Annotated in this window: 105 protein-coding genes, 1 tRNA gene and 1 pseudogene (1 of these 107 only partly in view); 41 read left to right on the forward strand and 66 right to left on the reverse strand. The window is 70.7% G+C overall.

Annotation, left to right across the window (positions count from 1 at the left end):
* The 4 genes from ACZ7HQ_RS21805 to glgB all read left to right on the forward strand — a co-directional run.
* Window positions 1-729: alpha-amylase family protein (locus tag ACZ7HQ_RS21805; protein WP_470992311.1), on the forward strand; the 729-nt coding region annotated here is incomplete at its 5' end.
* A complete protein-coding gene (gene treS / locus ACZ7HQ_RS21810; protein WP_470992314.1) occupies window positions 726-2,426 on the forward strand; it encodes a maltose alpha-D-glucosyltransferase in 1,701 nt (566 codons plus the stop codon). The genes ACZ7HQ_RS21805 and treS, both read left to right, overlap by 4 nt.
* An 89-nt stretch (window positions 2,427-2,515) precedes the next feature.
* Window positions 2,516-3,886 carry a maltokinase N-terminal cap-like domain-containing protein gene (locus tag ACZ7HQ_RS21815; protein ID WP_470992317.1) on the forward strand — a complete coding sequence of 457 codons (1,371 nt, stop codon included), beginning with the start codon at window positions 2,516-2,518 and terminating at the stop codon, window positions 3,884-3,886.
* A gap of 18 nt (window positions 3,887-3,904) precedes the next feature.
* Window positions 3,905-6,127, forward strand: coding sequence for a 1,4-alpha-glucan branching enzyme (gene glgB / locus ACZ7HQ_RS21820; protein ID WP_470992320.1), 2,223 nt, complete (start codon window positions 3,905-3,907; stop codon window positions 6,125-6,127).
* 121 nt (window positions 6,128-6,248) lie between these two features.
* Here glgB and ACZ7HQ_RS21825 read toward each other — a convergent pair whose 3' ends face one another.
* From ACZ7HQ_RS21825 to ACZ7HQ_RS21845, 5 genes are all read right to left on the reverse strand, one after another.
* On the reverse strand, window positions 6,249-7,277 hold the full coding sequence (locus tag ACZ7HQ_RS21825) for a DUF6215 domain-containing protein (RefSeq protein ID WP_470992323.1): 1,029 nt from the start codon (window positions 7,275-7,277) through the stop codon (window positions 6,249-6,251).
* A 95-nt stretch (window positions 7,278-7,372) separates the two neighbouring features.
* Window positions 7,373-9,607, reverse strand: a complete 2,235-nt coding sequence (locus ACZ7HQ_RS21830) for a HelD family protein (RefSeq protein ID WP_470993542.1) — start codon at window positions 9,605-9,607, stop codon at window positions 7,373-7,375.
* A 156-nt stretch (window positions 9,608-9,763) separates the two neighbouring features.
* Window positions 9,764-10,096 carry a thioredoxin gene (gene trxA, locus ACZ7HQ_RS21835; protein WP_470992325.1) on the reverse strand — a complete coding sequence of 111 codons (333 nt, stop codon included), beginning with the start codon at window positions 10,094-10,096 and terminating at the stop codon, window positions 9,764-9,766.
* On the reverse strand, window positions 10,093-10,521 hold the full coding sequence (locus ACZ7HQ_RS21840; RefSeq protein WP_470992328.1) for a MerR family transcriptional regulator: 429 nt from the start codon (window positions 10,519-10,521) through the stop codon (window positions 10,093-10,095). Before ACZ7HQ_RS21840 ends, trxA begins: the two co-directional genes overlap by 4 nt.
* A gap of 29 nt (window positions 10,522-10,550) precedes the next feature.
* Window positions 10,551-11,072, reverse strand: coding sequence for an Lrp/AsnC family transcriptional regulator (locus ACZ7HQ_RS21845; protein ID WP_470992331.1), 522 nt, complete (start codon window positions 11,070-11,072; stop codon window positions 10,551-10,553).
* A gap of 45 nt (window positions 11,073-11,117) precedes the next feature.
* On the opposite strand from ACZ7HQ_RS21845, the gene ACZ7HQ_RS21850 reads away from it, so the two are divergent.
* On the forward strand, window positions 11,118-12,038 hold the full coding sequence (locus ACZ7HQ_RS21850) for an NAD-dependent epimerase/dehydratase family protein (protein ID WP_470992334.1): 921 nt from the start codon (window positions 11,118-11,120) through the stop codon (window positions 12,036-12,038).
* On the opposite strand, the gene ACZ7HQ_RS21855 is transcribed toward ACZ7HQ_RS21850, so the two are convergent.
* Together ACZ7HQ_RS21855 and ACZ7HQ_RS21860 are read right to left on the reverse strand one after the other, a co-directional pair.
* The gene (locus ACZ7HQ_RS21855; RefSeq protein WP_470992336.1) at window positions 12,028-12,792 is read right to left on the reverse strand and encodes a DUF2127 domain-containing protein; all 765 of its coding nucleotides are present in this window, start codon (window positions 12,790-12,792) and stop codon (window positions 12,028-12,030) included. The two genes, ACZ7HQ_RS21850 and ACZ7HQ_RS21855, sit on opposite strands and share 11 nt — an antisense overlap.
* A 108-nt stretch (window positions 12,793-12,900) precedes the next feature.
* The gene (locus tag ACZ7HQ_RS21860) at window positions 12,901-14,574 is read right to left on the reverse strand and encodes an MFS transporter (protein WP_470992339.1); all 1,674 of its coding nucleotides are present in this window, start codon (window positions 14,572-14,574) and stop codon (window positions 12,901-12,903) included.
* A gap of 131 nt (window positions 14,575-14,705) precedes the next feature.
* On the opposite strand from ACZ7HQ_RS21860, the gene ACZ7HQ_RS21865 reads away from it, so the two are divergent.
* A complete protein-coding gene (locus ACZ7HQ_RS21865) occupies window positions 14,706-15,329 on the forward strand; it encodes a TetR/AcrR family transcriptional regulator (protein WP_470992342.1) in 624 nt (207 codons plus the stop codon).
* Between the two features lie 114 nt (window positions 15,330-15,443).
* Here ACZ7HQ_RS21865 and ACZ7HQ_RS21870 read toward each other — a convergent pair whose 3' ends face one another.
* Entirely contained in the window at window positions 15,444-16,832 is a 1,389-nt protein-coding gene (locus ACZ7HQ_RS21870; RefSeq protein WP_470992345.1) for a cation:dicarboxylate symporter family transporter, read from the reverse strand.
* 155 nt (window positions 16,833-16,987) lie between these two features.
* Here ACZ7HQ_RS21870 and ACZ7HQ_RS21875 point away from each other — a divergent pair, with 155 nt between their 5' ends.
* The 6 genes from ACZ7HQ_RS21875 to ACZ7HQ_RS21900 all read left to right on the forward strand — a co-directional run bounded on the left by ACZ7HQ_RS21875 (window position 16,988) and on the right by ACZ7HQ_RS21900 (window position 23,326).
* Window positions 16,988-18,619, forward strand: a complete 1,632-nt coding sequence (locus ACZ7HQ_RS21875; RefSeq protein ID WP_470992347.1) for an ATP-binding protein — start codon at window positions 16,988-16,990, stop codon at window positions 18,617-18,619.
* The gene (locus ACZ7HQ_RS21880; RefSeq protein WP_470992349.1) at window positions 18,616-19,308 is read left to right on the forward strand and encodes a response regulator; all 693 of its coding nucleotides are present in this window, start codon (window positions 18,616-18,618) and stop codon (window positions 19,306-19,308) included. The genes ACZ7HQ_RS21875 and ACZ7HQ_RS21880 overlap by 4 nt, the downstream gene beginning before the upstream one ends.
* A gap of 101 nt (window positions 19,309-19,409) precedes the next feature.
* Complete coding sequence (locus ACZ7HQ_RS21885) at window positions 19,410-20,783, forward strand: extracellular solute-binding protein (RefSeq protein WP_470992353.1); 1,374 nt, start codon at window positions 19,410-19,412, stop codon at window positions 20,781-20,783.
* A complete protein-coding gene (locus ACZ7HQ_RS21890; RefSeq protein ID WP_470992356.1) occupies window positions 20,780-21,643 on the forward strand; it encodes a carbohydrate ABC transporter permease in 864 nt (287 codons plus the stop codon). The genes ACZ7HQ_RS21885 and ACZ7HQ_RS21890 overlap by 4 nt, the downstream gene beginning before the upstream one ends.
* 7 nt (window positions 21,644-21,650) lie before the next feature.
* Window positions 21,651-22,478 (forward strand): carbohydrate ABC transporter permease, encoded by an 828-nt coding sequence (locus tag ACZ7HQ_RS21895; RefSeq protein ID WP_470992359.1) that lies wholly within the window; start codon window positions 21,651-21,653, stop codon window positions 22,476-22,478.
* Between the two features lie 140 nt (window positions 22,479-22,618).
* A complete protein-coding gene (locus ACZ7HQ_RS21900; protein ID WP_470992362.1) occupies window positions 22,619-23,326 on the forward strand; it encodes an XRE family transcriptional regulator in 708 nt (235 codons plus the stop codon).
* 12 nt (window positions 23,327-23,338) lie between these two features.
* Here ACZ7HQ_RS21900 and ACZ7HQ_RS21905 read toward each other — a convergent pair whose 3' ends face one another.
* Window positions 23,339-24,364: an ATP-dependent 6-phosphofructokinase gene (locus ACZ7HQ_RS21905; RefSeq protein WP_470992365.1), complete on the reverse strand. Its 1,026-nt coding sequence runs from the start codon at window positions 24,362-24,364 to the stop codon at window positions 23,339-23,341.
* A gap of 195 nt (window positions 24,365-24,559) precedes the next feature.
* Between ACZ7HQ_RS21905 and pta the strand changes: the two genes are divergently transcribed.
* The 3 genes from pta to pyk all read left to right on the forward strand — a co-directional run bounded on the left by pta (window position 24,560) and on the right by pyk (window position 29,370).
* Complete coding sequence (pta, locus tag ACZ7HQ_RS21910; RefSeq protein WP_470992368.1) at window positions 24,560-26,650, forward strand: phosphate acetyltransferase; 2,091 nt, start codon at window positions 24,560-24,562, stop codon at window positions 26,648-26,650.
* Window positions 26,647-27,858, forward strand: a complete 1,212-nt coding sequence (locus ACZ7HQ_RS21915; protein ID WP_470992371.1) for an acetate kinase — start codon at window positions 26,647-26,649, stop codon at window positions 27,856-27,858. The genes pta and ACZ7HQ_RS21915 overlap by 4 nt, the downstream gene beginning before the upstream one ends.
* 84 nt (window positions 27,859-27,942) lie before the next feature.
* A complete protein-coding gene (pyk, locus tag ACZ7HQ_RS21920; protein ID WP_470992374.1) occupies window positions 27,943-29,370 on the forward strand; it encodes a pyruvate kinase in 1,428 nt (475 codons plus the stop codon).
* Between the two features lie 97 nt (window positions 29,371-29,467).
* Here the strand turns inward: pyk and ACZ7HQ_RS21925 are convergent, their stop codons facing one another.
* From ACZ7HQ_RS21925 to ACZ7HQ_RS21940, 4 genes are all read right to left on the reverse strand, one after another.
* The gene (locus ACZ7HQ_RS21925) at window positions 29,468-30,841 is read right to left on the reverse strand and encodes a hypothetical protein (protein WP_470992377.1); all 1,374 of its coding nucleotides are present in this window, start codon (window positions 30,839-30,841) and stop codon (window positions 29,468-29,470) included.
* Window positions 30,831-31,418 (reverse strand): DUF6114 domain-containing protein, encoded by a 588-nt coding sequence (locus ACZ7HQ_RS21930; RefSeq protein ID WP_470992379.1) that lies wholly within the window; start codon window positions 31,416-31,418, stop codon window positions 30,831-30,833. The genes ACZ7HQ_RS21925 and ACZ7HQ_RS21930 overlap by 11 nt, the downstream gene beginning before the upstream one ends.
* Before the next feature lie 117 nt (window positions 31,419-31,535).
* A complete protein-coding gene (locus ACZ7HQ_RS21935) occupies window positions 31,536-32,174 on the reverse strand; it encodes a DUF6230 family protein (RefSeq protein ID WP_470992381.1) in 639 nt (212 codons plus the stop codon).
* 625 nt (window positions 32,175-32,799) lie between these two features.
* The gene (locus tag ACZ7HQ_RS21940; RefSeq protein ID WP_470992384.1) at window positions 32,800-33,768 is read right to left on the reverse strand and encodes a tetratricopeptide repeat protein; all 969 of its coding nucleotides are present in this window, start codon (window positions 33,766-33,768) and stop codon (window positions 32,800-32,802) included.
* A 212-nt stretch (window positions 33,769-33,980) separates the two neighbouring features.
* Between ACZ7HQ_RS21940 and ACZ7HQ_RS21945 the strand changes: the two genes are divergently transcribed.
* On the forward strand, window positions 33,981-34,622 hold the full coding sequence (locus ACZ7HQ_RS21945; RefSeq protein ID WP_470992387.1) for a TetR/AcrR family transcriptional regulator: 642 nt from the start codon (window positions 33,981-33,983) through the stop codon (window positions 34,620-34,622).
* A gap of 4 nt (window positions 34,623-34,626) precedes the next feature.
* On the opposite strand, the gene ACZ7HQ_RS21950 is transcribed toward ACZ7HQ_RS21945, so the two are convergent.
* From ACZ7HQ_RS21950 to ACZ7HQ_RS21965, 4 genes are all read right to left on the reverse strand, one after another.
* Window positions 34,627-36,327: an acyl-CoA mutase large subunit family protein gene (locus tag ACZ7HQ_RS21950; protein ID WP_470992390.1), complete on the reverse strand. Its 1,701-nt coding sequence runs from the start codon at window positions 36,325-36,327 to the stop codon at window positions 34,627-34,629.
* Between the two features lie 76 nt (window positions 36,328-36,403).
* Entirely contained in the window at window positions 36,404-36,742 is a 339-nt protein-coding gene (locus ACZ7HQ_RS21955) for a DUF3817 domain-containing protein (protein WP_470992392.1), read from the reverse strand.
* Between the two features lie 43 nt (window positions 36,743-36,785).
* Window positions 36,786-37,295, reverse strand: coding sequence for a MarR family winged helix-turn-helix transcriptional regulator (locus ACZ7HQ_RS21960; RefSeq protein ID WP_069778655.1), 510 nt, complete (start codon window positions 37,293-37,295; stop codon window positions 36,786-36,788).
* A gap of 11 nt (window positions 37,296-37,306) precedes the next feature.
* On the reverse strand, window positions 37,307-38,545 hold the full coding sequence (locus ACZ7HQ_RS21965; protein ID WP_470992395.1) for an MFS transporter: 1,239 nt from the start codon (window positions 38,543-38,545) through the stop codon (window positions 37,307-37,309).
* A 76-nt stretch (window positions 38,546-38,621) separates the two neighbouring features.
* Here ACZ7HQ_RS21965 and ACZ7HQ_RS21970 point away from each other — a divergent pair, with 76 nt between their 5' ends.
* Complete coding sequence (locus ACZ7HQ_RS21970; RefSeq protein WP_470992398.1) at window positions 38,622-39,608, forward strand: ArsR/SmtB family transcription factor; 987 nt, start codon at window positions 38,622-38,624, stop codon at window positions 39,606-39,608.
* Window positions 39,609-39,629: 21 nt separating this feature from the next.
* Here ACZ7HQ_RS21970 and ACZ7HQ_RS21975 read toward each other — a convergent pair whose 3' ends face one another.
* Entirely contained in the window at window positions 39,630-39,920 is a 291-nt protein-coding gene (locus ACZ7HQ_RS21975; protein ID WP_470992401.1) for an MTH1187 family thiamine-binding protein, read from the reverse strand.
* Window positions 39,917-40,261, reverse strand: a complete 345-nt coding sequence (locus ACZ7HQ_RS21980; protein WP_470992404.1) for a DUF3817 domain-containing protein — start codon at window positions 40,259-40,261, stop codon at window positions 39,917-39,919. The genes ACZ7HQ_RS21975 and ACZ7HQ_RS21980 overlap by 4 nt, the downstream gene beginning before the upstream one ends.
* A gap of 160 nt (window positions 40,262-40,421) precedes the next feature.
* On the opposite strand from ACZ7HQ_RS21980, the gene ACZ7HQ_RS21985 reads away from it, so the two are divergent.
* The 4 genes from ACZ7HQ_RS21985 to ACZ7HQ_RS22000 all read left to right on the forward strand — a co-directional run bounded on the left by ACZ7HQ_RS21985 (window position 40,422) and on the right by ACZ7HQ_RS22000 (window position 43,082).
* Window positions 40,422-41,054: an AIM24 family protein gene (locus ACZ7HQ_RS21985; protein WP_470992407.1), complete on the forward strand. Its 633-nt coding sequence runs from the start codon at window positions 40,422-40,424 to the stop codon at window positions 41,052-41,054.
* A 2-nt stretch (window positions 41,055-41,056) separates the two neighbouring features.
* The gene (locus ACZ7HQ_RS21990; RefSeq protein ID WP_470992410.1) at window positions 41,057-41,707 is read left to right on the forward strand and encodes an AIM24 family protein; all 651 of its coding nucleotides are present in this window, start codon (window positions 41,057-41,059) and stop codon (window positions 41,705-41,707) included.
* A complete protein-coding gene (locus tag ACZ7HQ_RS21995) occupies window positions 41,704-42,513 on the forward strand; it encodes an AIM24 family protein (protein WP_470992413.1) in 810 nt (269 codons plus the stop codon). The genes ACZ7HQ_RS21990 and ACZ7HQ_RS21995 overlap by 4 nt, the downstream gene beginning before the upstream one ends.
* 92 nt (window positions 42,514-42,605) lie before the next feature.
* Window positions 42,606-43,082 (forward strand): MarR family winged helix-turn-helix transcriptional regulator, encoded by a 477-nt coding sequence (locus ACZ7HQ_RS22000; protein WP_031171854.1) that lies wholly within the window; start codon window positions 42,606-42,608, stop codon window positions 43,080-43,082.
* A gap of 317 nt (window positions 43,083-43,399) precedes the next feature.
* Here ACZ7HQ_RS22000 and ACZ7HQ_RS22005 read toward each other — a convergent pair whose 3' ends face one another.
* The 3 genes from ACZ7HQ_RS22005 to ACZ7HQ_RS22015 all read right to left on the reverse strand — a co-directional run bounded on the left by ACZ7HQ_RS22005 (window position 43,400) and on the right by ACZ7HQ_RS22015 (window position 45,878).
* The gene (locus tag ACZ7HQ_RS22005; protein WP_470992416.1) at window positions 43,400-43,561 is read right to left on the reverse strand and encodes a hypothetical protein; all 162 of its coding nucleotides are present in this window, start codon (window positions 43,559-43,561) and stop codon (window positions 43,400-43,402) included.
* A 94-nt stretch (window positions 43,562-43,655) separates the two neighbouring features.
* Window positions 43,656-44,612, reverse strand: a complete 957-nt coding sequence (gene meaB / locus ACZ7HQ_RS22010; RefSeq protein ID WP_470992419.1) for a methylmalonyl Co-A mutase-associated GTPase MeaB — start codon at window positions 44,610-44,612, stop codon at window positions 43,656-43,658.
* A 66-nt stretch (window positions 44,613-44,678) separates the two neighbouring features.
* Window positions 44,679-45,878, reverse strand: a complete 1,200-nt coding sequence (locus ACZ7HQ_RS22015; RefSeq protein ID WP_470992422.1) for an acetyl-CoA C-acetyltransferase — start codon at window positions 45,876-45,878, stop codon at window positions 44,679-44,681.
* Between the two features lie 149 nt (window positions 45,879-46,027).
* Between ACZ7HQ_RS22015 and mce the strand changes: the two genes are divergently transcribed.
* The 7 genes from mce to ACZ7HQ_RS22050 all read left to right on the forward strand — a co-directional run bounded on the left by mce (window position 46,028) and on the right by ACZ7HQ_RS22050 (window position 56,024).
* Window positions 46,028-46,468: a methylmalonyl-CoA epimerase gene (mce, locus tag ACZ7HQ_RS22020; protein ID WP_470992425.1), complete on the forward strand. Its 441-nt coding sequence runs from the start codon at window positions 46,028-46,030 to the stop codon at window positions 46,466-46,468.
* Window positions 46,469-46,673: 205 nt separating this feature from the next.
* On the forward strand, window positions 46,674-50,621 hold the full coding sequence (gene scy, locus ACZ7HQ_RS22025) for a polarized growth protein Scy (protein ID WP_470992427.1): 3,948 nt from the start codon (window positions 46,674-46,676) through the stop codon (window positions 50,619-50,621).
* 182 nt (window positions 50,622-50,803) lie between these two features.
* Complete coding sequence (locus tag ACZ7HQ_RS22030; RefSeq protein ID WP_470992430.1) at window positions 50,804-51,739, forward strand: cellulose-binding protein; 936 nt, start codon at window positions 50,804-50,806, stop codon at window positions 51,737-51,739.
* Window positions 51,740-51,887: 148 nt separating this feature from the next.
* Window positions 51,888-52,847: an ATP-binding cassette domain-containing protein gene (locus ACZ7HQ_RS22035; protein WP_470992432.1), complete on the forward strand. Its 960-nt coding sequence runs from the start codon at window positions 51,888-51,890 to the stop codon at window positions 52,845-52,847.
* Entirely contained in the window at window positions 52,844-53,617 is a 774-nt protein-coding gene (locus ACZ7HQ_RS22040) for an ABC transporter permease (protein WP_470992435.1), read from the forward strand. The genes ACZ7HQ_RS22035 and ACZ7HQ_RS22040 overlap by 4 nt, the downstream gene beginning before the upstream one ends.
* A gap of 131 nt (window positions 53,618-53,748) precedes the next feature.
* Window positions 53,749-55,149: an ABC transporter ATP-binding protein gene (locus ACZ7HQ_RS22045; protein WP_470992438.1), complete on the forward strand. Its 1,401-nt coding sequence runs from the start codon at window positions 53,749-53,751 to the stop codon at window positions 55,147-55,149.
* Window positions 55,146-56,024 carry an ABC transporter permease gene (locus ACZ7HQ_RS22050; protein ID WP_470992440.1) on the forward strand — a complete coding sequence of 293 codons (879 nt, stop codon included), beginning with the start codon at window positions 55,146-55,148 and terminating at the stop codon, window positions 56,022-56,024. The genes ACZ7HQ_RS22045 and ACZ7HQ_RS22050 overlap by 4 nt, the downstream gene beginning before the upstream one ends.
* 137 nt (window positions 56,025-56,161) lie before the next feature.
* Here ACZ7HQ_RS22050 and ACZ7HQ_RS22055 read toward each other — a convergent pair whose 3' ends face one another.
* Window positions 56,162-56,494 carry an ATP/GTP-binding protein gene (locus tag ACZ7HQ_RS22055; protein WP_470992442.1) on the reverse strand — a complete coding sequence of 111 codons (333 nt, stop codon included), beginning with the start codon at window positions 56,492-56,494 and terminating at the stop codon, window positions 56,162-56,164.
* Between the two features lie 222 nt (window positions 56,495-56,716).
* On the opposite strand from ACZ7HQ_RS22055, the gene ACZ7HQ_RS22060 reads away from it, so the two are divergent.
* The gene (locus ACZ7HQ_RS22060; RefSeq protein WP_470992445.1) at window positions 56,717-57,745 is read left to right on the forward strand and encodes an LLM class flavin-dependent oxidoreductase; all 1,029 of its coding nucleotides are present in this window, start codon (window positions 56,717-56,719) and stop codon (window positions 57,743-57,745) included.
* 116 nt (window positions 57,746-57,861) lie between these two features.
* Here the strand turns inward: ACZ7HQ_RS22060 and ACZ7HQ_RS22065 are convergent, their stop codons facing one another.
* A complete protein-coding gene (locus ACZ7HQ_RS22065; protein ID WP_097252385.1) occupies window positions 57,862-58,254 on the reverse strand; it encodes an SCO5389 family protein in 393 nt (130 codons plus the stop codon).
* 276 nt (window positions 58,255-58,530) lie between these two features.
* Between ACZ7HQ_RS22065 and nucS the strand changes: the two genes are divergently transcribed.
* Complete coding sequence (gene nucS, locus ACZ7HQ_RS22070) at window positions 58,531-59,202, forward strand: endonuclease NucS (protein WP_470992448.1); 672 nt, start codon at window positions 58,531-58,533, stop codon at window positions 59,200-59,202.
* Between the two features lie 38 nt (window positions 59,203-59,240).
* On the opposite strand, the gene ACZ7HQ_RS22075 is transcribed toward nucS, so the two are convergent.
* The 3 genes from ACZ7HQ_RS22075 to ACZ7HQ_RS22085 all read right to left on the reverse strand — a co-directional run bounded on the left by ACZ7HQ_RS22075 (window position 59,241) and on the right by ACZ7HQ_RS22085 (window position 63,350).
* Window positions 59,241-61,682, reverse strand: a complete 2,442-nt coding sequence (locus tag ACZ7HQ_RS22075) for an ATP-binding protein (protein ID WP_470993545.1) — start codon at window positions 61,680-61,682, stop codon at window positions 59,241-59,243.
* Between the two features lie 303 nt (window positions 61,683-61,985).
* A complete protein-coding gene (locus tag ACZ7HQ_RS22080; RefSeq protein WP_360096613.1) occupies window positions 61,986-62,309 on the reverse strand; it encodes an STAS domain-containing protein in 324 nt (107 codons plus the stop codon).
* A gap of 192 nt (window positions 62,310-62,501) precedes the next feature.
* Window positions 62,502-63,350, reverse strand: coding sequence for a 3-hydroxyacyl-CoA dehydrogenase family protein (locus ACZ7HQ_RS22085; protein WP_470992451.1), 849 nt, complete (start codon window positions 63,348-63,350; stop codon window positions 62,502-62,504).
* Between the two features lie 406 nt (window positions 63,351-63,756).
* On the opposite strand from ACZ7HQ_RS22085, the gene ACZ7HQ_RS22090 reads away from it, so the two are divergent.
* The 4 genes and pseudogenes from ACZ7HQ_RS22090 to ACZ7HQ_RS22105 all read left to right on the forward strand — a co-directional run bounded on the left by ACZ7HQ_RS22090 (window position 63,757) and on the right by ACZ7HQ_RS22105 (window position 65,959).
* Window positions 63,757-64,002 carry a hypothetical protein gene (locus ACZ7HQ_RS22090; RefSeq protein ID WP_470992454.1) on the forward strand — a complete coding sequence of 82 codons (246 nt, stop codon included), beginning with the start codon at window positions 63,757-63,759 and terminating at the stop codon, window positions 64,000-64,002.
* A complete protein-coding gene (locus ACZ7HQ_RS22095) occupies window positions 63,999-64,865 on the forward strand; it encodes an XRE family transcriptional regulator (RefSeq protein ID WP_470992457.1) in 867 nt (288 codons plus the stop codon). Before ACZ7HQ_RS22090 ends, ACZ7HQ_RS22095 begins: the two co-directional genes overlap by 4 nt.
* A gap of 62 nt (window positions 64,866-64,927) precedes the next feature.
* Window positions 64,928-65,771: pseudogene (locus ACZ7HQ_RS22100) on the forward strand (helix-turn-helix domain-containing protein).
* Window positions 65,753-65,959, forward strand: a complete 207-nt coding sequence (locus ACZ7HQ_RS22105; protein WP_470992460.1) for a DUF397 domain-containing protein — start codon at window positions 65,753-65,755, stop codon at window positions 65,957-65,959. Before ACZ7HQ_RS22100 ends, ACZ7HQ_RS22105 begins: the two are co-directional and overlap by 19 nt.
* Here the strand turns inward: ACZ7HQ_RS22105 and ACZ7HQ_RS22110 are convergent.
* From ACZ7HQ_RS22110 to ACZ7HQ_RS22120, 3 genes are all read right to left on the reverse strand, one after another.
* Window positions 65,912-67,480 carry an AMP-binding protein gene (locus ACZ7HQ_RS22110; RefSeq protein ID WP_470992463.1) on the reverse strand — a complete coding sequence of 523 codons (1,569 nt, stop codon included), beginning with the start codon at window positions 67,478-67,480 and terminating at the stop codon, window positions 65,912-65,914. The genes ACZ7HQ_RS22105 and ACZ7HQ_RS22110 overlap by 48 nt on opposite strands.
* An 88-nt stretch (window positions 67,481-67,568) precedes the next feature.
* Window positions 67,569-68,456 (reverse strand): LysR family transcriptional regulator, encoded by an 888-nt coding sequence (locus ACZ7HQ_RS22115; protein ID WP_470992465.1) that lies wholly within the window; start codon window positions 68,454-68,456, stop codon window positions 67,569-67,571.
* A gap of 80 nt (window positions 68,457-68,536) precedes the next feature.
* Window positions 68,537-69,181 (reverse strand): TetR/AcrR family transcriptional regulator, encoded by a 645-nt coding sequence (locus ACZ7HQ_RS22120; protein ID WP_470992468.1) that lies wholly within the window; start codon window positions 69,179-69,181, stop codon window positions 68,537-68,539.
* A 96-nt stretch (window positions 69,182-69,277) separates the two neighbouring features.
* On the opposite strand from ACZ7HQ_RS22120, the gene ACZ7HQ_RS22125 reads away from it, so the two are divergent.
* Together ACZ7HQ_RS22125 and ACZ7HQ_RS22130 are read left to right on the forward strand one after the other, a co-directional pair.
* Complete coding sequence (locus tag ACZ7HQ_RS22125; RefSeq protein ID WP_470992471.1) at window positions 69,278-70,063, forward strand: ABC transporter ATP-binding protein; 786 nt, start codon at window positions 69,278-69,280, stop codon at window positions 70,061-70,063.
* A gap of 14 nt (window positions 70,064-70,077) precedes the next feature.
* Window positions 70,078-70,827, forward strand: coding sequence for an ABC transporter permease (locus ACZ7HQ_RS22130; protein ID WP_470992474.1), 750 nt, complete (start codon window positions 70,078-70,080; stop codon window positions 70,825-70,827).
* A 9-nt stretch (window positions 70,828-70,836) separates the two neighbouring features.
* Here the strand turns inward: ACZ7HQ_RS22130 and ACZ7HQ_RS22135 are convergent, their stop codons facing one another.
* Window positions 70,837-71,586 carry a hypothetical protein gene (locus ACZ7HQ_RS22135; RefSeq protein ID WP_470992476.1) on the reverse strand — a complete coding sequence of 250 codons (750 nt, stop codon included), beginning with the start codon at window positions 71,584-71,586 and terminating at the stop codon, window positions 70,837-70,839.
* Window positions 71,587-71,617: 31 nt separating this feature from the next.
* On the opposite strand from ACZ7HQ_RS22135, the gene ACZ7HQ_RS22140 reads away from it, so the two are divergent.
* A complete protein-coding gene (locus tag ACZ7HQ_RS22140) occupies window positions 71,618-72,190 on the forward strand; it encodes a cob(I)yrinic acid a,c-diamide adenosyltransferase (protein ID WP_470992478.1) in 573 nt (190 codons plus the stop codon).
* On the opposite strand, the gene ACZ7HQ_RS22145 is transcribed toward ACZ7HQ_RS22140, so the two are convergent.
* Window positions 72,187-72,720, reverse strand: coding sequence for a hypothetical protein (locus ACZ7HQ_RS22145; RefSeq protein ID WP_470992480.1), 534 nt, complete (start codon window positions 72,718-72,720; stop codon window positions 72,187-72,189). The genes ACZ7HQ_RS22140 and ACZ7HQ_RS22145 overlap by 4 nt on opposite strands.
* A gap of 151 nt (window positions 72,721-72,871) precedes the next feature.
* Between ACZ7HQ_RS22145 and ACZ7HQ_RS22150 the strand changes: the two genes are divergently transcribed.
* From ACZ7HQ_RS22150 to ACZ7HQ_RS22160, 3 genes are all read left to right on the forward strand, one after another.
* On the forward strand, window positions 72,872-74,068 hold the full coding sequence (locus ACZ7HQ_RS22150; protein WP_470992482.1) for a sensor histidine kinase: 1,197 nt from the start codon (window positions 72,872-72,874) through the stop codon (window positions 74,066-74,068).
* Window positions 74,065-74,706, forward strand: coding sequence for a response regulator (locus tag ACZ7HQ_RS22155; RefSeq protein ID WP_470992484.1), 642 nt, complete (start codon window positions 74,065-74,067; stop codon window positions 74,704-74,706). The genes ACZ7HQ_RS22150 and ACZ7HQ_RS22155 overlap by 4 nt, the downstream gene beginning before the upstream one ends.
* A gap of 141 nt (window positions 74,707-74,847) precedes the next feature.
* A complete protein-coding gene (locus tag ACZ7HQ_RS22160; protein WP_470992486.1) occupies window positions 74,848-76,668 on the forward strand; it encodes a glycosyl hydrolase family 18 protein in 1,821 nt (606 codons plus the stop codon).
* Window positions 76,669-76,743: 75 nt separating this feature from the next.
* Here ACZ7HQ_RS22160 and ACZ7HQ_RS22165 read toward each other — a convergent pair whose 3' ends face one another.
* The 26 genes from ACZ7HQ_RS22165 to ACZ7HQ_RS22290 all read right to left on the reverse strand — a co-directional run bounded on the left by ACZ7HQ_RS22165 (window position 76,744) and on the right by ACZ7HQ_RS22290 (window position 105,228).
* Window positions 76,744-77,190 (reverse strand): DUF2550 domain-containing protein, encoded by a 447-nt coding sequence (locus ACZ7HQ_RS22165; protein ID WP_351215662.1) that lies wholly within the window; start codon window positions 77,188-77,190, stop codon window positions 76,744-76,746.
* 147 nt (window positions 77,191-77,337) lie between these two features.
* On the reverse strand, window positions 77,338-77,712 hold the full coding sequence (locus tag ACZ7HQ_RS22170; RefSeq protein ID WP_470992489.1) for a F0F1 ATP synthase subunit epsilon: 375 nt from the start codon (window positions 77,710-77,712) through the stop codon (window positions 77,338-77,340).
* A 110-nt stretch (window positions 77,713-77,822) separates the two neighbouring features.
* A complete protein-coding gene (atpD, locus tag ACZ7HQ_RS22175) occupies window positions 77,823-79,259 on the reverse strand; it encodes a F0F1 ATP synthase subunit beta (protein WP_470992491.1) in 1,437 nt (478 codons plus the stop codon).
* Entirely contained in the window at window positions 79,259-80,176 is a 918-nt protein-coding gene (locus ACZ7HQ_RS22180) for a F0F1 ATP synthase subunit gamma (RefSeq protein ID WP_470992493.1), read from the reverse strand. Before ACZ7HQ_RS22180 ends, atpD begins: the two co-directional genes overlap by 1 nt.
* Before the next feature lie 21 nt (window positions 80,177-80,197).
* Window positions 80,198-81,790: a F0F1 ATP synthase subunit alpha gene (atpA, locus tag ACZ7HQ_RS22185; protein WP_470992496.1), complete on the reverse strand. Its 1,593-nt coding sequence runs from the start codon at window positions 81,788-81,790 to the stop codon at window positions 80,198-80,200.
* A 133-nt stretch (window positions 81,791-81,923) separates the two neighbouring features.
* Window positions 81,924-82,739, reverse strand: a complete 816-nt coding sequence (locus tag ACZ7HQ_RS22190; protein ID WP_470992499.1) for a F0F1 ATP synthase subunit delta — start codon at window positions 82,737-82,739, stop codon at window positions 81,924-81,926.
* Window positions 82,736-83,281, reverse strand: a complete 546-nt coding sequence (locus ACZ7HQ_RS22195) for a F0F1 ATP synthase subunit B (protein ID WP_470992501.1) — start codon at window positions 83,279-83,281, stop codon at window positions 82,736-82,738. Before ACZ7HQ_RS22195 ends, ACZ7HQ_RS22190 begins: the two co-directional genes overlap by 4 nt.
* A 36-nt stretch (window positions 83,282-83,317) precedes the next feature.
* Window positions 83,318-83,566, reverse strand: coding sequence for an ATP synthase subunit c family protein (locus tag ACZ7HQ_RS22200; protein WP_018544514.1), 249 nt, complete (start codon window positions 83,564-83,566; stop codon window positions 83,318-83,320).
* A gap of 72 nt (window positions 83,567-83,638) precedes the next feature.
* Window positions 83,639-84,481 carry a F0F1 ATP synthase subunit A gene (atpB, locus tag ACZ7HQ_RS22205; RefSeq protein WP_470992503.1) on the reverse strand — a complete coding sequence of 281 codons (843 nt, stop codon included), beginning with the start codon at window positions 84,479-84,481 and terminating at the stop codon, window positions 83,639-83,641.
* Between the two features lie 210 nt (window positions 84,482-84,691).
* Window positions 84,692-85,132: a hypothetical protein gene (locus tag ACZ7HQ_RS22210; protein ID WP_470992506.1), complete on the reverse strand. Its 441-nt coding sequence runs from the start codon at window positions 85,130-85,132 to the stop codon at window positions 84,692-84,694.
* Window positions 85,133-85,434: 302 nt separating this feature from the next.
* Window positions 85,435-86,757 carry an MraY family glycosyltransferase gene (locus tag ACZ7HQ_RS22215; RefSeq protein WP_470992509.1) on the reverse strand — a complete coding sequence of 441 codons (1,323 nt, stop codon included), beginning with the start codon at window positions 86,755-86,757 and terminating at the stop codon, window positions 85,435-85,437.
* A gap of 149 nt (window positions 86,758-86,906) precedes the next feature.
* Window positions 86,907-88,145: a serine hydroxymethyltransferase gene (locus ACZ7HQ_RS22220; RefSeq protein ID WP_470992512.1), complete on the reverse strand. Its 1,239-nt coding sequence runs from the start codon at window positions 88,143-88,145 to the stop codon at window positions 86,907-86,909.
* 70 nt (window positions 88,146-88,215) lie between these two features.
* Window positions 88,216-88,896: an arsenate reductase/protein-tyrosine-phosphatase family protein gene (locus ACZ7HQ_RS22225; protein ID WP_470992515.1), complete on the reverse strand. Its 681-nt coding sequence runs from the start codon at window positions 88,894-88,896 to the stop codon at window positions 88,216-88,218.
* Window positions 88,893-89,540 (reverse strand): L-threonylcarbamoyladenylate synthase, encoded by a 648-nt coding sequence (locus tag ACZ7HQ_RS22230; protein WP_470992518.1) that lies wholly within the window; start codon window positions 89,538-89,540, stop codon window positions 88,893-88,895. Before ACZ7HQ_RS22230 ends, ACZ7HQ_RS22225 begins: the two co-directional genes overlap by 4 nt.
* A 61-nt stretch (window positions 89,541-89,601) precedes the next feature.
* The gene (prmC, locus tag ACZ7HQ_RS22235; protein ID WP_470992521.1) at window positions 89,602-90,447 is read right to left on the reverse strand and encodes a peptide chain release factor N(5)-glutamine methyltransferase; all 846 of its coding nucleotides are present in this window, start codon (window positions 90,445-90,447) and stop codon (window positions 89,602-89,604) included.
* Window positions 90,448-90,498: 51 nt separating this feature from the next.
* Complete coding sequence (gene prfA, locus ACZ7HQ_RS22240; protein ID WP_470992523.1) at window positions 90,499-91,575, reverse strand: peptide chain release factor 1; 1,077 nt, start codon at window positions 91,573-91,575, stop codon at window positions 90,499-90,501.
* Window positions 91,576-91,686: 111 nt separating this feature from the next.
* The gene (gene rpmE, locus ACZ7HQ_RS22245; RefSeq protein ID WP_030740744.1) at window positions 91,687-91,908 is read right to left on the reverse strand and encodes a 50S ribosomal protein L31; all 222 of its coding nucleotides are present in this window, start codon (window positions 91,906-91,908) and stop codon (window positions 91,687-91,689) included.
* 149 nt (window positions 91,909-92,057) lie between these two features.
* Complete coding sequence (locus ACZ7HQ_RS22250) at window positions 92,058-93,194, reverse strand: LCP family protein (protein ID WP_470993548.1); 1,137 nt, start codon at window positions 93,192-93,194, stop codon at window positions 92,058-92,060.
* 196 nt (window positions 93,195-93,390) lie between these two features.
* Entirely contained in the window at window positions 93,391-95,124 is a 1,734-nt protein-coding gene (locus tag ACZ7HQ_RS22255) for a trypsin-like serine protease (protein ID WP_470993551.1), read from the reverse strand.
* Window positions 95,125-95,352: 228 nt separating this feature from the next.
* The gene (rho, locus tag ACZ7HQ_RS22260) at window positions 95,353-97,329 is read right to left on the reverse strand and encodes a transcription termination factor Rho (RefSeq protein WP_470992526.1); all 1,977 of its coding nucleotides are present in this window, start codon (window positions 97,327-97,329) and stop codon (window positions 95,353-95,355) included.
* Between the two features lie 404 nt (window positions 97,330-97,733).
* Entirely contained in the window at window positions 97,734-98,651 is a 918-nt protein-coding gene (thrB, locus tag ACZ7HQ_RS22265; protein WP_470992529.1) for a homoserine kinase, read from the reverse strand.
* A 239-nt stretch (window positions 98,652-98,890) separates the two neighbouring features.
* A complete protein-coding gene (gene thrC / locus ACZ7HQ_RS22270) occupies window positions 98,891-99,949 on the reverse strand; it encodes a threonine synthase (RefSeq protein WP_470992532.1) in 1,059 nt (352 codons plus the stop codon).
* Between the two features lie 6 nt (window positions 99,950-99,955).
* Entirely contained in the window at window positions 99,956-101,248 is a 1,293-nt protein-coding gene (locus ACZ7HQ_RS22275) for a homoserine dehydrogenase (protein WP_470992535.1), read from the reverse strand.
* A gap of 169 nt (window positions 101,249-101,417) precedes the next feature.
* A complete protein-coding gene (gene lysA / locus ACZ7HQ_RS22280; protein WP_470992538.1) occupies window positions 101,418-102,809 on the reverse strand; it encodes a diaminopimelate decarboxylase in 1,392 nt (463 codons plus the stop codon).
* Between the two features lie 55 nt (window positions 102,810-102,864).
* Complete coding sequence (gene nrtL / locus ACZ7HQ_RS22285; RefSeq protein ID WP_470992541.1) at window positions 102,865-104,220, reverse strand: ArgS-related anticodon-binding protein NrtL; 1,356 nt, start codon at window positions 104,218-104,220, stop codon at window positions 102,865-102,867.
* 420 nt (window positions 104,221-104,640) lie between these two features.
* On the reverse strand, window positions 104,641-105,228 hold the full coding sequence (locus ACZ7HQ_RS22290; protein ID WP_470992544.1) for a response regulator: 588 nt from the start codon (window positions 105,226-105,228) through the stop codon (window positions 104,641-104,643).
* A 387-nt stretch (window positions 105,229-105,615) separates the two neighbouring features.
* On the opposite strand from ACZ7HQ_RS22290, the gene ACZ7HQ_RS22295 reads away from it, so the two are divergent.
* Window positions 105,616-105,687, forward strand: a tRNA-Arg gene (locus ACZ7HQ_RS22295).
* 140 nt (window positions 105,688-105,827) lie between these two features.
* Here ACZ7HQ_RS22295 and ACZ7HQ_RS22300 read toward each other — a convergent pair.
* The 8 genes from ACZ7HQ_RS22300 to ACZ7HQ_RS22335 all read right to left on the reverse strand — a co-directional run.
* Window positions 105,828-107,309 carry a tyrosine-type recombinase/integrase gene (locus ACZ7HQ_RS22300; RefSeq protein ID WP_470992547.1) on the reverse strand — a complete coding sequence of 494 codons (1,482 nt, stop codon included), beginning with the start codon at window positions 107,307-107,309 and terminating at the stop codon, window positions 105,828-105,830.
* Complete coding sequence (locus ACZ7HQ_RS22305) at window positions 107,306-107,476, reverse strand: helix-turn-helix transcriptional regulator (RefSeq protein ID WP_362617111.1); 171 nt, start codon at window positions 107,474-107,476, stop codon at window positions 107,306-107,308. Before ACZ7HQ_RS22305 ends, ACZ7HQ_RS22300 begins: the two co-directional genes overlap by 4 nt.
* 133 nt (window positions 107,477-107,609) lie before the next feature.
* A complete protein-coding gene (locus ACZ7HQ_RS22310) occupies window positions 107,610-108,641 on the reverse strand; it encodes an AAA family ATPase (RefSeq protein WP_470992550.1) in 1,032 nt (343 codons plus the stop codon).
* The gene (locus ACZ7HQ_RS22315; RefSeq protein WP_470992553.1) at window positions 108,638-109,540 is read right to left on the reverse strand and encodes a bifunctional DNA primase/polymerase; all 903 of its coding nucleotides are present in this window, start codon (window positions 109,538-109,540) and stop codon (window positions 108,638-108,640) included. Before ACZ7HQ_RS22315 ends, ACZ7HQ_RS22310 begins: the two co-directional genes overlap by 4 nt.
* A gap of 86 nt (window positions 109,541-109,626) precedes the next feature.
* Window positions 109,627-111,063: a DNA cytosine methyltransferase gene (locus ACZ7HQ_RS22320; RefSeq protein ID WP_470992555.1), complete on the reverse strand. Its 1,437-nt coding sequence runs from the start codon at window positions 111,061-111,063 to the stop codon at window positions 109,627-109,629.
* An 83-nt stretch (window positions 111,064-111,146) separates the two neighbouring features.
* The gene (locus ACZ7HQ_RS22325; RefSeq protein ID WP_470992558.1) at window positions 111,147-111,626 is read right to left on the reverse strand and encodes a single-stranded DNA-binding protein; all 480 of its coding nucleotides are present in this window, start codon (window positions 111,624-111,626) and stop codon (window positions 111,147-111,149) included.
* A gap of 5 nt (window positions 111,627-111,631) precedes the next feature.
* Window positions 111,632-111,820: a hypothetical protein gene (locus ACZ7HQ_RS22330; RefSeq protein ID WP_470992561.1), complete on the reverse strand. Its 189-nt coding sequence runs from the start codon at window positions 111,818-111,820 to the stop codon at window positions 111,632-111,634.
* Window positions 111,817-112,326, reverse strand: partial view of a hypothetical protein gene (locus tag ACZ7HQ_RS22335; RefSeq protein WP_470992563.1) — the 3' portion only. Its footprint extends 87 nt past the window's final position; the window shows 510 of its 597 coding nt (coding positions 88-597); its start codon lies beyond the right edge, outside the window; its stop codon occupies window positions 111,817-111,819. The genes ACZ7HQ_RS22330 and ACZ7HQ_RS22335 overlap by 4 nt, the downstream gene beginning before the upstream one ends.

Genomic DNA, 112,326 nt, shown 5'->3' on the forward strand with positions numbered 1-112,326 from the left:
CTGGCCCAGATCGGTTTCCAGCAGTCGTACACGTACTTCACCTGGCGCAACACCAAGGAGGAACTGACCGAGTACCTGGGCGAGTTGTCGGGTGAGGCGGCGGCCTACATGCGGCCCAACCTCTTCGTCAACACCCCCGACATCCTGCACGCCTACCTCCAGCACGGCGGCCGGCCCGCCTTCGAGGTACGCGCCGTCCTCGCCGCGACCCTCTCCCCCACCTGGGGCATCTACAGCGGCTACGAACTGTGCGAGAACACCCCGCTCAGGGAGGGCAGCGAGGAGTACCTCGACTCGGAGAAGTACCAGCTGCGAGCCCGCGACTGGGAGACCGCCGAACGCGAGGGCCGCACCATCACCCCCCTCATCACCCGGCTCAACGAGCTCCGGCGCCGCAGCCCGGCCCTGCGCCAACTGCGCGATCTGCACTTCCACCACGCCGACCAGGACGCGGTGATCGCCTACTCGAAGCGCAGCGGATCGAACACGGTTCTCGTGGTCGCCAACCTCGACCCCCACCACACCCAGGAGGCCACGGTCTCGTTGGACATGCCGCAACTCGGCCTGGACTGGCACGAGTCCGTGCCGGTGCGCGACGAGCTCACCGGCGAGACCTACTACTGGGGCAGGGCCAACTATGTGCGCCTCGAACCGGGTCATAGGCCCGCGCATGTCTTCACCGTCCTGCGACCGTCCAACCCGCAGATCGGAGGGTCACCCACAATATGATCGTCAATGAGCCCGTCCCGGACACTTTCGAGGACACTCCCGCGGGGGACCGGGATCCGGAGTGGTTCAAGCGCGCCGTCTTCTACGAGGTCCTGGTCCGCTCCTTCCAGGACAGCAACGGCGACGGCGTCGGCGACCTGAAGGGCCTGACCGCCAAGCTCGACTATCTGCAGTGGCTCGGCGTGGACTGTCTGTGGCTGCCGCCGTTCTTCAAGTCGCCGCTCAGGGACGGCGGTTACGACGTCTCCGACTACACCGCCGTCCTCCCGGAGTTCGGTGACCTCGCCGACTTCGTGGAGTTCGTCGACGCCGCCCACCAGCGCGGCATGCGCGTGATCATCGACTTCGTCATGAACCACACCAGCGACCAGCACCCGTGGTTCCAGGAGTCCAGGCGGGATCCGGACGGTCCGTACGGCGACTACTACGTATGGGCCGACGACGACAAGCAGTTCCAGGACGCCCGGATCATCTTCGTCGACACCGAGGCCTCCAACTGGACGTACGACCCCCTACGCAAGCAGTACTACTGGCACCGCTTCTTCTCGCACCAGCCGGACCTGAACTACGAGAACCCGGCCGTGCAGGAGGAGATGATCTCCGCGCTGAAGTTCTGGCTGGATCTCGGCATCGACGGGTTCCGGCTCGACGCGGTGCCGTACCTGTACCAGCAGGAGGGCACCAACTGCGAGAACCTCCCGGCGACCCACGAGTTCCTCAGGCGGGTGCGCAAGGAGATCGACGCCCAGTACCCCGACAAGGTGCTCCTCGCCGAGGCCAACCAGTGGCCCGAGGACGTCGTCGACTACTTCGGCGACTTCCGCAGCGGCGGCGACGAGTGCCACATGGCGTTCCACTTCCCGGTCATGCCGCGCATCTTCATGGCCGTACGGCGGGAATCCCGCTACCCGGTCTCGGAAATCCTGGCCAAGACCCCGGCCATTCCCTCCCACTGCCAGTGGGGCATCTTCCTGCGCAACCACGACGAGCTGACCCTCGAGATGGTCACCGACGAAGAGCGCGACTACATGTGGGCCGAGTACGCGAAGGACCCACGGATGCGCGCCAACATCGGCATCCGCCGCCGCCTCGCGCCCCTGCTGGACAACGACCGCAACCAGATCGAGCTGTTCACCGCGCTGCTGCTGTCCCTGCCCGGCTCGCCGATCCTCTACTACGGCGACGAGATCGGCATGGGCGACAACATCTGGCTCGGCGACCGCGACGCCGTGCGCACCCCCATGCAGTGGACCCCCGACCGCAACGCCGGCTTCTCGTCCTGTGATCCGGGGCGCCTGTTCCTGCCCACGATCATGGACCCGGTCTACGGCTACCAGGTCACCAACGTCGAGGCGTCGATGTCCTCGCCGTCGTCGTTGCTGCACTGGACCCGCCGCATGATCGAGATCCGCAAGCAGAATCCTGCCTTCGGACTGGGGTCCTACAACGAACTGCAGTCCTCCAACCCGGCCGTCCTCGCCTTCCTGCGCGAGTACGAGGACGACCTCGTGCTGTGCGTCCACAACTTCTCCCGCTTCGCACAGCCCACCGAACTCGACCTGAGCCGGTTCGGCGGGCGGAACCCGGTCGAGCTGTTCGGCGGGGTCCGCTTCCCGGCGATCGGCGAGCTGCCGTACCTGCTCACCCTCGCGGGACACGGCTTCTACTGGTTCCGGCTGCGCCGGGACGCGGCGTAGAACCCTGGTGGTGGGACGGTTTTCTCCGTCCCACCCGGGGCACGCAACAGTGACACCCCCTCACGCTCCGGGGAAAGGACGTGACGCCCATGGCGGAAACGGTCACCTCTTCCGGTACCACCCCTCTCCTCGCCTCACTGGATCCCTTGTTGCGGACGTGGCTGCCGAGGCAGCGCTGGTTCGCCGGCAAGGGACGCCCGGTCACGGGGTTCACCCCCGTGACCGCCACCGAACTGCTGCCGCCCGACGGCCGGCTGGGCCTCTACCACCTGCTCCTGCGCGTCCACCAGCCGTCCGCGCTGGGCAGCGAGCCACACCCGGGCGACTGCTACCAGCTCCTCATAGGCGTGCGCGAGGCGCTGCCACCCCGGCTGGCGCCCGCGCTGATCGGACACGTGGAAGAGGGGCCGCTCGCCGGGCGCACGGTGTACGAGGCCCTGTACGACCCCCGGCCCGCGAACGTGCTCCTGGAGGCCCTGCGCACCCGGGCCCGCATCGGCGGGCTGCGGTTCGAGCGGGACCCGCGCCAGGAGATCCGCGAGGGTCTCGTGCCCCGGCTCATGACCGCCGAGCAGTCGAACTCGTCGGTGGTCTACGGCGATACGTTCATCCTGAAGCTGCTGCGCCGGGTGGTGCCCGGCGTCAACCCGGACCTGGAGATACCCCTGGCACTGGCCCGGGAGGACTGCCCCCGGGTGCCCGCGCCGACCGCCTGGCTGCACGCGGAGATCGACACCGAGTCCTACGTCCTGGCGGTGCTCCAGCCGTTCGTGAGCGGGGCGAGCGACGGCTGGGAGCTGGCGCTGCGCGAGCTGGCCAAGGGCGAGGACTTCGCCGCCGAGGCGCGGGCGCTGGGCCGGGCCACCGCCGAGGTGCACACCGCGCTGGCCCGCGCCCTGCCGACGGTCACGCTGGGCCACGCCCAGCTGCGGTCGCTGGCCGACGGGATGACCGAGCGGCTGGAGGCGGCCGTCCAGGCGGTGCCCGGACTGCGGCCGTACGAGACCGGGCTGCGCTCGGCCTACCGGGCGCTGGCCGGCCTCGCCGACGAGGGCCGCACCTGGACCGCCCAGCGGATCCACGGTGATCTGCACCTCGGCCAGTGTCTGCGCTCGGCCTCAGGAGAGTGGTCGCTGATCGACTTCGAGGGCGAGCCGGCCCGGCCGCCGGCCGAGCGGCGCATGCCGCAGCCGCCGGTACGGGACATCGCGGGGATGCTCCGCTCCTTCGACTACGCCGCCCACTCGGTGAGCCCGCCCGCCCCGGAGTGGGCGCGCGTCTGCCGGGCCGCCTACTGCTCCGGGTACGCGGAGGTGGCCGGCCGCGACCCGCGCACCGACCCGGTGCTGCTGCGGGCCTACGAGACCGACAAGGCGGTGTACGAGGTGGTCTACGAGGCCCGGCACCGCCCCGACTGGCTGCCCGTACCGCTCTCGGCGATCCGTCGCCTCGCCGCGTGAAGACCAGGAGGCTCGTCCGTGACGACCAAGAAGTCGGCCACCTCGAAGAACACCCCGAATCTCGCCGTCTCCCCCGCTGACCGCGAGCGGCTGCTGCACGGTACCCACCACGACCCGCACTCCGTGCTGGGCGCGCATCCGGTGAAGGGAGGCGTCGCCTTCCGGGTCTTCAGGCCGTACGCGCTGTCCGTCACGGTCGTCGCCGGCGATCTGCGGGCCGAACTGCACGACGACGGCGACGGGTTCTTCTCGGCGTCGCTGCCGCTCGGGGACGTACCCGACTACCGGCTGCTGGTGGCGTACGAGGGGAACGTCCTGGACACCCAGGACCCCTACCGCTTCCTGCCGACCCTCGGCGAGCTGGACCTGCACCTGCTCGGCGAGGGCCGGCACGAGCAGCTGTGGCGGGCGCTCGGCGCGCATGTCACCACCCATCAGGGCGTCACCGGCACCCGGTTCGCGGTGTGGGCGCCGAACGCGCGGGGGGTACGGATCGCGGGCGGCTTCAACTTCTGGGACGCGACGGGGTTCCCGATGCGCTCGCTGGGCTCCTCCGGGGTGTGGGAGCTGTTCGTGCCGGGGATCGGCGAGGGCGAGGTGTACAAGTTCGAGATCACCCGTCCGGACGGCTCGCGCACCCTGCGCGCCGATCCGCTGGCCCGCCGCACCGAGGCGCCGCCCGCCACCGCGTCGATCGTGCACGTCTCGCGCCACGCGTGGGCGGACGAGGAGTGGATGGCACACCGGGCGGACACTCCCGTGCACGAGGCCCCGTTCTCGGTGTACGAGGTGCACCTGCCCTCGTGGCGCCCGGGGCTGACCTACCGCGGGCTCGCCGAGCAACTCCCCGCGTACGTAAAGGAGATGGGCTTCACGCACGTCGAGCTGATGCCGGTCGCCGAGCATCCGTTCGGCGGGTCCTGGGGCTACCAGGTCACCGGCTTCTACGCGCCCACCGCCCGGCTCGGCACTCCGGACGACTTCAGGTACCTGGTGGACCGGCTGCACCAGGCCGGCATCGGCGTGCTGATGGACTGGGTGCCGGCGCACTTCCCGCGCGACGACTGGGCGCTGGCCGAGTTCGACGGGCGTCCGCTGTACGAGCACCATGACCCGCTGCGGGCCGCGCACCCCGACTGGGGCACCCTGGAGTTCGACTTCGGCCGCCGCGAGGTGCGCAACTTCCTCGTCGCCAACGCCGTGTACTGGTGCGAGGAGTTCCACATCGACGGCCTGCGGGTGGACGCGGTCGCCTCGATGCTCTACCTCGACTACTCCCGCGAGCCGGGCCAGTGGACCCCGAACGAGCACGGCGGCCGGGAGAACCTGGACGCGGTGGCCTTCCTGCAGGAGATGAACGCCACGGTCTACCGGCGCTGCCCCGGCGTGGTGACCATCGCCGAGGAGTCGACGGCCTGGGACGGCGTCACCCGCCCCACCCACCACAAGGGCCCGAGCGGTTTCGGCGGGCTCGGTTTCGGGCTGAAGTGGAACATGGGCTGGATGCACGACTCGCTGCAGTACATGGCCCACGAGCCGGTCCACCGCAGCTACCACCACCACGAGATGACCTTCTCGATGGTGTACGCGTACAGCGAGAACTACGTCCTGCCCATCTCCCACGACGAGGTCGTGCACGGCAAGCGGTCCCTGGTGTCGAAGATGCCGGGCGACTGGTGGCAGCAGCGCGCGAGCGACCGCGCCTACCTGGGCTTCATGTGGGCCCACCCCGGCAAACAGCTCCTCTTCATGGGGCAGGAGTTCGCCCAGGGTGCCGAGTGGTCCGAGGCGCACGGCCCGGACTGGTGGCTGCTCGACCCGTCCTACGGCGCCGAGGCCGACCACCGGGGCGTACGGGACCTGGTCCGGGACCTGAACGCGCTGTACCGGGCGACCCCGGCCCTGTGGCAGCGGGACACCGACCCGGCGGGCTTCCAGTGGATCGCCGGGGACGCGGCGGACGACAACGTCTTCGCCTTCCTGCGCCTGGACGCGGACGGTTCTCCCCTGCTGGCGGTGTCGAACTTCTCCCCGGTCGTCCGGCACGACTACCGGCTCGGCGTCCCGGACGACGTACCGGCCTGGCACGAGTCCCTCAACACCGACGCCGCGCGGTACGGCGGCAGCGACGTCACCCACCCGGATCCGGTCAAGCCCGAGGCCCAGGGGTGCCACGGCCGCCCCGCGAGCATCCGCCTGACCCTGCCCCCGCTGGCCACGGTGTGGCTACGGCCGGCCTAGGGCCTGTCCGGCGGATCATGCCAAAGGCGCGGGGCATGGCACGCCCATCTGCGGCGTTGTCGTCGGTTGCCTGGAGCCGGCCTGATCCGCCGGACAGGCCCTAGGGCCGTTGTGGCGGCCCTCAGCGAGCCGCTCGTTCGGGGATCGCCGGCAGCACCTTCTCGGCGATGGCGAGGAGCACGCTGTCGTCCGGGAGGGATGCCGACGTGCTCCAGACGCTGATGTCGTAGTAGCCGCCCCGGTCCCTCCGGTCGAGGGCCACGGACAGGGTTCTGGCCAGGGGGCCTTGTTCGACCGGCCCGCCGGAGGACCCGCCGGTGCCGAGATTGATCTCGATCTTCATGGTGTGGTCCGAGGAGAGGACCGCGGGCCGGCCGAGCACCGTGAGCGTCCTGACGTCCTGCTCGTCCCCCGTCTTCATCAGCTTCACGTACTGCGCGGTCGACAGGTGGTCGTACGTGGCCGAGACATGCACCGTGTAGGTGTCGAACGCGACCTCGGCCTCCGGCTGGGCGACCTTTCCGTCCGTCAGCGGAGCGGTTCCGGAGGTGCCGGACGCCGTGGTCGCGGTCTCGGCGGGCGTGCCGAGAAGCCGGGCCAGGTCGGTCCGGTTGAGCGCCTTGCACAACTCGTCACCGGTCGCGGGCCGGGGCGTCCTCTCGTAGGCCTTCGGCAGCTTCTCGTGCTCCTCACCACAGGAGGCGGGCCGCGGCGTGCTGTCGTGGGACGGCAGCACGCGCGGGCCCAGCCACAGCGCGGCCCCGATCGCCCCGAACACGGCCACGGCGGCGACGGCCTGGCCCCATGCGCTGGGCTCCTTCTCCGCGGTGTCCGGGCCGGGACGCGGCCCGGTCGGGGCCTGGGCCTGCGGCTGGGCCAGGGGTGGGGCCTGGGCCTGGGCGGCGGCATCGGCCGTCACCGGGTCCGCGGAGGCCGCCGGACGGGGGTTTCGGCGTGCGCGCAGCGCGCGGGTCACCGCGTGGACGCGTACCGCGGTGAACACGAGGAACACCACGCCGAGGCCGGCCGCGACCGGTTCGTGATCGCGGACGGCCAGATACATGATGCGTACGCCGAGAACGGACCCGAGCGCGATGAACAGCGGCTCGCGGACCCAGAAGGGCAGGAGACGGAGGAGGAAGCCGAGCATCCGGTGATCTCACCAGGACAAGGCGGCATGCGCCGTGGTGGAAGCCACAGTTCCGGCCACCTGATCCCCCGCCCCCACGAACCCTCCTCGCGGTGTCACTCCGCGCTGCCGGCCAGGGCCGTGGGCAGGTCGCCGGTGTGCAGGACCCCCAGCCGCTGGGTCGCCCGGGTCAGGGCCACGTACAGGTCGCTCGTGCCGTAGCGGGCCGGTTCCACCACCAGGACCGAGTCGAATTCGAGGCCCTTGGCCTGGCGGGGGTCGAGCAGCACGACCGTACGGGTCAGATCGGGCTCGGCGCCCGCCGTGACGCCGTCCAGCCGGGCGGCCAGCGAACGGTGCAGGTCGCGCGGGGCGATGACCGCCAGGCGGCCCTCGACCGGGGTGAGCTCGGCGACGGCCTTGGCGACGGCGCCGGGCAGGTCGCCGTCGGCCCGGCGGACCCAGGGCCGTACGCCCGTGGAGCGGACGGAACTCGGGGGTTCGAAGTCCGGGTTCTCCGCGCGGACCACGGCCGCGGCCAGCTCCATGATCTCGGCCGGGGTGCGGTAGTTGACGCCGAGCCGGGTGTGCTCCCAGCGGTCCTCGACGTAGGGCGCGAGGATGCCCGCCCAGGAGCCGGCACCGGCCGCCTCCGCCGTCTGCGCGGGGTCGCCGACCAGGGTCATCGAGCGGGTCGGGCTGCGCCGCATCAGCAGCCGCCAGGCCATCGGCGACAGCTCCTGCGCCTCGTCCACGATGATGTGCCCGAACGCCCAGGTCCGGTCGGCCGCCGCCCGCTCGGCCGCGCTGCGGTGGTCGGTCTCCTCGTGCCGCTCGGCGAACCGCTCGGCGTCGATGATGTCGTGCGCCGACAGCACCTCGGACGCGTCCGGGTCACCGTCCTCCTTGTCCTCGAACTCGTAGGTCCGGGAGGCGTACGAGACGTCCAGGACGCCCTGCGCGTAGGCCACCTGGGTCTCGCGCTCGCGCTCGGCCCGGGCGCGCGCCCACCGGTCGTCCTCGCCGAGGAGTTCGGCGGCCTCGTCCAGCAGGGGCACGTCGGCGACGGTCCAGGCGCGGGTCACGGGGCGGCGTACGGCGGCCGCGTCCTGCTCGCTCAGATATCCCTCCGGCTCCGCGAGGAAGTCGGCGACCAGCCGCTGCGGGGTGATCCGCGGCCACAGCCGGTCGACGGCGGACCACACCTCGGGGTTCTCGGCGATCTCGTCGCGGATCTGGGTGATGTCCGAGGCGTCGAGCAGGCTGCCGCCGTCGTACGGGTCGGTGCCCACGCGTTCGGCGTACAGCTCGGTGAGGGTGTTGAGGATGTGTCCCTCGAAGTGCTCGCGGGCCGCGTTGTGGGGCAGTCCGGCGGCGCGGGTGCGCTCGCGGGCGACGGAGACCAGACCGTCGTCGAGCATCAGGACCTCGCGGTCGTGTTCGATCGCGAGGACCGGGTCGGGCAGGGCCTGCCGGTCGCGTACGACGGCGGCGAGCACGTCCGCCATGTCGGCCCGGCCCTTCACGGCCGCCGCCTCGGGGGTGTCGCCGGCGGTCGCCGTCACCCCGGGGAACAGTTCGCCGACCGTGGCCAGCAGCACGCCGGTCTCACCGAGCGAGGGCAGCACCTCGCCGATGTAGCCGAGGAAGGCGGGGTTGGGTCCGACGATGAGCACGGCACGGCGGGCCAGCAGCTCCCGGTACTCGTACAGCAGGTACGCGGCCCGGTGCAGGGCCACGGCCGTCTTGCCAGTGCCGGGGCCGCCCTCGACCACCAGCACCCCGCGGTACGGCGCCCGGATGATCTGGTCCTGCTCGGCCTGGATGGTCTGCACGATGTCGCTCATGCGGCCGGTGCGCGCCGAGTTCAGCGCGGCCAGCAGCACGGCGTCGCCGCTCGGGTCCTCGTAGCCGGTGCGGGTGGCGTCGCCGAGGTCGAGGATCTCGTCGTGCAGCGAGGTCACGGTCCGGCCCTCGGTGGTGATGTGCCGGCGGCGGCGCAGGCCCATCGGGGTGTGACCGGTGGCCAGGTAGAAGGGGCGGGCGACGTCGGCCCGCCAGTCGATGAGGACCGGGGTGCGCTCGGCGTCGTCCTCGCGCAGCCCGATCCGGCCGATGTGGTGGGCCGCGCCGTCGGCCAGGTCGATCCGGCCGAAGCAGAGCGAGCCGTCGACGGCGTTCAGGGCGGCGAGCAGCCCCGAACGCTCGGCGACCAGGATGTCCCGCTCCAGCCGGGCCTGCATGGGCTTGTCGCCCTGGGCGAGCGCGTCCGCGACCGATGTCTCGGCCTCGCCGCGCAGCACGTCCACGCGCGCGTACAGTCCGTCGATGAATTTCTGCTCGCCACGAATTTCATCACTGTTTGACAATTCCACTCCCGCGCCGATATACTGTGCTCACTGAGCTGCTTTGCGACCGAATTCACGCGAAGTCGCGAACCAGTGAATATACGCAAGAAAATCCCCCGAGCGCAATTGCTCGGGGGATTTCTCTTTGTCGGGCAGGGGTTACAGCACGTCGGCCAGCTCCTCCAGCAGCCGCCGCTTGGGCCGCGCCCCCACCATCGACCGCACCGGCTCACCGTCGCGGAACACCATCAGGGTCGGCGTGGACAGCACCCCGTAGGCGACCGTCGTCTCCGGGTTCCGGTCGACATCGAGCTGCACGATCTTCAACCGGTCGCCCTCCTCGAAGGCGATGTCCTTCAGCACCGGCGCCAGCTGCCGGCACGGCCCGCACCAGTCGGCCGTGAACTGCACCAGCACCGGCAGGCCGGAGCCCCGCACCTCCGCGTCGAAATCCGCGTCCGTCACCTCGGCCAGTCCGCTCACCAAGCTCATCTCGAAAGCCCTCCCAGCTCGCACCCGGGCTCCGGACCCCCCGGAACCAGCGCTTCGGCGGCCAGCGCGTCCCGGGCCAGCTCGGCCCGCCGCAGCTGCCCGGCGACCGTCTCCCGCACCGCCGACAGCTGACCGATGAGCGCGTCCAGCTCGTCCAGCTTGCGCCGGTAGACCACGAGCGAGGCCGGGCAGGAGTCGCCCTCCGGGTGCCCGGCGCGCAGGCACTCGACGAAGGGCCGCGTCTCCTCCAGCTCGAACCCGAAGTCCTGCAGCGTGCGGATCTGCTCCAGCAGCCTCAGGTCGTCCTCGTCGTACGCGCGGTGTCCGTTGCCGTCGCGCCGGGCCGGCAGCAGCCCGCGTGCCTCGTAGTAGCGCAGGGTGCGGGTCGTGGTCCCGGCCCGTGCGGCCAGCTCGCCGATTCGCATGTCCACGACCGTAGGCCTTGACGTCGGCGTCAAGGCAAGGCCGGCGGCAGGAGAGGCTTGCCGCGCACCGGCGAGGACAGTACGACCGAGGTCGTCGTGCGCCCCAGCGCCGAGGTCTGCGCCAGGATCTCCTCCAGGTGCACGGTGCCGGTGACGGCGACCTTGAGGATCCAGCAGTCCTCGCCGATCACGTGGTGCACCTCGGTGACCTCCGGGCGGTCGAGCAGTTCCAGGGTCCTCGGGTGCCGGAGGGTGTAGCCGCCGTGCGGGTTCACCCGGATGAAGGCCTGGATGCCGTAGCCGAGGCGGCCGGGCACCACCTGGGCGCCGTAGCCCTCCACCACCCCGGCCGCCTCCAGCCGGCGCACCCGCTCGGCCACGGCCGCCGGGCTCAGACTGACCCGCCGGCCCAGCTCGCTCAGCTTGATCCGCCCGTCGGTCTGCAGCAGCCGCAGGATCTCCCGGTCCACCCCGTCGAAGGCCACCGGCGAATCGACGGCGACGGCACGCGACTGCCGCTGTTCTTTCGGTGCGGCGGCCCGATCTCCCATGTCTCCCCCTTCAAAGGGCCCTGTCCGGCCAGGAAAATTATGATCATGACAAAGGCGCGAGAGGTACTGGTCATCGGCGGCAACCGCTACTTCGGCAAGCGGCTGATCGCCCGCTCACTGGCGGCCGGCGACAGGGTCACGGTCCTCAACCGCGCATCCTCACCCGCGCCGCCCGGAGCCGTCCACCTGGTGGCCGACCGGAACGACGAGCGGGCGCTCGCCGAGGCCCTGGCCGACCGGACCTACGACGTCGTCATCGACCAGGTCTGTTACACGCCGCGCCAGGCGGCGGCCGCCCGCCGGGTCTTCGCGGGCCGCACCGGGCGCTATCTGATGACCTCGACGGTGGAGGTGTACGAGCACCAGGACTCCGCGACCCCGCTGCCGGAGAAGGCGGTTGACCCGGCCACGGTCACCGTGGACCTCGAACTCCCCTGGTCCGACCCGGAGTTCCGGGAACGGCACTACGGCGAGGGCAAGCGGCAGGCGGAGGCGGTGTTCGCGGCGGGCCGGGACCTCCCGTACGTCTCCGTCCGGGTCGCCCATGTGCTGGGCGGCGCCGACGACTTCACCGGCCGCCTCGCCCACTACGCCGACCGCGTCCGCACCGCCACTCCTCTCACCGTGCCGCCCGTGGCCCACCCCGCGACCTACATCCACGTCGAGGAGATCGCCGGCTTCCTGTTCTGGGCGGCGGCCGAGGACTTCACGGGCCCGGTCAACGCCGCCTCGCACGGCGAGCTGACGGCCGGTGACCTCTGCGCGGCGGTGGCGGCACGGCTCGGCCGCGAGCACCCCGGGTTCCGGGTCGCCGAGTCCGCTGAGGCCGTCTCCCCCTTCGCCTTCCGCCGCCACTACGCCATGGACAACTCCCGCGCTCACAACCTCGGTTTCACGTTCGGCGACGCCCACGAGTGGCTGCCGCGAGCGGTGGCCGAGACGCTGGGTGAGGGGCTCAGACGGTGACGCCCGCCGACTCCTCCACCTCCATCAGGGAGGCGCTGTGCCGCTCCTCCTCGAAGGCCCGGCGGCCGCCGCGGAGGCCGAACAGACGCTTGGCCAGGGCGATGTAGAGGACCGCGAGGATGTTGAGGACGAGGGTGGCGATCTTCAGGTAGCTGACCTTCTCGGTGAGCTCGTAGATCTCCAGCGGGAGGAAGGCGGCCGTCGCCACCACCGTCAGGTACTCGGCCCAGCGCTTGGCGTACCAGAGGCCGACCGCCTCCACCAGCTCGATCAGCGCGTAGGCGAGGAGGAGCGCCGCCACCAGCAGGAGCGTGTTGTGCTTGTAGCCGAAGACCTTCTGGATGGAGCCGACGACCGGTGAATGGTCCAGGTCGTAGTGGAAGTGCCGGAAGACCGGGCGGAAGACGTCCAGGTACTCGTTGAACAGCCGGCGCACCGCGTCCTGGCTGTTGCTGAACTTCCACACCGCGACCGCGACCAGCACGATGAACACGCCGCGCACGGCCCGCTCGATCGCCAGGAAGCGCAGGATGAACAGGTCCCGCAGCACCTTGCCGCGCGGCACCAGCGGGGCGTCGGCGGCCGGCCCCGAGCCGTGCGGCTCGCCCAGCGCGAAGTCACCGCAGCGCAGGCACCGCCACACGTCACCGAGCGCCGTCTCGGCGTGCAGCCGGATCCGCAGCCGCGGATCGTCGGGCGCGTAGGTGACGTGCCCCTTCCGCGCACAGGTCCGCCGGTCCCAGTCGATCTTCATATCCCCCGCGCCTCCATACGTACTTGCTCACAGGTACTGACGCCACGCACGAACGTGCCGTTCCGGTTGATCAGGAACGGCACGTTAGTGGATGGGAGCGGCAAGGTGTCAGCCGACCGCGCTGTCCGCCGGTTCCTTCTGCTCGGTCTTCACCTCCGGAGCGGCGGCCTCACGACGCGGCAGCAGGAAGGCCACGAGGACCGTGCCGATGCCGAGGACCACCGCGCCGACCAGGCTGGTGTGCGCGACGGCGGAGGAGAAGGCGGAGCCGACCGCGTCGGCCATCTGCCGGGCGCCGGAGGCGAGTTCGGCGGCCTGCTGCCTGAGCTGGGCGGCCTGCTGCGGGTCGGTGGCCCTCGCCGCCTGCGCGGCCGCCTGGTGCGCCTTGTCGCCGATGCCCTGTGCGACGGCGTACCCGGCGCCGACCGAGTCCTGCGCGGTGTCCAGGGCGTTCGCCGGGAGCCTGCTGCCGGCGGTGGCGTCGCTCAGGTGGTTGCCGTACGACGTCGCGAGCAGCGAGCCGAGGATGGCGATGCCGAGCGAGCCGCCCAGTTCCAGCGAGGTGTCGTTGACCGCGCCGCCGACGCCCAGCTCGGACTCCGGGAAGGCGCCCATGATGGCGTCGGTGCAGGGCGAGAGGGCCAGGCCGATGGCGAGACCGAGGATGATCAGGGGGGCCAGGAAGTCGGTGTACGTCGACGCCGCGTCGATCCGGGTGAGCAGCGCCAGAGCCGTCGTGCCGCCGACCATGCCCGCGGTCACGGTGATCTTCATGCCGATGCGCGGGGTGAGCCAGCCGGTCAGGGCCGAGCCGACGAAGACCGCGCCGGCCAGCGGGAGCATCCGTACGCCGGTCTGGAGGGCGTCGTAGCCGAGGACGAACTGCAGGTGCTGGGTGAGGTAGTAGAAGGCGCCGAAGACGGCGAGGAAGAACAGGGCGACGGCGAGGTTGGAGCCGGCGAAGCGGCGGTGCGCGAAGCGGCGGACGTCCAGGATCGGGCGGGGGTGGCGCAGCTCCCAGACGACGAAGGCGACCAGACCGGCGCCCGCGACCACGGCCGCCGTCACCGCCTTGGTTCCCCAGCCGAAGTGCGGGCCCTCGATGATCATGTAGACGAGCGAGCCGGTCCAGATCACCGACAGCAGTCCGCCGACGTAGTCGATGCGGTCGTGGTGACCCGCCTTGGACGGCGGTACGAGGACGAGGGCGCCGACGATCGCGACGGCCGCGACGGGCACGTTGATCAGGAAGGTCGAGGACCAGCCGTGGTCGCGCAGCAGGGCGCCCGCGACGACCGGTCCGGCGGCGATGGCGAGCCCGGCGGTCGCGGTCCACAGGACGATCGCCTTGGCGCGTTCGGCGCGCGGGAAGGTCGCGGCCAGCAGCGAGAGCGTGGCGGGCATGATCAGCGCCGCGCCGACGCCCATGACGGCGCGGGCCGCGATGACGGTCGCCGCGCTGTCGGCGAGGTACCCGAAGACCGCGCCGCCGCCGAAGACGGCCAGCCCGAGGACGAGTGCCCCGCGTCGGCTGTACTTGTCGCCGATGGCGCCGAGCAGCAGCATCAGCGCCGCGTAGGGGACGGTGTAGCCGTCGATCACCCACTGCAGGTCCGCGCTGGTCAGCCCGAGGTCCTTCGTCATGTCGGGCGCGGCGACCGTGAGGGCGGTGTTCGCCATCACGATGATCAGCAGGCTCAGGCAGAGCACGAGCAGTGCCCACCAGCGCCGGGCGTACGGGCGCTCCATCTTCTCGACCGGTTCGGTCATGACGAGTCGCATGGCAGGGATCGCCTTCCTCGGATCGCGACGGGACGTACAGTCCAGGACTTGCACAGGGGCGTGCAATTGCACAGCCATGTGCAATCTACGCCGTTGCACAGTGCTGTGCAACTCGCGGGAGGGAGTGCAGAATGACTGCCATGACCACGGGTAACCCCAGCCGCGCCGACGTCAACCGGCGCCGCATCCTCGACGTCGCCCTCGCCGAGCTGCTGCGCGACCCCGACGCCTCCATGGACCAGATCGCGCGCGCGGCCGGGGTCGTACGACGGACGGTGTACGGCCACTTCCCCAGCCGTGAGGCGCTGATCAGCACCCTGGTCGACGAGGCGGTGCAGGCGCTGACGGACGCGGGCGGGGCGGAGCGCGAGGGGGCGGACGACCCGGCGGAGGCGGTGGCCCGGTCCGTCCTCGCGATCTGGGAGACGGCCGACCGCTACCGGCTGCTGCTCGCGCTCGCCCAGCGCACGGTCACCGTCCAGGGCATCCGCGAACGCCTCGCCCCGCTGCGCGCGGGCAAGGTCAGGCTGCTCCAACAGGGCCTGGACGAGGGGGTGTTCAGCTCTCCGCTGCCGGCGCCCGCGCTGGCGTACGTGCACGAGCAGACCGTGTTCGCGGTGATGGAGGCGGTCAACGACGGCCTGCTCACAGCGGCGGAGGCGGGCCGCTCGGCCGCGGTCACGGTCCTGACCGCGGCGGGCGTGCCCGCCTCCGCGGCCACCGCGCTGGTGGCCGAGGTGAGTGAGGGGACGTAAGGCGCCGGGCGGCCGAGGTACGGGGGAGACTCGGCCGCCCGGCGGCGGGTCCCGAACGCCCGGCCCGGGTTCAGGCGGGGCCGGACGTCCGGAGTTCCTTCGGGTGGGTGCGGGTCAGGCCTTGGCCAGTTCCTTCTCCCCGTCCTCCCGGGGCTCGGGAACACCCGTGACCGTCCCCTGCTTGTCATCGAGCAACGTGGTCTCGTCGAACGGCAGCTCACCCGCGAGCACCCGCCGCACCCGAGCCTTGTCGATCTCCTTCGTCCAGGTCCCCACGAGCACCGTGGCCACCGCGTTCCCCGCGAAGTTCGTCAGGGCACGCGCCTCGCTCATGAACCGGTCGATACCGACGATCAGCCCGACCCCGTCGACCAGCGCCGGCTTGTGCGACTGCAGACCGCCGGCCAGGGTGGCGAGCCCGGCCCCGCTCACGCCCGCCGCGCCCTTGGACGCCAGCAGCAAGAACAGCAGCAGCGGAATCTGCTCGCCCACCGACATCGGCGTACCGAGCGCGTCCGCGATGTACAGCGACGCCATGGTCATGTAGATCATCGTGCCGTCGAGATTGAAGGAGTACCCGGTCGGCACGGTGATGCCGACGACCGGCCTGCTGACGCCCAGGTGCTCCATCTTCGCGATCAGCCGCGGCAGCGCCGACTCGGAGGACGAGGTGGACAGGATCAGCAGGAACTCCCGCGCCAGGTACTTGAACAGCGAGAAGACGTTCAGCCCCGCGACGATCCGCAGGATCGTGCCGAGCACCACGAAGACGAACAGCACGCAGGTGACGTAGAAACCGAGCATCAGCACGGCGAGGCTCTTCAGCGCGTCGACGCCGGCCGAACCCACCACCGCCGCGATCGCCCCGAACGCACCGACCGGCGCGGCCCACATGACCATCGACAGGATGCGGAAGACCAGCCGCTGGATGTGCTCGATGCCGCGCAGCACCGGCTGCCCGGCCGAGCCCATGCCCTGCAGCGCGAACCCGGCGAGCAGGGCGACCAGCAGCGTCTGCAGGACCTGCTCACCGGTGAAGGCGGAGACGAACGTGGTCGGGATGATCGACAGCACGAAGTCGACGGGCGGCAGGGCCTTGCTGTCCACCTGGGCGTGACCGGCCTGCTTGATCGCGTTCGTCAGGTGCAGCCCGTCGCCGGGGTGCAGCACATTGCCGACGACGAGCCCGATGGCCAGGGCGACCAGTGACATGACCAGGAAGTAGCCGAGGGCGATACCGCCGACGGTACCGACCTTGGCGGCCTTCCGTACGGACCCGATACCGAGCACGATCGTGCAGAAGATGATCGGCGAGATCATCATCTTGATCAGGCTCACGAAACCGGTTCCGAGCGGTTTCAGCTGGACCGCGGCATCGGGCCAGATGAGTCCCACGGCGATGCCGAGCGCGACCGCCGCGATGACGGCGATGTACAGGTAATGGGTCCGGTCCCGCTTCACGCGGGGTGCGGCAGGTGCCGGAGCGGGGGTACTGGCGGCCACGACTGCCCTCCTTGACGTCTTCGTCGGCGAACAACCGGCGTGCGGCTCACGTCCGGGCGTTGTTTGGGGAATGCCGTGACTATCTCCCGCCGTGTGAGGGCGGTCACCCTTCCGTTCATTTAGTTCACGATTGACCGGGGAGGCACACTGCTGACATGCGCTTTCCGTCGCTCCCCCGACCTCGCAGCCTGGCGGGCCAGCTGTTCGCAATGCAGGCCGTGCTGATAGCGCTGGTCGTGGCCGGTTACGCGCTGTTCACCTACGTCAACGACCAGAGGCAGGCCGAGGACGCGGCGGTCCGCCAGGTCACGGCGGTGGCCCGCTCCATCGCGGACGCCCCTTCGGTCCGCTCGGCGATCCGCACCACCGACCCCACGGCCGCGCTGGAACCGTACGCACTGCAGGTGATGCGGGACGCGGACGTCGACTTCGTCACGATCATGAATCCGGAGGGGATCCGCTGGACCCACCCGGACCGGAAACAGATCGGCAAACGCTTCCTCGGCCGTATCGGCCCCGCCCTGCACGGTCGCACCTTCACCGAGACCTACACCGGCACCCTCGGCCCCTCCGTCCGCGCGGTGACCCCCGTCGAGGAGAACGGCCGCGTCATCGGCCTGGTCAGCGCCGGCATCAAGGTGGAGGAGATCAGCGCCCGGGTCCAGGACCAGGTCACGGCCCTGCTCGGGGTCGCCGGCGGCACCCTGCTGCTGGGCGCGGTCGGCACCTACGTCGTCAACGCCCGGCTGCGCCGCCACACCCACGGCATGAACGCCACCGAGCTGAGCCGGATGCACGACTACCACCAGGCGGCGCTGCACGCGGTCCGCGAGGGCCTGCTGATGCTGGACGGGCAGTACAGGGTGGCGCTGATCAACGACGGCGGGCGGGAGCTGCTGGGCCTGGGCGCCCCGGACACGGAACTGATCGGCCGCTCGGTGGCCGACCTGGGCCTGCCGGCCCCGCTGACCGGCGCGCTGCTGTCCTCCGAGCCCCGGGTGGACGAGGTGCACCTGACCGCATCCCGGGTCCTGGTGGTGAACACCTCCCCGGTGTCGGGCGGAGAACGCCGGGGAACGGTCGCGACCTTGCGCGATGTGACCGAACTCCAGTCTCTCATGGGCGAGTTGGACTCCGAGCGCGGCTTCACCCAGGCCCTGCGCTCGCAGGCGCACGAGGCCGCCAACCGGCTGCACACGGTGGTGTCGCTGATCGAGCTGGGCCGGGCCGAGGAGGCGGTGGAGTTCGCCACGGCGGAACTGGAGCTGGCCCAGGCCCTGACCGACCAGGTGGTGGCGGCGGTGCGGGAACCGGTGCTGGCCGCGCTGCTGCTGGGCAAGACGGCCCAGGCCAACGAGCGGGGCGTGGAGCTGGTGGTGTCGCGGGACAGCCGCCTGGACGACGGCCTGCTGCCCGGCGGCCTGCCCACCCGGGACCTGGTGACCATCCTCGGCAACCTGATCGACAACGCGGTGGACGCGGCGCAGGGCAGCGTCGGGGCACGGGTGACGGTGACGGCGTACGCCACGGACCGCGAGGTGGTCCTGCGGGTCGCCGACACGGGCCCCGGTGTCGACCCGGCCCATGCGGACCTGGTATTCCAGCGGGGGTTCTCGACGAAGCCGGCCGGGCCGGGCGGACGGGGCCTCGGGCTGGCCCTGGTCCGGCAGGCGGTGACCCGCCACGAGGGCACGTTGACGGTGGCGGAGTCCGACGAGGACGGCGAGGGCGGAGCGGTGTTCGAGGTGCGGTTGCCGCTGCGGTCGGCGATGGGGGACGGCAGATGACGCGGGAACAGCATCCGATCCGTGTCCTCGTGGTCGAGGACGACCCGGTCGCCGCCGACGCCCATGTGATGTACGTCGGCCGGGTGCCCGGGTTCGTCGCGGTCGGCAAGGCCCACACGGGCGCGGAGGCCCGCCGCGTCCTGGACCGTACGGCCGTGGACCTCCTCCTGCTGGACCTGCACCTGCCGGACGTGCACGGCCTGCAGTTCGCCCGCTCCCTGCGCGCGGCCGGACACCACGCCGACGTCATAGCGGTGACCTCGGCGCGGGACCTCGCGGTGGTCCGCGAGGGTGTCTCCCTCGGTGTCGTCCAGTACGTCCTGAAGCCCTTCACCTTCGCCACGCTCCGGGACCGCCTGGTCCGATACGCCGAGTTCCACGGAGCGGTGGGCGAGGCGAGCGGCCAGGACGAGGTGGACCGCGCCCTGGCGGTGCTCCGCGCACCGACGCCCGCCGCACTCCCGAAGGGGTTGAGCGGGCCGACGCTGGAGCGGGTCACGGGGGTGCTGCGGGACGCCCCCGAGGGCCTGACCGCGGCCGGGGTCGCGGAGGCGGTCGGCATCTCCCGCATCACCGCACGCCGCTATCTGGAACACCTGGTCGAGGCGGGCCGCGCCGCGCGGAGCCCGCAGTACGGGCAGGTGGGACGACCGGAGCTGGTCTACCGGTGGGTGCCGCAGGGGCGGTGAGGGGCGGCTGCCCGCTGCACACTCATTGACCTGACTAGACCACTCCTCTTACCTTCACACGGCAACCACCTGGCCACTCAGCAGTGCGCCCGCAGGAGGTCATGCCCGTGCGCCCCACCGCCGCTCTCTCCGCCCTCCTCACCGCCGCTCTCGCCGCCACCGCCCTCACCGCGTGCGGCTCGGGATCCGGCAGCAGCCCCGACACCCTGAAGGTGTCCTACAAGCAGTCGACGGACAACTCCGTCAAGGTGATGGACACCTATCTCGCCGGCATCAAGAAGGAGTTCGAGAAGAAGTACCCCGGCAAGAAGGTCGAGTTCGTGCCGATCAAGGCCCCGGACTCGGAGTACTACACCAAGGTGCAGCAGATGCTGCGCTCCCCGCGGACCGCGCCGGACCTGGTCTACGAGGACACCTTCCTCATCAACTCCGACATCACCAGCGGCTATCTCAAACCCCTCGACCCCTACCTCGCCAAGTGGCCGGACTGGGGCCGGTTCATCGGCACCGCGAAGGCGGCCGCGAAGGGCCAGGACGGGAAGACGTACGGCGTTCCGGACGGGACGGACACCCGGGGGCTGTGGTTCGACAAGCGCGTGTTCAAGAAGGCCGGGCTGCCGGCGAACTGGCAGCCGAGGAGCTGGGACGACGTCCTCGCCGCCGCCCGGACCATCAAGCGGAAGGTCCCCGGCGTCACCCCGCTCAACGTGTACACGGGCAAGCCGGCGGGTGAGCGGTCCACCATGCAGGGCTTCGAGATGCTCCTGTACGGCACGGGCGACGGCACCTCCGATCCGCTCTACGACAGCACGGCGAAGAAATGGATCACCGCAGGTCAGGGCTTCAGGGACGCGCTGTCGTTCGTCGAGACCGTCTACCGGGAGAAGCTCGGCCCCGACGTCTCCGACGCCCTCGACCCCAACTTCGCCACCACCGTCAACGGCGAGCTCCTCCCGCAGGGCAAGCTCGGCATCGACCTCGACGGCTCCTGGCTGCCGCAGGAATGGCTGCCGGGCAGCGGGCACGAGTGGCCCAACTGGTCCAGGCAACTGGGGCTCGCGTACATGCCGACCCAGCACGGCCAGGCGCCCGGCAAGGTCAGCATGTCCGGCGGGTGGACCTGGGCCGTCCCGGCCAAGGCCGCCAACCCCGGTCTCGCCTTCGACTTCATCAGGACGATGCAGACCGAGGCGAACGCCAAGAAGTGGTACATCGCCAACTCGGGCATCTCGGTGCGCGGGGACGTGGCCGCGGATCCCGCGTACGCCACCGCCCAGCCGGGCATCCGGTTCTTCACCGACCTGGTGTCGGTCACGCACTACCGGCCCGCGTACCCGGCGTACCCGAAGGTGTCGACCGCCATCCAGGAGGCCATGGAGGGCGTGACGACCGGCGACCAGTCCGTGGAGAAGGCCGCGAGCGGGTACGACGACACCCTCAGGGACGTCACCGGCGGCCAAGTGGTCCGCAAGTGAGCAGTCGGCGCCGGCTCGCCAGGGCCCTCCCCCTCACCCCCGCCGTCGCCCTGTTGCTGCTCTTCCTGGCGGGGCCGATCGGCTACTGCGTCTACATCGCCTTCACCGACCTGCAGTTGACCGGTCAGGCGCACGCGTCGTTCGTCGGGTTCGCCAACTTCCGGCGCGCCTTCCGGGACGACGCGTTCCTGAACGCCGTCTGGCTGACCCTGGTGTTCACCGTGCTGTCCTCGCTCGTCGGGCAGAACACCCTGGGCCTCGCCCTGGCCGCGCTCATGAAACGGGCGTCGAAGCCGGTGCGCACGCTCACCGGCGGGGTCCTCGTCACGGCCTGGGTGCTGCCGGAGGTGGTCGCCGGGTTCCTGCTGTACGCCTTCTTCCGCCGGGAGGGCACCTTGAACGCCATCCTGGACTGGCTGCACCTGCCGCGCCAGAACTGGCTGTTCACGCTGCCCGTCCTCGCGGTGTCCTTCGCCAACGTCTGGCGCGGCACGGCGTTCTCGATGCTCGTCTACTCCGCCGCGCTGGACGAGATACCCGCCGAGATCACGGAGGCCGCCGAGGTGGACGGGGCCGGCGGATGGCGGCGGATGTGGCACATCACCCTGCCGATGATCCGGCGGTCCATCGGCACCAATCTCATGCTCAACACCCTGCAGACGCTCTCCGTCTTCGGGCTGATCTGGGTGATGACCCGGGGCGGACCGGGAAACCGGAGCCAGACGCTGCCGCTGTTCATGTACGAGCAGGCCTTCCAGAACAGCATGATCGGGTACGGCACCGCGGTCGCCCTGCTCCTGCTGCTCGTCGGGTCGCTGTTCTCAGTCGTGTACCTGCGGCTGCTGCGGACGGAGGTGTGACACCGGCATGTCCCGCACGCGTGCCTCCCGACGGCTCGCCGCCGATGTCTGTCTGCTGCTCGTGGCCGTCGCCTTCGCGCTGCCCCTGGCCTGGGTGGTGCTGTCCTCCGTGGATCCGCACGCGGACCTCAGGGTGAAAACCCCGGACGGGTTCACCTTCGGCAACTTCGACGCGATCCTGACCCCGGACGTCACCTACACCCCGCTGCTCAACAGCCTGGTCCTGTGCGGCGGCGCGACGGCGCTGACCGTCGTGTGTGCCGCGCTCGCCGCGTATCCGCTCTCCCGGTTCCGCTCGCGCCTGAACCGCCCGTTCCTGCTGACCATCCTGTTCGCGACGAGCCTGCCCATCACCGCGATCATGGTGCCGGTGTACGCGCTGTTCGTGCGGGTGAACCTGATCGACACCCTGCAGGGCACGGTCCTCTTCTTCGCCGCCTCCCAGCTCCCCTTCGCCGTCTGGCTGATGAAGAACTTCATGGACGGGGTGCCGAAGGAACTGGAGGAGGCGGCCTGGACGGACGGGGCGAACGCGCTGCAGTCGCTGGTGCGGATCGTGCTGCCGCTGATGGGGCCGGGGCTCGCCGTCGTCACGGTGTTCTCGTTCGTGATGATGTGGGGGAACTTCTTCGTCCCGTTCATGCTGCTGCTCACTCCGGACCAGATGCCGGCCTCGGTCAGCATCAACGACTTCTTCGGCAACCGCGGCATGGTGGCGTACGGACAGCTCGCCGCGTTCTCCGTCATCTATTCGACACCGGTGATCCTTTTGTATGTTCTGGTGGCCCGCCGACTGGGAGGGGGCTTCGCGCTGGGCGGCGCCGTGAAGGGGTAACGTGAGGTAACACCAGGTCACAGCCGCGTGACACCGAGTGCCAGATCACTCTCCGCGATCACCCCGTACGTTTCTACGATCCGTGATCCTGGCGGAACCGACCGTAGTCAGCGGCCGGGCGCGCCTCTACTTTGTGCGGGGTGCGCCAACCCTCACCTCAATCGAAGCAACCGGCCCTGCCGTTCAACGCGCCTGCCGCCCGCAGGCTCCGCGCGGCGCTCGGCATGGGCCCCGAACACGTCGCGTACGGGATGCGAGTCTCGTACGGACTGCCCTATGCGACCCCTGATCTCGTGATCGCCTGGGAACGCGGGGCCGCCACGCCCCACAGCTCCGAACTCACCGCGCTGGCAGGCGTGTTGTGGTGTTCGCCGGGCGAGCTCATCGGGCGGCCGCGGACCCTGCGGGAGCACCGGATCGCCCGGGCCGTCGCCCCCGAGGACGTCGCCCACGCCGTCGACCTGGACCTGCGCGGCTATCTGCGGATGGAGGAGAGCGGGCAGTGGCGGGGCAACGAACGCCAGTCCGCCGCGCTGGCCAAGGTGCTCGATCTGGCCCTGCCGGACTTCGTGGCCGTCACGGGCCGCGAGGCCAAGCTCGCCGACCTGCTGCACAGCGCGGTCACCACCCGCTGGCAGGCCTACGTGCGGCCGGTGATGAAACTGGCGCCCCTGGACAGGGGGGTCGTGGAGGAGGTCCTGCAGGAGCTCTACCAGGACTACCAGGGGCACATGGCCGCCACCCTCAGCTGGGGTGGCGGCAGCAGGAGTGCCAGTGACTCCGGACGGGAGTTCCTCGACCGGATCGTCGACAACTTCTGGACGGCCGTGGAGGACAGGACCCTCTAGAAGCAGGGCCCTCTAGAAGACCGACTCGGCCTCGTCCATCCGGTCCTTCGGCACCGTCTTCAGCTCGGTGACCGCCTCGGCGAGCGGCACCATCACGATGTCGGTGCCGCGCAGGGCGGTCATCCTGCCGAACTGGCCGCGGTGCGCGGCCTCGACGGCGTGCCAGCCGAAGCGGGTGGCGAGGACACGGTCGTAGGCGGTGGGGACGCCGCCGCGCTGGACGTGGCCGAGGATGACCGGCTTGGCCTCCTTGCCGAGGCGCCGCTCCAGCTCGTACGCCAGCGCGGTGCCGATGCCCTGGAAGCGCTCGTGGCCGTACTGGTCGATCTCGCCCTTGCCGTAGTCCATGGTGCCGTCGATGGGGTGGGCGCCCTCCGCGACGCAGACGACGGCGAACTTCTTGCCGCGTGAGAAGCGCTCCTCGACCATCTTGACCAGGTCGGCCGGGTCGAAGGGGCGCTCGGGCAGGCAGATGCCGTGGGCGCCGGCGGCCATGCCGGACTCCAGGGCGATCCAGCCGGCGTGCCGGCCCATGACCTCGACGACCATCACCCGCTGGTGGGACTCGGCCGTGGTCTTCAGCCGGTCCATCGCCTCGGTCGCCACGCCCACGGCGGTGTCGAAGCCGAACGTGCGGTCGGTGGAGGAGATGTCGTTGTCGATCGTCTTGGGCACTCCCACGACCGGCAGGCCGGCGTCGGAGAGCATGCGGGCCGCGGTCAGGGTGCCCTCGCCGCCGATCGGGATCAGCGCGTCGATGCCGAACTCCTCGACCATGTCGGCGGCTCCCTCGCAGGCCTCGCGCAGCCGGTCGCGCTCCAGCCGGGAGGAACCGAGGATCGTGCCGCCGCGGGCCAGGATGCCGCTGACGCCGTCCAGGTCGAGGGCACGGTAGTGGCGGTCGAGCAGACCCCGGTAGCCGTCCTCGAAGCCGATGACCTCGTCGCCGTACTGCGCCACCGCCCGGTGCACGACCGACCGGATCACGGCGTTCAGGCCGGGGCAGTCGCCGCCTGCGGTGAGAACTCCGATGCGCATCGTGCTGTGTCTCCTGCTCGCTGTCGGTGCCGGTGAGCCACTCTCGATTGTTCCACGTCCACCGGGGCGGTGAGCCACTTGACGGGCGCCTTATCCGGCACCAGGGGTATTGTCAAGAGGGTTCTGCTCACCTTGGTGGGCGATTTTTATGCCGCCGACTTTTGTGCCGACGACGATGAGGAACGGAGTGGACACGTGACGCGCAGCGTGTACGTCACCGGGATCGACCGCGGCGACGGCCGCCAGGTCGTGGAGCTGGGGGTCATGGAGCTCCTGACCCGGCAGGTCGACCGGGTGGGCGTCTTCCGTCCGCTGGTGCACGACGGCCCGGACCGGCTGTTCGAGCTGCTGCGGTCGCGGTACCGCCTCTCGCAGGACCCGGCGACCGTCTACGGCATGGACTACCACGAGGCGTCCGCGCTCCAGGCCGAGCAGGGCACCGACGAACTGGTCTCGGCGCTGGTCGACCGCTTCCACCTGGTCGCCCGTGACTACGACGTCGTCCTCGTCCTCGGCACCGACTTCGCCGGCACCCAGCTCCCGGACGAGCTGTCGCTGAACGCCCGGCTCGCCAACGAGTTCGGCGCCTCGGTGATCCCGGTGGTCGGCGGCCGCAAGCAGACCACCGAGTCGGTGCTGGCCGAGACGCGCAACGCCTACCGGGCGTACGACGGCCTCGGCTGCGACGTGCTCGCCATGGTCGCCAACCGGGTGGCCCGCGAGGACCGCGACGAGATCGCCGAGCGGCTCGCCACCCGGCTGCCGGTCCCCTGCTACGTCGTCCCCGACGAGCCGGCGCTGTCCGCGCCGACCGTCTCCCAGATCGCCCAGGCCCTCGACGCGAAGGTGCTGCTCGGCGACGACTCCGGGCTCGCCCGGGACGCGCTGGACTTCGTCTTCGGCGGCGCCATGCTGCCCAACCTCCTCGGCGCCCTGACCCCGGGCTGCCTGGTCGTCACCCCGGGCGACCGGGCCGACCTGGTCGTCGGCTCGCTGGCCGCGCACAGCGCCGGCACCCCGCCGATAGCCGGCGTCCTGCTCACCCTCAACGAGGTGCCGCGCGAGGAGATCCTGACCCTCGCCGCCCGGCTCGCCCCGGGCACCCCGGTGCTGTCCGTGAGCGGCAACAGCTTCCCCACCGCCGAGCAGCTGTTCTCGCTGGAGGGGAAGATGACCGCGGCCACCCCGCGCAAGGCGGAGACCGCGCTCGGCCTGTTCGAGCGGTACGCCGACACCGCCGGCCTGGCCCGCCGGGTCTCGGCGCCGAGCAGCGACCGGGTCACCCCGATGATGTTCGAGCACAAACTGCTGGAGCAGGCCCGCTCCGACAGGCGCAGGGTCGTCCTGCCCGAGGGCACCGAGGAGCGGGTGCTGCACGCGGCCGAGGTGCTGCTGCGCCGGGGGGTGTGCGACCTGACCCTGCTCGGCCCGGTCGAGCAGATCCGCAAGAAGGCCGCCGACCTCGGCATCGACCTCGGCGACACCCAGCTGATCGACCCGGCCACCTCCGAACTGCGCGACACGTTCGCCGAGCAGTACGCGGCCCTGCGCGCCCACAAGGGCGTCACGGTCGAGCTGGCCTACGACGTCGTCTCGGACGTCAACTACTTCGGCACCCTGATGGTGCAGGAGGGTCTGGCCGACGGCATGGTCTCCGGGTCCGTGCACTCCACGGCGGCGACCATCCGGCCCGCCTTCGAGATCATCAAGACCAGGCCCGAGTCGTCGATCGTCTCGTCCGTCTTCTTCATGTGCCTGGCCGACAAGGTGCTGGTCTACGGCGACTGCGCGGTCAACCCGGACCCGGACGCCGAACAGCTCGCGGACATCGCCGTCCAGTCGGCCGGTACGGCCGCGCAGTTCGGCGTGGAGCCCAGGATCGCGATGCTGTCGTACTCCACCGGTACGTCCGGCTCGGGCGCCGACGTCGACAAGGTGCGCGAGGCGACCGAGCTGGCCCGCTCGCGCCGGCCGGACCTGAAGATCGAGGGACCGATCCAGTACGACGCGGCCGTGGAGCCGTCCGTCGCCGCGACCAAGCTGCCCGGCTCCGAGGTCGCCGGGCAGGCCAGCGTGCTGATCTTCCCCGACCTCAACACCGGCAACAACACCTACAAGGCCGTGCAGCGTTCGGCCGGCGCGATCGCCGTCGGGCCGGTCCTGCAGGGCCTGCGCAAGCCGGTCAACGACCTGTCCCGAGGCGCGCTCGTCCAGGACATCGTCAACACCGTCGCCATCACGGCGATCCAGGCCCAGAACCCCAGCGAGAAGGCATACCAGCAGTGACCTCCCCCACCCGCGTCCTCGTCCTCAACTCCGGTTCGTCGTCGGTGAAGTACCAGCTGCTGGACATGCGGGACAGCAGCCGGCTGGCGGTGGGCCTGGTCGAGCGCATCGGCGAGCAGACCTCCCGGCTCAGGCACACCTGCCTCGCCTCCGGCGACACCCGTGAGCACACCGGGCCCATCGCCGACCACGACGCCGCCCTCAAGGCCGTCGCCGAGGAGCTGAGCCGGGACGGCCTGGGCCTCGACTCGCCGGAACTGGCCGCGATCGGGCACCGGGTGGTGCACGGCGGCATGTTCTTCACCGAGCCGACCGTCATCGACGACGAGGTGCTCGCCGAGATCGAGCGGCTGATCCCGGTCGCCCCGCTGCACAACCCGGCCAACCTCACCGGCATCCGCACCGCCCGGGCACTGCGCCCCGACCTGCCCCAGGTCGCCGTCTTCGACACCGCGTTCCACACGACGATGCCGGAGGCGGCCGCGCGCTACGCGATCGACCCGAAGATCGCCGACCGCCACCGCATCCGCCGCTACGGCTTCCACGGCACCTCGCACGCCTACGTCGCGCGGGAGACGGCGCGGCTGCTGGGCAGGGCGCCGTCCGAGGTCAACGTGATCGTGCTGCACCTGGGCAACGGGGCGTCGGCGTCCGCCGTCGAGAAGGGCCGGTGCGTCGACACCTCCATGGGTCTGACGCCTTTGGAGGGACTCGTGATGGGTACGCGCTCCGGTGACCTGGATCCGGCCGTCATCTTCCATTTGACGCGTGTTGGCGGAATGTCCATGGACGAGATCGACACTCTTCTCAACAAGAGGAGCGGTCTGTTCGGTCTGTGCGGGGACAACGACATGCGGGAGATCCGCCGCCGGATCGACGAGGGCGACGAAGAGGCCGCTCTCGCGTTCGACATTTACATTCACCGGCTCAAGAAGTACATCGGCGCTTATTACGCCGTTCTCGGCACGGTGGACGCGGTCGCGTTCACGGCCGGGGTCGGCGAGAACGCGGTGCCCGTGCGGGAGGCGGCGATCGCGGGCCTGGAGGGGCTGGGCCTGGCGGTCGACCCGGAGCTGAACGCCGTGCGAGCGGACCGGGCGAGGCTCATCTCGCCAAAGGGTGCGCGCGTCGCGGTCGCCGTGGTGCCGACGGATGAAGAACTGGAGATCGCGACGCAGACCTACGCACTGGTCGGAAAGAACAACTGAATAGCACCTGAGCGGTGCGGCACTCATTTGTATCTTCCGCCAGACGGAATATTCCGTAGCGAAACAAACCGATAGGATCGCCCCATGCGCCGTTCGAAAATCGTCTGTACTCTCGGCCCCGCGGTCGACTCCCACGAGATGCTCGTCGCCATGATCGACGCGGGCATGAATGTGGCCCGGTTCAACTTCAGCCACGGCTCCCACGCCGAGCACCAGGCGCGGTACGACCGCGTCCGGGCCGCGTCCAAGGAGACCGGCCGGCCCATCGGCGTCCTCGCCGACCTGCAGGGCCCGAAGATCCGCCTGGAGACCTTCGCCGAGGGTCCGGTCGAGCTCGAGCGCGGTGACGAGTTCGTCATCACGACCGAGGACGTGCCCGGCGACAAGCACATCTGCGGTACGACGTACAAGGGGCTGCCGGGCGACGTCTCGCGCGGCGACCAGGTCCTGATCAACGACGGCAACGTCGAGCTGAAGGTCCTGGACGTCGAGGGCCCGCGGGTCAGGACGATCGTCATCGAGGGCGGTGTCATCTCCGACCACAAGGGCATCAACCTGCCCGGCGCGGCCGTCAACGTGCCCGCGCTGAGCGAGAAGGACGTCGAGGACCTCCGCTTCGCCCTCCGCATGGGCTGCGACATGGTCGCGCTGTCCTTCGTCCGGGACGCCAAGGACATCCACGACGTGCACCGCGTCATGGACGAGGAGGGCCGCCGGGTCCCGGTCATCGCCAAGGTGGAGAAGCCGCAGGCGGTGGAGAACATGGAGGACGTCGTCGCGGCCTTCGACGCCGTGATGGTGGCCCGCGGTGACCTCGCCGTCGAGTACCCGCTCGAGAAGGTCCCCATGGTGCAGAAGCGCCTGATCGAGCTGTGCCGGCGCAACGCCAAGCCGGTGATCGTGGCGACCCAGATGATGGAGTCGATGATCACCAACTCGCGTCCGACCCGCGCCGAGGCCTCCGACGTGGCCAACGCGATCCTGGACGGCGCGGACGCGGTCATGCTGTCCGCCGAGTCCAGCGTGGGCGCCTATCCGGTCGAGACGGTCAAGACCATGTCGAAGATCGTCACGGCTGCGGAGCAGGAGCTGCTCTCCAAGGGCCTGCAGCCGCTGGTGCCGGGCAAGAAGCCGCGCACCCAGGGCGGTTCGGTGGCCCGCGCGGCCTGCGAGATCGCCGACTTCCTCGGCGGCCGGGGCCTGATCGCCTTCACCCAGTCGGGTGACACCGCGCGCCGGCTCTCCCGTTACCGCGCGAGCCAGCCGATCATCGCCTTCACCACGGACGAGTCCACCCGCAACCAGCTCACCCTCAGCTGGGGCGTGGAGTCGCACATCGTGCCGTTCGTGAACACCACCGACGAGATGGTCGACCTGGTGGACCAGGAGATCGCCAGGCTGGGCCGCTTCGACGCGGGCGACACGGTCATCATCACCGCCGGCTCGCCCCCCGGGGTCCCCGGCACCACCAACATGCTGCGTGTCCACCACCTGGGCACGCAGGGCAACTGACAGGCCCCGCAAGGGCCCTGTACGGCGCTGAGGGCGCCCCCTGGAAGCAGGGGGGCCCTCAGCTGTGTGCGGCTCCCGAACGGGCTTGTGGGACCGGTCAGTTGTCGGTCGTGTACACGTGCATGCCGGGCACGTGCAGGTTGCCGCCGAACTGGGCCGCCTGGACCACCTTGACGTTGGTGAAGTAGATCAGCGGCAGGTTCAGCGGGGGCGGGCTGTCGGGCGTGAACGTCATCGGGATCAGCCCGAACAGGTTGCCCGAGATGCTCTCGGTGTACATCGTGGTGGAGCCGCCCCGGATGGTGGACTTCGAGCCGCTGGCCGCCTGCACGTGGTAGGTCTTGCCCGACAGCTTGTCCTTCACCGTCTGGTGCAGGTCCCCGATGTCCGTGCCGTCGGAGATGACGTACTTCAGCACCTTCTTGGTGGTGCCGGACGCCGTCTTCACCTCGACGATGCCCTGGTAGTCGGCGCCCTTGAGCAGCAGCGAGCTGGCGTTCAGGTACCAGGGGTCGTCCGCCACCGGCACCTTGTTGTCGACGCCGCTGACGTCGTCCGTGGCCACCGGGCAGTTCTCCGCCGAGGCGGAGTCGCTCGCCGACGGGCTCGGCGTGGCCGACCCGGCCGCGTCCTTGGCCGTCCTGGCGGTGTCGTCCACCGTCTTGGAGACCGTGTCGGTGGTCTTCTTCACCGTGTCCCCGACCGTCTTGGTGGCCTTGGAGACGGTGTCGCCCACGGTGTCGGTGACCTTGGAACCGGACGACGAGTCCGACGTGGACGCATCCGCCTTGGCCGGGTCCGAGGACGAGCTCGCCGACGGGGTCGCGGAGGGCGTCGGGCTCGCGGACGGACTGCCGGAGTCCTTGCCGCCGCCGAGGATGCCGCCGAGCGTGTCGCCGATGGTGTCCAGCAGGCCGCCGCTGCTCTTGGAGGCCGACGGGGTCGGCGTGGGCGTGTCCCCGCTGGAGGACGACGAGCCCGGGTCCGAGCCGGAACCGGCAGAGCCGGAGGTCGCGGTCGGCTTGGGCGTGGCCTTGTCGCCGGAACCTGAATCCGGCGAAGAGGACGTGCCCGAGTCTCCGGACTTGGTGTCCTTGGCGTCGGAACTCGCCGAGGGCGACGGCGTGGCCTTGTCCCCGGACGTGCTCTCGGAGGCGGAGGGCGAGGGCGACGCCGAGGCGTCCTTGGAGTCGCCCAGCGCCTTGACGCAGTTCTTGTACTCGTCGGCCGTCAGGTTCTTGGAGGTGGTCGACGGGGACGGGCTGGTGCCACCGCCGGCGGCCAGGGCGAGCGTGGACGTGAAGCCCATGCCCATCAGCACCGCCGTCGGCATCGCCACGGAGGCGATCGCCTTGCCGGCCGGCATGTGGAACCTGGTGAACAGCGGCTTCCTGGGTGCCGCGTGGCGGGGCCCGGTTCTCGCGCGGGACCCGTCCACATCGGTCCCGCGGGTCACCTCGTCAGCCGGCACTGTGCCTCCCGTTCGCCCCGTTGGCCGGGCTCGTTCCTGACAGGTCGTTCTCCCCGGCCGCGGCGAAGCCCTGGTAGGGGACATCGCCCAGCCCGTCCGCGCGCTGCTCGGGCAGCGGCACGGTCTGCGGGGCACCCCCCTCGTCCGGAGCCGCCTCGGCCGGCGGCTGCTGCTGCGGGGGCGCGCCCGGCGCCCAGGCCACAGCCATCGCTCCGCCGATCAGGGCGAGCAGGAAGCCCATGATGAAGCCGCCGAAGTTGGACACGGGGAGGGACACCAGCGCCAGCAGGATCGCGGCGACGCCTGCGAAGGTCCGTACGTGCTTCTGGAACCAGAGGCTGATGCCCAGGACGATCAGCAGCACGCCGATGATCAGGGATCCCGCTCCCGCCGTGGTGGCCATCGCCAGCGTCAGATGGCCGACCTGCAGATGGAAGTACGGGAAGTAGATGATCGGAAGACCGCTGAGCAGGACGTACAGACCGGCCCAGAACGGACGGGTGCCCCGCCAGGCGCGGAACTGCAGCCTCCGGCGGGTGAACTGGCCGGATGCGGCGGCAGGGGTCTCGGCGCTCATGGAAAACAGCTCCCTGGTGCGGCGTTGCTGTGGTGGTGATGTGTGCCGCTCGTGAAGACACGGCCGGAGAGGGGACGGGCGGGGTCGCCATCGGCTCCCCCGCCCGTCAGTGAGCGCTTAGTAGCACTCCGCGCCATCAGTCGACAGCGACATGTGCAGACCGCTGAGCTTGAAGGTTCCGGCGGTGGTCGCCCACGCCGTCTGCTTCACGCCGGTCAGCGTTGCCGAGTCGGCCTGCTGCGCGAAGCCGTACGGGTTGGCCTGCTCGCCCCCGCCCTTCATGCCCGGACCCTTGCTGGCGTCCTTCGCGGCCACACCGATGTCGATGTTGTTGAAGGTCGCGTCGGCGTTGAGGTCGGCGACGTCGATGTAGATCCGGTCGGCCTCGACCTTGTCGTGACCGGGACCGCCGGCCCGCAGGATCAGGCTGACCTTGCCGAAGATCGGCACATCCGGCGTGACCACGGACTGGCACAGGTTGGTGATCTCGGCGTGGCTGAACGCCGAGACGGCAACCGGGTGCAGCGTCTTCTTGCCGTTGAGCTCGTAGCCGTTGTCAAGGGCGCCGTACTGCTCGAAGCCCTTGCCCTCGAGCGAGTCGGCCGACACCTTGAACGACTGGCCGGACACGCTGAACGAGGCGGCGAGAGCGCCCTGCGCGAGGGCGACACCTATCGCGGCCGTCGCGGCGACGCTGGGCACCAAGACCACAGCGAACCGCTTCCATCTGGTCCCGCCACGCACCTGGGACTCCATATTTCCTCCTTCTCGGACGTACATCTCCTGGCCCGGACTCGCCCCAGGGTCGGCGGCTCAGCCGGGCAGGGATGGGAGAAGTGCTACGTCCTCGGGAAGGAGAGCGCCCGTACTCGGAGGCGCGAAACGCGCCCGAATCACCGGCGATCACCCCCGAGCGACAACCACTGGTCGCGCCTGACACGCATCACGCACAACCTTGCTGGACAGGCTTCGCCGCAGAGGCGAAGACCCCCCTGTCCCAGAGCCGACGCCACTGCCGCCGGCTCTGCTCGGTGGGGACCCAGAGTCTCCCGTGACCCGACCGGATGCCGGGGTGCGGGAATGGACCGAGCGTCGCCGATCGTGGTGCATTCTCGCGCCGGACACAAGGGGGTTCGTTACTGGCTAGTAACGGCCGGATAACCGGAGCACGACCGACCGGTCTCGGAATGCGACGCTCGGTGGCAACCAGGGGCAGAGCAAAGCCGTTGATCCCTGGACGAAACCAGACAGATCAACGGCCTCGACTTACTCCGAGTAACAGACCGCCCGATTGCCAAGATTTGGCAAAGCGGAGTCGCCCTGACGTCTCGTCGGCAAATCTTTCACCCCGGCATCACAAGCCGTGGCGTTTAGTGACTGGTCAGAACAAGGCCCGGGCGAGCGCCCTTCGCGCGCCGACCACCCGCGGATCCTCGGGTCCCACGACCTCGAACAGCTCCAGCAGCCGGCGCCGCACCGCGTCCCGGTCGTCACCGACGGTGCGCTGCACGGTCTCGATCAGCCGCCCGAAGGCGTCCTCCACGTGGCCGCCCACCAGATCCAGGTCCGCGGCGGCGATCTGCGCGTCGACGTCCTTCGGCTTCTGGGCGGCCTCCTGGCGCACCCGCTGCGGGTCGAAGCCCTGCACCCGCTGCAGCAACTCGGCCTGGGCGAGCCCCAGTTTGGCCTCGGGGTGGGCCGGGTCGTCGGCCAGCACGTTCTTGTAGGCCTGGACGGCACCGGCCAGGTCACCGGCGTCCAGTGCGTCGGCGGCGACGTTCAACGCCGCGTCGTAGGGCCCCGCGTGCTCGACGGGCGCGGCGCCGCCCGGCCGCGCGTCCGGGTCGACACTGAGGCCGGTGAGGCCGAACCGCTGCTCGGCGACCTGCACCAGCTGGTCCAGGGTCTGCCGGATCTGCTGCTCGTCCGCGGCCCCCTGGAAGAGCGGCAGCGCCTGCCCCGCCACGACGGCGAACACGGCCGGGATGCCCTGCACCCCGAACTGCTGCATCAGCATCTGGTTGGCATCGACGTCGATCTTGGCGAGGAGGATCCGCCCGTCGTACTCGAGGGCCAGCCGCTCCAGGACCGGGCTCAGCTGCTTGCAGGGCTGACACCACTCGGCCCAGAAGTCGATGACGACGGGCACCTCGGCGGACCGCTGGAGGACATCCCTCTCGAAGCCCGCCTCATCGACGTCGATGACGAGATCGGCCGGGGAGACGGCCCCCGTGCCGCCCTGCCGGGCGGCCTCCGCGCGCGTCTGCTCGGCCTTGGCCTTGGCCTCCTGGGCCGCCTTCACCGCGGCGAGGTCGACGACGCCGCTCATGGACATGTTCCGTGGCTGCATGCGTCTATCCTCCCCCGATCTCGCGCCTGAAGAAAAAAAGTCGTGCGTGCCGGCGCCGGGTCCCCACCCCACGCCGTGTGGTCGCCGCTCGTGTACGTCCCTCACGAGCTTTCGCTACGAGTCGTAGCGTAATGCCATGCGGGCCCCGCGCGACACCACCCCCCGGTGATCTCCCTCACGACCGCACAGATCCCGCCGGTTATGGTCAAGGGATGCAGAGCCGCACCCCCGCCAGCCGTACCGGCCGTCCGCGCAGCGCCGCCGCGGACACCGCGATCCTGGCGGCGACCCGGCAGGCGCTGGTGGATCTGGGCTGGTCCAAGCTCACCCTGGGAGACGTGGCGACGCGCGCCGGCGTTGCGAAGACGACGCTGTACCGCCGCTGGGCCGGCAAGCCGGAGCTGGTGTGCGACGCGGTCGCGGAACTGTTCGACGAGCTGGAACTCCCCGACCGGGGCAGCCTGGCCGCCGACATCGAGGGCGTGGTCCTGCAGTTCGTGGCGATCCTGGCCCGTCCGGAGGCGAAGAGTGGCCTGATGGCGGTGGTCGCGGAGTCCACCCGGGACGACGCACTGCGCGAACGCATCCGTGCCTCCATCGTGGAGCGGCAGATGCGGCTGGTCCTGGAGGGCCGCGCACGGGCCCAGCAGCGCGGCGAACTCCCCCCGGAACCCGACCCGGAGGAGTCCGCCCGCACGGTGGACCTGATCTTCGACATGGTCGCGGGTGCGGTGGTCCACCGCACCCTGGTGAGCGGCAAGCCGGCGGACGAGGAGTGGGTGCGGGACTTCACCAGGGTGCTGCTGCAGGGCCTCGCCTCTCAGCCGGCCGAGCCGGGTGAGAGGCGGGCATAGGCGTCTAGAAACCGGCGGGCTCGGTGTACACCCCCCACTCGTCCCGCAGCACCCCGCAGATCTCACCCAGCGTGGCCTCGGCCCGTACGGCGTCCAGCATCGGCTCGATCATGTTGGCCCCGGACCGCGCGGCGCCCAGCATGGCCTCCAGCGCGGAGCGCACCGCGCCCTCGTCCCGCGCCGCCTTCCGCTCGGCGAGCACCCGCACCTGCTCCCGCTCCACCTCGTGGCTGACCCGCAGGATCTCCAGGTCCCCGGTGACGGAGCCGGTGTGGACGTTGACGCCGACGACCCGCTTGTCCCCCTTCTCCAGCGCCTGCTGGTAGCGGAAGGCGGACTCGGCGATCTCGCCGGTGAACCAGCCGTCCTCGATGCCGCGCAGGATCCCGGAGGTGACCGGTCCGATCGGGTGCCGCCCGTCCGGGTGCGCCCGAAGTCCCCGCTCCTTGATCTGCTCGAAGATCTTCTCCGCGTCGGCCTCGATCCGGTCCGTCAGCTGCTCGATGTACCAGGAGCCGCCCAGCGGGTCGGCCACGTTGGCGACCCCGGTCTCCTCCATCAGCACCTGCTGCGTGCGCAGCGCGATCTCCGCCGCCTGCTCGGAGGGCAGGGCGAGCGTCTCGTCGAGCGCGTTGGTGTGCAGCGAGTTGGTCCCGCCGAGCACGGCGGCCAGCGCCTCCACGGCCGTCCGGACCACGTTGTTGTAGGGCTGCTGCGCGGTCAGCGAGACCCCGGCGGTCTGGGTGTGGAAGCGGAGCCACTGCGCCTTGTCGGACTTCGCGCCGTAGACGTCCCGCATCCAGCGCGCCCAGATCCGGCGCGCGGCCCGGAACTTGGCGATCTCCTCGAAGAAGTCGACGTGCGCGTCGAAGAAGAAGGACAGCCCCGGGGCGAAGACGTCGACGTCCAGTCCACGGCTGAGCCCCAGCTCGACGTACCCGAAGCCGTCGGCCAGCGTGTAGGCCAGCTCCTGTGCGGCCGTCGCGCCCGCCTCGCGGATGTGGTAGCCGGACACGGACAGCGGCTTGTAGGCGGGGATGCCGGCCGCGCAGTGCTCCATCAGGTCGCCGATGAGGCGCAGGTGCGGCTCGGGCTGGAAGAGCCACTCCTTCTGCGCGATGTACTCCTTGAAGATGTCGGTCTGGAGGGTTCCGTTGAGCACCCCCGGATCCACGCCCTGCCGCTCGGCGGCCACCAGGTACATGCAGAAGACGGGCACGGCCGGACCGCTGATGGTCATGGACGTCGTCACGTCGCCCAGGGGGATGTCCTTGAAGAGGACCTCCATGTCGGCGGCCGAGTCGATGGCGACGCCGCAGTGTCCGACCTCGCCGAGCGAGCGCGGGTCGTCGGAGTCGCGGCCCATGAGTGTGGGCATGTCGAAGGCGACGGACAGGCCCCCACCACCGGCGGCGAGGATCATCTTGTACCGCTCGTTGGTCTGCTCGGCGTTTCCGAAGCCGGCGAACTGCCGGATGGTCCAGGTACGCCCGCGGTAGCCGGTCGGATGGAGGCCGCGGGTGAAGGGGTACTCCCCCGGCCAGCCGATCCGCTCGAATCCCTCGTACGTGTCGCCCGGTCGGGGCCCGTACACCGGCTCCACGGGATCGCCGGAGAGCGTGGTGAAGTCAGCGTCGCGCTTGCGCGCGGCGTCGTAGCGGGCCTGCCAGCGGCGGCGGCCCTCCTCGATGGCGTGAGCGTCCATACCCTCGAATTTACTTGGACGTCCTAGTAAATGTCGATGGCTGACCGCCGTACGGCGCTCGCACGACGGTGGAGCCTCAGACCTTGGCGACGGCCGGGGCCTGGTCGGCGGCCCCGGTCTCCAGCTCGCGGCTGATCCTCCGCTCGACGAAGAAGGCGGCGGTGGGGATGGTCCCCGCGAGCAGCACCCACAGCTGCTTGCCGACGGGCCACTTCGCCTTGGAGCCCAGGTCGAAGGCGAAGACCAGGTAGATCACGTACAGCCAGCCGTGGGCGATGGCGACGACCCGGGTGAAGTCCGCGGCGCCGTCGATGTGGAGCCCGTACTTCGCGATCATGCTCAGGCACAGCAGCACCAGCAGCACACCGGTGGTGTAGGCCATGACGCGGTAGCGGGTCAGCACGCTCTTTTTCATGCCGTCGAGCGTAACCACCCGTTCCGGGAGATCTTGGCCGGGGTCACTCCTCGTCGAAGTCGTGTGCCGCGATGCGCAGCGGGCGCAGCATCGCGAAGATCTCCGCGCACTCCTCCGCGTCGTACACGCCGAGCCCGAAGTCCATGGCCATCAGGTCACGGGTGGCCGCGTCGACCACCTCGCGCCCCTTGTCGGTGATGACGGCGAGGGTGCCACGGCCGTCGTTGGGATTGGGCCGCTTGGCCACCAGCCCGGACCTCACCAGCCGGTCGACGGTGTTCGTCACCGAGGTCGGATGCACCATGAGCCGCTCGCCGATCTTGGACATGGGCAGCTCGCCCGCCTTGGAGAAGGTGAGCAGCACCAGGGCCTCGTAGCGCGCGAACGTCAGTCCGTACGGCTTGACCACCGCGTCCACCTCGGCGAGCAGGATCTGCTGGGCCCGCATGATCGAGGTGATCGCGGCCATGGACGGCACGTTTCCCCAGCGCTGCTTCCAGAGCTCGTCGGCGCGGGCGATGGGGTCGAAGGGGAGGCTGAGTGGCTTCGGCACGTCATCAGACCCTACCGGCCGGTCATATCCCGGGCAGCCCCGTCTCGGCTTTCGGTCGCCCGGGCCATGAGGGCCAGCCCGCAGCAGCACAGCACACCCGCCGCACCGGCCCCCGCCACCGCCGTGCGCACCCCGGCCACCTGCGCCGCCACCCCGGCCAGCGCCATGCCGACGCCCTGGACGGTCATCAGCCCGGCGCTCAAAACGGTCATGGCCCGCCCGCGCAGCTCCTGCGGCACCGCGGCGACGAACCACTGGTCCAGGCCCAGGGTGTACGCCGACCCCGCCCCGGACAGCAGCAGGAGCAGCAGCGACGCGGTGAGCCCGGGGTGCAGGGCGTAGCCGAGGTAGGGCAGCAGGGTCAGGCAGACCAGCGGGAGCGCGATGCGCTCGCGGGCCCGCGGTGCGAGGCGGGCGCCGGCGAACAGCTCGCCGGCGACCGTGCCGACGGGCAGGGCGCACATCAGCAGTCCGAGACCGGCGGAGCCGCTGCCCAGCTCGTCGGCGTACGGCGCCGCCAGCGCCTCCGGTACGACCGAGAACGCCGCCGGCATCCAGAACAGGAGCAGCAGGACGCGCACCCGGCGGTCGGCGAACAGCCGGCGCGGTCCCGGCGGGGTGTCCGTGCTGGGCGGCGTGCGGGCGGGCCGGCGCCGGGTGCCGTAGCGCAGCAGGGTGGCGGAGGCGAGGAAGGTGGCGACGGTGATCAGCAGGGCATGGCGGGGGGTGACGGCGGTGAGCAGCAGACCGCCGAGGCCGTAGCCGACGAGCAGGGTGCTCTGGGCGACGATCCGCAGCAGGGAGCGGCCGAGCACGAACAGCTGGCCGTCGCCGAGGACGTCGGCGAGTGTGGCCATACGGGTGCCGGAGAACACCGGCGAGACGACGGCCAGGGCGCAGCGCAGGGCGAGGAGCAGGCCGGTGCCGGCGCCGGGGGCGGTCATCACGGCCACGCAGGCGGCGCACACCAGGTCGCACGCGACCAGTACGCGCCGGGCCGGGAAGCGGTCGGCGACGGGCGCGAGCACCGTGCCGCCGACGGCGTACGGCAGGAAGCCCAGGGCGAAGGTGAGCGCGCTGAGCAGGGGCGAGCGGGTCAGGTCGTAGACGAGCACGGACAGCGCGATCTCGCTGACGATCACGCCGAGCATGGACAGCACATGGGCGGCGAAGACGGCCCGGAACTCGGGCACGGCGAAGCAGCAGCCGTAGCCGGCGGGCGCCGGGGCGGCCTGCGAAGGTGCGGGCATGGCGGCAGCGTGCCCGGGACCGGGCGGGGAGCCGTAGAGTTTCGGCTCCAGCCGAATCTCCCCTCCGAGGTGACCCGTGCCCTCCCGACTGCACTTCGGCGACGACGACTTCCTGCGCTGCCGGTTCGCGATCTCGCCGCTGTGGGAGACGCACGAGGCGGTCCGCACCCTGAAACGGCCCGACCGGCACGCCTACCAGGCGCCCTGGCTGCGCCGGATCAGGGCGGCGGCGGCCGGCCTCGACCTGGCCCCGCTGTGGCTGCTGATGCCCCGGCGCGGCCACTCACCGGACTGGCTCGGGGCACCGCCGATCGGACCGGCGGCGACCTTCGAGGAGGAGATCGCCGCCGTACGGGCGTCCGACCCGCAGGCGGCACGCGAGGACACCGCCCGCTCGCTGGCCTGCACCCCGGGCGCACCGGAGTCGGCGCGGGGCCGGGCCTGGCTCGCGGACCCGGCACGGATGATCGAGGAGCTGGCGGACGCCGTGGAGGAGGCCTGGCGGGTGCTGGTCGCCCCGGACTGGCCCCGGCTGCGGGCCCTGCTGGAGGCGGACGTGGCCTTCCACTCGCAGCGGCTGGCCGAGGTGGGGCTCGGCACCCTGCTGCCGGAGCTGGACCGCCGCCTGTCCTGGGACGGCCGCACGCTGACGCTCGCGCTGCACACCGAGCACGCGCGCGACCTCGACGGCCAGGGTCTGGTGCTGATGCCGAGCGTGTTCTCGTGGCCGGACGTGGTCACCGGCTTCGAGGCGCCCTGGCAGCCGACGGTGGTCTATCCGGCGCGGGGTATCGCGGGGCTGTGGACGGAGCCCGGTGAACGGACGCCGGACGTGCTGGTACGACTGCTGGGCCGCAACCGCGCCGAGGTGCTGGCCGCACTGGAGGAGCCGGCCACCACCACGGCGCTGGCGCACCGGCTGCTCCTGGCACCGTCGTCGGTGTCCGCCCACCTGACGGTCCTGCGGGACGCGGGCCTGCTGACGTCGCGGCGCCACGGCCACCGGGTGCTGTACGAGCGAACGCCGCTGGGCATGGCGCTGGCGGCCGGCCGGCCGGGCTGAAGGGGCGCGGGGAACGCCGGACTACGCCAGGTACCGCTCGACCGTCTCCACCTTGGAGGTGAGTCCATCGGTCACGCCGGGGCGGATGTCGGCCTTGAGGACGACGGAGACCCGCGGCGCCCGCTCCTCCACGGCAGCCACCGCCCGCTTGACGACGTCCATGACCTCGTCCCACTCGCCCTCGACGGACGTGAACATCGCGTCGGTGCGGTTCGGCAGGCCCGACTCCCGGACCACGCGGACGGCGTCGGCGACGAGCTCGCCCACGTCCTCACCGACGCCGAGGGGCGTCACGGAGAAGGCGACGATCATGCGTTCACGACTCCTTCCTTGCGGGCGCGGGCCGCGATGACCTCGTCCTCGGCGGCGCGCTTGAGCTTGCGCTCCGCGAAGAAGCCACCGGTGGGCAGCACCGACAGGACAAAGTAGAGGAGCCCGGTCCTGAGCGGCCACTTGGTGCGGTTCCAGGCGTCCGCCCAGAAGATCACGTACAGGATGAACAGGACGCCGTGGACCGCGCCCATCACGGGGACAGCGTTGAAGTCGGTGGTGCGCTTCAGCACCGAGCAGACGAGCAGGATCAGGAAGGACACGGCCTCCGGGGCCGAGACCAGGCGGAGGCGGCGGAGGGCGGTGGCGGTCTTGATGTCCACGGGTCACCTTCGGTGGGAGAGACGTCCACGGTTTGTGAACGCAAGCACAAACGTCCGCCCATTGTGGCAAACCGTGGCCCTAGGGGTCCGCTCAGGGTCGGTGTCCACCCCCAGGCCCTGTTCGGTCCACCCGCGCCGCCGCTACTTTCACTGCGTGGCGATGTTCCGACTCCAAGGCAGCAAGGTGCTCGCCGTCGACATGACCGGGGACGCCGTGAAGGCGAAGAACGGCTCGATGGTCGCGTACGACGGACAGATGACCTTCAAGAAGCTGAGCGGCGGCGGCGAGGGGCTGCGCGGCATGGTGACGCGGCGGCTCACCGGCGAGCAGATGACGGTCATGGAGGTGAAGGGGCACGGCACGTGCTGGTTCGCGGACCGGGCCTCGGAGATCAACCTGGTCAGCCTCCAGGGCGACAAGCTCTACGTCGAGTCGAGCAACCTGCTGGCGACGGACGCGGGGCTGCGCACGGGCACGACGTTCACCGGGCTGCGCGGTGCCTCGCAGGGCAACGGGCTGTTCACGACGACCGTCGAGGGACACGGGCAGGCCGCGATCATGTCCGACGGGCCGGCGGTCGTGCTCCGGGTCGCCCCCCAGTACCCGCTGATCGTCGACCCTGGGGCCTACATCGCCCACCAGGGCAACGTCCGGCAGTCCTTCCAGTCCGGCGTGACGTTCCGCACCTTCCTCGGCGAGGGCGGCGGCGAGGCCTTCCAGATCCGCTTCGAGGGCGACGGCCTGGTGTACGTGCAGCCGAGTGAGCGGAACACGATCGCGGGGGATCTGTAGCCATGGCCTTCCGAGAGATCAACTCCAAGATGGTCGAGGCGACCGTGCTGCCCGGGCAGCGGCTGTTCAGCCAGCGCGGCGCGATGCTCGCCTACCGGGGGGACGTGTCCTTCACCCCGAACATCCAGGGCGGCCAGGGCGGGCTGATGTCGATGCTCGGGCGCCGGGTGACGGGCGAGGCGACCCCGCTGATGACGGTGGAGGGCAGCGGCACCGTCTTCTTCGGGCACGGCGGCCACCACGTCCATGTCATCGACCTCACCGGCGACACCCTCTACGTGGAGGCCGACCGCCTGCTCGCGTTCGAGGGCACGCTGCGGCAGGGGACGATGTTCATGGGCTCGCAGGGCGGGGTGATGGGCCTCGTCCGTGGCCAGGTCACCGGACAGGGACTGTTCACCACCACGCTCCAGGGCCAGGGCTCGGTCGCCGTGATGGCGCACGGCGGCGTCTTCGAGATCCCGGTCACCCCCCAGCGCCCGGTCCATGTAGACCCGCAGGCCTACGTCGCCCACCACGGCGAGGTCCGCAACAAGCTGTCCACGGCACTCGGCTGGCGCGAGATGGTGGGCCGCGGCTCCGGCGAGGCCTTCCAGCTGGAGCTGAGCGGCCACGGCACGGTCTACGTCCAGGCCTCGGAGGAGAAGCTGTGAGCACCTACGGAACTCCGGGCGCCGGACCTGCGGTGTACGACCCGATGACCCTGCCCGCCGACGACAACGTGAACGCCTACACCTTCTGCGTCGAGCTCAAGAGCGGCGAGTGGTTCCTGCAGAAGGGGAAGATGATCGCCTACTACGGGGCGATCGAGTTCAACGGCATCGGGCACGGTCGACTCGACCGACTTGTCCGTACCTCGTTCCATTCGCCACTGCACGCGAGCGACTGGGTCGTGGCGGCGGGCTCCGGCAAGATGCTGCTGGCCGACCGGGCCTTCGACGTCAACTCCTACGACCTGGACGACGGGAACTTGACCATTCGCGCGGGCAACCTGCTCGCTTTTCAGCCAAGTCTCGCGCTGAAGCAATCAATCGTGCCGGGTTTTCTGACCCTTATCGGAACCGGAAAGTTTGTGGCCGCATCTAACGGTCCGGTGGTGTTCATGGAACCTCCGATCCGGGTCGACCCGCAGGCGCTCGTCGGATGGGCCGACTGCCCGTCACCGTGCCATCACTACGACCACGGGTATCTGACGGGTGTACTGGGCGGTCTACGTGCGATGACGGGCCTCGGCGGGGTATCCGGGGAGGAGCACCAGTTCGAGTTCGCGGGTGCCGGGACAGTGCTGCTGCAGTCGACGGAGACCCTCATGGGCGAGGCGGCGACGGGGGTCGTCCCGTCCGAACCAGGGGTGCCAGGAGGTGGCGGAGCGGCACCGGTTGGACACGGTCCGCAACCGTCGGGTGCACCGCGCCTTCCCGGACAGCTGGGGGACCTCCAGCGTCGCTTCGGGCTGTGAGCGGTAGTCTGCGGAGTGTGACGTCGAACGCGTGCGCACTGTCACACCACCCGGATTAGTTCGCCATTCAACTTCTTAGGTAGACTTCATTCATGGAGACCGAGACGGCCACGCGCTGGCTGACCGATGCGGAGCAGTGCGCCTGGCGCACCCACCTGGAGGTCAACAGGCTGTTGACGTACCAGCTGGAGAAGGATCTGCAGCCGTTCGGCCTGACGATGAACGACTACGAGATCCTCGTCAATCTGTCCGAGTCGGACGACGTACGGATGCGGATGAGTGACCTCGCCTCCGCGACCCTGCAGTCCAAGAGCCGGCTGTCGCACCAGATCACGCGGATGGAGAACGCGAACCTGGTGCGCCGCGAGAACTGCGAGTCCGACCGGCGGGGGCTGTACGCCGTGCTGACCGAGCACGGCATGGAAACGATGAAGAAGGTGGCGCCGCACCATGTGGCGTCCGTACGGCGGCACTTCATCGACCTGCTGTCGCCGGAGGCGCTGATAGAGCTGGACAAGGCACTCAAGCCGATCGCGGAACACCTGCGCGGTCAGCGCGGACGTCCGTAGCCGCGGAGGCCGGGCACCCGGGGAGCCGACGGCGGATGGAGCGCGCACAGCAATCCACCCGCCGGCGCCTCGCCCGCGGGACCGCCGAGTGCGGGCCTGCCGGTGACGTCACACCAGGGGCGGGACGTTCCGCGCGTCCACCGCGAGCCGCCTCCCCCGCGCCGTCAGCAGCATCACCCCGCCGGTCGCCGTGAAGCACGGCCCCGGCGGCAGCCACCCGACCAGCACACCGGCGACGGGGACACAAACAGCCCGGCGGCCGCCATCGCCAGGGCGAGCGTGCCCACCCCCGGGCACCAGCCCGGCGGTGCACAGCATCAGCCCCAGCCCGGCTGCCTGCAGGGGAAGCCGGCCCTTGCGCCGGCCCGCCACGAGACGGCCCCGTTGAGCATCCCGCCGACGGCGCTTCCGGCGGACAGGACGGCGAGCACCCGGCCCGCGCTGCCACCGTGGCCCTGCCCCTCGGCGGAGGCGATCACCAGCAGCTACCGGCCGCCCCGGCCCGCGCCCTCCCGCCCGGCCGGGTGCTCTAGGCCATGAAGAGGAACACGCCGGTCGACCCAGCAGCGGGGCTCAGCCCTCGGTGAGGCCCGCGACCAGTTCGTCCGCCGCGCGGTACGGGTCCAGTTCGCCCGCGACGATGCGCTCGGCGAGCGCGCTGAGCCGGCGGTCGCCGTGCAGGTCGCCGATGCGTTCGCGCAGGGCCGTCACCGCGATGGTCTCCACCTCCCGGGCCGCGCGGGACGTGCGGCGCTCCGCGAGGACACCGCGCTCCTCCATCCACGCGCGGTGCTTCTCCAGGGCCTCCACGACCTCGTCGACGCCCTCGGCACGGGCCGCGACCGTCTTCACGATCGGCGGGCGCCAGTCGCCGGGGCCGCGGGACTCCCCGAGGCCCAGCATGTGGTTCAGCTCGCGGGCGGTGGCGTCGGCGCCGTCCCGGTCCGCCTTGTTGACGACGTACACGTCGCCGATCTCCAGGATGCCCGCCTTCGCCGCCTGGATGCCGTCGCCCATGCCGGGGGCCAGGAGGACGACGGAGGTGTCCGCCTGGGAGGCGATCTCCACCTCCGACTGGCCCACGCCGACCGTCTCGACCAGGATCACGTCGCAGCCGGCCGCGTCCAGCACCCGGATCGCCTGCGGGGCCGCCCAGGCCAGGCCGCCCAGATGGCCCCGGGTGGCCATGGAGCGGATGTAGACGCCGGGGTCCGACGCGTGGTCCGACATGCGGACCCGGTCGCCGAGCAGGGCGCCGCCGGAGAACGGCGAGGACGGGTCGACGGCCAGGACGCCGACCCGCTTGCCCTGTTTGCGGTACGCCGTGACGAGCGCGGAGGTCGAGGTCGACTTGCCCACGCCCGGCGAGCCCGTCAGGCCCACCACATAGGCGTTGCCGGTCAGCGGGGCCAGCGCCGCCATGACCTCCCTGAGCTGCGGGGACGCCCCCTCCACCAGGGAGATCAGCCGGGCCACGGCCCGCGGCCGGCCTTCCCTGGCCTGGGCCACCAGAGAGGAGACGTCCTGCATCAAACAGCTCCGTTCACTTCAGCGACGTACCGGTCAGCGACATACCGTCAGCGACGTACGGGGAACTCAGGCCTTCGGTACCCGCACGATGAGCGCGTCACCCTGGCCGCCGCCACCGCACAGCGCGGCCGCGCCGACCCCGCCGCCACGGCGCTTGAGCTCGAGCGCCAGGTGGAGCACGAGCCGGGCGCCGGACATGCCGATCGGGTGGCCCAGGGCGATCGCACCACCGTTCACGTTCACCTTTTCGGTGGACACGCCGAGGTCCTTCATGGACTGCACGGCGACGGCGGCGAAGGCCTCGTTGATCTCGATGAGGTCGAGGTCGGAGACCTCCAGGCCCTCCTTCTTCAGGGCGTGCTGGATGGCGTTGGACGGCTGGGACTGCAGGGAGTTGTCCGGCCCCGCCACGTTGCCGTGGGCACCGATCTCGGCGAGCCAGTGCAGGCCCAGCTCCTCGGCCTTGGCCTTGCTCATCACGACCACGGCGGCCGCGCCGTCGGAGATCTGCGAGGAGGTGCCCGCGGTGATCGTGCCCTCGCGGGAGAAGGCCGGGCGCAGCTTCGCCAGCGACTCGGCCGTGGTGTCGCCGCGGATGCCCTCGTCCTTGCTGAACAGCACCGGGTCGCCCTTGCGCTGCGGGATCTCCACCGGGGTGATCTCGGCCTCGAACAGGCCGTTCTTCTGCGCGGCGGCGGCCCGCTGGTGGGACAGCGCGGCGATCTCGTCCTGCTCGGGGCGCTGGATGCCGAGGCGGGTGTTGTGCTTCTCCGTGGACTCGCCCATGGCGATGCCCTCGAAGGAGTCGGTCAGACCGTCGTAGGCCATCGCGTCGAGCATCTCGACCGCGCCGTACTTGAAGCCCTCGCGGGACTTCGGCAGCAGGTGCGGGGCGTTGGTCATGGACTCCTGGCCGCCTGCCACGACGATGTCGAACTCGCCGGCGCGGATCAGCTGGTCGGCGAGCGCGATCGCGTCCAGGCCGGACAGACACACCTTGTTGATGGTGAGCGCCGGGACGTTCATCGGGATGCCGGCCTTCACGGCCGCCTGGCGGGCCGGGATCTGGCCGGCGCCGGCCTGGAGCACCTGGCCCATGATCACGTACTGCACCTGGTCGCCGCCGATCCCCGCACGGTCGAGGGCGGCCTTGATCGCGAAGCCGCCCAGGTCGGCCCCGGAGAAGGACTTGAGGGAGCCCAGAAGTCGTCCCATGGGCGTGCGCGCGCCCGCGACGATCACCGAGCTGGTCGTTCCAGAAGGCATGAGCTGCGATCCCCTTACCGGCCTGCACAGCCGAGGAGTGAACGAGGGTTTACTTCGAATGTACTGAGCGGTAGAGCATGGCGTCATCGGCCTTACGGTGTGATCGCGCGCACGTTGCGTAACCAGCCCGGGAGCGCTGCACTGAATCCATGCTGACGCGAATCGACCACATCGGGATCGCCTGCCACGACCTCGACGCGACCGTCGAGTTCTACCGGGCCACGTACGGCTTCGAGGTGTTCCACACCGAGGTCAACGAGGAACAGGGCGTGCGCGAGGCCATGCTCAGGATCAACGGGACCTCGGACGGCGGCGCCTCCTACCTCCAGCTGCTGGAGCCGACCCGCGAGGACTCCACGGTGGCGAAGTGGCTCGCGAAGAACGGGGAGGGCGTGCACCACATCGCCTTCGGCACGGCGGACGTGGACGCCGACTCCGAGGCGATCCGGGACAAGGGCGTACGCGTGCTGTACGACGAGCCCCGGCTCGGCTCCATGGGCTCGCGGATCACCTTCCTGCACCCCAAGGACTGCCACGGGGTACTCACGGAACTGGTCACTTCGGCCCCTGTTGAGTCGCCCGAGCACTGACCCCCGTACATAAGGGCCGGTAGGGTTGGGGGCGGTCGTCCTTTCAACCGGGACGACCGCATGCCGGGGTCCGGGTTTCGGGGGACGAGCGTCGGGGCAGCAGCCCGTGCTCCGCCGTTGATCTGACACCATTCCCCGGGGGCCCCGTTCGGCGGAGGACGAGGCTCGTTGGAGAAGCTGACCAGGGGACGGATGGGACCGCGCAGTGCGGGGCTACGAGAGCCAGGAGCGAGAGCCGGCGGCTGACGTCGACCACCTCTCTCGGTTCGAGGCCGAGATGAAACGGCTGAGGACCGAGCGGGAGAAGGCGATCCAGCACGCCGAGGACCTCGGCTACCAGGTCGAGGTGCTGCGCGCCAAGCTGCACGAGGCGCGCCGCACCCTGATGACCCGGCCCGCCTTCGACGGCGGTGACATCGGCTATCAGGCCGAACAGTTGCTCCGCAATGCCCAGATGCAGGCCGACCAGCTGCGTCAGGACGCCGAGCGGGAGCTGAGCCAGGCCCGCGCGCAGACCCAGCGCATCCTGCAGGAGCACGCCGAGCAGGCCACCCGGCTCCAGGCGGAGCTGCACCAGGAGGCGGTGACCCGGCGCCAGCAGCTCGACCAGGAGCTGGCCGAGCGCCGCGCCACCGTCGAGTCGCACGTCAACGAGAACGTGGCCTGGGCGGAGCAGCTGCGCGCCCGCACCGAACAGCAGGCCCGCCGGCTCCTGGAGGAGTCCCGCGCCGAGGCCGAGCAGGCGATGGCCACCGCCCGCGCGGAGGCCGAGCGGCTGACCCGGGAGGCCCGGGAGCGGCTGCAGAGCGACGCCGAGGCGGCCCGCGCGGAGGCCGAGCAGCTGCTGCGCCGCGCCCGCACGGACGCCGAGCGCCTGCTGAACGCCGCCTCCACGCAGGCGCAGGAGGCCACCGACCACGCCGAGCAGCTGCGCACCACCACCGTCACCGAGTCGGACGCCGCGCGCCGGCAGGCCGCCGAGCTGACCCGGGCCGCCGAGGAGCGGATGACGGCGGCCGAGGAGGCGCTGCGCAAGGCGCAGGCCGAGGCCGAGAAGCTGCAGACGGAGGCCAAGGAGGCCGCCGCCAAGGCCCTCGCGAGCGCGGAGGCCGCGGGCGAGGCGCGGACGCGTACCGCGAAGGAGCAGGTCGCCCGGCTGGTCGAGGAGGCCACCAAGGAGGCCGAGCAGACGAAGTCCGAGGCCGAGCAACTGGTCGCGGACGCCCGTGCCGAGGCGGAGAAGGTCCTCGCGGAGGCGTCCGAGAAGGCCCGGGCGATCACCGCCGAGGAGAGCGCGAGCCAGCTGTCGAAGGCCGCCAGGACCGCCGAGGACGTGCTCAACAAGGCATCCGAGGAGGCCAAGCGGACCACCAGGGCCGCCGCCGAGGAGGCCGAGCGCATCCGCACGGAGGCCGAGGCCGAGGCGGACCGGCTGCGCGCCGAGGCGCACGACATCGCCGCACAGCTCAAGGGCGCGGCGAAGGACGACACCAAGGAGTACCGCGCCAAGACGGTCGAGCTGCAGGAGGAGGCCCGCCGGCTGCGCGGCGAGGCCGAGCAGCTGCGCGCCGACGCGGTGGCCGAGGGCGAGTCGATCCGCGCGGAGGCCCGCCGGGAGGCGGTCGCGCAGATCGAGGAGGCGGCCAGGTCCGCCGAGGAGCTGCTGGCCAAGGCCAAGGCGGACGCCGACGAGCTGCGGCAGACCGCGACCACCGACAGCGAGAAGGTCCGCACCGAGGCCATCGAGCGGGCCACCAGCCTGCGCCGGCAGGCCGACGAGACCCTGGACCGCGCCCGCAAGGAGGCCGAGCGGCTGCGCGCCGAGGCCGACGAGCAGGCCGAGACGGTCAGGACGGACGCCGAGACCGCCGCGCGCGAGCTGCGCGAGGAGACCGAGCGGATCATCGAGGCCCGCCACGCCGAGGCCGCCGAGGAGCTGACGCGGCTGCAGAGCGAGGCGCAGGAGCGGCTCGCGTCGGCCGAGCAGGCGCTCACGGACGCCCGTGAGGAGGCCACCCGGATCCGCCGCGAGGCCGCCGAGGAGTCCGAGCGCCTGCGCGCGGAGGCGGCGGAACGGATCCGCACCCTCCAGCAGCAGGCCGAGGCCGAGGCCGACCGGCTGCGCACCGAGGCCGCGTCCGACGCGTCCGCCTCCCGCGCCGAGGGCGAGGCCGTCGCGGTACGGCTGCGCTCCGAGGCCGCCGCCGAGGCCGAGCGGCTGAAGGTGGAGGCCCAGGACACCGCGGACCGGGTGCGTGCGGAGGCCAAGGCCGCCGCCGAGCGGCTCGGCACGGAGGCGTCCGAGACGCTCGCCGCCGCCCAGGAGGAGGCCGCCCGGCGCCGCCGCGAGGCCGAGGAACTCCTCGGTGCCGCCCGCGACGAGGCGGACCAGGAGCGGCTGCGGGCCCGCGAGCAGAGCGAGGAACTGCTGGCTTCCGCCCGCAAGCGGGTCGAGGAGGCGCAGGCCGAGGCGACCCGGCTGGTGGAGGAGGCCGACCGGCGCGCCACCGAGATGGTCTCCGCCGCCGAGCTGCACGCCCAGCAGGTACGGGACTCCGTCGCCGGGCTGCACGAGCAGGCGCAGGAGGAGATCACCGGGCTGCGCTCGGCCGCCGAGCACGCGGCGGACCGTACGAAGCGGGAGGCCGAGGAGGAGGCGGACCGGCTCCGCGCCGACGCCTACGCCGAGCGGGAGCGGGCGAGCGAGGACGCGAGCCGTGTCCGCCGTGCGGCGAACGAGGAGTCGGAGGCCGCCAGGGCGCTGGCCGAGCGCACGGTCGCGGAGGCGATGGCCGAGGCCGAGCGGCTGCGCTCCGACGCGTCCGACTACGCCCAGCGGGTGCGTACCGAGGCCTCCGACGCGCTCGCCGAGGCCGACCAGGCGTCGGCCCGTACCCGGGCGGACGCCCGTGAGGACGCCAACCGGATCCGCTCGGACGCGGCGACGCAGGCGGACACCCTCATCACCGAGGCGCGCAACGAGGCCGAGCGGCTGACGACCGAGACGGTCGCGGAGGCCGACCGGGTGCGCGCGGAGGCGCTGACCGAGGCCGAGCGGCTGCAGACGGACACCGCGGCCGAGGCCGAGCGGGTGCGCACCGGGGCCCTGGCCGAGGCGGACCGGGTGCGCGCGGAAGCCCTCGCGAAGGCCGAGCAGCTCGTCGGGGAGGCCACCGACGACGCCGAACGGCTGCGCGCCGAGGCCGCCGAGACCGTGGGGTCCGCGCAGGCGCACGCCGAGCGGGTGCGGGCGGAGGCCGAGCGGCTCAGGGCGGACGCGGAGGCGGAGGCCGAGCGGCTCGTCACCTCCGCGCGCGAGGAGGCCGAGCGGACCCTGGACGAGGCCCGCAAGGACGCCAACAAGCGGCGCTCGGAGGCGGCCGAGCAGGTCGACACGCTCATCACCGAGACCACGGCCGAGGCGGACAAGCTGCTCGCCGAGGCGCAGCAGCAGGCGCTGAAGACCACCGCGGACGCGGAGTCGCAGGCCGACACGATGGTCGGCGCGGCGCGCACCGAGGCCGAGCGGATCGTCTCCGAGGCGACCGTCGAGGGCAACACCCGGGTGGAGAAGGCCCGTACGGACGCCGACGAGCTGCTGGTCGGTGCCCGCCGGGACGCCACCGCGATCCGGGAGCGCGCGGAGGAGCTGCGCGAGCGGATCACCACCGAGATCGAGGAGCTGCACGAGCGGGCGCGGCGCGAGGCCGCCGAGACGATGAAGTCCACCGGCGACCGCTGCGACGCGCTCATCCAGGCCGCCGAGGAGCAGCTGGCCAAGGCGGAGGCGAAGGCCAAGGAGCTGGTGTCGGAGGCCAGCTCCGAGGCGGGCAAGGTGCGCATCGCCGCCGTCAAGAAGGCGGAGGGGCTGCTGAAGGAGGCCGAGCAGAAGAAGGCCAGCCTGGTCAAGGAGGCCGAGGAGCTGAAGGCCGAGGCGATCCGCGAGGCCCGGCGCACGGTCGAGGAGGGCAAGCGCGAGCTGGAGATCCTGGTGCGCCGCCGCGAGGACATCAACGCGGAGATCTCCCGGGTCCAGGACGTCCTGGAGGCGCTGGAGTCCTTCGAGGCTCCCGGGGGTGCCAAGGACGGCGGAGTCAAGGCCGGTGCGACGATCGGTGCCCCCCGATCGGGTGGCAAAACCTCAGACAGCTAGCGCTGGGGGTGGGTTCCGGTGTCTTCTGGTGGCTTTGCCCGACTCGTAGGCAAGGCCTGTGACGGTCAGCCACTCAAAAGAGGTGCCATTCTCCAGATCAAAACCGTATCCGCTCGATGACACACCGCTTCGGCCCCTAGGATTCCCCTTATCACCTCACCGGTCTCATTGACAGGAACCCCATGAGCGACACTTCCCCCTACGGCTTCGAGCTTGTGCGGCGTGGGTACGACCGCGCTCAGGTGGACGAACGTATCTCCAAGCTCGTCTCCGACCGTGACAGCGCTCTCTCCCGCATCACCGCCCTGGAGAAGCGCATCGAGGAGCTGCACCTCGAAACGCAGAACGCACAGGCGCAGGTCACCGACGCCGAGCCGTCGTACGCGGGTCTCGGCGCGCGGGTCGAGAAGATCCTGCGGCTGGCCGAGGAAGAGGCCAAGGAACTGCGTGAGGAGGCCCGGCGGGCGGCCGAACAGCACCGCGACCTCGCCGAGTCGGCGGCCCAGCAGGTCCGCAACGACGCCGAGTCCTACGCCGCGGAGCGCAAGGCCAAGGCCGAGGACGAGGGCGTCCGGATCGTCGAGAAGGCCAAGGCCGACGCGTCCCAGCTGCGTGCCGAGGCGCAGAAGGACGCGCAGTCCAAGCGCGAGGAGGCGGACGCCCTCTTCGAGGAGACCCGCGCCAAGGCCGCACAGGCCGCCGCCGACTTCGAGACGAACCTCGCCAAGCGGCGCGAGCAGTCCGAGCGCGACCTGGCCTCGCGTCAGCAGAAGGCCGAGAAGCGCCTGGCGGAGATCGAGCACCGCGCCGAGCAGCTGCGCCTGGAGGCGGAGAAGCTGCGCACGGACGCCGAGCGCCGCGCCCGCCAGACGGTGGAGACGGCCCAGCGCCAGGCCGAGGACATCGTGGCCGACGCCAACGCCAAGGCCGACCGCATCCGTTCGGAATCCGAGCGCGAGCTGGCGGCGCTCACCAACCGCCGCGACAGCATCAACGCCCAGCTGACGAACGTCCGCGAGATGCTCGCGACGCTCACGGGTGCCGCGGTGGCCGCGGCCGGCTCGCCGGCCGAGGACGAGCCGATCTCGCGTGGCGTTCCCGCGCAGCAGTCCCGGTAAGCGGTCGTAGCCGAGCGACAGCACGGCACAGGGCCCGCATTCCCTTCGGGGAGTGCGGGCCCTTGCCGTCGCCGTCCTGCTGGTCCCCGCCCGCCGGCCGGCCCCGGTTCAAGTGGCAGCCCCCGAACCCCGGTCTTAGCGTGGCCGCATGATCGAGCTGGCGGGACTGACCAAGCGGTACGGCGAGAAGGTCGCGGTCGACAACCTCACCTTCGCGGTCAGACCCGGCATCGTGACCGGGTTCCTCGGGCCCAACGGCGCCGGGAAGTCCACGACCATGCGGATGATCCTCGGACTCGATCACCCCACCGCCGGCGATGTCCGTATCGACGGCAGGCACTACCAGCAGCTGAAGGACCCGCTGACGTACATCGGCGCGCTGCTGGACGCGAAGGCCACGCACGGCGGGCGCAGCGCCTACCACCATCTGCTGTTCCTCGCGCAGAGCAACGGGATCCCGCGGCGCCGGGTGGCTGAGGTGCTGGACACGGTCGGCCTCACCGCCGTGGCGCGGGGGAAGGCCAAGGGGTTCTCGCTCGGCATGGGCCAACGGCTGGGGATCGCCGCGGCGCTGCTCGGCGACCCGCGGATCCTGATGTTCGACGAACCGGTCAACGGGCTGGACCCGGAGGGCATCCACTGGATCCGGAACCTGATGAAATCGCTGGCCGCGCAGGGCCGGACGGTGTTCGTGTCGAGCCATCTGATGAGCGAGATGGCACTGACCGCCGACCACCTCGTGGTCATCGGGCGGGGACGGCTGCTCGCGGACACCTCCATGGCCGACTTCATCGGGCAGAACTCCCGGTCGTACGTGCGGATCCGCTCGCCGCAGCGCGAGCGGCTGCTCGACGTGCTGCACGCGGACGGGATCACGGTCGTGGAGGCGGGCATGGGCGCGCTGGAGGTCGAGGGCGACAAGGCCGAACGGATCGGTGAGCTGGCGGCGCGGCACGGGGTCGTACTGCACGAGCTGAGCACCGGGCGGGCCTCACTGGAGGAGGCGTTCATGCAGCTGACGGCTCAGGCCGTGGAGTACCACGCGCACGCGGGCCCGGAGGCCGTCCCGCGGGCCTGGGGCGCCGGCTGGAAAGGGGTGGAGGGATGACGGCCGTCCAGGTGATCCGCTCCGAGTGGACCAAGATCCGGTCGGTGGCGTCCACGGTGTGGACGCTGTCGCTGGCCGCGGTGGTCACCATCGCCGTCGGGACGCTCCTGTCCGGGCTGACGCGGCGCCAGCTCGACTCGATGCCGACGCGGGAACGGCTGTCGTTCGATCCGACCTTCGTGTCCTTCGCCGGCATGACACTCGGCCAGCTCGCCATGATCGTGTTCGGCGTGCTGGTCGTCTCGAACGAGTACAGCACCGGCATGATCCGGGCCTCGCTGGCCGCCGTACCGCGGCGTGCCACCTTCCTGTCCGGCAAGATCGCGGTGGCCGCCGCGCTCGCGCTGGTCGTCGGGATGGCCACGAGCTTCGCGGCGTTCCTCCTCGGCCAGACCGTGCTCGGCTCCCACGGGGCGCGGCTGGGCGACCCCGGGGTGCTGCGCGCGGTGCTCGGCGGCGGGCTGTACATGACGCTGATCGCGATGTTCTCCATGGGCGTCGCCGTGATGCTGCGCTCGCCGATGCTGTCGCTCGGGATCCTGATGCCGTTCTTCTTCCTGGTCTCCAACATCCTCGGCAACGTGGACGCCACGAAGAAGATCGGCCGGTTCCTGCCGGACCAGGCGGGCAGCCGGATCCTGCAGGTGGTGCCGAGGGCCGCCGACGACGCCCCGTACGGGCCCCGGGGCGGGCTCGGGATCATGGCGCTGTGGGTGATCGCCGCGCTCGTCGGCGGCTATGTCCTCCTGGAGCGCAGGGACGCTCAGTAGAGGCGATCAGCACGCACCGTAGTGCTCTGGCTTTGCTTTCTTTTGGGCGGAACCGTCAGCGGCTCGATATCCTCCTAACCCTTACGGGGGCGTGTGCCCCGCTGTCCTGAACCTTTCGATGGGTGCGGAGCATGATCGAGGCTGTCGGCCTGACCAAGCGCTACGGCGACAAGACCGCCGTGTACAACCTTTCCTTCCAGGTGCGGCCGGGCGCCGTCACCGGCTTCCTCGGGCCCAACGGCTCGGGCAAGTCCACGACGATGCGGATGATCCTCGGGCTGGACAACCCGACGTCCGGGTCGGTGACGATCGGCGGCCACCCGTACCGCAAGCTGCCCAACGCCCCCCGCCAGGTCGGGGCGCTGCTCGACGCCAAGGCCGTGCACGGCGGCCGGACCGCCCGCAACCACCTGCTGAGCCTCGCCCAGCTGTCCGGCATCCCGGCCCGGCGCGTGGACGAGGTCCTCGGGGTCGTCGGCCTGCAGGGCGTGGCGAGCAAGCGTTCCAAGGGCTTCTCGCTCGGCATGGGCCAGCGCCTCGGCATCGCCGCCGCGCTGCTCGGCGACCCGCAGGTGCTGCTGTTCGACGAGCCGGTCAACGGTCTCGACCCCGAGGGCATCCTCTGGGTCCGCAACCTGATGAAGGCCCTCGCCGCCGAGGGCCGTACGGTCTTCGTCTCCTCCCACCTGATGAGCGAGATGGCGCTGACCGCCGACCACCTCATCGTCATCGGGCGCGGCCAGTTGCTCGCCGACATGAGCGTGAAGGACTTCATCTCGGCCAACTCCGCCGACTTCGCGCGCGTGCGCACCCCCGACACCGAGCCCCAGCTGCGTGAGAAGCTCGGCACCGCGCTCGCCGAGGCGGGCGGCCATGTGCTGCCCGAGCAGGACGGCGCACTGCGGGTGACCGGGCTGCCGCTGCCCCGGATCAGCGACCTCGCGCACGAGGCGGGCGTACGGCTGTGGGAGCTGTCCCCGCACCAGGCCTCGCTGGAGGAGGCGTACATGCGGATGACGCAGGGCGCCGTGGACTACCGCTCGACCATCGACCAGAAGGCGGGCCTGCAGCAGCCGCTGCCGCCCGGCGCCCAGCCGCCCATGCCGGTGCCCGGCCAGGGCCAGCCCGGCTGGTACGCCCCGCCGCCGCCCCAGCAGGGCGGACAGCCCTTCGCCATGCCGCAGGCCCCCGCGGGCGCGTACGGCGGCGCACAGGCGGGCGCGTACGGCACCCCCGACGCGGGCGCCGCCAACCCGTACGCCCAGCCGGCCCCGCAGGCCGCTCCGGCCCCGCAGGCCGCTCCGGCCCCGCAGGCGCAGACGGCGATCCTGACCCCGCAGGCGCAGCCGGCCCCGCAGGCCGCTCCGGGTGCTCCGGCTGCTCCGCAGGCCCAGCCGGCCGCCCCGCAGGACCAGCCCGCCGCTCCCGTCGCCGCCGCTCCGCCCGCGCCGCAGCAGGCGCCCGCGGCCGCCCCTGCCCCAGCCGCCCCCTCCGCCCCCGCCGACCTGACCAAGCCCGAGGACGCCCGATGAGCACCCATCAGCCCCCGATGCCGCAGGCCCCCGCAGCCGCGCCCGACTGGCAGGCGGCGCACGGCGGGTCGTACCCCGGTTACACCTCGCCGATCCCGGTCGTGCGCACCCACCTCGGGCATGCGCTGGCCTCCGAGTGGACGAAGATCAAGTCGGTGCGGTCGACGATGTGGACGCTCGGCGTGTTCGTGCTGCTCGTCGTCGGCATCGGCCTGCTGACCGGCGCGGTCGTCACGCACTCCTCGTCGAGCATGGACGGCCAGAGCCCGCTGCAGCTCGGCTTCTTCGGGCTGCTGCTCGGCAGCATGTGCATCATGACCCTCGGCGTGCTGACCACGGCGTCCGAGTACGGCACCGGCATGATCCGTACGACGATGACGGCGTGCCCGAGCCGCAGCCGGGTGCTGGCCGCGAAGGCGATCGTGTTCTTCGCCGTCGCGTTCGTGATCACGCTGGCCGCCAGCTCGTTCGTGGCGATGGTGCAGACCTCCATGGTCCAGGGCAACGGCGCGCGCACCCCGTCCGGCGCCGAGTGGTTCAAGGCCACCGTCGGGGTCAGCCTCTACCTCGCCCTGCTCGGCCTGCTCTCGCTGCTCATCGGCTCGATCATCCGGCACTCGGCGGGCGCCATCACCATCATGATCGGCGCACTGCTCGCCCCGCTGGTGATCGCGCTGTTCATGTTCTCCGAGTCGCTGCACAAGGTCCGCGAGTGGCTGCTGGAGTACTCGATCCCGAATCAGCTGAGCGTCTTCTACGCGAACTCCCTCAGCAACACCGGCCCGTCGGGCTGGGACCCCCTGTGGATCCTGCTGGGCGTGACGGCGGCGGCCTACGCCGGCGCGTACGCGCTCCTGCGCAACCGGGACGTGTGAGCCCGGACGCACCAACAAGCAGGCGCACGAACAGGCAAGGGCCTCCCCGGCGCTGCGGATCGACCCTTCCGCGGCGCCCGGGAGGCCCTCGTGGTTCGGGCCCGTGCGGGGAACGCGCCGAGAACGGGCCGGCCCGGCTAGAACCTCGGCGCGTTGCGGGACCGCTGCACCCGTGTGGTGCGGCGGTCCTTCGCGTTCCAGCAGGCCTTGTGCCAGTGGCGGCGGTCGTCGACGCCCGCGTGCTCGGGCCAGGCCACCACGTGCGGGACACCGGAGGGGATCACCTGGTCGCAGCCCGGGCAGCGGTACGTCTTGCCCTCGGCGCTCGCCCCGGCGACATGCCGCACGCTCCACTCCTCGCCCTGCCACGTCTCGGTCGCCTGCCAGCCGCCGTACCGGCCGACGCGATCGTCCTCGGCGCTCCGGCCCGACGATCCGGCGGCCTTCGGTCGGTTGCGACGCGGGGACACGGGACACCTCTCGGGGCTATACAGGAAGCACGGGCTGCGTCCAGCCTACGCGCCGCCGAGAGGGGTACGCGTACGGAACCAACCCGTACAAGTCCCCCTCCACGGCGACCCATTCTGCAGACAATCCGCAAATCTCCCCGCCAGGCCGTGTCCTGGGCACGTGTCAGACGGTTATGCCGGTCGGGGGAGCTCCGAGTCGGAGCCAAGGAAGCAGGAAACGCGATGTACGTAGGAAGTTTTGTGCTGGGCGCCCAGTTCCCGGGCCAGGGCCCCGGGGAGGCCCTGCACCGGGCCGTCCGCTCGGCGGAGGTCACCGAGGAAGCCGGCCTGGACGCCGTGTGGCTGGCCGAGCACCACTTCGTGCCGTACGGCACATGCCCGTCCGCCGTCACCCTGGCCGCCTTACTGCTCGGCCGTACCCGCCGCATCCGCGTGGGCACGGCGGTCAGCGTACTGCCCACGGCCCACCCGGTCGCCCTCGGCGAGCAGGCCGCGCTGCTGCATCTGACCAGCGGCGGGCGGTTCACCCTCGGCGTCGGCCGCGGCGGCCCCTGGGTGGACCTGGAGGTATTCGGCGCGGGCCTGGAGGCGTACGAACGCGGGTTCCCCGAATCACTCGATCTGCTGCTGCGCTGGCTGCGCGAGCCGCGCGTGGCGGCCGCCGGCGAGCGGTTCGCCTTCCGCGAGGTGACGGTCGTACCGCGCCCCTCGGAGGCGCTGACCGAGACGCCCGGACCGGAGGTCGTCGTCGCCTGCACCTCCCCGGCGAGCGTACGGCTGGCCGCCGAGCGCGGGCTGCCGATGCTGCTCGGCATGCACGTCGGGGACGAGGAGAAGGCCGAGATGGTCGCGCTGTGGCGGCGCCACGCCCGGGCGGCGGGCCGGCCGGGCGAGGAGATCGCGGGCGCCGCGCACGTCTCGGCCGGGGTGTGCCAGCTCGCCGACCGGCGCACGGACGCGGCGGAGACCCTGCTCAAGGCGATGCCGGGCTGGCTGAAGCAGGGCCTGGAGGCGCATGTGACGGTCGACGGCCGGACGCGCACGATGCGCGACCCGCACGCCTACACCGAACTGCTCTGCGGCCTGCACCCGGTCGGCACCCCGCGGCTCGCCGCCGACCGGCTCGCGGCCACCTCGGAGCGCACCGGCATCTCCCGTTTCGCCCTCCTCGTGGAGGGCTCGGGCGATCTCGCCGCGACGGAGGAGAACCTACGGCGACTGGGCGCCGAGGTACTGCCCCAGCTGCGCTGAGCCGTCCCGCGCACCCCGGCCGCAATGAGGGCTTGCCGCCCCAGTTCTGAATGCACCTCCCGCGGGTGGAGCGGCAAGCAAGCGGCTCACTGCCTCTGCCGGGGCGGGCCTGCGCCTCAGCAGTCCCGAAGCTCCGGCGACTGGTTCAGCAACTGGCTGCGCACCGACGTGAAGCGGGCCAGCCTCTCGTCCGCCGAGGCGTCCAGCGGGAACACCGCCACCCGGTGGCAGTTCTGGAAGGCCAGCCGGACACCGAAGTGCCGCTGCAGCGCGCCGCGTATGGCGTCACTCGCGAGCGCGCGCAGCAGCTGACCGCGTGCCTGCTCGTCCGGCGGGGGCGTCTGGTTGTCGGCGAACGGGCCGCCGTCGACCTTCAGCTGGGCCACCAGGGAGCTGATCATCTCCCATGCGTAGGGCAGGGAGGTCCGGACGCAGTCGACGAATGCTGCTTCGTCGACCTCGCCTCGCTCGGCCTGTTCGAGTAGGGCCGGTGAGACGTCGAGCGACATGGGTACTCCTCTCGCACCCCCGCCGAGCAGGGGTTGCCGGACAGGTAGGGAAGTTCGCCATTTCGAACACGCTCAGTACACACATGGCGACCTCCCGTTCTCTACGGTAGGCAACGGTCGGTGACCACACCAGCAGATTGGGTATATGGAACGGTCCCGTTACGGGCACAATCGGCCAGGGATGAACAAGAGTTTCCAGGGACAATTGGGGCGATACACAGGGAGCGCGATGGGCGAATCGCGTGCACCGGCGCGCGTCGAGTAGCGTTGCCGACCATGCGTCTCGTCATTGCCCGATGCTCGGTCGACTACGCCGGCCGGCTCACCGCCCACCTGCCCTCGGCGCCCCGCCTGATCCTGGTCAAGGCGGACGGCAGCGTCTCCATCCACGCCGACGACCGGGCCTACAAGCCCCTCAACTGGATGTCGCCGCCCTGCACGCTGAGGGAGGGCGCCGGCGAGGACGAGGGCGTGTGGACCGTCGTCAACAAGGCGGGCGAAAAACTGATCATCACGATGGAGGAGATCCTCCACGATTCCTCGCACGAACTCGGCGTGGACCCCGGCCTGATCAAGGACGGCGTGGAAGCGCACCTCCAGGAACTGCTCGCCGACCGCATCGAGACGCTCGGCGAGGGATACACGCTCATTCGCCGCGAGTACATGACCGCCATCGGCCCGGTGGACATCCTGTGCCGGGACGCGGACGGCCGGACGGTCGCGGTCGAGATCAAGCGGCGGGGCGAGATCGACGGCGTGGAGCAACTCACGCGCTACCTGGAGCTGTTGAACCGCGATCCCCACCTGGCCCCGGTCCGCGGCGTCTTCGCCGCCCAGGAGATCAAGCCCCAGGCCCGCGTCCTCGCGACCGACCGCGGCATCGACTGCCAGATCCTCGACTACGACGCCATGCGCGGCATCGAGGACGACAAGCTCCGCTTGTTCTGAGGTCCAGGGCTTGTCCGGCGGTTCATGCCGGACAGGCCCTAGATCAGCGCGTCCGGGGACTCCGGCGCACTCCCCGAACCCGTCGCACTCCCCGAACTCCGCGGCGTCGTCGGCCCGCTCGCCGTGTCCGTCGTGGACGGGGTCGTACCGCCCGACTGGGTCGGCGACGGGGACGTCGGCGAGGTGCTCGGCGAGGTCGAGGACGGCGAGGGCGAGGGGGTCGTCTTCGTCGGCGGCGGGGAACCCGGCTTGGTCGTCCTCGACCTGGACGGAGTCGGCGACGTGCTCCCGCTGCCGGTGCCCCGGGTGTGGCTCGACCCGGCCGAAGGTGTGGTCACCGGCTGCTTCGGAGTCGGGTCGCCGGTCGTGCCGTACGTGCCGTCGGGCCCCGGGCCCGTCGGGCGGGTGGCGCTCGGGGCCGAGCCGGTGCGGGCCGCCGGATCCTGCTTCGGGTCCGCGCCGAGGCTCCCGTCGTCCAGGCCCTGGCTCGCCGACGGGTTGACGTCCACCTTGCCGGCCGGGTTCTTGCCCGCGTTGTCGTCGGACGTCATGCCGAGCGTGACGACCGTACCGAGCACGGCGGCGAGCAGCGCCCCCGAGCCGATCGCCACGAGGTTGCGGCGGGCCAGCCGCGCAAGGCCTCCAGCCCGCTCCGTCGCGGCCGGGAACCGGTGGGTGACCAGGGGGTCGCCGAAGGGCACGTACGGCGGTGGTGCCGACTCCTCGTGCCGTACCTCCGGCAGTTCCTCCCCCGCGATCGGCGTGATCCCGGGCACCTCGCCGGAGCGGTCGGCGACCAGCGCCAGGGCCCGGCGTCCGGCGACGGTGCCCCGCCTGTCAGCGAGCGCCCCGCGCAGCCCGATGGAGGCCTCCAGTTCGGCGCGGGCCCGGTCGAGCTGTCCGCCGCACAGCGCCAGCACACCCAACTCGTGGTGGAAATAGGCCTGTTCACGTACGTCACCGGCCAGCCGGGAGGCTTCCGCGCCGGAGCGCAGGGCCCGCTCCCAGGCGCCCCAGTGCAGCCCGGCGGCGAAGGCGGGCGCGGCGGTACGGGCGAGCCGTACCGCACCGCTGTCCTGCCCCTCGGCGGACGGGGCCGTCTCCGGGACGACCGCGGCGAGCGCGGCCAGGACCGCGTCGGCCTCGGCGCACACCCGCTCGGCGGTGACCGACGGATGACCGGCCCACCAGACGTAGTGCTCGGCGGCGGCGAAGGCCTGGGCCACGGCGTCGTCGGCGTACCCGGCGGCCTCCAGCTGCGTCTGCACACCGGCCGCGAGCCGGTAGCGGGCGCCGACCGGGGAGACCAGCCCGCAGCTCGCCAGCTCGCCGAGGGCGGCGTCGGCATGGGTGTCGCCGATCAGCGCCGGCAGGTGCGCCTGGTGCGGCACCTCGCCGCCGAGCGCGACGGCGAAGCGCAGGGTGGCCCGGGCGGAGGCGCTGAGCCGGGAGGCGAGCAGCGGGGCCGGTGCGGCGGCCTCGCCGAGGGAGGGCAGCGGTACCTCGTCCGCCACCTCCAGGGACAGCTCGGCCGGCTCGCGTACGTCCTCGAAGACGCCGTACTCGTCCACCGCCCCGGTGTCGGCCCGCAGTTCGTCGCGCTGCCGGAGCAGGGCGCCGGCCTGGACGAACCGCAGCGGCAGCCCCTCGGACTCGAACCACAGGTCGCCGGCCCAGTTCGCCTCCTCCTCGGTGAGGACGCGGCCGACGGTCCGTTCCAGGATCTCCACGCCGGCCGCGCGGTCGAGGCCGCTGAGGAAGACCTCCTCGACCTCGGAGGTGTCGGAGGGCGCGGGCACGTCGGGGGTGGCGCTGATCAGGAACGCGCACTCGGGAGTGGCGTCGAGCAGCTCGTCGAGGGCGGTGCCGCCGAACTCGATGTCGTCCAGGACGACGACCGCGCCGATCTCGCGGACGAGCGCGCGCAGTTCGTCCGGGTCGGGGCGGTGCTGCGGGACGTCGTGGACGGCGTGGAAGAGGTCGTGCAGGAGGTCGGTGGTGCCGCGGTGGGAGCCGGTGAGCCGGACCACGCCGTCGGGGGCGAGGTCCAGGCAGTCCTCGGCGACGAGGTCGAGCAGGGCGGTGCGGCCGGAGCCGCCGGGTCCGGTGAGCCGGACGGAACGGCCACGGGCCAGCAGCCGGACCAGGCGCTCGCGTTCGTCCTGGCGTTCCAGCAGGGAGAGCGCCGGCGGCACGGGACCGGGCGGCACGGGCGGCCTCGCGGCGCGCTCGGTCTCGGCGCGCTCGGCCGTGGTGCGCTTGCGGGGCCTGGCCGGCCGCCGGGCCGGCGGGCAGAGCTCTATCTCGCTGCCGTCGACGGGGTTGACGGTCAGCAGCAGGTCGCCGGAGACGAGCTGTGCGGTGCGGACGAGCGCGGGCGAGCCCTGGCTCTGCCCGAAGTCGGAGGTGAGGGATTCCCGGGGCGGGCGGCGGCTCGCCGCCTGGCCGTGCTCCTCGGGTCCCCGGTCGATCGGGTCCATGGGTTCCATGGGTTAAAACCCCCCAAAAGCGTCGTGTGCCCGGATTCCGGCCCCTCCCGGCCTTGTCGCACACCGCGCTGTCGCTTCTGGTCCGGGCCCGCTCGGTCGAGGGTTGCGAGGCGGCGGGCGACCGAACCCTAAACCTTCGCTCAGTATCTCCGACAGGGCGGGGTGCCATGTGGTCCGAGACGTCACAGTCCGGTGAGGATTGCCCCCGACGTGCGCTTCGGTGAGTGCGCCCGGGTCTCCCCCGTCGCCCGTTTCCCACCCGCTCGTGGCGTTGCACCGCGGCCGGGCGGCGGATCACACCCGGGGCAGCGACTCGACCCCGATGCCGCCCTCGATGGCGAGGATGCGGTGCAGTCGGGTCGCCACCAGCAGGCGCTGCATCTGCGGCGGGACACCGCGCAGCACCAGACGGCGACCGCAGCGGCCGGCCCGCCGATGGGCACCCATGATCACCCCGAGTCCGGTGGCGTCCCAGGAGTCCAGTTCGGACAGGTCGAGCACCAGGTCGCCGACGCCGTCGTCGACGGCCGAGTGCAGGGCCGTACGGGCGTCCGCCGCGCTACGGACGTCGAGGCGGCCGCCGACGACCAGCTCGGCATGGTCGCCCCTGATGTGCATAAGCGCTCCCCGTTGAGTGCGGTTGGCGTACTCGGTGACGGTGCTGTGCACCGTCTGACTGCGTGAGTGGTGGTGCGGTTGCTGCTTGTAAGCGAACCGATACCGAATTCACCCCGGGGGGTGATGTTCCCGAGGTGAATGTCCGGCGTTGTGTGCGTACGGGTGGGTCTCAGTACTTGTAACGGGTGGGCCTCAGTACTTGTAGAAGCCCTGCCCGCTCTTGCGGCCGATGTCACCGGCGTCCACCATCCGGCGCATCAGCTCCGGCGGGGCGAACTTCTCGTCCTGGGACTCGGTGTAGATGTTGCTGGTGGCGTGCAGCAGGATGTCCACGCCGGTGAGGTCGGCGGTGGCGAGCGGGCCCATGGCGTGGCCGAAGCCCAGCTTGCAGGCGAGGTCGATGTCCTCGGCGGTGGCGACGCCGGACTCGTAGAGCTTGGTCGCCTCGACGACGAGGGCGGAGATGAGCCGCGTGGTCACGAACCCCGCCACGTCCCGGTTGACGACGATGCAGGTCTTGCCGACCGACTCGGCGAACTCACGTGCGGTGGCGAGCGTTTCGTCGCTCGTCTTGTACCCCCGGACCAGCTCGACGAGCTGCATCATCGGCACCGGCGAGAAGAAGTGGACGCCGACGACCCGCTCGGGCCGCTCGGTGGCCGCCGCGATCTTGGTGATCGGGATGGCGGAAGTGTTGGAGGCGAGCACGGTCTCCGGGCGCACGATCTTGTCGAGCGCACGGAAGATCTCGTGCTTCACTTCCAGCTTCTCGAAGACGGCCTCGACCACGATGTCGGCGTCGGCGGCGGCGTCCAGGTCGGTGGTCGCGGTGATGCGGCCCAGGGAGGCGTCGGCGTCGCGCGCCTCCATCTTCCCCTTGCTCACGAACTTGTCGTACGACGCCTTGATGCCGTCGGTGCCACGCTTGAGCGCCTCGTCGGTGACGTCACGCAGGACGACGTCCCAGCCCGCCTGTGCGGCGACCTGAGCGATACCCGACCCCATGAGCCCGGCCCCGATGACGGCAAGCTTCCGTGCCACTCCGACTCCCCTTTGAACGCGCTCCAAGTCTGCTTCTCGGGCGGACCATAGCGCTCCGGAGCCGCCGTGTGAGCGGTAAGTAACGCGCGTCACGTCTCAATTGACGGACATCACACCGGCAGGGCTGGGCGCCACCCAATTGGCAGCCTTTCCCACGCCTTTCGGCCACTGTCCACGGAGTCCCTTTTCCACCCAATGGGTTGATTCGGCGCCAGGGCGCACGCCGCGCACGGGGTGGCGTGAGGTAGCGCACCCCGGCTGTTTTCCCGCATTGTTCCGTAACGCCGTGATCACGTGGCGTGGCGAGCCGTGGCCGCGTCATGCTGACGTCCCCTCCTGATGGCGTCTTAACCGCGCGTCACGGGCGGGCAGTTGGAGTGTTCTCTGCTCACGGAATCGATGTGAGATGGCGAGTAAGAAGGTGGTGACCGTCGCCGTCCTGGTGACGGTCCTCACGTGGAGCACGGTGATGACCGTGCTGGGACAGGTCGCGGCCATGGCCACCCTGCTCCCGTCCCTGGGCCTGCTCGTGCAGCAGATCGTCCAGGCCCTGTCCGGGCCCGACGGCCCCCGCACGCCCGCCGGCCCCGCCCCGACCGGCACCGGCACCGGCACCGGCACCGGCACCGGCGGTGAGGAGCCGCCGCGATGACCCCGGCCGCAAGCAGAGGAGGGCCACTCGCGCCCCGGACCCTCGGCCGGCGGGGCCGCAAGCCGGGCCCGATCTCCGAGACCGCCGGCCTCACGCACCGGGCCTGGCTGGAGCCGGTGCGCGCCGCCGTCCGCCTGCGCGACGTCACCCTGGACGACCTGGCGGACCGCTCCGGTTACTCCAAGACCCGGATCAGCGAACTCCTGCGCGGCAACGGCTACTACCCGCCCTGGGAGATCACCTTCAGCGTGATACGCGTGCTCGGCCTGCCGGTCCAGCCGATGCTCCGCCTGTGGGCCGCGGCGGCGCGCGAGGCGCGCAAGGAGCCCGGCTGGATCCGGCACCACCTCCAGCAGGTCGCCTGCGAACCCGAGATCCCGCCCCTCGCCCTGAGGGCCTTCAGCGAGAGCGTGCACGCCGCCTACACCGCCTATGCGCGCATGTTCCTGCTGACCGGCGACCGCGCCCACCGTGCGGTCGAGGAGACCCTCGACCTGCTGTGGCTCTCCTGGGAGACCGCGGCCGGCGACGAGAACCTCCGCCGCCACGCGTGGCATCTGCTGCGCTCCCGCGTGCTGGTCCGCGCCGCCCACCGCGACGGCCACCCGGACCTGCGCGCCGCCGTGTTCTCCACCGGCGAGATGCACGAGAGCGTTCCGGGCCACGTCGTCGTCCTGCCCGACCTGGTGAACCGCTTCGATGCCATCGCCCGCCTGCCCCACGACCAGATGGACGTCGTGGTCCTGGCTCAGCTGTGCGGCCTGGACCTTGCGGAAACGATCCCGTACGTCACCGGCCAGAGCCCGGCCCGCTGCCTCTCCCTCGCCCGCTACGCCCGGGCCGCCCTCGAAGGCCTGCGGTGATCACGCCTGCCCCGATACGCTGCGTGCCCGATTCGCTACACACCGATCGTGGAGGGTGGGCCATGCCGGCGCGCAGGGTGGTCACGGGACGCAGCCAGGAGCCGCGGCGACGTTACGCGGAGGAAGTCCGCCTGCTCCGCACATCCAGGGGCCTGAGCCTGCGCGAGCTGGCCAAGGCGGTCGGCTGGGATCCGTCCCTGCTGAGAAAGCTGGAGAACGGCGAGACCCTGGGCAGCCCCGAGCTGGCCGAGGCGCTGGACCGGCACCACGGCGCCCCCGGGCTGCTGCTGGCGATGTGGGAGCTGGCGGTGGGGGATCCGACGCAGTTCAAGGAGCAGTACCGGCGGTACATGGTCCTGGAGTCCGAGGCGGTGAGCCTGTGGCACTACTCGGTGAGCGCGCCGCCGGGCCTGCTCCAGACGGCCGGGTACGCCCGCGAGGCCCTCGCGGCGGGCTGGATCAGGGAGCAGGAGCTGGACCAGCAGATCGAGGCGCGCCTGGGACGGCGTCAGCTGCTGGAGGCCGAGCACCCCCCCGCTGTTCCGGGTCATCCTCTCCGAGGCGGTGCTGCGCACGGCACTGCGCGACACGGGAGCGTGGCGGGAGCAGTTGGAGCACCTGGTGGAGGCGTCCGAGCGCCCGAACATCACGCTGCAGGTGCTGCCGTTCAGTGCCGGGCCCCATGGCCTGATGAACACCGCTGTGAAGTTCCTGCGGCTGACGGATGGCCACACAGTCGCCTATACCGAGAACGACCTGCGTGGTGAACTTGTCGAGGAAAGCACCTCAGTTGAGGAGCTGCAGCGTAGGTACGATGCGATGCGCGACCTCGCGCTGGCCCCGGCCGAGTCGCGCAAGTTCATCCTGCGGATGTTGGAGGAAGTGCCGTGCGAGCCATCGACCTGAGCGGCGTGACGTGGCGCAAGAGCAGCTACAGCAACACGAGCGGCGGCGATTGCGTCGAGGTCTGCGACACCGTCCCCGCCGCCGTACCCGTCCGTGACAGCAAGACCCCCGACGCCCCGGCCCTCCTCTTCACCGCCGGCTCATGGTCGTCGTTCGTCGGAGCCCTCAAGGGCGGCGTGTTCCAGTAGGCGCCGCTTGTCCGGCTTGCCCGCGGCCGTGAGCGGGATGTCGGGCACGAGGTGCAGGGCGTCGGGAGCGTAGAGGCGGCCCTTGCGGACGGTGACGAAGTCGCGGATCTCCTCCAGTGCGGGCCGCCGCCCGGCAACCGGCACCACGGCGGCGTGGACGTGCTCCGCCGAGTCCTCGTCCCGGCTGCCGAAGACCGCGCACCGGGCGACGGCGGGATGGCTCAGCAGGAGTTCCTCCAGCTCGGCCGGATACACGTGGCCACCGACGACCACGATCATCTCCTTGATCCGGTCCACGATGTAGAGACGGCCGTCCTCATCGAGGCAGCCGACGTCACCGGTGCGCAGCCAGCCGTCGCGGAGCACCTCGGCGGTCAGCTCCGGCTGCTTCCAGTAGCCGTGCATCACGTAGGGCGAGCGCACGTGGACCTCGCCCGGTTCCCCTGGCGGCAGGCTGGTGCCGTCGGCGTCCCGAACGGCGATCTGGACGTCGGGCAGGGGCCGGCCCGCCGTCAGCCGGCCGCCATGGCCGGTCAGCGCCAGTTCCTCCGGGCCCGCTTCGGTGATGAGCTGGGCCTCGGCCTGCCCGTACAGGCCGTAGAGCACGGGCCCCAGCGCCTTGGCCGCCTCCCGCAGCCTGGCCGGTGAGGCGGCGGTCCCGCCGTAGCTGATCCGGGAGAGGCTGGACAGATCGGTGCCGGGCAGGTCGGGATGGTCCAGGAGCTGGTAGAGGAGCGGCGGCAGCAGCCAGGTGTGGGTGATGTGCTCGCGCTCCATCGTGGCCAGCACGTCCCCGGGCTCGAAACCGTGCCGCAGGACCACCGAGCCACCCCGGAGCAGTGCCATGTCGGCGAAGATTCCGGCGAGGTGGGCGAGCGAGGTACAGGCCAGATGGCGGGGCGGATCGCCGGCGGCGGTGAGAGGGCGGTCCAGGATGCGCCGGTAGGAGCCGTGGGTCATGCGGATGCCCCTGGGGATGCCGGTGGTTCCGCCGGTGTGCCGGATGCACCAGTCGTCGTCCGGGCCCACCAGACCGCCCCTCGGCTGCGCGGGGCGCCGGGCGGCCGTGGCCAGCACGTCCTCGGCGAAACCGCTCGGTCCGAGGGAGAGCGCCGGGGGTACGCCGGGAAGCGTGAGCAGCTCACGTGCACAGGCGTTCTGCCGCTGGTCCACCAGCAGCAGGGAGCAGTCCACGCTCGCCATCACGCGGGCCATGACCGGCGCGCTCATGCCCTCGTAGAGAGCGACGACCCGGGCGCCGGCCAGGTTGACGGCGTAACGGGCGACGAGGGCCTCGGCGGTGTTGCCGGTGAGCAGGGTGACCGTGGTGCCGAGGGCCACCCCGCGCTCCGCCAGCTCTCCGGCGAGGCGGCGGACCTGGTCCCGGAACTCGGCGGCGCTGATCACCAGCCCTTCGGCGGTGGTGACGGCCGCCCTCGACGGATCGGCGGACAGGACGTCGAGCACCGCCTCCGCATAGCCGCTGAAGACGGGTTCCGCGGCGGCTCGTCGTCGGCTCATCGCCGTTCTCCCTCTGCCGGATCCGGTGGACACCCGCGACGCTAACGGCCCGTCCCTCATGCCTTCCACGACCGCTTTCGCCATGTACTCATGACGCGTCGCGCATGAAGGACTCCACGGCCACACGGCGGAAGTCCAGGGCGGCCGGGGAAAGATGGGCATGGGCCCGCCACACCAAGGTCAGGGTCCGGTGGCAGTCCTCGACGTCCAGCCGCAGCAGGGCCACCCTGCCGTGCTCGCCGAGCGCCCGGCGCGCCATGGCCGGCATCAGGCCGACGCCCAGTCCGGCGCCGATCAGCTCGGGCGTGGCGGCGGCCTCGTCACCCTCGCAGACCACCCGGGGGGTCAGTCCCTCACGGGCGAAGAGCCGCTCCAGCAGGGCGCGTTGCCAGTGGCCCGTGCGCGTGGTGACGAAGTCCTCGTCGGCCAGCTCGGCCACCGCGACGCGCTCGCGACCGGAGAGCGGGTGCCCCAGCGGCACAGCCAGCAGCACCTCTTCCCGGACCAGTTCCACCGAGCACAGCTCGGGCCCGGCGAGCGGCTGGGAGGCGAGCGCCAGATCCACTTCACCGGAGCCCAGATGCCGGCGCATCGAGTCCACCGGGGCCTGGAACAGGCGCACGCCGGCCCCGGGACGCAGCGCACGGAAGGCGGAGAGCACCCCGGCGAGCTGCAGCAGGGTCTCGGCGGCCACGGCGACACGGCCCGGCCCGGAACCCGAGGCGTCGGCCATCTCCCGCCGGGCGTCGTCGAGTTCGGCCAGAGCCCGCTCGACCCGGTCCAGGAAGGCGGCGCCGTGCTCGTTGAGCCGTATCCGGCGCCCCTGGCGATCGAACAACTGGACGCCGAGTTCCGATTCGAGCCGGATGATGGTGCGGCTCACCGATGGCTGGGCCACCCGGAGTTGCTCAGCGGCCCGGCTGATGTGCTGGTGACGGGCCACGGCCTGGAAGTATCGCAGCGACAGCAGGTCCATGACGGTAGTCTCACCCTCACCCCGCTCCATCGGGCCGTTGCGAGCGCCCCCAGGACATCACCGGTGCGGGAGCGGTGAGTTCAGCCGAGCTCTCCGCGTACGGCATATCCGAGGACCCGCTCGCTCAACAGGTCCTCGATGTCGTCCAGGAGCGCGAGCACCTCTCGGGACACTTCGCGCGGATCGCGGCCCTTGACCATCTCGCGGCCGATGACCGCGATGACCGTGCTGTGGACCCAGCCGATCTGACCTGCCATCAGGTGGGGCAGTTCGTCGTCGGGAGCCGCGCCCGTCTCGTCGCGCAGGGCCTGTTCCAGGTTGGCCTGGACCTCCTGGGCCAGGGCCCACAGGCGGGAGCGCAGGGCGGGGGCCTCCTCGATGACCTTCATGAAGGCGGCGTAGCCGGGGAGCAGGCCGACCCGGGGGGAGACCGCCTCGACCTCCTCGCGCAGTTCGCGGATGACCGCGGCGGCGGCCGACTCTCCCTCGGGACGGCCGCGGACCCAGCGGGCGAGGCGGTCGATCATGCCGGCGGAGCGGTCGAAGAAGAGGTCCTCCTTGGCCGGGAAGTAGTTGTAGACGGTGTTGACGGAGACGTTGGCCGCCTCGGCGATCTCCGCGACCGTCACCGCGTCGAAGCCGCGCTCGACGAACAGCCCCGTGGCGACATCGGAGATGTACTGCCTGGTCTGCCGCTTCTTCCGCTCCCTGAGCCCCTCTGCCATGCCCGCATCCTAACTTCGCTGGTGGTCTTGAAAAGTTGGCTGGACTCGAAACTTGGTGACATTGCAAAAATCCAGGGACTCTGTTTTTCTGGGGGCATGGCAGCAGTCATCAGCGCGGCGGGACTCGCCCGCACCTTCCAGACCAGGACCGGCCCCGTTCAGGCCGTGCGCGGGATCGACCTCACCGTGCGGGCGGGCGAGATCCTCGGCTTCCTCGGACCCAACGGCGCCGGCAAGACGACCACCCTGCGGATGCTCACCACCCTGCTGAAGCCGACCGGCGGCGCGGCCACGGTCGCCGGGCACGACCTCGCGGCGGATCCGGCCGGGGTGCGCGCGGCGAGCGGGTACGTCGCCCAGTCCGGCGGGGTCGACCCCCAGATCACCGTGCGGGAGGAACTGGTCACCCAGGGGCGGATGTACCGGTTGTCGAAGGGCGCGGCCGTCGAGCGCGCCGAGGAGCTGGCCCGCGAGCTGGACCTCACCGGGCTGCTCGACCGCAGGGCCGGTGCCCTCTCGGGCGGCCAGCGCCGTCGGCTGGACATCGCGATGGCGCTCACCCACCGGCCGAAGGTGCTGTTCCTGGACGAGCCGACCACCGGCCTGGACCCGGGCAGCCGCGCGGACCTGTGGGACCTGGTCCGCAGGCTGCGCGACGACCACGGTACGACCGTCTTCCTGACCACCCACTACCTGGACGAGGCCGATGCCCTCGCCGACCGCCTGGTGATCGTCGACCGGGGCACGGTCGCCGCCGAGGGCACCCCGAGCGCGCTGAAGCTCGAGTACGGCGGCTCGATCGACGCCTCGCTCCAGGACACCTTCCTGGCCGTCACCGGCCGCGGGCCGGCCCCGGCCGGCACCGCCCCCGTCGCCGTATAAGGATTCGCAAGAAGATGCTTCTTCACGACACGGCCCTCATCTACGGCCGTTACCTCCGCCAGTCCCTGCGCTCCCGCTTCGCCCTGCTCTTCGGGGTGCTCACCCCCCTGCTCTACCTGCTCTTCTTCGGGCCGCTGCTCACCGGTCTGCCGCTGGGCGGCGCGGGCAGCTCCTGGCAGGTGCTCGTGCCGGGCCTCTTGCTCCAACTCGGCCTGTTCGGCGCCCTGTTCGCCGGGTTCACGGTCATCATGGAGAAGGGGCAGGGGGTGGTGGAGCGGATGCGGGTGACCCCGGTCAGCCGGCTCGCCCTGCTGCTCGGGCGGGTGCTGCGCGACGCCACGGTCTTCGTCTTCCAGGCGGTGCTGCTGGTGCTGGCCGCGCTGGTGATGGGCCTGCGTGCGCCGCTCGCGGGCGTACTGATCGGCTTCGGCTTCGTCGCCCTGCTCACACTGTCGCTCGCCGCGCTGTCGTACGCCCTCGGGATGAAGGTCAACACCCCGCAGGAGTTCGGCCCGCTGATCAACATGGTGTCGATGCCGTCGATGCTGCTCTCCGGCCTGATGCTCCCGATGTCCCTCGCGCCCACCTGGCTGAACGTCCTGTCACACTTCGTCCCGTTCCGCTACCTGGTGGACGCGGTACGCGACGCGTACGTCGGCCACTACGCCACCGCGCACATGCTCTACGGCACCCTCGTCGCCGTCGCCTTCGCGGCACTGGCGGTGACGGTGGGCACACGGGTGTTCCGGACGGCCGGGGCGTGAGGCGCCGGGTCAGCAGGACTGCGCGGGTACCGCGTTGAACGCCGAACCGTCACGCGCGATCCGGTAGCACTGCCGGGTGGCCCGGCCGGAACCGGAGATCACGGCCGACACGCTCACGGTGCCGCCCGTCCGTGTCACGCTCTGCACGGAGACGAACCGCCCGTAGGGAGCGAGCGCCTTCCGCACTCCGGCACCGTTCAGATCCGAGGCTTCGAGAGCGGCGACACGCTCGCCGGCGAGACGGGCGCCGCTGCCGATCGAGACGGACGGGCCGCAGGCGTCGTACTTCAGGACGGACATCGTCGACGTCCAACCGTGGCCTTCTGCCGGGGCATAGGTGTACTCGACGCATCTGGCGATCATGTCCTGGCTGCGGCCGAGGAGTGTCCCGGACGCGTACGCGACCCTTTCGGCCACACGGGCCCTGAACGCGTGCCGGGACGCGTCGTAGGAGATCACGGGAGCGCCGGTGTGCTGGTGGATCACACCGGTGACAGCGTCCGGATCAGCCGGGCCCTCATCGCCGAGGGCACGTACGGTCTCGTTCTCCGCCCGGCGGACCTGGTCGTCGAGGGACAGCAGAGCCTGCTGCCGGTGCTCGGCACTGACCTTGTCCGTGTGCCACGACCAGTACCACAACACGCCGAGCACGGTGCCGAGCACGACGATCAGCACGACCAGGACGGTGAGGCAGCCGGTGGTCGCGAGACGACTGAACCGCCCCGCAACCACCGGACCATGCCCGTCACTCGAGTGCACGATGCGAGGGTAGGACACCTACGCTGGCCCCATGGTCAATCTGACGCGCATCTACACCAGGACCGGCGACAAGGGCACCACCGCGCTCGGGGACATGAGCCGGATCGCCAAAACCGACCTGAGGATCTCTGCCTATGCCGACGCCAACGAGGCCAACGCGGTGATCGGTACCGCGATCGCGCTGGGCGGCCTGGACGCGGAGGTGGTCAAGGTGCTCACACGCGTCCAGAACGACCTGTTCGACGTGGGTGCGGACCTGTCGACGCCGGTGGTGGAGAACCCCCAGTTCCCGCCGCTCAGGGTCGAACAGTTCTACATCGACAAACTGGAGACGGACTGCGACCGCTTCAACGAGCGGTTGGAGAAGCTCCGCTCGTTCATCCTGCCCGGCGGCACCCCGGGCGCGGCCCTGCTGCACCAGGCCTGCACGGTCGTACGCCGGGCCGAGCGCTCCACCTGGGCGGCCCTGGAGGTGCACGGCGAGACGATGAACCCGCTGACCGCGACCTACCTCAACCGGCTGTCGGACCTGTTGTTCATTCTGGCGCGCACGGCGAACATCGAGGTCGGGGACGTGCTGTGGGTGCCCGGCGGGGAGCGTTAGTTCTCCCGCTTCGGGAACAGCGTGTAGCTGCCGGCGATGATCACGTTGATGCCGATCACCCACAGCATGCTCCGCTGCCACTGGCGCAGTGAGCCGGTGTCGCCGGCGGAGCCGACGTACCAGACGGCGCCCTGGAGCAGGGCGAGGGCGACGGCGGCGGCCAGGATCCAGCGGCCCGCGACCTTCCATTCGTGGACGGCGCGGGCCGTGCCGTAGCGCGGCGGCCTCACCGGGGGCGGGCCGCCGGCGAAACGGTGGGCGACCCGCTCGTCGGCCCACTTGATCGTCGAGTGTCCGAGCCCGACGGTGAAGCCGATGTAGACGGCGGCCAGTCCGTGCCGCCAGTCGGGCTGGGCACCGTTTCTCAGGTCGACCGCGGTCACGGCGAACAGCACGAGTTCCAGCAGCGGCTCGCACAGCAGCAGCGCGAGACCGGTGCGGGGCATGCGCAGGGCGTAGCGGACGGTCAGTCCCGCCGCCAGCAGCACCCAGAACGCCACCTCGCAGGCGATGATCAGCCCGACGATCACAGTTGGCTCCCCTCGTTCACCTCTCCAGGCTCCCGGCGGCCGGGGCGCGGTTCATCGTCGGCGGGGGCGACCCGGGCGTAAGCGAAAGTTGCAGTCCAGGACCCTGCCCGGGGGGTACGCGGGCCGTCGGCGGGGCGTGTTGGATGGGGGCATGACCCTCGCACTCCCCCGCCCCCACCGTGACGACCTGCGGATCGCCGTGGGCGGGCTGCTCGGCGGGGTGCTGCTGTGGTCGCTCGGTCTCCACTCGCGGGCGTCCTCGGACCCGATCCTGCTGTGGTCGGCGCCGTGGGCCCCGCTGGTGCCGCTGGCGGTGACGGCCGCGTGCGAGCCGCTGCGCCGCACCCGGCCCCGCGTCAGCCTGCTGGTCGGCACGCTCGCGCTGACCCTGGACACGGTGACCCTCGGCAACCTCGTCACGGTCGTGCTGTACACCGACCTGGTGTACGCGGCCGTCGTGTACGGCACCCCCGCGTCCGCCCGCCGCATCCCCTGGATCACCGGGATGCTGACGGTGCTCGGCGGCGTCGTGCCCGCGGCGCTGTGGCGCGATCCGAAGGGGCTGCTGATCGGTGTCGGGGTCGGCGTGGTCGCGCTCGCGCCGGCCGCGACCGGGTGGGTGGTGCGTGACCACCGGGAGGCGGCCGAGGCCGCCCGGCTGCGGGCGGAACAGACCGCCCTGCTCGCCGAGATGGACCGCGCCCAGGCGGTCACCGCGGAACGGGCGCGCATGGCAAGGGAGTTGCATGACATGGTGGCCAACCACCTGTCCGCGATCGCCATCCACTCCACGGCCGCGCTGTCCCTCGACGAGCCGCGGACCTCGCGGGACGCCCTGGCGGTGATCCGGGAGAACAGCGTGGCGGGGCTGGCCGAGATGCGGCGGCTGATCGGCATCCTGCGGGACAGCGGGGGTGATCTGGAGCCGGCCGCCACGCCGACGCTCGACGGCCTCGCCGCCCTGGTCAAGGGCGCCCGTGCCAACGGTCTGGACGTGCGCCTCGACGCCGGGCACGGCCGGGTGCCGGCGCCGGTGGAGCTGGCCGCCTACCGGATCGTGCAGGAGTCGCTGACCAACGCGCTCAAGCACGCGGCACCGGGACCGGTCGGGGTGAGCGTCCGCCAGGCCGACGGCACGCTGGACGTGGAGGTCACGAGCCTCTACCGGCCCGGTGACACCCCGCGCGCCCCCGGCTCGGGCGCCGGGCTCACCGGGATGCGGGAGCGGGCGACGCTGCTCGGCGGCGGCTTCGCGGCCGGGCCCGAGGACGGCGTGTGGACCGTACGTGCCACGATTCCGCTCACCGAAACCGCAGTCACCGAGGCAACCGAAGGAGACCCCTCGTGATCCGTGTTCTGGTCGCCGAGGACCAGTCGGCCGTGCGCGCCGGACTCGTGCTGATCCTGGGCAGCGCGCCCGACATCGAGGTGGCCGGGGAGGCGGCGGACGGTGAGCGGGCGGTGGAGCTGGCCCGGGAACTGCGTCCGGACCTGGTGCTGATGGACGTGCAGATGCCGCGTCTCGACGGGGTGTCGGCCACCCGGCAGATCGTGGCGGAGGGGGTCGCGGACGTCCTGGTGCTGACCACCTTCGACCTGGACGAGTACGTGTTCGGGGCGCTGCGGGCCGGGGCGTCCGGGTTTCTGCTGAAGAACGCCGAGGCGCGGGACCTGCTGGAGGCGGTGCGGACGGTGGCGCGCGGCGAGGGGATCGTGGCGCCGGCCGTGACCCGGCGGCTCATCGCCGAGTTCGCGGCCGTTCCGGTGCGGGAGACGAAGGCCGATCCGGCCGTGCTGGACGGTCTGACCCGGCGCGAGCGCGAGGTGCTGTCCTGTGTCGGCGAGGGGCTGTCGAACGCCGAGATCGCCGGGCGGCTGCGGATGGCGGAGGGCACGGTGAAGACCCACGTCAGTCGGCTGCTGGCCAAGCTGGAGCTGCGCAGCCGGGTCCAAGCAGCCGTGCTGGCCCAGGAGTTGGGGATCTGACGCAGCACTCGGGGGAATTGGTCCAGACCTATTGACGGGTGGTCCAGACCTTTCTACTCTCGGGGCACCGTGGGCGTGAAGGCTCAGTCATGCCCCTGACACCCACACTCCCGACATTCCCCCATATCGAGGAGGCGCAGCATGCGCTTCAGACACAGAGCCGCGGCAGGCTTCGCGACCCTGTTGCTCCCCCTGGCCGGCCTCGTGGGCCTTGCGGGCCCCGCCCAGGCCGCGGCCAACGCGACGGCGAGCTTCACCAAGACCAGCGACTGGGGAACCGGCTTCGGCGGTCAGTGGACCGTCAAGAACACCGGTACCAGCAGCATCAGTTCCTGGACCGTCGAGTGGGACTTCCCCTCCGGTACGTCCGTCACCTCCGCCTGGGACGCGGACGTCACCAACTCCGGGAACCACTGGACGGCGAAGAACAAGTCCTACAACGGCACCCTCGCCCCGGGCGCCTCCGTCTCGTTCGGCTTCAACGGCGCGGGCCCCGGCTCCCCCTCCAACTGCAAGCTGAACGGCGACAGCTGCGACGGCACCACGACCCCCGGTGACGCGGCGCCCTCCGCGCCCGGCACCCCGACCGCCTCCGGCGTCACCGACACCTCGGTCAAGCTCTCCTGGGGCGCGGCCACCGACGACAAGGGCGTCAAGAACTACGACGTCCTGCGCGACGGCAAGGTCGTCGGCACGGTGACGACGACCTCGTACGCGGACAGCGGTCTGACCGCCGGCACCGACTACTCCTACACCGTGCAGGCCCGCGACACCGCCGACCAGACCGGACCGGTCAGCGGCGCGGTCAAGGTGCACACCACCGGCGGCACCACCACTCCCCCGCCCACCGGTGACAAGGTCAAGCTCGGCTACTTCACCGAGTGGGGCATCTACGGCCGCAACTACAACGTCAAGAACCTGGTGACGTCCGGCTCCGCGGCGAAGATCACGCACATCAACTACGCCTTCGGCAACGTGACGAACGGCCAGTGCGCGATCGGTGACTCCTACGCCGACTACGACAAGGCGTTCACCGCGGACCAGTCGGTCAGCGGCGTCGCCGACACCTGGGACCAGCCGCTGCGCGGCAACTTCAACCAGCTGCGCGAGCTGAAGGCCAAGTACCCGAACCTCAAGGTGCTGTGGTCCTTCGGCGGCTGGACCTGGTCCGGCGGCTTCGCCCAGGCCGCGGCCAACCCGGCGGCCTTCGCCCAGTCCTGCTACAACCTGGTCGAGGACCCGCGCTGGGCCGACGTCTTCGACGGCATCGACATCGACTGGGAGTACCCGAACGCCTGCGGCCTGTCCTGTGACACCAGCGGGGCCGCCGCCTTCAAGAACGTGATGGCCGCACTGCGCGCCAAGTTCGGTTCGGGCAAGCTGGTCACCGCCGCGGTCACCGCCGACGGCTCCTCCGGCGGCAAGATCGAGGCCGCGGACTACGCCGGTGCCTCCCAGTCCGTCGACTGGTACAACGTGATGACGTACGACTTCTTCGGCGCCTGGGACGCCCAGGGCCCCACCGCCCCGCACTCCCCGCTCACCTCGTACTCCGGCATCCCGAAGGCGGGCTTCACCACCGCCGACGCGATCGCCAAGTACAAGTCCGTCGGTGTCCCCGCCTCCAAGCTGCTCATCGGCATCGGCCTCTACGGCCGCGGCTGGACCGGCGTCACCCAGGACGCCCCGGGCGGCACGGCCACGGGCCCGGCGGCCGGCACCTACGAGCAGGGCATCGAGGACTACAAGGTGCTCAAGACGTCCTGCCCGGTCACCGGCACCGTCGCGGGCACCGCGTACGCCCACTGCGGCAGCAACTGGTGGTCTTACGACACCCCGTCGACCATCGCCGGGAAGATGAGCTGGGCCAGGTCCCAGGGGCTCGGCGGAGCGTTCTTCTGGGAGTTCAGCGGCGACACCGGCAACGGTGAGCTGGTGAACGCCATCAGCAGCAACCTGTAGGTACAGATCCCTAAGCGACGTTGACGCTCCCCCAGACGTCGTCCGGGGGGACCCCCACCCAGCGAGTGAATGTGGCTACGCCACATTCACTCGCTGACCGGGCGGGGCTGCCTCCAGCCACGCGAGGAATCCGGTCAGCGCGTCCTCGCTCATGGCGAGTTCGAGGCGCGTGCCCCGATGGGTACAGGCGAGGACCACCGCGTCCGAGAGCAGCGCCAGTTCCTCCTCGCCCTCCGGCAGCCGGCGGCCGGCCACCTCGATGGCGGCACGCTCCAGCGTGCGGCGCGGGCGGAAGGCGTAGGAGAAGACGCGGTACCACTCGATGCGGTCGCCGTTGTAGCGGGCGACGCCGTAGGACCAGCCCTTGCCGCCCGCGTCCGGTTTCTCGGCCACGTCCCAGCGCAGGGAACAGTCGAAGGTGCCGCCGGAGCGCTGGATGAGCCTGCGGCGCAGGCCGAACAGGAACAGTCCCACCACCACGAGCGCGACCACGATCCCGCACACAGTCAGAGCGAGGACCATCGGCACCGACCTCCTCGTCTCCTAGGAACTGCTTCTGTCACTTCGTAATGAAACGGAAAAAACATCCACATCTGCCTCAGCCGCGACCGGCACCGGATTGCTCCGGGCCGACCGCGGCTGAGTGACGTCAACGTACGGCGAGCTGGGTCAGCGCGCCGTCGCCGCGCGCAGTCGTACGTCCGCGCGGCGCTCGGCGGCGGCGTCGCCCTCCGCCTTCGCGCGCTCCAGCTCCCGCTCCGTGCGCTGGACATCGATCTCGTCCGACAGCTCGGCGATCTCGGCCAGCAGCGACAGCTTGTTGTCCGCGAACGAGATGAAACCGCCGTGCACCGCGGCGACGACCGTTCCACCTTCACTGGTCCGGATGGTCACCGGGCCCGACTCCAGCACACCGAGCAGCGGCTGGTGACCGGGCATGACGCCGATGTCGCCGGACGTGGTGCGCGCGACGACCAGGGTGGCCTCGCCGGACCAGACCTGGCGGTCGGCGGCGACCAGCTCGACGTGCAGATCAGCAGCCAAGGGTGGCTCCTCGGGTCACCACCCGGCGGTTCTGCCGGGTGTTGGGGTCAATTCTAGTGGGCGTGAGTGAGGGGGCGGGACGCACCCGCCCCCTCAGACGAGCACGAGGCTCAGGAGACGCCCAGCTCCTTGGCGTTGGCCTTGAGGTCCTCCAGGCCACCGCACATGAAGAACGCCTGCTCCGGGAAGTGGTCGTACTCACCGTCGATGATCGCGTTGAACGCGGCGATCGACTCGTCCAGCGGCACGTCCGACCCGTCGACGCCGGTGAACTGCTTGGCGACGTGGGTGTTCTGGGACAGGAAGCGCTCCACGCGACGGGCACGGTGGACGACGAGCTTGTCCTCCTCGCCGAGCTCGTCGATACCGAGGATCGCGATGATGTCCTGGAGGTCCTTGTACTTCTGCAGGACCGTCTTCACGCGCATGGCGGCGTTGTAGTGGTCCGCCGCGATGTAGCGCGGGTCCAGGATCCGGGACGTGGAGTCCAGCGGGTCCACGGCCGGGTAGATGCCCTTCTCGGAGATCGGACGGGACAGAACCGTCGTCGCGTCGAGGTGGGCGAAGGTGGTGGCCGGGGCCGGGTCGGTCAGGTCGTCCGCGGGGACGTAGATCGCCTGCATCGAGGTGATCGAGTGACCACGGGTCGAGGTGATGCGCTCCTGGAGGAGACCCATCTCGTCGGCCAGGTTCGGCTGGTAACCCACCGCGGAGGGCATACGGCCGAGCAGGGTCGACACCTCGGAACCGGCCTGCGTGAAGCGGAAGATGTTGTCGATGAAGAACAGCACGTCCTGCTTCTGGACGTCACGGAAGTACTCGGCCATGGTGAGGCCGGCCAGCGCGACGCGCAGACGGGTGCCCGGGGGCTCGTCCATCTGGCCGAAGACCAGCGCGGTCTTGTCGATGACGCCGGAGTCCGACATCTCCTCGATCAGGTCGTTGCCCTCACGGGTGCGCTCACCGACACCGGCGAAGACGGAGACACCGTCGTGGTTGTTGGCGACACGGTAGATCATCTCCTGGATGAGCACCGTCTTGCCGACGCCGGCGCCGCCGAACAGACCGATCTTGCCGCCCTTGACGTACGGGGTGAGCAGGTCGATGACCTTGACGCCCGTCTCGAACATCTCGGTCTTGGACTCGAGCTCGTCGAAGTTCGGGGCCTTGCGGTGGATGCCCCAGCGCTCGCCCTCGTACCGCTCGTCGACGTTCAGCACCTCACCGAGGGTGTTGAACACCTTGCCCTTGGTGAAGTCGCCGACGGGCACCGTGATCGAATCGCCGGTGTCGACGACCGGGGCCTGGCGGACCAGACCGTCGGTCGGCTGCATGGAGATGGTGCGGACCAGGCCATCACCCAGGTGCTGGGCGACCTCCAGGGTCAGCGTCTTCTTCTCGCCCGCGTTCGCCGGGTCGGAGACCTCGACGTGAAGGGCGTTGTAGATGTCCGGCATCGCGTCGACGGGGAACTCCACGTCGACGACCGGGCCGATGACCCGGGCGACGCGGCCCGTAGCCGTCGCGGTCTCAACAGTGGTGGTCATTATCGGTCACTCCCCGCGGTCGCGTCGGCCAGGGCGCTCGCGCCACCGACGATCTCGCTGATTTCCTGGGTGATTTCGGCCTGGCGGGCCGCGTTGGCAAGACGGGAGAGCGTGTTGATCAGCTCGCCCGCGTTGTCGGTGGCCGACTTCATCGCGCGCCGCGTGGCGGCGTGCTTCGAAGCGGCCGACTGGAGCAGCGCGTTGTAGATCCGGCTCTCCACATAGCGCGGCAGCAGGGCGTCGAGGACGTCCTCCGCCGACGGCTCGAAGTCGTACAGCGGGAGGATCTCGCCCTTGGGGTGAGCCTCCTCGGCGACCTCTTCGAGACGCAGCGGCAGCAGCCGGGCGTCCAGCGCCGTCTGCGTCATCATCGAGACGAACTCGGTGAAGACGATGTGGAGTTCATCCACACCACCCTCGGCCGTGTCCTTCTCGATCGCCTCGATCAGGGGCGCCGCGACCTTCTTGGCGTCCGCGTACGACGGCTCGTCGGTGAAGCCCGTGAACGACTCCGCGACCTTGCGCTCACGGAAGTTGTAGTGGGCGACACCGCGCCGGCCGACGATGTACGTGTCGACCTGCTTGCCGTCGCGCTCCAGGCGCTCGGTCAGCTGCTCCGCCGTCTTGATGGCGTTGGAGTTGAAGGCGCCGGCCAGACCTCGGTCGCTCGTGAGGAGCAGGACCGCGGCACGGGTCGGGTTCTCCGCCTCCGTGGTGAGCGGGTGCTTGGTGTTCGAGCCGGTGCCGACCGCCGTGACCGCGCGCGTCAGCTCGGTCGCGTACGGCGTGGAGGCCGCCACCTTGCGCTGCGCCTTGACGACGCGCGAGGCGGCGATCATCTCCATCGCCTTCGTGATCTTCTTGGTCGCGCTGACGGATCGGATGCGACGCTTGTAGACCCGGAGCTGAGCTCCCATGAGTCAGGTCCCTTCCTTACGTCACTTGGCGGCAGCGGCAGGAACGTCCTCGCCGAGCAGCTTGCCGTCCGAGGTCTCGAACTGCTTCTTGAACTCGGCCACCGCGTCGTCGATCGCCTGGATCGTGTCGTCCGACATCTTGGCGCCCTCCTTGATGGAGGTCATCAAGCCCTGGTGCTTGCGGTGCAGGAACTCGATCAGTTCCTTCTCGAAGCGGCGGATGTCGACGACCGGGACGTCGTCCATACGGCCGTTGGTGCCGGCCCAGACGGAGACGACCTGGTCCTCGGTGGCCATCGGCTGGTACTGGTCCTGCTTCAGCAGCTCGACCATGCGCGAACCGCGCTCCAGCTGCGCCTTGGAGGCCGCGTCCAGGTCGGAACCGAAGGCGGCGAACGCCTCCAGCTCACGGAACTGGGCGAGGTCCACCCGGAGACGGCCGGAGACCTGGCGCATCGCCTTGTGCTGCGCGGAACCACCGACTCGGGAGACGGAGATACCGACGTTCAGCGCGGGACGCTGACCGGCGTTGAACAGGTCCGACTCCAGGAAGCACTGGCCGTCGGTGATGGAGATGACGTTGGTCGGGATGAACGCCGAGACGTCGTTGGCCTTGGTCTCGACGATCGGCAGACCGGTCATCGAACCGGCACCCATGTCGTCGGAGAGCTTGGCGCAGCGCTCCAGCAGCCGGGAGTGCAGGTAGAAGACGTCACCCGGGTAGGCCTCACGGCCCGGCGGGCGGCGCAGCAGCAGCGACACGGCGCGGTAGGCGTCGGCCTGCTTCGACAGGTCGTCGAAGATGATGAGGACGTGCTTGCCCTCGTACATCCACTGCTGACCGATGGCCGAACCGGTGTACGGCGCCAGGTACTTGAAGCCGGCCGGGTCGGACGCCGGGGCGGCGACGATGGTCGTGTACTCCAGGGCGCCGTTCTCCTCCAGCGCGCGGCGCACGCCGGCGATGGTGGAGCCCTTCTGGCCGATGGCGACGTAGATGCAGCGGACCTGCTTCTTCGGGTCGCCGGTGCGCCAGTTGTCGCGCTGGTTGATGATCGTGTCGACGGCCAGGGCGGTCTTGCCGGTCTGGCGGTCACCGATGATCAGCTGACGCTGACCACGGCCGATCGGGGTCATCGCGTCGACGGCCTTGTAGCCGGTCTCCATCGGCTCGTGCACCGACTTGCGCTGCATGACCGTGGGGGCCTGCAGCTCCAGCGCACGACGGCCGGACGTCTCGATCTCGCCGAGGCCGTCGATCGGGTTGCCGAGCGGGTCGACAACGCGGCCGAGGTAGCCCTCGCCGACCGCGACGGAGAGGACCTCACCGGTACGCGTGACCGGCTGACCCTCCTCGATGCCGCTGAACTCACCGAGGACGATGGCACCGATCTCGCGCTCCTCGAGGTTGAGGGCGAGGCCGAGGGTGCCGTCCTCGAACTTCAGCAGTTCGTTGGCCATGGCCGAGGGAAGACCCTCGATCTTCGCGATGCCGTCGCCGGCAAGGGTGACCGTACCGACCTCCTCGCGCGAGGCCGCGTCCGGCTTGTACGACTGGACGAAGTTCTCCAGCGCGTCCCGGATCTCCTCCGGCCGGATCGTGAGCTCCGCCATCTGGGTTCCCTGCTCTCCTTGTTGGGCCCGAAGTTTCACTTTGGGGGTCTGGGGGCGACCCCCAGGATTCTTCTGCACGGCCCAACCAGGGCCGTCGTGAGTACTACTGCTGTTCTCGAATACCGAGCGTCGCTCAGCTCGCCATGCGGCGGGCGGCGTCGTCCAGCCGGTCCGCGACCGAGCCGTTGATGACCTCGTCACCGACCTGTACCCGGATCCCGCCGATCACGTCGGGGTCCACGTCCAGGTTGAGGTGCATCCGGCGGCCGTAGAGCTTCGCGAGGGCATCGCCCAGGCGCTGCTTCTGCGGGCCGCTCAGCGGCACCGCCGAGGTGACGGTCGCCACCAGACGGTCCCGGCGGTCGGCGGCGAGCTTGGACAAGGACTCCAGTCCCGCTTCCAGGCTACGTCCCCGCGGCGCGGTCACGAGGCGCGCGACCAGACGCTCGGTGGCGGGCTTGGCCCGTCCGCCCAGCAGCCGGTGCAGCAGCTCGGTCTTGGCCTGGCCGCCGGCGGCGCGGTCGGTCAGCGCGGCGCGCAGCTCGGTGTTCGAGGAGACGATCCGGCCGAACCGGAACAGCTCGTCCTCGACGTCGTCGAGCGTGCCCGCCTTCTCCGCGGCGGTGAGGTCGGCGATGCTCGCCAGCTCCTCCAGTGCGTCCACCAGGTCGCGGGGCTGCGACCAGCGGGAGCGCGCCATCCCGGCCACCAGGTCGGCGGTGGCACCGCTGACCTGGCCACCGATCAGACGCTCCACCAGCTGCGCCTTGGCCTGTGCGGGCTGCGCCGGGTCGGTGAGGACCCGGCGCAGGCCGGCCTCGCGGTCGAGCAGCGCGGTGACGGCCGCCAGCTCGTCGGCGAGCTTCACGGCGTCCACGGACGTGGAGTCCGTCAGCGCGTCGAGACGCTCACGTGCGGCTGACAGGGCCTCGCGGCTCGCTCCGTTCATCGCGTGGCCTCGGCCTTCTCCTCGAGCTCGTCGAGGAAGCGGTCGATCACACGGCTCTGGCGGGCGTGGTCCTCGAGGGACTCGCCGACGAGCTTGCCGGCCAGCTCCGTGGCCAGCGTGCCGACGTCCTGCCGGAGCGCCTGCGCGGCGGCCTTGCGGTCGGCCTCGATCTGGGCGTGGCCGGCGGCGACGATCTCCTCGCGCTGACGCTGGCCCTCGGCCCGCATCTCGGCGATGAGCGCGGCACCCTGCTCCTGAGCCTCCTGGCGCAGGCGCGCGGCCTCGTGCCGGGCCTCGGCGAGCTGGGCCTTGTACTGCTCAAGGACGCTCTGGGCCTCGGTCTGCGCGGCCTCGGCCTTTTCGATACCGCCCTCGATGGCCTCGCGGCGCTCTTCCAGAACCTTGTTGATGTTCGGGAGGAGCTTCTTGGCGAGGAAGCCGAAGACGATGACGAAGGCGATCAGGCCGATGACGAGCTCTGGGATCGGCGGGAAGAGGGGGTTCTCGGGGTCCTCAGCCGCAAGCTGAACCAGGGGGCTCATAGCAGTGCCTTTCGTCTATTGGTGCGCAGCGGTCGGTCAGGAGGCCGGGTAGACGAACGGCATGACCAGACCGATGAGGGCGAGCGCCTCACAGAAGGCGAAGCCGAGGATCTGGTTGGCGCGGATCAGACCGGCCGCCTCGGGCTGGCGGGCCAGGGCCTGCGTGCCGTTACCGAAGATGATGCCGACGCCGACGCCCGGGCCGATGGCGGCGAGACCGTAACCGATGGAGCCGAGGTTGCCCTTGATCTGAACGCCGGCGGCAAGGGTTTCGAGAGCGGACATGCCGGTTCTTCCTTCTCTTTCAATGACCGGTGGGGGTTGGCCACCGGATGTCTGGGTGGGTGGTCGGGTGGCTCAGTGGTGCTCGGCGAGCGCGCCCTGGATGAAGCTGCAGGTCAGCAGTACGAAGACGTACGCCTGGACAGCCTGGATGAAGAGCTCGAAGGCCGTCATGACGAGGACCATCGTGAACGAGACGGCGGAGTACGCGATGCCGAGACCGTTCAGCATGTACCAGCTGGCGACGGTGAAGAGGACCAGCAGGGTGTGGCCGGCGAACATGTTCGCGAAGAGTCGCACGGCGTGGGTGAAGGGCCGCACGAGCAGGTTCGAGAACAGCTCGATCGTCATCGACAGCGGGAGCACTCCGCCGAGCGACTTGTCGTAGCCCGTGAAGTTCTTGAAGGCGCCGACGAACCCGTGCCGCTTGAAGGTCAGCGAGACCCAGAGGATGTAGACGATGCCGGCCAGGACGGCGGGGTACGAAATGATCGACGTGACCGGGAACTGGGCGAGCGGGATGACCGACCAGAGGTTCATCATCCACACGAAGAAGAACAGCGAGACGACCAGAGGGACGTACTTCTCGCCTTCCTTCTTGCCGATCGTCTCGTAGACGACACCGCGGCGGATGAAGTCGTAGCCCGACTCGGCCACCAGCTGGAGCTTGCCCGGCACGACCTTCGGCCTGGCGAACGCGGCCCAGAAGAAGCCGACGATGATGATGGAACCGAGCAGCGCCAGCAGCATCGTCTTGTTGAAGTACACGTTGCTGTCCGCGTCGCCCCAGAGCGGCTTGAACAGGAACGAGTGCAGGCCCGGAGCGACGGTGTCGAAGCCACACCCGTTGAACAGGTGGCAGCTCGAGTCGAAAGCGAGCGTCTGCGTCGCGTCAGCACTCACCGCGGGCTCCTTCATCGTGGCGCATGGGTACGGCAACCTCGTTGTGTCGGCGCGGCGTGAGGCCGCGGTTCGGCACGGGACTGGTGGTTCGGATGTGGGGGCGGCTGGGGGGCATCTCGCCTCGCGATTGAGCAGGCGTCAGCTCGGATGCCCGCGCCCGCGATGCCGCAGTTGGCACCGGACGATAGCAGGATCTCTCGTGCGCCTTTATCCCGGCCCTACGTCTCACGACGAGTGCCCTGTCTTCTCGGGCTTGTCGCCCTTAGACGAGGCTTCGGGATCGACGTAGAGAATCTTGGCCTTCATGTGCGCACGCGTCTGCGCGGCGATCCACGCCAGGGTGGCGACCACGAGCGCGATGGCGAAGGCGCGGGGGTTGAACAGCGTCGTGTTCTTGAACAGGGCGACAAAGATGACCAGCAGCAGCAGCTGGGCCGCGTAGAGCATCAGGCCCATCATCTGGAACAGCTGCGGAAAGGATTTGGCGGTGCGCTGGAGCACGTAGAGCCCGAGCCCCATGAACAGGATCACGACCAGCGTTCCGACGACGGCCCCGATCGCTCCCTTGCCACCGGCAACCACACCGCTGACGACGGCGGCGATCGCGCCGACGGCAGCTGTGGGTACGGCGGCCTGGGCCAGGATCCGGGCGTCATTGGACAGCATGGCGGCAACTCCGCTTTCACAGGGGGCAGGGTGTCGTCATGGACGAGCGTAGTCCCGGGCTGAGTGATGGAGACCTCACACCAATGGACCGTTGCACTCAGGTCCTTCGGTTCTATCCGGGGTTCTCGTGAACCGTATCACAAACTATTTGATGAGGTCTTTACCTGGTAGGTGTGCTTACTGTCACACATGAGAGTGACAGTGCCCGTCTGTGCAAAAACCGCGCCCACTTGTCTGGTATTGGGGTCTTTACACCCCCACGAGTTGGCAATGCTCTAGTCAGATTCTTACCTTGCGCGCTTTTATCGGCGATCAAGGAAACGCGATCGGGGGCCGATCGCGGTCGCTCCGTTGACGCCCGCGACCCCGGCGGTGACAGGAGCCCGGTCGGCGGTCTCCTGAGCCACCTCCGGCTCACCGGCCTCCATGGCCACGGCAGTGTCCGCCAGGGCCCCGCGCCGACGCCGGTAGCGCGGCGGCACGAACCGCTGTGCCCAGGCCGGCACGCGCGGTGTGAAGCGCGGGAGCAGCAGCAGGACCAGCCCGACCGCGCTGAGGAAGACGACGCCGAGCACGATCCACATCGACGCCGAGTTGACCGAGTACGCCAGCGCGCCGAAGGCGATCAGCGCCGACCAGAAGTACATGATCAGCACGGCCCGGCTGTGCGAGTGGCCGATCTCCAGCAGCCGGTGGTGCAGATGCCCGCGGTCCGCCGCGAACGGCGACTGGCCGCGCCAGGTCCTGCGGACGATCGCGAGGACCAGGTCCGCCGTCGGCACCGCGATGATCGTCAGCGGGAGCAGCAGCGGGATGTAGACCGGCACCGTCTGGTGCACCGCCGCCTTCTCCGAACCCGCGTACAGGTTCAGCGCGTCCGGGTCGAGCTGGCCGGTGATCGAGATCGCGCCGGCCGCCAGCACCAGGCCGATCAGCATCGAGCCGGAGTCGCCCATGAAGATCCGCGCCGGGTGCATGTTGTGCGGCAGGAAGCCCAGGCACATGCCCATCAGGATCGCCGCGAACAGCGTGGCCGGGGCCGCGGCCTCGATGCCGTACGACACCCAGACGCGGTAGGCGTACAGGAAGAACGCGGCCGCCGCGATGCACACCATGCCGGCCGCGAGGCCGTCGAGGCCGTCCACGAAGTTGACCGCGTTGATCGTGATGACGACCAGCGCCACGGTCAGCAGTGTGCCCTGCCACTGGGTCAGCGCCACGTTGCCGACGCCGGGGATGGGCAGCCACAGGATCGTCAGACCCTGGACGACCATCACGCCCGCGGCGATCATCTGGCCGCCCAGCTTGATCAGCGCGTCGATCTCGAACTTGTCGTCCAGGACGCCGATCAGCCAGATCAGGGCCGCGCCGGAGAGCAGGGCCCGCGGTTCGTTGGACTTCGCGAAGACCTCGTTGAGGTTGGTCAGGTGGTCCGCGACGAGCAGGCCCGCGCACAGGCCGAAGAACATGGCGATACCGCCGAGGCGCGGAGTGGGTTCCCGGTGCACGTCACGCGCCCGGATCTCCGGCATCGCCCCGGCCACGATCGCGAACTTCCGTACCGGCCCTGTCAGCAGGTACGTCACCGCGGCCGTGATACAGAGCGTCAGCAGGTATTCACGCACAGGCTTCCCCACGGGTCTCGCTGGCCATCACAGCCCCACACCCTAGCGATGGACGTATATGGATGGGGACTTCCGGGTAGCCACGATGGTTGCACGTGTGGCTGTGGGCCACGGCCACATCCGGGTGTACGGGACCCGCCTACCCCCGTTCAGGCGGGATACGGCGGAAAGCCGTCTGTGAGGGAGCGCACCTCGTCCCGGGCCGCGACCGGCTCGGTCTCGCCCCGCAGCACGGCCGCCGTCAGCGCCGCGATCCGCACCATCTCCGCCTCCCCCATGCCCTGTGTGGTCACCGCGGCCGTGCCCAGGCGCAGCCCGCGGCCGTCGCCGTGCGGCAGCGCACAGCAGTCCAGGACGATCCCCGCGGCGGCGAGCCGGCCGCGTGCGGTACGGCCGTCCACGCCGAGCGGGGCGGGATCGGCGGTGATCAGGTGGGTGTCGGTGCCGCCGGTGGTGACGGCGAGGCCCTCGGCGGCCAGGTGACCGGCCAGCACCCGGGCGTTGGCGACCACCTGATGGGCGTACGCGGCGAACTCCGGGGTCGCCGCCTCGCCGAACGCGACGGCCTTGGCGGCGATCGTGTGCATCTGCGCGCCGCCCTGGGTGAACGGGAACACCGCCCGGTCGACCCGCTCGGCCAGCTCGTTCCCGCACAGGATCATCCCGCCGCGCGGGCCCCGCAGCACCTTGTGGGTGGTCGCGCACACGATGTCGGCGTACGGCACCGGGTTCGGCGCCGCGCCACCGGCGACCAGTCCGATCGGGTGCGCGGCGTCGGCGATCAGATAGGCCCCGACCTCGTCGGCGACCTCGCGGAAGAAGGCGTAGTCGAAGTGCCGGGGGTAGGCGATGGACCCGCAGACGATCGCCTTGGGCCGGTGGCCCCGGGCCAGGTGCCGCACCTGGTCGTGGTCGACGAGACCGGTCTCCGCGTCCACCCCGTACCCCACGAAGTCGAACCAGCGCCCGGAGAAGTTCGCCGGCGAGCCGTGGGTGAGGTGACCGCCGTAGGGCAGGCCGAGGGCGAGGACGGTGTCACCGGGGCGCAGCAGGGCGGCGTAGGCGGCCAGCACGGCCGAGGAGCCCGAGTGGGACTGGACGTTGGCGTGTTCGGCGCCGAAGAGTTCCCTGGCCCGGTCGATGGCCGCGCGTTCGGCGACGTCGACGATCTCGCAGCCGCCGTGGTGCCGGGCACCGGGGTAGCCCTCGGCGTACTTGTTGGCGAGGGGCGAGCCGAGGGCGGCGAGCACGGCCGGCGAGCAGAAGTTCTCGGCGGCGATCAGCTGCAGGGTCGTGGACTGCCGCGCCAGTTCGGCCAGCAGGATCTCGGCCATCGCCGGGTCCTGTCGCCGCAGGACGTCGGTCTCGAGGATAGGGGTGACCGACATGGCGGGCTCCCGGGCGGTCGACGGTGACGTGTTCCCAATGTAGGCCCGGGCCGCGCCGGGCGCGCGCCGCCTACGCCCGCGCCGCGACCCCGGTCAGCGCCGTCACCACGGGATCCAGCGCCTGGTGTATCTCGTCGCCGATCGACCGGAAGAACGTGAGCGGGGCGCCGTACGGGTCGTACACCTCGTCCGCCTCCGCCGTGGGGGCGAGCAGCCACCCGCGCAGAGCCGCGGCCGCACGCACCAGCGCGCGGGCGCGCAGGACCACGCCGTCCTCCAGAGGGGGCAGCGTGGCCGGGTCGATCGCGCGGACCAGGCGGGTGAACTCCTTCAGCGTGAAGGTGCGCAGGCCCGCCGAGTGGCCCATCGAGATCACCTGCGCGCGATGGTCCCGCGTGGCCGTCAGCACCAGGTCGGCCCTGATCACGTGCTCGTCGAGGAGTTCCCGGCCGAAGAAGCCGGAGGCGTCCGCGCCGAAGTCGGCCAGCACGGCCTCCGCGTTGGCCTCCATCGGCGCGCCCTCGTGGCCCCAGGTGCCCGCGCTCTCCACGATCAGCCCGCCGCCGAGCACGCCGAGCCGCTCCGCGACGAAATGGCGGGTCAGCCGCTCGGTGATGGGCGAGCGGCACACATTGCCGGTGCTGACGTGGAGGATGCGGAAGGTGTCGCGCGGAAGCCCGACGAAGGTCGTCGTGATCTCCGCGGCACGTTCGTCGTTGCCTATGCCACGCCCCGCCTCAGGGGCCGTCAATTCGCCACCTCGAGGTCGGGTACGACCTTCCTCAGCTCGTCCGGCGACAGCGCGCCCTCACGCAGCAGCACCGGCACGGGGCCGGTGACGTCGACGATGGAGGACGGGACGTTGCCCGGGGTCGGGCCGCCGTCCAGGTAGACGGAGACCGAGTCGCCGAGCATCTCCTGCGCGGCGTCGCAGTCCTCCGGCGCCGGGTGTCCGGTGAGGTTGGCGGAGGAGACCGCCATCGGGCCGACCTCGGTCAGCAGCTCGATCGCGACGGGGTGCAGCGGCATGCGGACGGCCACCGTGCCACGGGTGTCGCCGAGGTCCCACTGGAGGGACGGCTGGTGCCGGGCGACCAGCGTGAGGGCGCCCGGCCAGAAGGCGTCGACCAGCTCCCAGGCCGGCTCGGAGAAGTCCGTGACGAGGCCGTGCAGGGTGTTCGGAGAGCCGATCAGGACAGGGGTGGGCATGTTGCGGCCCCGGCCCTTGGCGGCGAGCAGGTCGGCGACGGCCTCGGAGGAGAACGCGTCGGCGCCGATGCCGTACACCGTGTCGGTCGGCAGCACCACCAGCTCGCCCCGGCGGACGGCGGACGCGGCCTCGCGCAGACCCGTCGCGCGGTCGGTCGCGTCGTTGGTGTCGTATCGCCGTGCCATGTCTAGCGGGCCTCCTCGTACACGTAATGCGGGACTTCAGAAAACACTGCCGTCGGGCCGGTCACGGCAGCGCCTTCCGGGCGGTCGCGAACCGGGGGCGGTTGTTGAGGTCCGGATGGTCGGCCGCGTCGGCCCAGCCCCGCTCCTCGGTGAAGATCCACGGCACCTGGCCGCCCTGGGTGTCGGCGTGCTCGATCACGACGACCCCGCCGGGGCGGAGCAGCCGGTGTGCGGTGCGTTCCAGGCCCCGGATCAGATCGAGGCCGTCCTCGCCGGAGAACAACGCCAGCTCCGGGTCGTAGTCACGGGCCTCCGGGGCGACGTACTCCCATTCGGTCAGCGGGATGTACGGCGGGTTGGAGATGACCAGGTCGACCTGGCCGTCGAGGTCGGGGAAGGCGCTGAGCGCGTCGCCCTGGCGCAGGTCCACCCTGGACCCGGCCACGTTCTTCCGCGTCCACACCAGGGCTTCCTCGGACAGCTCCACGGCGTGCACGCGGGAGCGCGGGACCTCCTGGGCGAGGGCCAGCGCGATCGCTCCGGAGCCGGTGCACAGGTCGACAATGCACGGCTCGACGACGTCCATGGCGCGTACGGCGTCTATGGCCCAGCCGACCACGGACTCCGTCTCCGGCCGGGGCACGAACACGCCCGGGCCCACCTGGAGTTCCAGGTAGCGGAAGTAGGCCCGGCCGGTGATGTGCTGCAGCGGCTCGCGCTGTTCGCGCCGGGCGATGACCTCCCAGTACCGGGCGTCGAAGTCCGCGTCCTTCACGGAGTGCAGTTCACCGCGCTTCACGCCGTGCACGAACGCGGCGAGCTCCTCCGCGTCGGTGCGCGGCGAGGGCACGCCGGCGTCGGCCAGCCGCTGGGTGGCCTGGGCCACCTCCGCGAGCAGCAGGTTCACGCGAGTCCTCCGTGTCGTACTCGTACTGGCGCTCGTACGTGCGTACGTGTCTTACGCGGCGGCGAGCTTCGCCGCCGAGTCGGCGTCGACGCAGGCCTGGATGACCGAGTCGAGGTCGCCGTCCAGGACCTGGTCCAGGTTGTACGCCTTGAAGCCGACGCGGTGGTCCGAGATGCGGTTCTCCGGGAAGTTGTAGGTGCGGATCTTCTCGGAGCGGTCGACCGTGCGGACCTGGCTGCGGCGGGCGTCGGCGGCCTCCCGCTCGGCCTCCTCCTGCGCCGCGGCGAGCAGCCTGGAGCGCAGGATACGCAGAGCCTGCTCCTTGTTCTGCAGCTGGCTCTTCTCGTTCTGGCAGGAGGCGACGACACCGGTCGGGAGGTGGGTGATGCGCACCGCGGAGTCGGTGGTGTTCACGGACTGGCCGCCGGGCCCGGAGGACCGGTAGACGTCGATGCGCAGGTCGTTCGGGTTGATCTCGACGTCGACCTCCTCGGCCTCGGGGGTCACGAGGACACCGGCGGCGGAGGTGTGGATACGGCCCTGGGACTCGGTGGCCGGGACGCGCTGGACGCGGTGCACACCGCCCTCGTACTTCAGCCGGGCCCACACGCCCTGGCCGGGTTCGGTGGCGCCCTGGCCGCCCTTGGTCTTCACGGCGACCTGGACGTCCTTGTAGCCGCCGAGCTCGGACTCGGTGGCGTCGATGATCTCGGTCTTCCAGCCGACGCGCTCGGCGTAGCGCAGGTACATGCGCAGCAGGTCGCCCGCGAACAGGGCCGACTCGTCGCCGCCCGCGCCCGCCTTGATCTCCAGAATGACGTCCTTGTCGTCACTCGGGTCACGCGGGACCAGCAGCAGCCGCAGCTTCTCGGTCAGCTCCTCGCGCTGCTTGTCCAGCTCCTTGACCTCGGCCGCGAAGTCGGGGTCGTCGGCGGCGAGCTCGCGCGCGGTCTCCATGTCGTCACCGGTCTGCTTCCAGGAGCGGTACGTGGCGACGATCGGGGTCAACTCGGCGTAGCGCTTGTTCAGCTTGCGCGCGTTCGCCTGGTCGGCGTGGACCGACGGGTCGGCGAGCTTCTTCTCCAGATCGGCGTGCTCGGCGACGAGTTCCTCGACGGCCTCGAACATCTTGGGCTCCTGTACTGCTACTGCGGTGAAGGGAAGGGCGGGCGACCAAAAACGCCGGTCCCGGGCACACCCCGGCGGGGGCGTGACCGTGGACCGGCGAAATGGGGCTCGCTACTTCTTGGAGCCGGCGGCCTTGCCGAAGCGGGCCTCGAAGCGGGCCACACGGCCACCGGTGTCGAGGATCTTCTGCTTGCCCGTGTAGAACGGGTGGCACTCGGAGCAGACCTCGGCCCGGATGGTGCCGGACTCGATGGTGCTGCGGGTGGTGAACGACGCGCCGCAGGTGCAGCTGACCTGCGTCTCGACGTACGCGGGGTGGATGTCGCGCTTCAAGGTGTCTCCTAGGTTTCGGGAGGGCGCCGGGTCGCCGCCGCGGGGTGCGGGAGCGTGAACCGGAGCCGACGTACCAGTCTGCCAGGACTGGGGCCATCCCCCAAAACCGGGGGCCACTGTCATCTATTCCCCGGGGCCGGCCGCGCCCCCTACGGGGCGTCGACCACGCCCTTGGCCTCGCCCGTGGCCGTTCCCTCGGTGGCCGACCGCGGGATCGGGCGGTCGTTCTTCAGGGCGTTCCACACCAGCTGGGCCTTGGACTTCTGCAGGAGGACCCGGTTGAGGTTGGACGGGTCGTACCGGACCGGCATGGTGATCATGGTCATGTGCTTCGCGCCGATGCCCTTGAGGCCGTTCGCGAAGTCGATCAGGGAGTTGACCGAGCCGATCTCGGAGTCGGTGGTGACGGTCTTGGTGGCCGTGTCGGCGAGGTCGTACAGCTTCTTGGGGCTGGTGAAGACGCCGACGTGCCTGACCTGGCCGAGCAGCGCCTTGACGAAGGCCTGCTGGAGCTGGATGCGGCCCAGGTCGGAGCCGTCGCCCACGCCGTGCCGGGTGCGGACCAGGCCGAGGGCCTGCTGCCCGTTCAGGGTGTGGGGGCCGGCCGCCAGGTCCAGGTGGCTCTGCGGGTCCTTGATGCTCTTGGTCGTGGTGACCGGGACACCGCCGAGGTCGTCGATGAGCTTCTGGAAGCCGGCGAAGTCGACCTCGAGGTAGTGGTCCATGCGGATGCCGGTGATCGACTCGACGGTCTTCACCGCGCAGGCCGCCCCGCCGGTGCCGTAGGACTCGTTGAACATCACGCCGGACGCGGCCGGGTGCCGGGTGCCCCTGGTGTCCGTGCAGGCGGGGCGGTCGATGAGGGTGTCCCGGGGGACGGAGACCACGGAGGCCTTCCTGTGGCCCTCGTAGACGTGGACGATCATCGCCGTGTCGGAGCGGGCGCTGCCGTCGTCGGTGCCGCCGCCGATCTTCTTGTTGGAGCCGGAGCGGCTGTCCGAGCCGAGGACCAGGATGTTCTCGGAGCCGTTGTCGATCTTCGAGGGGCGGTCGTTGCCGAGGGCCTGGTCGATGTCGACGCTCTTGAGGTTGCCGTTGAGCTTGAAGTACAGGTAACCGGCGCCCGCACCGCCCAGTACGACCACACCGGCGGCCGTCCAGGCCGTGGCGAGCAGGGCCTTGCGGCTCCTGCTGCGGGCCTTGCGGCGGCGGCCCCTGCCTCGCGGGCCGAATCCGGTCGCGCCCGGCTCGGGTATGACGGGCTCCGGCGTGCTCTGGGCGGACAACATCGCTCCTAGGTCTCGTCGGTCGGATACCCCCTGCTTTCAGGGTCAGGCGCGGTCAGTACCGCTCCATCGTCGCTCCGCAGGGTCAGACGGAGAAACTCGGGAAAGAGTTGCACAACGCAAAGTGCCCATCGCGTACGGCGACGGGCACTCTGTGTAGTCGCTCCGTGCGGCTGCACAGCGCTCACCTGCGGATTCAGCCCCAGAGGTCGTAGGCCTGGAAACCGGTGCCGACGGAAACCCTTGTGGCAAAGATCTCGCTTGTGGCCTTTCCGGTGCCCTTGTACAGGTACAGGGTGCCGCCGGGGGTGCGGGCCAGGAAGTCGGCCCTGCCGTCGCCGCTCACGTCGCCGACCGCGTCGAAGGCGTTGTAGCCGGTCCATGCGCTGCGCACCTTGATCCGGCTGGAGAAGGCCTCGGAGCCGGACTTGCCGGTGCCCTCGTACAGGTACAGGTCGCCGGTGCTGGACTGGCGGGCCAGCAGGTCGGGCCTGCCGTCACCGGTGAGGTCGCCGTGGCCGCGCAGGGAGTTGTACTGGTTCCAGCCCGTGCGGACCGAGTAGCGGGTGCCGAAGGTGCCGTTGCCCTTGCCGGGGTAGATCCACAGCGTGCCGCCGGAGTCGACGGAGAGGATGTCGGGCAGGTAGTCACCGGTGACGTCGCCCGGCGCGATGATCCGGGTGCGGGTCTTCCAGCCGGTGAAGATCTTCGTGTCGGCCCAGGAGCCGTCCGTACGGGCGCTGTTGAGCACGAAGTGCTCCCAGTACACGTCACCGGTGGAGCTGACCCGGTAGACCAGGTCCTGGAAGCCGTCCCGGTCGAGGTCGGTCTGCAGCACCAGGTTGGCGCCGCCCCAGTTGCCCCAGGAGGCGCGGGCGCCGAAGGAGGTGCCGCTGGAGTCCTTCTCGTAGCCGGTCTTCGTGGAGGACTCCCGGACGAAGAGGTCGGCCCTGCCGTCGGGCTTGCTGTTGAAGGTACTCAGGTTGGTGTCGTCGATCTGGGGAAAGGCGGAGCCGACGTAGGCGCTCACCTTGGTGAAGACGCTGTAGTAGCCCTTCGCCACGCAGTCCTGGATGCCGAAGGAGACCACTCCGGCGATCCGGCCGCCCACCACGAGCGGGCCACCGGAGTCACCGTTGCAGGTCGCGCTGGTACCGGTGTCGCTGCCGCTCTGGGTGCCCGCGCAGACCATCTGCCCCGCGACGAAGGCCGAGTCGTAGACGCCGGAGCAGGTGCTGTCGGAGTGCACGGTCAGCGTGGCCGTCTTCAGCGTCTGGGAGATGTCGTCGCTGGTGGAGCTGGTACGGCCCCAGCCGTAGACCTTGGCCTGGGTGCCGGCGGCGTAGGAGGCGGTGTCGCCGGAGGTGACCATGCGGATCGGCGTGGCCTTGACCGGGGCGGCCAGGGTGAGCAGGGCGAGGTCGTTCGCGTTCCTGCCCTCCTCCCTGTCCACCGGGTCGTACCCCGGCTGCCACCACTGGCGCAGGACGCCCGTGGCCTGGCCGCCGTGCAGGTCCGTGGTGCCGGTGGAGTCGGTGGTGGGCAGCTGGTCGGTACCCGTGACGACGGTGCCGTGGGCCTGCCAGTCGTAGTCCTTGTTGTCGTTCCTGACGCAGTGGGCGGCGGTCAGGATCTTCGTCGGTGAGACGACCGAGCCACCGCAGAAGAAGCTGACGTCGTCGCTGGTGTCAGTGGTGTTCCTGTCGTCGTAGTACCAGAGCTGGGCCATCCAGGGCGCCGAGGAGATGGTGGTGTCGCTGCCGCCGACGACCTTCGGCGAGACCGCGCCGCTCCCGCTGGTGCCGGCCGGCGTGCCGGTACCGAGGGCACCCGCGATCCGCTTCTCCAGGGTGGCCTGGGAGGGCTGGCTGACGGCGGGCCGGGCGGTGGGCTTCGGCAGCGCGGTGGCGGCGCCGGCGGAGGTCGTCATCAGCGCGGCGGTCACGGCTGCGGCGACAGCGGCGACACCGAGGGGGAGGCCGAGACGCAGACGACGTCTGTGCCGGCCGGGCAGGCTTTTGAGCAAGGGGGTCCCCAGGGAGAGGTGAGAAGGAAGGGGCACGTGTTGCGCTCCCGTACCTCTCAGCGCAGAAGGGCCGCCCCTCGTCACTCGGACGAGGGGCGGCCCTTCAGACGACCAGGGTCACCTCAACGGCGATCAGTCACCGTTGCCCGGGGTCGGCGTCGTCTTCTGAATCTGCATCAGGAACTCGACGTTCGACTTGGTCTGCTTCATCTTGTCGAGCAGCAGCTCGATGGCCTGCTGCTGGTCGAGCGCGTGCAGCACGCGACGCAGCTTCCAGACGACGGCCAGCTCCTCGTTGCCGAGCAGGATCTCTTCCTTACGGGTACCGGACGCGTCCACGTCCACCGCCGGGAAGATGCGCTTGTCGGCGAGCTTCCGGTCGAGCTTGAGCTCCATGTTGCCGGTGCCCTTGAACTCCTCGAAGATCACCTCGTCCATGCGGGACCCGGTGTCCACCAGCGCGGTGGCGAGGATGGTCAGCGAGCCGCCGTCCTCGATGTTCCGCGCCGCGCCGAAGAACCGCTTCGGCGGGTACAGCGCGGTCGAGTCGACACCACCGGACAGGATGCGGCCGGAGGCCGGCGCCGCCAGGTTGTACGCACGGCCCAGACGCGTGATGGAGTCCAGCAGGACGACGACGTCGTGGCCCAGCTCGACGAGCCGCTTGGCACGCTCGATGGCCAGCTCGGCGACCGTGGTGTGGTCCTCGGCCGGGCGGTCGAAGGTCGAGGAGATGACCTCGCCCTTGACCGACCGCTGCATGTCGGTGACCTCTTCCGGACGCTCGTCGACGAGGACGACCATCAGGTGGCACTCGGGGTTGTTGTGCGTGATCGCGTTGGCGATCGCCTGCATGATCATGGTCTTGCCGGTCTTCGGCGGGGCCACGATCAGACCGCGCTGGCCCTTACCGATCGGCGAGACCAGGTCGATGATGCGGGTGGTGAGCACGCCCGGGTCCGTCTCCAGGCGGAGCCGGTCCTGCGGGTAGAGCGGGGTCAGCTTGTTGAACTCCGGGCGGCCGCGGCCGTGTTCGGGCGCCATGCCGTTGACGGAGTCGAGGCGGACCAGCGCGTTGAACTTCTCGCGGCGCTCGCCCTCCTTCGGCTGGCGGACCGCACCGGTGACGTGGTCACCCTTGCGCAGGCCGTTCTTGCGGACCTGGGCGAGGGAGACGTACACGTCGTTCGGGCCCGGCAGGTAGCCGGAGGTCCGGATGAAGGCGTAGTTGTCGAGGATGTCCAGGATGCCCGCGACGGGGATCAGGACGTCGTCCTCGGCCAGCTGCGGCTCGGCGGCGATGTCGTCGCGGCCACGGCGGCCACGGCGGTCGCGGTAGCGGCCGCGACGGCCCCGGCGACCGCCCTCGAAGTCGTCGTCGTCCTGCGGGCCGGCGTTGCGGTCCTGACGGCCGCCCTGCTGCTGACCCTGCTGCTGGCGGTCCTGACGGCCGCCGCCCTGCTGGTCGTCGCCCTTGCCCCGGCGGTCGCGGTCACGGTCGCGGTCACGGCCACGCTCGCGGCGGTCACGGCGGCCACGGCCCTCGCCGTCACCGGCGTCGCCCTTGGCCTCCCCCTGCTGGGCCGGGGTCTCGGCCTTCGGCTCGGCCTTGGCCTCGGCGGCGACCGTCTCGGCGCTGCCCGCGGCGGGGCTGCCGGCCTCTGCGGTGGCGCGGCGGCGACGGCGCTCGGTGGGGGCGTCGTCGGAGGCCGGCTGGCCGGGGATCTCGATCTGCTGCTGGGCCACGGCCTGCTCGGCGGAGGCCTCGGCCTTCTTCTCGCCGTCGACGGCGGCCTCACCCGTACGGGCCTTGGAGGTGGCGCGGCGCTTGGGCTTGGTCTCGGCGGCGGTCTCGGCCTTGGGGGCGGCACCCCCGGCGGCCTGCGCCTCCTTGATGACCTCGATCAGCTGGCTCTTGCGCATCCGCGCGGTGCCCCTGATGCCGAGGCCCGAGGCGACCTGCTGCAGCTCGGCCAGCACCATGCCCTCGAGGCCGGTACCGCGGCGCCGCCGGGAGCCGGCACCGGTGGCAGGCGCGGAGGCGTCCGTGGCGGGCGCGGCAGCGGTCTCCTCGACACGTGCGCCCATCAGATCGGTGGTGTCGCTCACGAAGGGTCCTTCCCTGGAGCGGACGTCGGCCTGTCTGGCTCGGCGACCGGTTGTGCTGTCCGGCTACGGTCCTGTCTTCCGTGGACCGTGCCGGGGCGGTGGTCCGCCAAAGCGGCGGAGGAAATGTGCGGTGACTGGCGCTTCCGCGAGCCGTGGCACCCAGTGTCACGTGGCGTGGTAGCACCGATTCCGGAGCGTGCCCAGCGGCCTGCTCAGTGTCCGCATACGACGTACTGCCCAGGTACGGCGTACGGAACACGGAGTGGCGTGGGAGGCTCCCGGAAGAATGTCTGTCCCGGACTGGGACACGAGGCACCTCGCCATGGTGGGGTCGGGTGCAGACTTGAGATTAACACTACCGGATCCAACAAACATTCCCCCTCTCCAAATCCGGCAACCGTGTGTCAGGTCGCAAGCGGCAGCACGCTCGCTCCCTGCAGGTCCAGGCTCAGCCGGTTGGCGGCCCAGTCGGCGCCGGCCAGGGCCTCCACCTTGGCGGCGGTGCCGGTGTCGGCGAGGGCCATGACGGTGGGCCCGGCGCCCGAGATGACGGCCGGAACACCCTCGGTGCGCAGCCGCTCCACCAGCGCGGCGCTCTCCGGCATGGCCGGGGCGCGGTACTCCTGGTGGAGGCGGTCCTCGGTGGCGGGCAGCAGCAGCTCGGGGCGCCGGGTGAGGGCCTCGACGAGCAGGGCTGCACGGCCCGCGTTGACGGCGGCGTCGACGTGCGGAACGGTGCGCGGCAGCAGGCCGCGGGCGGTCTCGGTGAGGACCGGCTTTCCGGGCACGAAAACCACCGGAACGATGGAATCGCTGGGCTCCATCCTGATCGCCCGGGCGGCGCCGGCCTCCATCCAGGACAGGGTGAAACCGCCGAGGAGACAGGCGGCCACGTTGTCCGGGTGGCCCTCGATCTCGGTGGCCAGTTCCAGCAGTGCCGCGTCGTCGAGGCGGGCCTCGCCGCCTATGGTCACGGCGCGGGCGGCGACGATGCCGGCGCAGATGGCGGCGGAGGAGGAGCCCAGGCCACGGCCGTGCGGAATGCGGTTGGCGCAGACGATCTCCAGGCCGCGGGGCTGTCCGCCCAGCAGATCGAAGGCGGTACGCAGAGAGCGGACGAGGAGGTGAGACTCGTCACGCGGAAGGGTCTCGCTGCCCTCCCCCGCGATGTCGATGTGCAGCCCTGAGTCGGCCACCCGGACGACCACGTCGTCGTAGAGCCCCAGCGCGAGGCCGAGGGCGTCGAAGCCCGGGCCGAGATTGGCGCTGGTGGCGGGAACGCGCACCCGGACGGCGGCGGCGCGGAACGCTGGACCGGCCATCGCTCGTTGACTCTCCTTGAGCTGCGTGACTGTCGAAGACATTCGATACGTACGTGAAGACCCTCTGGCCGCGCAGACGGCGCGACGTCCCCATGTGCGCAGCCATATGCCAGGCACATGCGACGGGCGGGTTCGGTACAGCCTATCGAAGGAAGGTTCTGTGGCGACATAGGGCGCACAGGAGGCGCACGATGCGTGTCGTAAGCCCCCTGTGCACCCTGTCAGGGTTTTCCCGGGAGTCAGGCCAGGCCGAGGCGCTCGGCCGCGGCGGCCGCGTCGACCGGGACGGTGACCGGCTGCGGGGCACCCGCGACGGCCCAGTCGGGGTCCTTGAGGCCGTTGCCCGTGACGGTGCACACGATGCGCTGCCCCGGGTCGACCTTGCCCTGCTCGGCGGCCTTCAGCAGACCGGCCACGGAGGCGGCGGAGGCGGGCTCCACGAAGACGCCCTCCTGCGCGGCCAACAGACGGTAGGCGCGCAGGATTTCACGGTCCGTCACCTCGTCGATGGCGCCACCGGACTCGTCCCGGGCCCGCAGGGCGTACTGCCAGGAGGCCGGGTTGCCGATGCGGATGGCGGTGGCGATGGTCGACGGGTCCTTGACCACCTCGCCGCGCACGATCGGGGCACTGCCGGAGGCCTGGAAGCCCCACATCCGGGGGGTCCCCGTGGCGATGCCGTCGGCGGCGTACTCCTTGTAGCCCTTCCAGTAGGCGGTGATGTTGCCCGCGTTGCCGACCGGGAGGACGTGGATGTCGGGCGCGTCGCCGAGCATGTCCACGATCTCGAAGGAGGCCGTCTTCTGGCCCTCGATACGCACCGGGTTGACCGAATTGACCAGCGCCACCGGGTAGTTCTCGCTCAGCGAGCGGGCGAGGGTGAGGCAGTCGTCGAAGTTGCCGTCGACCTGGAGGATCTTCGCGCCGTGCACGAGGGCCTGGCCCATCTTGCCGAGCGCGATCTTGCCCCGCGGCACGAGCACGGCCGAGACCATGCCCGCGCGCACGGCGTACGCGGCCGCGGAGGCGGACGTGTTGCCCGTGGAGGCGCAGATGACCGCCTTGGCGCCGTCCTCCTTGGCCTTGCTGATGGCCATGGTCATGCCGCGGTCCTTGAAGGAGCCGGTGGGATTGGCCCCCTCCACCTTCAGGTGGACCTCACAGCCCGTGCGCTCGGAGAGCACCTGCGCGGGCACGAGGGGCGTACCGCCCTCGCGGAGCGTCACGACCGGCGTGGTGTCGGAAACCGGCAGCCGGTCCCGGTACTCCTCGATGATTCCGCGCCACTGGTGGGTCATTGCTGGTTACTCTCCTTCAACCCGCATGATGCTGGCGACACCCCGCACGGTGTCGAGCTTGCGCAGCGCCTCGACGGTCCCGGAGAGGGAGGCGTCCGAGGCCCGGTGGGTGACGACGACGAGGGAGGCCTCGCCGTCCTTGCCCTGCTGGCGCACCGTATCGATCGACACCCCGTGCTCGGCGAACACGGTCGCGACCTGGGCGAGAACACCCGGTTTGTCCGCGACGTCGAGGCTGATGTGGTAGCGCGTGACGACCTCGCCCATCGGCGAGACGGTCAGGGCGGCGTACGCCGACTCACCGGGCCCCGTTGCGCCGTTGAGCCGGTTGCGGCAGACGGCGACGAGGTCGCCGAGCACGGCGGAGGCGGTCGGGGAACCGCCGGCGCCGGGGCCGTAGAACATGAGCTGCCCCGCGGCATCGCTCTCCACGAAGACGGCGTTGTACGCGCCGCGCACGGAGGCGAGCGGGTGGCTCAGCGGAATCATGGCAGGGTGCACGCGGGCGGTCACCGACCCCCCGTCCGCGGCCCGCTCACAGATGGCGAGCAGCTTGATGGTGCAGCCCATCTCCTTCGCCGAGCGGAAGTCGGCGGCGGTGACCTCGGTCATGCCCTCGCGGTAGACGTCGTCGAGGCGCACACGCGTGTGGAAGGCGATCCCGGCGAGGATGGCGGCCTTGGCGGCGGCGTCGAAGCCCTCGACGTCGGCCGTCGGATCGGCCTCCGCGTACCCCAGCGCGGTGGCCTCGTCGAGGGCCTCCTGATAACCCGCCCCCGTGGAGTCCATCTTGTCGAGGATGAAGTTGGTGGTGCCGTTGACGATGCCGAGCACCCGGTTGACCTTGTCGCCGGCGAGGGACTCGCGCAGCGGCCGGATCAGCGGGATGGCACCGGCGACGGCGGCCTCGTAGTAGAGGTCCCTGCCGTGCTCCTCGGCCGCGGCGTGCAGGGCGGCGCCGTCCTGGGCGAGCAGGGCCTTGTTCGCCGAGACGACGGAGGCCCCGTGCTCGAAGGCGGTGGTGATGAGGGCACGGGCGGGCTCGATCCCCCCGATCACCTCCACCACGACGTCGATGTCCCCGCGTTTGACGAGGGCGGTGGCGTCGGTGGTGACGAGTTCCGCCGGAACGCCCTCACGCACCCTGGACGGCCGCCGTACGGCGACCCCCGCGAGCTCGACCGGGGCGCCGATCCTGGCGGCGAGGTCGTCGGCGTGCGTCGTCATGATGCGCGCCACCTCTGAGCCGACCACTCCACAGCCCAGCAGCGCCACCTTCAGCGGACGCGTACGCATCATCCGACCTCGTTTCCTCATACCGTCTACGGTTGGACCAGTCTCACTCACCGGACGACAGTTTCTACCCTTAGTCCGGATCGTGAGACATCTATTTCATTTGTGCGGGGTGGAAGACCGCAGATCTTCCACCCTTTTCCTCCGCCCCTGCCGGGGCCTCCCTGCGTTGCGGTCACCCGACGTCGAGACGCAGGAGGTCCTCCTCCGTCTCACGCCGCACGATCACCCGGGCCTCGCCGTCCTTCACGGCGACGACGGGCGGCCGCAGCACATGGTTGTAGTTGCTGGCCATGGACCGGCAGTACGCACCGGTGGCCGGTACGGCGATGAGATCCCCCGGCGCCAGGTCGGCCGGCAGGAACGCGTCCTTGACCACGATGTCCCCGCTCTCGCAGTGCTTGCCGACGACCCGCGCGAGCATCGGCTCGGCGTCGCTGGTGCGCGAGACGAGGGCGACGCTGTACTCGGCGTCGTACAGCGCGGTCCGGATGTTGTCGGACATACCGCCGTCGACGGAGACGTAGGTGCGCAGCCCGTCGAGCGGCTTGACGGTGCCGACCTCGTACAGCGTGAAGGCGGTCGGGCCGACGACGGCGCGGCCCGGCTCGACGGAGATACGGGGGGTCCGCAGCCGGGCGGCCTCGCACTCCCGCGTGACGATCTCGGTGAGCGCCTTGGCGATCTCGTGCGGCTCACGCGGATCGTCGTCACTGGTGTACGCGATCCCGAGGCCGCCCCCGAGGTCGATCTCGGGCAGCTCGACCCCGTGCTCGTCACGGATGTCCCTGAGCAGCCCGACCACACGGTGGGCGGCGACCTCGAACCCGGACATGTCGAAGATCTGCGACCCGATGTGGCTGTGAATGCCGATCAGTTCCAGCCCGTCGAGCTGAAGAGCCCGCCGCACGGCCTCGGCGGCCTGCCCGCCGGCGAGCGGGATCCCGAACTTCTGGTCCTCGTGGGCGGTGGCGATGAACTCATGCGTATGAGCCTCCACACCGACCGTGATCCGGATCTGCACGCGCTGCCGCTTGCCGAGTTCCTGCGCGATGTGGGCGACACGGACGATCTCCTGGAAGGAGTCGAGCACGATCCGCCCGACACCGGCGCGGACGGCCCGTTCGATCTCGTCCGCCGACTTGTTGTTGCCGTGGAAGGCGATGCGCTCGGCGGGCATCCCGGCGGACAGGGCCGTGGCCAGCTCGCCGCCCGAACACACGTCGAGGTTGAGCCCCTCCTCGTTCAGCCACCGCACGACGGCACGGGACAGGAACGCCTTCCCGGCGTAGAACACGTCGGCGTCGGCCCCGAAGGCGGTACGCCAGGCACGCGCCCGCGCGCGGAAGTCGGCCTCGTCGAGGATGTAGGCGGGAGTGCCGTACAACTCGGCGAGCCGGGTGACGTCGATACCGCCGACGGTGACGACCCCGTCGTCGTTGCGCACGACGGTCTGGGCCCAGACCCTCTGGTCCAGGGCGTTGAGGTCGGCGGGCGGCGCGGAGTAGTGCCCCTCGGGCAGGACGTCGGCGTGACGGGGCCCGGCGGGATGGGCGGAACGGCTCATGACGTGACTCTCAGACTCTCTGTCTCTCTCCGGGGGCGCATCAGCTCTGGGGCCCTCAGAGGTGTTCGGGTGCGTCGATACCGAGCAGGGACAGGCCGCCGGCCAGCACCGTCCCGGCGGCTTCGGCAAGGGCAAGCCGGGCGCGGTGGGCGGCCGAGGGTTTCTCCTCACCACAGGGAAGCACGCAGGGCAGGAAGGGGAGCACGGCATCGGCGACGGTGACGAGATGCCGGGCGATCCGGTCCGGGGCACGGTGGGTGGCGGCCGCGGTGAGGATGCGGGGGTGGTCGGCGAGGAGGGTTAGGAGGTGGCGGGGGGTGGGGGCGGGTGTGCTGAGGGGGGTGTGTGCGGGGGTGGGGGTGTGTGCGGCGGTGGGGGCGGGTGCGGGCGTGGGGGCTTGTGCGGCGGTGGGGGCGGTTGCGCTGAGGGGGGCGGGTGCGGGCGTGGGGGCGTGTGCGGCGGTGGGGGTGAGGTCAGGGACGGCGTCGATTGCGCTCACAGGGCGGTGGGGCTCGGCTCCGTCTACGGAAGCCGGTTCGACGGCGCCCCAGGGGCCGGGCTCGGCGATGCCCAAGGGGCTGGGGCTGGGCTCGGCGATGCGCAAGTGGCTGGGGCCGGGCTCGGCGATGCGCAAGTGGCTGGGGCCGGGCTCGGCGGTGCCCACGGGGCTGGTGCTGGGGCTGGGGCCGGGCTCGGCGGTGCCCACGGGGCCGGGCTCGGCGGTGAAGCCCAGGCGGACGGCGTTGCGGCTGAGGGACCTGATGCGGGCGTGCGCGTACCGCACCCGGAACAGCGGATTGCTCTCCCGCTGGATCAGATGATCGGCGGTGATCCGGGGCCGATCGTGCGGGGCCGGGTGGAGGAGGGCCCACCGGGCGGCGTCGGGACCGAGCGGAGCGGGGTCCTCCGGCGCGGGAACGGGCCGCAGGTTGACAGGCTCCCCGTGCTCGACGGTGGCCCGCCCGCCCTGCGTGGTCACGATCCGCGCGACGGCGTCGGCGACGACCTCCGCCCGCACCTCGTACGGCACGCGCAGGGCGACGACCTGACCGGCGAGGGCGTCACCGTGCCCGTACGCGGCACCACGTTCCCTGATCTCCCGCACGAGCTCGGTGACCAGGTCGGCCTGCGCCTCGAGGCTGAAGTTCAGGAACCCGGGCCCGGTGACGACGACGTCCCGGATGCCGTCGGCGCGGACGAGCCGGGGCAGCAGAATCTCGGCGACCCGCCGCGGCGGGTACCCGGCCGGCCGGGCGAGCTGCAGGGCGACGTTGGTGGCGAAATCCCCGCACCCTCCGGGCCCCGGCTCAGTCACCACAACCCGCTCGGGCACGGTCACGCTCAGCTCCCCGTCATCGACAGCACAACGCACCGCGCGCAGCACGGTGCGGGACAGCTCGACGGGAGTCACGGGACAAGCGTAGGGGAGGGAGGGGATGGGTAGGGGAGGTGGTTCTTACTGTGGGACGGGGTGGGGACTTGTTGGGGAGCTCCGGGTGGGACTCACCGGGGGAGGCCGGCGGGGCGGAGGGGGGCCGGCGAGGTGAGGCTGGCGGAGTGATGTCGGCGGGGCGGGGCCGGTGGGATAAGGCTGGCGGGGCGACGCCGGGGGCTCGGCTCCGCTGGAATGTGCTCCGTTGAAGTGTGCCCGGTTGGAACGCTTCGTCGGAACGCGCTGCAAAAGCCCGCGGGCCTGGGACGCCCACCAGCCGCGCTGGGCCCACCACCGTGCTGGCCGAGCCGCCGGAACAGCCGCATTGACCAGGCAGCGGGACACCGCGCTAGCCGGTCTACCGGGGCACCGTCCTAGCCGGACTGCTGGGGCACCGCGCTAGCCGCCGTACGAGACCCCGCCCGACACGCCATCGGTGACCCCGTCGCCAACGCCGTCGTCTCCCCCCTCGCCATCCCCATCCCCGTCCCCGTCGCTGTCCCCGTCGCCACCGTCACCCCGGTGACCTCCGTCCCCTCCGCGCCCCTCTCCCCCACCACCCCGCTCGATGAGCTGCTTGACGAGCCGTACGAGTTCGGCGGGTTCGAAGGGCTTGGCGAGGAAGGCGTCCACGCCGGCATCGAGACCGGTGTCGACCTCGTACTGCGTGCACGCGCTGATGATGGCGACGGGCAGATGGTGGGTCCGGGGATCGGCGCGCAGCCGAGCGGCGGTGCGCAGACCGTCCAGCCGGGGCATGACCACATCGAGGGTCACGACATCGGGCCGCACCTGATGCACCACGTCCAGACACTCGGCACCATCGGCCGCGGTCACGACCTCGATCCCTTCCAGTTCGAGGTTGACCCTGATCAGCTGCCGGATGACCTTGTTGTCGTCCACAACAAGCACCCGACCCGAGGCGCCTGGCACAACTCGAGAGTAGGTCCGGACCGGCCACCGCGTCCGGGTTTTCCCCACTTCCACCCCGTACAGGGGACCCGTACGGTCACCCAGCGCACCGCTTCCACCTTGCGGGGGAGTCCGACGGGCCCCGTAAACAGGGGCTGGCTGCCGGGGCAGGCGACCGCTTCCTCCGGTGCAGGGGAGCTGGCGGGCCCGTGCACAGGGGGGCCATCGGACGCGGGGATTGTTCCCACCGGCGCAGGGAAGCGGGCCGTCCCACACTAAGGAACCGCATGGGCCGACACTGGACTGGAGGGGCGACTGGGATGGGCGGGGGCAGTTCCGCCCCGCGCCGGGGAACCCGTTGCCCATCTTGATCACCGCCGAGAGAAACGGGTTCCTGATCACCCCACCGGACCTGCTAGTGTTCTACCCGTCGCCGCGAGCGAAAAGCTCAGCAGCCGACACGCCCCCGTAGCTCAGGGGATAGAGCAACGGCCTCCGGAGCCGTGTGCGCAGGTTCGAATCCTGCCGGGGGCACTCGCCCAGGATCAGCAGAAATCAGGCGCTGACCAGGGCGGATGCCGACAGAAGAGGGCGGGAGTCAGTCTCACTGACTCCCGCCCTTTCTCACTCTCTCTCACTGGTTGTGCGTGAGGAGTGCGTGAGCCACGCACGGCTCACTCAGCGCCCGGCGTCTCCCATCCCATGGCCTTTTCGATCTTTCTGTTGTTCTCCTCCTCGCTGTTGTCGAGACAGCCCGCGTAGTGGCGGTCGATGACCTCCGGGGAGGTGCCCGCGCGCCGGGCCACCTCTGCCACTGGGAGGCCGGAGCGGAGCCAGTCCGTTATGCACGTCGCCCGCCCGTCGTACGGCTTCCGGGCCAGAGGCGATGCGACCTTGTGGGGCGGGAAGGCGAGAGGACGAGCTTCCTGCCACACCCGCCAGTAGCTGGACGTACCCACCAGGCCGCCACGCTCGTTCTGGAACAGCCGGCCGTCGGCCGCAGTGCCGAACTCCTTCACATGCTCCCGGAGCATCGCCACCAGGATGGGAGGAATCGGCACCGGACGGTCTGTCTCGGGGTCCCGCATCTTCAGTCCTCGTTTGTCGTGTCGCTGGCCCGTGTCGGTCCATTTCTTGCCCGACACCGGGCGCGTCTCCCGGAGGGTGAGCACACCCCATCCCGTTTCTGGTAAGTGGCAGTCCTCCAGTCGCAGCCCCACGACTTCTGCCGGGCGCATCGCGGCGTAGAGGATGCAGCCGAAGAAGGCGACCAAACGTCTTCCCCGGTTTCGGTGCACGGATCCCACATATGAGACGGCCGTCAGGAATTCCCGTCCCTGCATTGCGTTCATCAGCACACGCGGATCGATCGCACCACGGCCCGCAGTGGCGTAACGCTCCAACCCGGCGATCGGGTTTTCCTCCAGGTACCCCTTTTGGATCGCGTAGGTCATGGCCGCGTTGAAGCCGCGCCGACGACGCTTGTACGTGTCCTTGGCGGCCAACTTGCCATCCAGCTTGTAGGCCAGCCGGTAATGGACGTCCTCGGCGACGCCGGTTTCCCTCAGAGCCGATAGCGGACGGGTGTTCTCCGCGAGCCACGCGCAGACCTTTTCGAGGTCCGGCGGGGGCTCCTCGTTCTCGTGAGCCGGTACCACGGCCCACCTGACGGCCCGCCGTACGAGTCGAAGGTTCGGGGTATCGGGCTTGTCGTCCATCATCCCCAGAGCCGCAGACGCGAGGCTGTCGGCGAAACCCTCCCGAGTCTTTGCCGCCGCCGTGCGCCAACGACGCTTCATGAACTCCCGCGCGAACTCCCACCAAGTGGGATCCGGCTTTTGTTCAACCTGAGCAGCCGCCGCTTCCGCCCGCCGGACTTCCGACTCGGGCAATCCAGATTCCACGTCGAACGCTTCACCCCTACGCATGGCTTGCCGCAACTCTGAACGGCGATTGTCAGCAAGCGTGGAGGTGGCGAACGATGCATAGCAGCGCTTACCTGCGACGGCCCAACGGAGTTGATACGGAGCGCTCTTACTTCTTACCTTGCTGATGCCCCACACTCGGACGTCATTAGAGAAGACGCGTTCCTTGCTGCCGTCAGGGCGCTCACCTCCATGAGCGCCCTGACTCGCACCAGTCGTGCGGTGGTTCACGCGGTTTCCTCCAGCGTGGCAATCCAGCGGTCCAGTTCGGAGCGACGAATCCGTACGGAACCGTTCGGGAGCTTGATTGCCCTCGGCCCTTTCCTCAATTGGCGCCAACGGTGGAAGGTCGACAGAGGAACGCCGATTTCCTCAACGACTTCGGAGATGGTGAGCATTTCGTCACGCGCCACGTTCGACTCCCTTCCTGGGTTCGTTGGCGGGCTGAGAGTCGGACAGTCGGACACTGGGGGTTTGAGGGTGTCCGGTCTGTTCGTGCAGGTCAGATGGTGTGATCGGACAGTCGGACACCTAGGACACCTCCGGGGGCGGGGTGTCCGGGTAGTAGCGGCCTCCGGCGCCCTTGGTGAGCTGTCCCGCTTCCGCCATGCGGGAGCAGTAGCGGCGCACGGTGTCCGCGTCGATGTCCGGCAGCGCGGCCACGATGTCTCGCGGCCGGACGCCCGGGTTCTCCCGGACGTACCGCAGGATGGCCGCGCGGGTGTCGCCGATGGTGTGGTCGGAGACCGGTCCGTCGAGCATCTGCCAGGCGCCGGATGCGGCTTGGAAGCTGAGCGCGTACTCGGCTTCGTCCACGTCGCGTCCGGTGACGTGCAGGATGCCGTCCGCCTGCCCGCGGGCCCGCTTCAGTACGAGCGTGGCGTCAGCGGCTCCGGCGATGCCGTTCGTGCCGGACACCTCGGTCAGGAAGTCGTCCGAGCCTGCCTTGCGGACGTGGTGGACGAGCACCACGGCGATGCCGTAGTGGTCGGCGAGCCGCTTGGCGTAGCCGACGGCGACATAGTCCGCGTCGTAGGCGGATACGCCCTGCGGGGCGGGGCCGCGCATCTTGGCGAACACGTCGATGACGACCATGCGGGCGTCCGGGTTGCGGTCCAGCCATCCGGCGATGGCGTCGCTGCCGCCCTGGGGGAAGGGCGGGCATTCGGTGACCAGGGTCAGCCCGGCCGGGGCAGCCTGCCCGCCCAGGATCTTTCCCATGCGGGTCTGGAGACGGCGTGGGGTGTCCTCCAGAGCGAGGTAGAGCACCGGGCCGCCCTGGACGGGGACGGAGTCGAAGGCGTGACCGCCGGCCGCTACCGCGAGGGCCAGGCCGAGGGACAGCCACGACTTGCCCACCTTGGGTGGACCGGCGAGCAGGTTGACGCCCTCGGCGAGGATGCCGGGCACAGCCCACCTCGGCTCCGGGAAGTCCGCGGCCATGAGCTGATCCGCGGTCCACGCCGTGCGGGGCCGCTCCCGCTTCGGCGGTGTCTCAGGGGCCGTCTGCGGGTCGGTGGGCACGGAGTACAGGTGCAGCGGGGGGATGGCGTTGCCGGTCATGCCGCGACCTGCCGGGGTCGGTTGGCTCCGGCGCGCAGGCCGGAAGCGATGGTGCGGCGTGCCTCGCGCTCGCCCTGGCCCACGCTGAGCGCGGCCTCGGTGAGCTTCTCGGTCACCTCGTGCGCGTCCAGTTCTCCCCCGGCGACCAGCTGTCCGAGGGCCACGGAGGCGTAGTAGAGCGCGTTGTTGTGTTCGTGCGGGCCGGAGCCGGTGACGCGGGCCAACTCGCCGTTGAGCGCGGCGGTCAGGAACTTGCCGCGCCGGTCGCGGGTGGTCAGCGGGACCGTGACCGGTCGCTGCGGCGGCAGCGGCGCCGGACGCAGCAGCGTGGCGAGCCAGTCGGGCAGGGGCACGACGGGGGCGTCGTGAACGGAGGTGTAGTGGCGTCCGGACGCGATGCTGCCCGCAGCGACGACGTAGCCGCCTGCCGCGCGGGTGTCGACCTTCCAGCCGAGCCCGTTGCCCTTGTCGCCTGCGGTGTTGCGCAGCGGTTCGCCGTCCTCGGGTGCGGTGAAGTACAGGTGCAGACCGCCGCGGCCGGTGCGCACGGTGTGGGTGTCGCAGGGGAAGGGCTGGCCGTGGCGCTCGCACAGCACCGCGAGCACGGACGCGCCGTCACTCACGCCGGGCAGGGCCCAAGCGGCCGGCGGGGTGTCGTCCGGGGTCTTGGGGGTGTCCAGGTCGATGACGACCAGCCGTGAGGGGCCGGTGGCGATCCCGACGTTGTAGGCGCCGTGCGTCCAGCACCGGGTGATGCGGTCCGGGTCTGTGGTGGCACGGTTCTCCCAGTCGCGGACGGCGGGCCGCTTGCCGCCGGGGATGAGGGGGAAGACGTGCCAGCCGCGCGACGCAGCGTCCAGCGCTGCGGTGAGCTGGGCGTAGCCATCCGGGTGAGGCATGCTGGAGGTTCTCCTGTTCTGTCGAAGGGACAAGAGAGCCAGGGCGGCCGTGGTCTTGTGGTGAGAGGCGGTCGCCCTGGGCGTATCTACTGGCCGTTGGCGAGCGGCAGTTCCTCGCCGGTGATTGCCTCGCTGACCATGGCGACCAGGTCGCGGGCCGCGGGTGGGGTGACGGCGTTGCCGAGCATCAGCACCTCGATGCGCTTGCTGGACGCCAGCAGGCGGTAGCCGTCGGGGAAGGCCATGGCGGCGGAGTACTCGTGCGGCTCCAGCATCCGGAACCGGCACTCTTCGACCGAGCCGACGGTGCCTCCGTACAGGGCCCCGTGCCGGTCCACTGTGGTCACCGTGGGCAGGGGCCGGCTCGCCGGACGGGCGGTGCCGTTGCCGTAGTAGGGCACCACCAGGTCCGGGGCGGTGACGATGCCGTGGTGGTTGCCGCCCGCGGTCACCGTGGCCAGTGGCTGGCTGATGGCGCGGTGGGAGGATCCGCCCCCGCGCAGTTCCACCATGTACGGCGGGAGAGCGAGCCCGGTTTCGTTGCGCGTGGTCACCGTGCGCAGGGGGCCGGACAGAGGCACCGCGCGCTTGCCGTCGCGGCCTTCGACGGGCACGGCGAGGGGCTCGGCGTAGGCGGCGAACCCGGCGCGGACCCGGCGGAGCGTGTCCGCGGCCAGCGGCTTGCCGCGCTCGCCGATCTGCTGTGCGGGCAGTGTCCAGTCGATGACCGCGGCGGCCGGGCGCACGGCCGGCTCGACGACCGTGTTGCGGCATTCCACCCGTGGGCAGCGCCAGACGTATTGGGCGTGCTTGCCGTAGCGGCCCCAGGGTCGGGTGGGGGTGCACATCTTCGTGGTCTTCCATCCCTGGATGGCCCGGATCCGCCCGTGCATCGGGCAGACGGCCGCGGGGCGGGTCCACTTGTCGAAGTCGGGCATGCGCTCGCCCTTGCGCCACAGCACCACGTACATGCGGTCCCTGGACTGCGGGGCCGCGGGCCCGTACGCGGCGGCGTGCATGGAGTTCATCCATACGATGCGGTGCTCGTAGCCCCAGGCGTGCAGGGTGCGCAGCCACGCATCGAACGCGGCGCCGGGGGCCTGCTCAGCACCCCACCAGTAGGCGTCTACGACGTTTTCCACGATGATCGCCCGATAGTTGTGGGCTTCGGCAAACCGGGGCACATCGTGCATCGTGGCGCGCGAGCGGATTGCCGCTTCGTCCACGCCGCTCTCGGCGAACAGGCCGTCGCTGTGGGCGCCGTGGCCGCGCCTGCGGCCCTTGGCGATGGAGTGGTTGGTGCACTCCGGAGACGCCCACAGGATGTCGGTACGGGGGTAGCGGCGCGGGTCCACCTGGGAGAGATCGGCGCAGTCATGATCTGCGTCGGGATGGTTGGCCTGATGCGTGTCGACGGCGTGGCGGGCGTGGTTGGCGGCCATGCGCACCTTCACGCCGGGCACCGATGCGGCGCCGGTGGACGATCCCCCGGCACCGCAGAACAGATCGGTCAAGGTCAGCACGCTTCATCTCCTGTGCTGTCGAAGGGACAAGAGAGCCGGGGCGGGCGCGGTCTTGTGGTGAGAGGCGCCCGCCCCGGGCGCCGTTAGAACGGCGGTTCGTCGCCGGTGGACGGCGTGCCCCACCCGCCAGCGGCCGGTGCGGCTCCTGCGGCGGTGTTCCACGCGTCGGCGGCCGGGCCGGACGCGCTGCCGTTGCGCTGGACGCGGTTGACCTTGGCCGTGGCGAAGCGCAGCGAGGGCCCGATGTCGTCCACTTCCAGGGCGAGCACCGAACGGTTCTCCCCCTGGTCCGTCTGCCAGTTGTGCTGGCGCAGGCGGCCGGTGACAACCACCCGCGTGCCCTTGGTGAGGCTCTCGGCGATGTGCTGGGCAAGGTCGCGCCAGGCGGTGCAGCGGATGAACATCGCGGTGCCGTCCTGCCACTGGCCGGCGGTCTTGTCGTAGCTGCGCGGGGTGGAGGCGACGGAGAACTTCGCCATGGCCGCGCCGCTGGGAGTGAAGCGGAGTTCGGGGTCGTCGGTGAGGTTGCCGACGACGGTCAGCGGGGTCTCTCCCACGGACATGTGGATCACTCGCTTTCGGTGTGGGTGGGGTTGGTGCTGGAGACGCGGTGGTCTGCGGTGACGTACAGGCGCAGCCGCTTGCCGTCGCGGGTGGGGTATCGGCGCGGGGTGCCGGTCTCGAACGCGCCGACCAGCGCCTGGCGGATGCGGTCGGAGTCGTCTGGCTGGCAGATGACGCGGATCTCGAACGTCACCGCTCGTCCCGTGCGGTGGGGAGTTCGGGCAGCCCGGCGGACTCCAGGGCGGTGAGGTCGAAGCCGGGCAGCGTGGCTCGGGTGACGAGCGCCTGCGCGAGCTGTTCGGCGTAGGCGGCGCCGGCGCGGGCCACCTCGATCTGAGTGGTGGCGCGGAGGGTCTCGACGCGCTCGATGTGGGCGTGTTCCTCGCGCCGATCGCTCATGTGCCGCTCGTGGTTGAGGGCGTCGCGTCGGTCCTGGCGCCAGTGGCGGGCGGCGAAGCAGTAGGCGAGCACGGTGGCCAGCGCCCACAGCAGCAGGGGCAGAGACAGGCCGTCGGAGTATCCGGCGACACCCGCGAGGGCGAGGCTGCTGGAGACGGCGTAGCCGGTGGCGGCGAGCACGGGCTCTCCGGCGCGGGCCAGGGAGGCTCCTCCGGCCGCGGCTCCGGCGGCGAGGAGCGCCATGAGGGCGGCGTTGCCGACGGAGTGTTCGGCGCCGTTGGCGTTCCAGATCCGGGCGAG

Source organism: Streptomyces sp. NPDC037290 (assembly GCF_055603245.1).

Excerpts from the sequence above, each read along its gene's own strand:
- ACZ7HQ_RS22150 (WP_470992482.1), top strand. The coding sequence starts at position 72,872 with ATGACCCTCGCACTCCCCCGCCCCCACCGTGACGACCTGCGGATCGCC.
- ACZ7HQ_RS22210 (WP_470992506.1), bottom strand. The coding sequence starts at position 85,132 with ATGCTGTCCAATGACGCCCGGATCCTGGCCCAGGCCGCCGTACCCACA.
- ACZ7HQ_RS21985 (WP_470992407.1), top strand. The coding sequence starts at position 40,422 with ATGTTCCGACTCCAAGGCAGCAAGGTGCTCGCCGTCGACATGACCGGG.
- ACZ7HQ_RS22060 (WP_470992445.1), top strand. The coding sequence starts at position 56,717 with ATGTACGTAGGAAGTTTTGTGCTGGGCGCCCAGTTCCCGGGCCAGGGC.
- trxA (WP_470992325.1), bottom strand. The coding sequence starts at position 10,096 with ATGAGCTTGGTGAGCGGACTGGCCGAGGTGACGGACGCGGATTTCGAC.
- ACZ7HQ_RS21880 (WP_470992349.1), top strand. The coding sequence starts at position 18,616 with ATGACGCGGGAACAGCATCCGATCCGTGTCCTCGTGGTCGAGGACGAC.
- ACZ7HQ_RS22220 (WP_470992512.1), bottom strand. The coding sequence starts at position 88,145 with ATGTCGGTCACCCCTATCCTCGAGACCGACGTCCTGCGGCGACAGGAC.
- ACZ7HQ_RS21865 (WP_470992342.1), top strand. The coding sequence starts at position 14,706 with ATGACTGCCATGACCACGGGTAACCCCAGCCGCGCCGACGTCAACCGG.
- ACZ7HQ_RS22075 (WP_470993545.1), bottom strand. The coding sequence starts at position 61,682 with ATGGACCCGATCGACCGGGGACCCGAGGAGCACGGCCAGGCGGCGAGC.
- ACZ7HQ_RS21840 (WP_470992328.1), bottom strand. The coding sequence starts at position 10,521 with ATGCGAATCGGCGAGCTGGCCGCACGGGCCGGGACCACGACCCGCACC.
- ACZ7HQ_RS22045 (WP_470992438.1), top strand. The coding sequence starts at position 53,749 with ATGATCGAGGCTGTCGGCCTGACCAAGCGCTACGGCGACAAGACCGCC.
- ACZ7HQ_RS22310 (WP_470992550.1), bottom strand. The coding sequence starts at position 108,641 with ATGACCGGCAACGCCATCCCCCCGCTGCACCTGTACTCCGTGCCCACC.
- ACZ7HQ_RS22080 (WP_360096613.1), bottom strand. The coding sequence starts at position 62,309 with ATGCACATCAGGGGCGACCATGCCGAGCTGGTCGTCGGCGGCCGCCTC.
- meaB (WP_470992419.1), bottom strand. The coding sequence starts at position 44,612 with ATGCAGGACGTCTCCTCTCTGGTGGCCCAGGCCAGGGAAGGCCGGCCG.
- ACZ7HQ_RS22230 (WP_470992518.1), bottom strand. The coding sequence starts at position 89,540 with ATGGCACGGCGATACGACACCAACGACGCGACCGACCGCGCGACGGGT.
- atpA (WP_470992496.1), bottom strand. The coding sequence starts at position 81,790 with ATGGCGGAGCTCACGATCCGGCCGGAGGAGATCCGGGACGCGCTGGAG.
- pyk (WP_470992374.1), top strand. The coding sequence starts at position 27,943 with ATGCGCCGTTCGAAAATCGTCTGTACTCTCGGCCCCGCGGTCGACTCC.
- ACZ7HQ_RS21885 (WP_470992353.1), top strand. The coding sequence starts at position 19,410 with ATGCCCGTGCGCCCCACCGCCGCTCTCTCCGCCCTCCTCACCGCCGCT.
- ACZ7HQ_RS22255 (WP_470993551.1), bottom strand. The coding sequence starts at position 95,124 with ATGACGACCTCCGCCGGCGCCGCCACCGCGCTGCCGAAGCCCACCGCC.
- ACZ7HQ_RS22195 (WP_470992501.1), bottom strand. The coding sequence starts at position 83,281 with ATGAGCCCCCTGGTTCAGCTTGCGGCTGAGGACCCCGAGAACCCCCTC.
- ACZ7HQ_RS22095 (WP_470992457.1), top strand. The coding sequence starts at position 63,999 with ATGACCCCGGCCGCAAGCAGAGGAGGGCCACTCGCGCCCCGGACCCTC.
- ACZ7HQ_RS21895 (WP_470992359.1), top strand. The coding sequence starts at position 21,651 with ATGTCCCGCACGCGTGCCTCCCGACGGCTCGCCGCCGATGTCTGTCTG.
- ACZ7HQ_RS21930 (WP_470992379.1), bottom strand. The coding sequence starts at position 31,418 with ATGAGCGCCGAGACCCCTGCCGCCGCATCCGGCCAGTTCACCCGCCGG.
- ACZ7HQ_RS21845 (WP_470992331.1), bottom strand. The coding sequence starts at position 11,072 with ATGGGAGATCGGGCCGCCGCACCGAAAGAACAGCGGCAGTCGCGTGCC.
- ACZ7HQ_RS21940 (WP_470992384.1), bottom strand. The coding sequence starts at position 33,768 with ATGCAGCCACGGAACATGTCCATGAGCGGCGTCGTCGACCTCGCCGCG.
- ACZ7HQ_RS21955 (WP_470992392.1), bottom strand. The coding sequence starts at position 36,742 with ATGAAAAAGAGCGTGCTGACCCGCTACCGCGTCATGGCCTACACCACC.
- ACZ7HQ_RS21815 (WP_470992317.1), top strand. The coding sequence starts at position 2,516 with ATGGCGGAAACGGTCACCTCTTCCGGTACCACCCCTCTCCTCGCCTCA.
- ACZ7HQ_RS21950 (WP_470992390.1), bottom strand. The coding sequence starts at position 36,327 with ATGGACGCTCACGCCATCGAGGAGGGCCGCCGCCGCTGGCAGGCCCGC.
- ACZ7HQ_RS21965 (WP_470992395.1), bottom strand. The coding sequence starts at position 38,545 with ATGCCCGCACCTTCGCAGGCCGCCCCGGCGCCCGCCGGCTACGGCTGC.
- ACZ7HQ_RS22125 (WP_470992471.1), top strand. The coding sequence starts at position 69,278 with ATGGCAGCAGTCATCAGCGCGGCGGGACTCGCCCGCACCTTCCAGACC.
- ACZ7HQ_RS21875 (WP_470992347.1), top strand. The coding sequence starts at position 16,988 with ATGCGCTTTCCGTCGCTCCCCCGACCTCGCAGCCTGGCGGGCCAGCTG.
- treS (WP_470992314.1), top strand. The coding sequence starts at position 726 with ATGATCGTCAATGAGCCCGTCCCGGACACTTTCGAGGACACTCCCGCG.
- ACZ7HQ_RS22065 (WP_097252385.1), bottom strand. The coding sequence starts at position 58,254 with ATGTCGCTCGACGTCTCACCGGCCCTACTCGAACAGGCCGAGCGAGGC.
- ACZ7HQ_RS22035 (WP_470992432.1), top strand. The coding sequence starts at position 51,888 with ATGATCGAGCTGGCGGGACTGACCAAGCGGTACGGCGAGAAGGTCGCG.
- ACZ7HQ_RS22050 (WP_470992440.1), top strand. The coding sequence starts at position 55,146 with ATGAGCACCCATCAGCCCCCGATGCCGCAGGCCCCCGCAGCCGCGCCC.
- ACZ7HQ_RS22110 (WP_470992463.1), bottom strand. The coding sequence starts at position 67,480 with ATGAGCCGACGACGAGCCGCCGCGGAACCCGTCTTCAGCGGCTATGCG.
- ACZ7HQ_RS22140 (WP_470992478.1), top strand. The coding sequence starts at position 71,618 with ATGGTCAATCTGACGCGCATCTACACCAGGACCGGCGACAAGGGCACC.
- prfA (WP_470992523.1), bottom strand. The coding sequence starts at position 91,575 with ATGTTCGAGGCCGTCGAGGAACTCGTCGCCGAGCACGCCGATCTGGAG.
- ACZ7HQ_RS22275 (WP_470992535.1), bottom strand. The coding sequence starts at position 101,248 with ATGATGCGTACGCGTCCGCTGAAGGTGGCGCTGCTGGGCTGTGGAGTG.
- ACZ7HQ_RS21860 (WP_470992339.1), bottom strand. The coding sequence starts at position 14,574 with ATGCGACTCGTCATGACCGAACCGGTCGAGAAGATGGAGCGCCCGTAC.
- ACZ7HQ_RS22115 (WP_470992465.1), bottom strand. The coding sequence starts at position 68,456 with ATGGACCTGCTGTCGCTGCGATACTTCCAGGCCGTGGCCCGTCACCAG.
- nucS (WP_470992448.1), top strand. The coding sequence starts at position 58,531 with ATGCGTCTCGTCATTGCCCGATGCTCGGTCGACTACGCCGGCCGGCTC.
- mce (WP_470992425.1), top strand. The coding sequence starts at position 46,028 with ATGCTGACGCGAATCGACCACATCGGGATCGCCTGCCACGACCTCGAC.
- ACZ7HQ_RS21975 (WP_470992401.1), bottom strand. The coding sequence starts at position 39,920 with ATGATCGTCGCCTTCTCCGTGACGCCCCTCGGCGTCGGTGAGGACGTG.
- atpD (WP_470992491.1), bottom strand. The coding sequence starts at position 79,259 with ATGACCACCACTGTTGAGACCGCGACGGCTACGGGCCGCGTCGCCCGG.
- ACZ7HQ_RS22305 (WP_362617111.1), bottom strand. The coding sequence starts at position 107,476 with ATGCTCACCATCTCCGAAGTCGTTGAGGAAATCGGCGTTCCTCTGTCG.
- ACZ7HQ_RS22315 (WP_470992553.1), bottom strand. The coding sequence starts at position 109,540 with ATGCCTCACCCGGATGGCTACGCCCAGCTCACCGCAGCGCTGGACGCT.
- ACZ7HQ_RS22120 (WP_470992468.1), bottom strand. The coding sequence starts at position 69,181 with ATGGCAGAGGGGCTCAGGGAGCGGAAGAAGCGGCAGACCAGGCAGTAC.
- atpB (WP_470992503.1), bottom strand. The coding sequence starts at position 84,481 with ATGAAGGAGCCCGCGGTGAGTGCTGACGCGACGCAGACGCTCGCTTTC.
- ACZ7HQ_RS22165 (WP_351215662.1), bottom strand. The coding sequence starts at position 77,190 with ATGGTCCTCGCTCTGACTGTGTGCGGGATCGTGGTCGCGCTCGTGGTG.
- ACZ7HQ_RS22325 (WP_470992558.1), bottom strand. The coding sequence starts at position 111,626 with ATGTCCGTGGGAGAGACCCCGCTGACCGTCGTCGGCAACCTCACCGAC.
- thrB (WP_470992529.1), bottom strand. The coding sequence starts at position 98,651 with ATGGCCGGTCCAGCGTTCCGCGCCGCCGCCGTCCGGGTGCGCGTTCCC.
- ACZ7HQ_RS22190 (WP_470992499.1), bottom strand. The coding sequence starts at position 82,739 with ATGAACGGAGCGAGCCGCGAGGCCCTGTCAGCCGCACGTGAGCGTCTC.
- ACZ7HQ_RS21945 (WP_470992387.1), top strand. The coding sequence starts at position 33,981 with ATGCAGAGCCGCACCCCCGCCAGCCGTACCGGCCGTCCGCGCAGCGCC.
- ACZ7HQ_RS22015 (WP_470992422.1), bottom strand. The coding sequence starts at position 45,878 with ATGCCTTCTGGAACGACCAGCTCGGTGATCGTCGCGGGCGCGCGCACG.
- ACZ7HQ_RS22160 (WP_470992486.1), top strand. The coding sequence starts at position 74,848 with ATGCGCTTCAGACACAGAGCCGCGGCAGGCTTCGCGACCCTGTTGCTC.
- ACZ7HQ_RS21935 (WP_470992381.1), bottom strand. The coding sequence starts at position 32,174 with ATGGAGTCCCAGGTGCGTGGCGGGACCAGATGGAAGCGGTTCGCTGTG.
- ACZ7HQ_RS22040 (WP_470992435.1), top strand. The coding sequence starts at position 52,844 with ATGACGGCCGTCCAGGTGATCCGCTCCGAGTGGACCAAGATCCGGTCG.
- ACZ7HQ_RS22130 (WP_470992474.1), top strand. The coding sequence starts at position 70,078 with ATGCTTCTTCACGACACGGCCCTCATCTACGGCCGTTACCTCCGCCAG.
- ACZ7HQ_RS22200 (WP_018544514.1), bottom strand. The coding sequence starts at position 83,566 with ATGTCCGCTCTCGAAACCCTTGCCGCCGGCGTTCAGATCAAGGGCAAC.
- ACZ7HQ_RS22090 (WP_470992454.1), top strand. The coding sequence starts at position 63,757 with ATGGCGAGTAAGAAGGTGGTGACCGTCGCCGTCCTGGTGACGGTCCTC.
- thrC (WP_470992532.1), bottom strand. The coding sequence starts at position 99,949 with ATGACCCACCAGTGGCGCGGAATCATCGAGGAGTACCGGGACCGGCTG.
- ACZ7HQ_RS22180 (WP_470992493.1), bottom strand. The coding sequence starts at position 80,176 with ATGGGAGCTCAGCTCCGGGTCTACAAGCGTCGCATCCGATCCGTCAGC.
- ACZ7HQ_RS21850 (WP_470992334.1), top strand. The coding sequence starts at position 11,118 with ATGACAAAGGCGCGAGAGGTACTGGTCATCGGCGGCAACCGCTACTTC.
- ACZ7HQ_RS22000 (WP_031171854.1), top strand. The coding sequence starts at position 42,606 with ATGGAGACCGAGACGGCCACGCGCTGGCTGACCGATGCGGAGCAGTGC.
- ACZ7HQ_RS21990 (WP_470992410.1), top strand. The coding sequence starts at position 41,057 with ATGGCCTTCCGAGAGATCAACTCCAAGATGGTCGAGGCGACCGTGCTG.
- lysA (WP_470992538.1), bottom strand. The coding sequence starts at position 102,809 with ATGAGCCGTTCCGCCCATCCCGCCGGGCCCCGTCACGCCGACGTCCTG.
- ACZ7HQ_RS22030 (WP_470992430.1), top strand. The coding sequence starts at position 50,804 with ATGAGCGACACTTCCCCCTACGGCTTCGAGCTTGTGCGGCGTGGGTAC.
- ACZ7HQ_RS21905 (WP_470992365.1), bottom strand. The coding sequence starts at position 24,364 with ATGCGCATCGGAGTTCTCACCGCAGGCGGCGACTGCCCCGGCCTGAAC.
- ACZ7HQ_RS21855 (WP_470992336.1), bottom strand. The coding sequence starts at position 12,792 with ATGAAGATCGACTGGGACCGGCGGACCTGTGCGCGGAAGGGGCACGTC.
- ACZ7HQ_RS21825 (WP_470992323.1), bottom strand. The coding sequence starts at position 7,277 with ATGCTCGGCTTCCTCCTCCGTCTCCTGCCCTTCTGGGTCCGCGAGCCG.